Below are 111,423 nucleotides of genomic sequence, written 5' to 3' on the forward strand. Positions count from 1 at the left end.
CGGCGACATCCTGCTGCCCACCATCGGCCACGCCCTGGCCTTCATCAACGAGTTGGACCGGCCCGAGCGGGTCGGCCTCAACCCGGAGGTCGGCCACGAGCAGATGGCCGGGCTGAACTTCCCGCACGGCATCGCCCAGGCCCTGTGGCACGGCAAGCTCTTCCACATCGACCTCAACGGCCAGACCGGCATCAAGTACGACCAGGACCTGCGCTTCGGCGCGGGCGACCTGCGCCAGGCCTTCTGGCTGGTCGACCTGCTGGAATCGGCCGGCTACGACGGCCCCCGCCACTTCGACTTCAAGCCGCCGCGCACCGAGGACTCCGCCGGCGTCTGGGCCTCGGCGGCCGCCTGCATGCGCAACTACCTGCTCCTGGCCGAGCGTTCCCGCGCCTTCCGGGCCGATCCGGAGGCCCAGGCCGCGCTCGCCGCCTCCCGTCTGCCCGAACTCGCCCTTCCCACCGCCGAGGACGGCCTGGCCGGTCTCCTGGCCGACAGGTCCGCCTTCGACGACTTCGACGTCGATGCCGCCGCCCGCCGCGGCATGGCCTTCGAACGCCTGGACCAGCTCGCCCTCGAACACCTCCTCGGCGCCCGCTGAGCCGGTGTGCCCATGAGCCGGGCCGCGGCGTTCCACGGCCCGGCTCCGCACGAGGAAACCGCCGGGAGGTTTCCACCCGCAGCGACAGCTCACCCGCACCGAGCTCGACCACCGCGCCGTCCCGGTACACCTTCCCCACATCCGGTCGCGCCCCGGGCAGCGTGTACTCCGGCCCCCGCCGCACCGAACCGGCGCGGTGGGTGACGCGGACCCCGTTCACGCCCTCGGCCGGCGACCAGCACTCGACGGTCAGCCGGGTTCCTCCGCCCGCGCGCGGTGCGCGGTGATCAGGCCCCGGTACCAGTGGTAGCTGTCCTTGGGCGTTCGGGTCAGGGTGTCGTAGTCGACGTGGACCAGACCGAAGCGCTGGCCGTAGCCGCGCGCCCACTCGAAGTTGTCCAGCAGGGACCAGACGTAGTAGCCGCGCACGTCCACCCCGGCGGAGATGGCGTCGGCGACGGCGGCGAGATGGTCCGCGAGGTAGTTGATCCGCGCGGTGTCATGGACCCGGCCGTCGGGGCCGACGGTGTCGTCCTCCGCGGAGCCGTTCTCGGTGATCCAGACCGGCGGAAGCCGCGGGTAGCGGGCGTGGAGTTCGCGGAGCAATTCTGTGAGCGCGTCCGGGACGACGGGCCATCCCATGGTGGTGTGCCGGGCCCTGTACCGGTCCAGCTCGGTGACGCCGACGTCCACGGCGGTACGCATTTCGGGGTCGGCCTCGCGGTGGGGGGCGGCGGCGAACGTCACGGGACGGTAGAAGTTGATTCCGAGGAAGTCCAGTGGGACGCCGATCAGCTCCAGGTCGCCCGGCAGTCGCCAGGGGCCGTCGGCGAGGCCGGCCCAGGTCTCGGCCTCGTGCGCGGGGTAGCGGCCGGCGAGGAGCGGCTCGGTCCAGACCTCGTTGTGGAGGACCCTGGCGCGGCGCAGGGCGGCCCGGTCCTCGGGGAGGGCGGAGGCGAGATGGATGCGGTCGAGGTTGAGGGTGATCCCGACCTCCTGGGCGCCCGCGGCGCGCAGCTCCCGTACCGCGAGGCCGTGGGCGACCAGCAGGTGGTGTGCGGCCGCCAGCGCGCCGCGGCCCTCCTCGGCACCGGGTGCGTGCCGCCCCTCGGCGTAGCCCGTGAAGGCGGAGCGGTACGGCTCGTTGAGGGTGATCCAGCGCTCCACCCGGTCCCCGTAGCGCTCGGCCGCGAAAGCCGCGTACTGCGCGAACGCCTCGGCGGTCTCCCTGACGCGCCAGCCACCGCGGTCCTCCAGCGCCTGGGGCAGATCCCAGTGGTAGAGGGTGACGGCGGGGGCGACTCCGGCGGCCAGCAGCCCGTCGATCAGGCGGTCATAGAAGTCCAGGCCCTTGGGGTTGACCGGTCCGGTGCCCCCGGGCAGCAAGCGGGGCCAGGAGATCGAGAAGCGGTAGCCGTCGACGCCGAGCCCGCGCAGCAGGGCGATGTCCTCGCCGTAGCGGTGGTAGTGGTCGCAGGCGGTGTCGCCCGTGGCACCGGCGAGGGTACGGCCGGAGGTGTGGCTGAAGGTGTCCCAGATGGACGGGCCGCGGCCGTCCTCGTCGTGGGCGCCCTCGATCTGATAGGCGGCGGTCGCGGCACCGAAACGGAACCCGGCGGGCAGTTCCGGGAAGGCCGGGGTGCTCATTGGCGGTACCTCATGGGTCTGTCGGGCTCCTCGGTCTCGGGGGCGTGGCTCGGTGAGTGGAGCGGCCGGGCGCGCGGGCCGCCCTCGAGCGGTCTGCCCGGTCCGGTGGTACAGGGCGGTCAGAGCTCCGGTGCCTGGCCGCGCTCGCGCAGCCAGGCCAGTTGGACGGGTGGGTTGGAGCCGCAGCCGCCGCCGTGGTCGCCGAACGGCCACACGGTCATGCTGCGGTCCTCCCCCGCGTACTGATTGAAGGTGGCGTAGACCGTGGAGGGCGGGCAGACCGGGTCCATCAGGCCCACGCTGAACAGCGTCGGCGCGGTGGCGCGCCGGGCGAAGTGGACGCCGGGCGAAGTGGACGCCGTCGAAGTGGGCGAGGGTGGCGAACGCCGGCTCCACGCGGCGGCGGCTGTGCCAGCGCAGGTACTTGGCGATCTCCTGGTACGGACCGTCGCCGCAGATCGCGGCAGCGCGGCGGAAGTGGCACAGGAACGGGACGTCCGGCATCGCCGCCGCCACGCGGTCCCCGGCGAGACCGGCGACGGCGAGCGCCAGACCGCCGCCCTGGCTGGCTCCGGCCACCACGATCCGACGGCCGTCGAGGCCGGGCAGCTCCGCGACCGCGTCCACGGCTCGCACACAGTCGGTGACCAATCGCCGGTAGTAGTAGGTGTCGGGAGAGTCGATGCCGCGGGTCATGAAGCCCTCGACCCACTGCGTACCGTCGCCCACGCCCCGGTCCGGGGTGTCGTGGCCCTGGCCCCGGCTGTCGACGACGAGTTGGGCGTAGCCTGCGGCGGACCAGAACAGGTGGTCGGTGGGCAGTCCTCGACCGCCGCCGTAGCCCATGTAGGTGACGATGACCGGCAGCGGTCCGGCCGTGTTGCGCGGGCGCAGCAGCCAGGCGGCCACCGGCTCGCCGTTCCAGCCGGGGAAGCGCACGTCGTCGACCTCGACGGTGCTCAGCAGGTGCTGGGCGGTGACCCGTTCCACCTTGATCGCCGCATCGTGCGACCGGGCTTCGGCAAGGGTCCGCCGCCAGAAGGCGTCGAAGTCGGCCGGTTCGGGTAACTCCGGCCGGTAGCCGACGAGTTCGTCCACGTCGAGGTCGGTGAGCGGCATGGGGCTTCCTCCGGTCGGAGAGCTGACGAGGTAGCGGAGCTCGGCGGCCACAGGGAGCCTTGCCCTGCAGGTACGGGCACAGGTGTGGGGAGGAGTGGCGGCCCGCCCCCCGGACGGGCCGCCGGTCTCGGGGGGTGCGGGCCTCAGTCGGTCCCGCGGACGCGGTGAAGCTGAAGGCGGCCAAGCGGGAGGCGCTGTGCAGCGTCAGCCGCAGGTCATGGACGCCGGCCGGCGGAGCGGCGAGCTCGGCCGCGACGGTCGTCCACGTGTAGCGGTTGCCGGTGACGGGAACACCGACCTCCGCCAGCAGCCGGTCACCGGCCCGGAGTTCCGGCCACACCTCGCCGGGACCCGCGTTCTCGAGGGCGGCCTCGGCCTCTACCCGGACCGCCCCGGAGAGTTCGACGGCGCGGAAGAGAAGCGTCGCGGGCCGCGCCGGATCGGCCTGAGTCACTGCGTCACCGCTGGAGCGGGTGCCGTCGACGATGGTGGTGTGCGCGTGGTCGTCGAAGTCGACGGTCAGAGTTCGACGGTTGACGACCACGCGGGGCGCGGGGGCCGTTCCGGTCACCGGCGCAGCTCGTCCGAGACGGCTTGGGGAAGACGGTCTCCACTTCCATCCAGGAGACCCCGTGCAGGACCTTGCCGCCGGTTCGGAAGGAGCCGACGCCGAGGCGCGGGACGGCCGGTGCGTACTGGTGGAGCATCGCGATCCGTTCGTCGAGCGTGAGCCCTTCGAGCAGGTCGTCGACACGCTTGCGCAGCGGTAGCGCCGGATCACGGATAGCAGGCAGACCTGCTGCGGACGCGGACAGGGAACTCACGTGGACGACCCTTCGGCAGGCTGGGTGCTCTGACCATTCGCAAGCGCTTCGACCATGCGTGTGGGCGATGGCGGCGTTGCTGTACGCGGCTGCGCAGGCTCCTACCCCGCCTCCCCGACCGCCGCTGTCTCCGGTCCCGGGCAAGGGGGCGGCTACACCGCCATCCCACCGCTGGGGAGCACCGTCCCGCGGGTCGGCAACTCCTTCCACCGGGCCGAGTACGACCACCCGCACTTCGGCCGCCGGGGCACGACCTGCCCGCGTCCGTCTCCGCGACGACCCGGAACTTCCCAGGACGGGCGTCAGCGGTCGAGGGCAGCCTTCCCTACTCGGCCGAGAAGCGGTACACCGTCGTCGAGCGGTACTCCTCCCCCGGGCGCAGGTGGGTGGAGGGGTACTCGGGCCGGTTCGGCGAGTCCGGAAAGTGCTGGGTCTCCAGCGCGATGCCCGCGTACGCGAAATACGGGCGACCGGAGCGGCCGGTCAGCGAGCCGTCGAAGTGGTTTCCGGTGTAGACCTGGAGCCCCGGCTCCGTCGTCAGGCATTCGACGCGGCGGCCGCTGGCAGGGTGGCTCAGGACGGCGGCCCGCCTGAGCCCGGTGCCGTCGAGCACCCAGTTGTGGTCGAAGCCATCGCCGGCCCGGCGGACCTGCGGGTGTTCCTCGGTGATGCGGGCACCGATCGTCCGGGCCTCGCGGAGGTCGAACGGCGTGCCCGTGACGGACTCGGCCGGACCGAGCGGTATCAGTTCTGCGTCCACGGGGGTGTAACGGGTGGCCTCGACCCGCAGCAGGTGGCCGAGCACCGTCCCACAGCCCTCGCCGGCCAGGTTGACGTACATGTGGTTGGTGAGGTTGACGACCGTCAGGGCATCCGTGGTCGCGCGGTAAGTGAGGGAGAGTTCGCCGTCGGGGCCGAGCAGGTAGGTGACCTCGGCCCTGAGCGCGCCCGGGAATCCCTGGTCGCCGTCGGGACTGTCCACGCGGAAACGGACGCCGGCCCGCCTGCCCACGCGGACCGGCACGCCGTCCCAGAGGCGAGTGGCGAAGCCGTCCGGTCCGCCGTGCAGGGTGTGGCCGCCCTGCTGGGTCGCCAGCCGGTGCGTCGTGCCGCCCAGGAGCAGCGTTCCGCCGGCGATTCGATTGGCGTAGCGGCCGACCGTCGCGCCGAAGTAGACCGCCTCCCCGAACAGATCCGCCGTGCTCTCACAGCCCAGGACGACGTTGGCACACCGCCCGTCCCGGTCCGGCGTGTGCAGGGCCTGCAAGCGGGCTCCCAGACTGAGCACCTCCGCCGTCACGCTCTCCGGGGAGCCGAACGTCCAGCGGGTGATGCGCCGCCCGTCCGGGAGCTCTGCGGCAGTCTCCTGGGTCACCGTCACTTCACCATGGGATACGAGTGCGTCTCGCGACACGCGACTACTCCGTTCAACGCGGCGGGGAGGGGAGCGACGCCCGCCGTACGGGCGGGCGTCATCGGCCCGGAAAGGGCGGGGTCACATCCCCCGGGCCGGTGTGCGGCGGTGTCGGAGGAGGGCGCGTGACCGCCATCACGACGGTCAGGGCGGCGTTGCGGATGCGGCGCAGCCGGCGGAGCAGATGGTCCGGACCGGTGCCGAAGTGGTCGTACAGGGCGCGGTACTCGGCTTACAGCGCGTCGTAGGCGTCGGCTCGGCCGGGGTCGGGCTGGTACGCCCCCCGGAGCACCCGGCCCATGGCCACGGCCGCGGAGCACATCGCGGTGCGCCCCGGCGGCGACAGCGGCGTGGATCGCCGATCCGAGGGCCGGACCCTGATCCGATACGGCGAGCGAGAGGGGACGGCGCAGTACGCCGGCGTAGATCTGCATCAGCAGGGCGTTCTTCTTCAGGCCACCGGTGACGATGAACTCGGTGACGGGGACACCGCCCTGCTCCAGGGCCTCGACGATGACGCGGGTACCGAAGGCGGTGGCCTCCAGCAGGGCGCGGTAGATCTCCTCGGGGCGGGTGTGGAGTCCGAGGCCGACGATCACGCCGGAGAGGCGGTGGTCGACCAGGGTGGAGCGGTTGCCGTTCATCCAGTCGAGCGCCACCAGGCCGTGCCCACCCACGGGCTGGGCGGCGGCCTTGCGGCTGAGGAGCTCGTGCAGGTCCTCACCTACCGCCTCGGCCTCGGCGAGGTAGTGGGCCGGGAGGCCCTGGCGCAGCCACCAGGCGAGGATGTCGCCCACGGCACTCTGACCCGCCACGTAGCGGTAGGAGCCGGTGACGATGCCGTCGTCGACCACGCCGCGGATGCCGGGGACGTCCGCGAGGGCGGCGCCGTTGACGACGTGGCAGGTGGAGGTGCCCATGAGGGCGAGGAGCTGGCCGTTCTCGAGGGCCCGCGCGGCCGGTGCGGCCACCTGCGCGTCGACGCTGCCGGCGGCCACCGCGATGCCCTCGGGCAGACCCGTCCACTTCGCCGCCCGGGCGGTGAGCGAGCCGGCCCGGGAGCCGGGCGGGGTGAGGGGGTGCTCCAGACGGGTGCGGGCGAAGTCGGCGAACCCGGGGTGCAGAGCGGCGAGGTACTCCTCGCTCGGGTAACCGCCGTCCTGGAAGACGCCCCCGTATCCGGCCGTGCAGGCGCTGCGGCTCTCGACGCCGGTGAGCTGCCAGACGATCCAGTCGGCCGCCTCGATCCACCGCGCGCAGGCGGCATAGACGGCCGGGTCCTCCTCCAGGACCTGGAGCGCCTTGGCGTACTGCCACTCGGCGGAGATCCTGCCGTCGTAGCGGGAGATCCACTTCTCTCCGCGGGCGTGGGCGAGGGCGTTGATGCGGTCGGCCTGGTCCTGGGCCGCGTGGTGCTTCCAGAGCTTGGGCCAGGCGTGCGGGTGAGAGGCCCACTCGGTGGTCTCGGCGAGCGCGGTGCCGTCGGCGAGCACCGGCAGGACCGTGCAGGCGGTGAAGTCGGTGGCGATGCCGATGACGTGGGCGGGATCGACGCCGGAGACGGCGAGCGCGGCGGTTACGACGGTGCGCAAGACCTCGCGCCAGTCCTCGGAGTGCTGCAGGGCCCAGTCGGGCGGTAGTGGGTGCCCGGTGCCGGGTAACTCGCGCTCGATGACGGCGTGCGGGTACTCGTGGACGACGGTTGCGAGCTCCTGTCCGTCATGCACGCGGACCACCACGGCACGACCGGAGAGGGTGCCGAAGTCGACGCCGACGACGTACCTGTCCGAGCCCCGGACGGCAGGGATCAAGGTCACTTTCTCATCCTTCGCACCGGCAACCAGCATTGTTTCCAGCGGAGTTGAAGGGGGGAATCTCTCGGATGAAGATTGTTAGCGTTAACAATCCGCCCTGTCAAGGGATCGACGCAGCCCTCGGTTGAGTGTGTCCGACGCGGCGGTGAGCGTGGGCCGCCGGGGTGGTCAGCCTCGGGTCCGACGGTGCCGGCTCAACGGCGGGTGGTGGGACCCGCGCTGCGACGCAGCACCATCTCGGGCGGAATCCGCACGTGGGTACGGGTGTGCGCGACACCCTCCAGCTCCTCGACGAGCAGTTCCAGGGCCCGGCGGCCGAGCTCGCCGAAGTCCTGCCGCACGGTGGTCAGGGGCGGGGTGAAGTAGGCGGCCTCGGGAATGTCGTCGAAGCCGACCACGCTGATGTCGCCCGGGATCGAGCGGCCGGCCTCGTGCAGGGCGCGCAGCAGGCCGAGCGCCATGTGGTCGTTCGCGCAGAAGACGGCGGTGACGTCGTCCAGTTCGGCGATCCGCAAGCCCGCCTGATAGCCGGCGCGCGCGCTCCAGTCGCCGGGCTCGACACGCGGCACGGGGGCTCCGGCGACCTCCAGCGCGCCGCGCCAGCCCTCCTGGCGGTCCTGGCTCTCCAGCCAGCCGGCCGGGCCGGCCAGGTGGTGCACGGTGCGGTGACCCAGATCGAGCAGGTGCCTGGTGGCGGCTTCGGCGCCGGACCGGTTGTCCACCGAGACCATGGGAACCCGCGACTGGCTGCCCGGTCCGACCGCGACGACCGGCACGGAGCTGGAGAGCTTGGCCACCGCACTGACGGCGGAGATCTGGGGCGCGATCACGACCACGCCTTCCACACCCTGGTCGCGCAGTCGGTCGACAGCCTCCTGAACCGAGCGGCCGTCCAGGGAGTGCAGACTTGTCACGCTGACGAAATACCCCGCACTGCGCGCGGCCTGCTCGATTCCGTGCAGCATCGAGGCGGGACCGTACAGGGTCGATTCGAAGCTGACCACGCCGAGAGTTTGCGAGCGGCGGGTGACCAGGGCGCGGGCAGCGGAATTGGGCCGGTAGTCCAGCTCCCGGATGGCGGCGAGCACCCGCTCCCGGGTGCCGGGCCGCACATGCGGGGCGCCGTTGAGCACCCGGGACACCGTCTGGTGGGACACGCCGGCCAATTTCGCCACGTCCGCCATCACAGGGTGGCGCCGCTCGGTCCCGGCGCTGTCGTTTGCCACGCGCACTTCCTTCCTCGACTCCGGGCCACGGTACGCTACCGACCCTTGACGAAGGCGATGTGAGCATGCCGTCAGCTCCGTCCTCGAGTAGACCAGCGGCAGGCGGTCGCCGGGTGCACGCCCAGCAAGCTGATCGCCTGCGCCATTGTTGAAGACTGAACGATGATCCGAACAGACCCTTGACGGCACACTTGTGAGCGTTAACACTCAGGTATCGCCGGGCCGGAGCCGCTGCAACTCCGAGTTCGCACAGCGTGAGAAGACGACTCCCGGCCGGCCCTGCTCGACGCTTCCGGTCGCCCAGCCGGGTCGCACTGTGCCGGTCGCGGAACATCACTGGAGGAAGTGTGCGGAAGCTTTCAGCGGGCCTTGTCGCCGTGGGTCTCACGCTGTCGCTGGCAGCCTGCGGCCAGAGCGCCAACGGAGCGGGCGACGGCGGGGCCGGCGTAGAGGCCAAAGGGGGCCTCATCGGCATCGCGATGCCGACCAAGTCGTCGGAGCGCTGGATCAACGACGGCAACAACATGGTCAAGGAGTTCCAGGCCAAGGGTTACAAGACCGACCTCCAGTACGGCGACAACGTCGTGGAGAACCAGGTCTCCCAGGTGGAGAACATGATCACCAAAGGGGCCAAGCTGCTGGTGATCGCCGCCATCGACGGTTCCTCGCTCACCAACGTGCTGCAGAAGGCCGCCGACGCCCACGTCCCCGTCATCTCCTACGACCGACTGATCCGCGGCACGAAGAACGTCGACTACTACGCGACCTTCGACAACTACAAGGTCGGCGTCCTCCAGGGCAGTTACATCGTCGACAAACTCGGTCTCAAGGACAGCAAGGGCCCCTTCAACATCGAGCTGTTCGCCGGCTCACCGGACGACAACAACGCCGCGTTCTTCTACAACGGCGCGATGAGCGTCCTCAAGCCGTACATCGACGACAGGAAGCTGGTCGTGCAGAGCGGCCAGACCTCCCTCAACCAGATCGCCACTCTGCGCTGGGACGGCGGTCTCGCCCAGTCCCGGATGGACAACCTGCTGAGCAAGTCGTACACCGCCGCCCGCGTCGACGCCGTGCTCTCGCCGTACGACGGCATCTCGATCGGCATCATCTCCTCGCTCAAGGGCGTCGGCTACGGCGCCGGCCAGCCACTGCCCGTCGTCACGGGCCAGGACGGCGAGCTGGCCTCGGTGAAGTCGATCATCGCGGGCGAGCAGACCCAGACCGTCTACAAGGACACCCGCCAACTGGCCAAGGCCGCGGTCCAAATGGGCGACGCACTGCTGACCGGCGGCAAGCCCGAGGTCAACGACACCAGTCAGTATGACAACGGCGTCAAGACCGTACCGGCGCAGCTGCTCCAGCCGGTCAGCGTCGACAAGGAGAACTACCAGAAGGTCCTGGTGGACAGCGGCCAGTACACCGCGGACCAGCTCAAGTAGCCCACGGGGCCCGAACGACGGGTCCGGCGACGCCGAACCGGCGGTGCGACGCCCGGGAGACCGCCCGGCACCGCACCGCCCCGACGATACGGATGCACGACCATGGCCCGACCCGTTCTCGAGATGCGGTCGATCAGCAAGACGTTCCCCGGTGTCAAGGCTCTCTCCGAGGTCAACCTGACCGTCGCCGCAGGTGAGGTCCACGCCGTCTGCGGTGAGAACGGCGCCGGCAAGTCCACACTGATGAAGGTACTCAGCGGGGTCCACCCGCACGGCGGCTACCAGGGCGAGATCTACTTCGAAGGCGAGCCCTGCCAGTTCAAGGACATCCGGGCCAGCGAGCAGCGCGGCATCGTGATCATCCATCAGGAACTCGCGCTGGTGCCCTACCTGTCCATCGCCGAGAACATCTTCCTCGGCAACGAACACGCCACCCGGGGCCTCATCAGCTGGCACCGGACGCTGACCCACGCCGCCGCACTGATCCGGCAGGTCGGACTCGACGAGAGCCCCCACACCAGGATCGCCGATCTCGGCGTCGGCAAACAGCAGTTGGTCGAGATCGCCAAGGCGCTCGCCAAAAAGGTCAAGCTGCTCATCCTGGACGAGCCGACGGCCGCCCTGAACGACGAGGACAGCCGCAAGCTGCTCGACCTGATCCTCGAACTCAAGGCCCAGGGCATCTCCTGCATCCTCATCTCGCACAAACTGAACGAGATCGCCCGGGTCGCCGACGCCGTCACCATCCTGCGCGACGGGCGGACCATCGAAACCATCGCGATCGGTCCCGACGGCATCTCCGAGGAGCGGATCATCCGCGGCATGGTCGGCCGCGACCTGGAACACCGCTACCCCGAGCGCGCCCCGGAGATCGGCGAGGTCGCCTTCGAAATCGAGGACTGGAGCGTCCAGCACCCGATCGACCACCGGCGGAAGGTGGTCGACGGCGCCTCGCTGCACGTCCGTCGAGGCGAGATCGTCGGCATAGCCGGCCTCATGGGCGCCGGCCGCACCGAACTGGCCATGAGCGTCTTCGGCCGCTCGTACGGACGGTGGACCGGGGGCCGGGTGCGGCTGCACGGCCGGGAGATCCGTACCCGGACGGTGCCGGAGGCGATCGGGCACGGCATCGCGTACGTGACCGAGGACCGCAAGCAGCTCGGCCTCGACCTGGGCGACGACATCAGCCGGAACATCTCGCTGAGCGCCCTCGGCAAGGTCGCCCGGCGGGGCTGGGTCGACCGGCACGAGGAGGTCCGGAGCGCCGAATCGTTCCGGCGGACCATGAACATAAAGGCCCCCTCGGTGTTCGCAGAGACCGGCAAGCTCAGCGGCGGCAACCAGCAGAAGGTCGTCCTCAGCAAGTGGATCTTCGCCGGGCCGGAGGTGCTGATCCTCGACGAACCCACCCGGGGCATCGACATCGGCGCCAAGGCGGAGATCTACACCGTCATCGCCGAACTCGCCGCCCAGGGCAAGACGGTACTCGTCATCTCCTCCGAACTCCCCGAACTCCTGGGCCTGTGCGACCGGATCTACACCATGGCCGAAGGCCGGATCACCGGTGAGGTGACCCGCGCTGACGCCACCCAGGAATCCCTCATGCGGCTCATGACCATGAGTGCGGCATACCCCGACAAGCAGGTGTGAGGCATGGCCCAGACCCAGACCACCCCAGACACCACGCCCGGCACAACGGAGACCGGCCAACGAACGTCGGCCGGTGCCGTACTGGCCCGGGCGCTGCGCGGCAACCTGCGCCAGTACGGGATGCTGGTCGCGCTGGCGCTGATCGTGCTGCTGTTCCAGTTCTGGACGGACGGCATCCTGCTCCAGCCGCTCAACATCACCAACCTGATCCAGCAGAACGGCTACATCCTCATCCTGGCCATCGGCATGATGATCGTCATCATCGCCGGGCACATCGACCTGTCGGTCGGGTCGCTCGCCGCCTTCGTCGGGGCGGCCGCGGCGGTGATGATGGTCGAGCACAAGATGCCGTGGCCCGTGGCGCTGGCGGTCGCGCTGCTGATCGGGGCTCTCGCCGGTGCCTGGCAGGGCTTCTGGATCGCCTACCTCGGGATCCCCTCGTTCATCGTCACCCTGGCCGGCATGCTGCTGTTCCGCGGTGGGACCCAGATCCTCCTGCAGGGCCAGTCGGTGGCTCCGTTCCCCAAGGGCTTCCAGAACATCAGCAGCGGCTTCCTCCCCGCGGTCGGCCCCCAGACCGACTACCACAACCTCACCCTCCTGCTGGGGTTCTCGGTGTTGGCCGTCGCGATCCTGCAGGAGGTGCGCGGACGGCGGCGGGCCGCCTCGTACGGCCTGGAACCGCTTCCGGCCGGGCTGTTCCTGGTGAAGCTCGGCGCGATCACCGCGGCCGTGGTGGCCTTCACGCTGCTGCTGGCCAGCTACCACGGGGTGCCGATCGTCCTGCTGATCCTCGGCGTCCTGCTGGTCGGCTTCGGATACGTGATGCGCAACTCGATCCTCGGCCGGCACACCTACGCCATCGGCGGCAACGAGGCGGCGGCGAGGCTGTCCGGGGTGAAGAGCAAGCGGGTCGTCTTCCTCGCCTTCGTGAACATGGGCGTCCTCGCGGCCCTGGCCGGGCTGGTCTTCGCCGCGCGGCTCAACGCCGGTACGCCGCAGGCCGGCATCAACTTCGAGTTGGAAGCGATCGCCGCCGCCTTCATCGGCGGCGCCTCCGCGAGCGGCGGTGTGGGGACCGTCCTCGGTGCGCTCACCGGCGGTCTGGTGCTGGGCGTGCTGAACAACGGCATGTCGCTGGTCGGCGTGGGTACCGACTACCAGCAGGTGATCAAGGGTCTGGTACTGCTGACGGCCGTCGGCTTCGACGTCTACAACAAGCGCAAAGCCGGAGCCTGACCTCGCCTCTCCTCGGCTCGGCGCCGCCGCCCGCACGAGGAGAGGTACCTCGCCCACCGGGAGCCCGTCTCCTGCGGCTCCGCTCGCGCGTCGACGATCCGCTCGAAGAAGAACGCGTGTGGTGCAGAAGCACCACCGTCCTGGCCGCGCAGGTTCTGATAGCGGCCGGTGTCGGACTCGTTGATCCGCCGGAGATGGCTGCCCGGCACGGTGAGCGTTCCGCCCCTCTCCAGCATCACCGCCTGCGGAAAGTACATAAACTGCACGTCGAAGGCGTCCGGCCGGACGTCGATGATGGCGTCCCCGTGCAGCCGCTGCGCGTCGCCGCAGTGAGGCTCGCGGGCGTGCCGAAGTGGTGGTCCACCCACGGCTCCGGGCCCACGAGGCTGTGCAGGGCCCCTGCCACCTGCGGATGTTCCAGCAGCCGACGGAGTGGACGTGCTTTCACTGCCGGATCTTTGGCAGCTCCATCGGTACGACCACGAGGCCGACTTGACGGTGCACGGCACGGGTACGCGATCCGCCCCGGGCCGAGGTCCGTTATCGCTACCGGGGCCGCTCCTCACACCTCTACGTCCACCTCCGCCTGGGCTCAGGTGGAACCCCCGCAACGTTCCGATGGTCCAGGACGCCGGCCCCGATCTCGCCCTGCTCACCACCCAGCTGCAGCAGGCGCCGGCTGCCTGGCCGAACACCCCGGCACGGGCCGCTGCCGAGGTGTGGGCCGCCCTATGGCGGGTCTCCCGCTCGCCCCTCCGAGGGAGCGGAACACACAGGCCGTTCATCCGGCGGTCGCAGCCGCCGTCGCCCTCATCGAGGCGCGGCTGGGGAACCTCTGACGCTACCGGGCATCCCGGCGGAATCCGATGTTTCCCACAACCACCTGACGCGCCTCTTCCTCGCCGCGACGGGGGAGACGGTCGTCGGCTACATCCGGGCCCCGAATGGAACGGGCGCACCATTCCTGCAGACCACCACGCTCTCCGTCCCCGCCGTCGCCGCGTCGGTCGGCATTCCCGACCTACAGGCGTTCAACAAGGCCTGTCGCCACTCATTCGGAGCCTCTCCGCGCGGCATCCGTGCCTTCCCTGCACTCCCCCGCCCCGCCCCAGCCGTAGCCGTGGCGCCGACCGTGTGCCGCGCCCGGTTCCCGGTGTGAATCGGCGGCAACCTTTTCGCATTCGGCGGCAACCAAGCAGTGCACCTCGACTCGAATCTTCGAACGGACGGACATGCAGACTGCACGGCAGGCCGCGCTGCAGCGCAGGCGCAGGCACAAGCTGATGACGGGAACGGCGGTGATGCTGACCGCCGCGGGCGTCCTCGTCTGCCTGGTGACGGCCATGCTCCCCGGCTCCAAGGCCGAGGTCGGGGCCGACGTGGCGGCCCCCGCCGCCACCCAGGTGAGAGCCACGTCCCCGGCCCCGACGAGCCCCGCGCCGCCGACGGAGAGCTCGCGTGCCGCGGAAACCCCGACCGTGGCCGCCAGTACGACCACCGCGGCGCCACAGCCCTCGGCGAAGGCAACCCCTCAGACGGCATCCACCAGCACCACCACGGCACCTTCGGCAGGACGCATCCAGCCCGGGACCACCTACAAGGGCGTCGCCACCGCCTACGCTGCCGGCGACGGCAACGGCGCCTGCCTGTTCGGCCCGAGCAACGACCTCATGATCGCGGCGATGAACACCGCCGACTACGAGTCGTCCAGGGCGTGCGGCGCGTACGTACGCGTCCGCGCCGCGAACGGCGCCTCGATCACGGTCCGGATCACCAACGAATGCCCACTGCCCTGCGCACCCGGACAACTGGACCTCAGCGAACAGGCCTTCGCGAAACTGGCCGATCTCAAGGTCGGCCGTATCCCGATCACCTGGAGTCTGCTGAGCTCCCACACGCCCAGCACGATCTCCATCCGGTACAAGACCGGTTCCAGCCCCCACTGGTGCGGCATCCAGGTGATCGACCACCGGAATCCGGTCGCACGGCTGGAGGTACGCACCACCAAGGGCTGGCGGAGCCTGCCTCGTACCGACTACAACTACTTCCTCTCCGCCGACGGCAGCGGGTGCGGGGGCGCGATGAGGATCACCGACATCTACGGAGAGCAACTGACGGTCGACAGGGCCGCGCTGCTGCCGAACGTCGCACAACCGACCCGGGTCCAGTTCGCCCCGCACTGATACGCTGCGGCGGGATGTTAACGCACACATTTGCGGAAGGGGCGACCGACAGCGTGGTCCTCGATGACGCGTCCGCGGAGTTCCACGACTTCTTCGAACGCCACTACGCCGAACTCGCCCGGTTCGCCCATCTCCTGACGGGCGAGGCGGACGGTGCCGACGATCTGGCCGCGGACGCCCTGATCGCACTGTGGCGGCGCTGGGACCGGCTGCGCCAGGCCGAGTACCCACTCGCCTACGCCCGTGGCGTGGTCGCCAACCTGGCACGGTCACGGATCCGCAGCACGGTGCGCGAGCGCCGCCGGATCGCCCTGTTCTGGTCCCGCGGTGCGGAGCCGTCGGACGGTCCGGACGTGGCCGCCGTGATGGACGTGCGTACTGCTCTCGCCCGGCTGCCGTTCCGGAAGAGGGCATGCGTGGTCCTGCGGCACGCCTTCGACCTGTCGGAGAAGGACACCGCTCTGGCACTCGGAATATCGGTCGGTACGGTGAAGAGCCAGACCTCGAAGGGGATGGCCGAACTGGAACGGCTGCTGGGCACCACGGGAGCAGCCGGGGAACTGTTGGCGGGGAGGAGGAACCGTTGAACGAGGAGCTCACCGGGCGGCTGCGCACAGCCGCCGAGGCCCACCAGCCCGACCGCGCCCGGATCCTGGCACGCGTGGAAAGCGGCATGTCCGGCGCCCCCGTTCGCCAACGCGAGTCGTCAGGCGCGAGGCCCTGGCCCAGGGTCGCGCTCGCCTCCCTCGCCGCGACCGGCATTCTGGCCGTCGGTGGTTTCGCCGTCGCCGCCATCGTCCAGGCCCCACCGGCCCGGCCGGACATCCCGGCCACCCCCGCCGCTCCGTCCGCGTCGTCCGCGTCGTCCGCGTCGTCCGCGCCCGGGACTCCCCACTGGACGCCGTCGGCGCCCACCACCGGCGGCCCGACCGCGCCGGAACGCTCGTCCTCGACGAGCCCCAGCCCCGCGGCGTCAGGCGCCGCGGGCTCGGCTCGGCCCGGCAGCGCGCGCGTCCAGGACGGACCCCTGTCGTCGGCCGGCTCCTTGGACGCGAGCAGCAACACTTATTGGGCGCAGAGCAACATCACCCTCAAGACCACCCAGCCGCTCAGCGCACTCACCATGGAACTGCGCATCACACAGACCGGCGGAGTGCAGAGCACCGGCAGCTGGCGGACCCTGCCCGCCGACGACTTCACCGTCACCGTGCAGCAGGAGGGCGAAGCGGTGGTCTACTGCTGGATCCTCAAGCCGGGCCGTACGGTCCCGGCCGGACAACACGTCTTCGCCGGCCAGTACAACCACGCCGCCGGCGAACGCGAGGCCAAGCACGACGGCTACCGCGTCGACGCCAACGGTCCGCGCGGCGCCCTCTCGGTCTGGGGCGGCTTCACCCCGGCACGATGAGGCCATGCCCGTAGCCTGGTCGAAGCCACCGAGGACTGCGGCGCGTTCATGCAGATGTCCGGCGTACTCGATCGCATCGCCGTCAAGATGTCGGGGAGACGCCACGACCTGCGACTGCTGCCTCGGGGAAACGCGCGGCCCATGGCCGCCGAGAAGGTTCCTCGGCGGCCAGCGCGTCGGCCCCGCTTCCCTGGGCCGTGGGTAGAACGGCGCGGACCGCCGCCCGACCACGGGCCAGGAGGCAGGACAGGTCGCCGTACACCACGCCACGGCCGTAGCCGCCCAGGCAGGCCCGCCCGTACACGTCGGGGTCGCCGCTGATGACGTTGATGGCGGTCCCGCCGAACTGGTGCTGGTCGTCGTTGATCCGGACCCAGGTGGCGCCGCCGTCGGTGGAACGGAACAGCCCGGTGACGCCCTTCACCTTCCCACCAAGGCGCCGCCCGCAAGGGTGCCGGCGTACTTCGACACCTGGGACTGGGAGGGGTCGCGGGCTTGTGTCTACAGCCTCCGCCACTTCTTCGCCTCGACCTGCCTCACCAACGGCATCCCCATCACCGACGTCGCCGAATGGATGGGCCACAAGAGCCTCGACATCACCTTCAAGATCTACCGCCGCCTCATGCCCGGCTCCATCGGCAAAGCCGTCAAAATCCTCGACGTCGGCCTGGCCGCGTAGAGACCTCTTCGAGTCAGGCGCTCCACCGAGCTCGGGTGGGACCACCTCCGATGATCTGACAAACAGGGCCTCCCGTTGCGCAGGTGGGAGCCTAGTAGCGGTCCGGCGCCCGCTCGGTTTGCGCACCTCTCCGGAAACGACCGGGCGCGCCAGCTCCCGTCACGAGGCTGCCGTGGTCAACGACGTACGAGGCAGGGCATGCGAGGCGACGTGCCCCGGCGGGTTTGACCTGCCAATGTCGATGAGTACGACGGCGAAAGGCAAGCGGCCTCCCGTGCTGCGCCGACGGACACCACGCACCGAACAGCCGAGATGTACCGCGGGTGCCCGTTTCAAGATCGGGTAGGCGGTCCCAGGAGGGTTTCGTACGGGAGTGGGGATCGATCTGACGGGGATCGACGTGGTGTACGCCTGCGCGGGTCTGGGGGCTTTGTGTGCGGCGGTGCTTCCGACCGCCCTGGCGAAGCGGCCCCTGTCGTTGCCCATGGTGTTCCTGGTAGCGGGGTTCCTGGTGTTCCTGCTGTCGCTCGATGCGCTCCCGGCACTGGATCCCGTCCGGCACCGGAGCTTGGTGGAGCACCTCACGGAGGTCTGCGTGGTGGTGGCGTTGATGGGCGCGGGACTGGCCATCAACAGGCCTCCGGGCCGGCGTGCCTGGTCGACGACGTGGCGGCTGCTCGGCTTGGCCATGCCCCTGACGATCCTGTTCACCGCGGCCGTGGTGGGGTGGCCGCCGGCCGTCGCCCTCATGGTGGCGGCTGCCCTTGCTCCCACGGACCCGGTACTGGCCGCGGAAGTACGCGTGGGCGAGCCGACGGACGATGAGGACGACGAGGACGAAGTTCGCTTCGCACTGACCAGCGAGGCGGGGCTCAACGACGGGCTGGCCTTCCCGTTCGTCCTGGCGGCCGTCGCGCTGACCACCGCCTCGGCGACGGGGTGGTCCACGGACGGGCTCTGGCACTGGGTGTGGAGCGACATCCTGGTGCGCAGTGTGGTGGGCTTGGCCGTGGGGTTCGGCGTCGGACGCCTCCTCGGCTGGATGTTCTTCCAGGCCTCCTGGAAGGCGCTGCGGCTCTCCGAGCACCGTGAGGGCTTCGTCGCGCTCGCCGCGACCTTCACGGCCTACGGGCTGACCGAACTCCTCCACGGGTACGGGTTCGTCGCGGTGTTCGTCGCGGCCTGTACGATCCGGAACGCCGAACGCGCCCATCGGTACCACCGCGTCATGCACGCCTTCACCGATCAGGTCGAAAGGCTTCTCACGGCCGTCGTCCTCTTCCTCGTCGGCGGCTTCATCGCCGACGGTGGCCTTGCTGCACCGACCTGGCGCGGAGCCGTTCTGGGGCTGGTGCTGTTCCTGCTGATCCGCCCGGCCGTCGGCTGGGCCGTCCAGATACGGGGCATTGCCACGGGGAAAGAACGAGTGGTCATCGCGGTGTTCGGCATCCGGGGCGTCGGCTCGTTCTTCTACCTTGCGTACGCTCTGGGTGAGGCCGATTTCGCCGCGCCGACGCGCGAGCTGTGGGCTGTGGGCTGTGGGCTGTGGGCTGTGGGCTGTGGGCTGTGGTGACTTTCACCGTGCTGCTCTCGGTACTCGTGCACGGCGTCGCGGCGACACCCGTCACGGCCCGGCTCGACCGCTCGTCCCCGGATCGATGACCGACCGGGGGCTCAAGGCCCGAGAGCGTGGTGTCAGAGCCGGATTGTTTCTGGCACGGCCAGCACCTTGGTGATGTGACCGATAAGGGTGGCCGCGCCCCTGCCGAGCCGACTCGGGTCGGGAAGGGCCGTACGTCCGAGGGCTCCGGCGCACACGGCCGCAGCTGTCAGCTCTGGGTGCGGCCCGTGTCCGAGCGCGGGTAGAGCGGGGCGATGCTCGCCCAGTACCGGTCGAGGTGCGCGTCCGCTGTCTTCAGCGTTCGATTGCCTGTCAGGTCGAGGAAGGCGTGCAGACCGACCACACGCTCGTGACCCGCGCCGGCCCCGGCCGGGGCGGATGCTGTCCGGCGCCAGGGGGCGCGGGCGGCGCCGGCGCTGTGCCCTTGGTTGCGTCGGGCGCGGTTGTACCACCACCGCCCCGTGAGGACGCCGGCGGTGACGGCTGCGGCGGCCAGGACGTGCAGACCGTGTTGCACGGCCATGGCTTCCTCCATGAAGGAGCGTTGTCGGTAGGGGGTGCGTAGGGCGGGCGGTGCCGGCCGGCTCGGGGAAGGTGGCCAGCACCGCGGCTCGTCAGCCCGGCGAGGTGCCCGTCAGGCGCCGTACGGCTACAGCCCCCGACCGGTCGACCAGGCCTTGACCACGGCGAAGATCGCCCCCTGGATGGCCGAGGCGAGCAGGATCTGCTTCCAGGGGCGGTCCTCGTCTGTGGCGTCGGGAGCATCGCCCTCTCCTTCGATGATCTTCCAGGCTTGCTTGAAGGCGGCGCCTGCGATCACGCTGCTGAGGGCGCCCAGCGCCAGTCCAACAGGCTTGTAGGCGATCTTGGATGCCTTCATCGGCGACGTCCCCGACCGCGGCGGACCAGCAGGAAGACGACTAGGACCGCTCCGGCCACCAGGAGCGGGGTGCGGTTGGCACGTGCAGCCGTCGCTGCCTGACCGGCCTTCTCCAAGAGCGGGTCGGGGGTCTTGGCCTTCATCAGCTGGACGGCGTACCCCGTCTTCTCGCGGATCTGTTCGGAGACCAGCGCTGCCTTCTCGGCGGCCTGGCCCTTGACCGCGGCCGTCTTCTCCTTGGCCTGGGCCTTGATGTCGGCCTTGGCGGCGAGGGCCTCGACGGTCTGGCCGAGCTCGTCGCGGGTGCGCTCGACCTGATCGCGCAGTTCGGCGGAGCCGGGGCCGCCAGGGGTAGGGGCGGGGGTGCCGATGTTGGTTCGGGCGTCGTCGTTCATCGGTGTGCCTTCTCCTTGATCTCGGCCAGGTCGGCCTTGACGCTGTCGATGGTCTGCTCGGGAGCCGGGGTACCGGCCCGGGCGAACTGCTTCTTGCCGGCCAGGGCCGTCCCGCCCGCCACGATCGCCAGCACGGCGGTGAGGACGAGGGCGGAGGCCCACACCGGCAGAACGAGCGCGAGGGCGGCGATACAGGTTGCTACCAGGGCCTGGAGCGCGAGGAAGCCGGTAACTCCTGCGGTCCCGAAGAGGCCGCCGCCCTTCCCGTAGCGCTTGCCCTTCTGGGTCATCTCCGCCCGGGCCAGCTGCATCTCCTCGCGTACCAGCTCGGATATCTGCTGCGAGGCGCGTGAAACCAGGACGCCCACCGAGTCGTCAGCGGCGTGGGGCTGCCGCTCTATCGGGCTCATGATGGGGATACCTTGCCTTTCGTCATTCTGCTGGAACGGGCGACACGTCAGCCAGGTGCTCTGCTGGGCGCCGGCGGTGTCCTGGACGGGGGTATCGGCGCTGCGCTCGACCGAGTCGATGCCGTTCTGGGTTCAAGGGTGGTCATGTCGTCGTCACGGCGCGCCTACCCCGCAACCGCGCTGGCACCCGCGCGGCAACCAGCGTTGTACGAAAGGTGACTCGACAGCAGCCCGGGGCGACCTCACACGGCCATGGTGTGCTGGGCCGCGCTCTCGGTCGGCGGCGGCAGGCGTCGCCGGAGCGGCCGTGCCGTGCCGGTCTCACGGCGAGCCGTGTCACGCATGAGTCAGTGCTCCGTCCGGCGGCGGTCGCCATCGCTCCACGCACGGGTGTCGCGGGGCTCGACGTAGGGTTCCTCGTCCTCGGGCATTCCGCCGGTGATCGCGCGCTGCCGGGCCATTTCCGCGTCGAACTCCAGCCCGAGGAGGATCGCGAGGTTGGTGATCCACAGCCACACGAGGAAGACGATCACGCCGGCGAGGGTGCCGTAGGTCTTGTTGTAGGAGGCGAAGTTCGCGACGTAGAACGCGAAGCCCGCCGAGGCGGCCATCCAGATCGCCAGCGCCAGGAGGCTGCCCGGCGTCACCCACTTGAAGCCGCGGCCCTTCGCGTTCGGGGCGGCCCAGTAGAGGATCGCGATCATGATCGTGACGAGGAGGACCAGCACCGGCCACTTCGCGATCGACCACACGGTCAGGGCGGTGTCCCCGATCCCCAGGGCGGTGCCCGCCTGCCGGGCGAAAGAGCCGGAGAAGACGACAATGAGCGCGCTGGCGCAGGCCAGGACCATCAGCGTAACGGTGAGGGCCAGGCGCAGCGGGAGGACCTTCCAGACGGGGCGGCCTTCCGGCATGTCGTAGACGGCGTTCGAGGTGCGGATGAACGCGGCGATGTAGCCGGACGCCGACCACACGGCGACGACGAGGCCGACGACCGCCAGGAGGGATCCGACGCCGGAGTGGCCCTGGAGCTGCTGCACGGCGTCGGTGATCACGTCCCGCGCCGAACCGGGTGCCAGTTTCTGCAGGTTCTCCAGGACCTGCTCGGTGGCGGACTCCCCCGCGAGGCCCAGCAGGGACACCAGCACGAGCAGGGCGGGGAAGAGGGCGAGGACTCCGTAGTAGGTCAGCGCCGCGGCCCGGTCGGCGAGCTCGTCGTCCTTGAACTCCTTCACGGTGCCGCGCAGCACGGCCTTCCACGACCGCTTGGGCAGCTCGGTGGGCCGGTCGGGTGCCCGCTCCTCCACCTGCGGGTCCGGGCCCGCCGGGTTCTCGTGGCGGGTGTCCCCGCGATCGTCGTCTCCGCCTGGTCCTGGCTTGGGTGTGCGTGTCATACCCTGCGCCTTTCCACCGCGGCGCCACTCATGTCCGCGAGGGCACACGAGAACCCCGGCCTTGCCTGCAGGAACGTCTGGATTGCCCACGTCTCGATGGGGCCGGCTGCCGCACCTGCCCGCGGCGCGACACCAGGACAGGGAGCCGGCGGGGGCGCCGTCCGGGCCTTCCCCGGTTCGCCACGACCGGCCTGCGCAGGCGCTCCCTCATCGGCGAGTTCAACAAGACCCGGCTCAGCCCTGGGCCGTTTCCTCGTCCTGGGACTGGAATTGCGGCGGCCGTGGTGGGAGCCGGTCACCTCGCACCCGCCGCCCGTTGGACCGCCTCACCACCGGACGAACACACCGGCCGGGGATGCGCCCCAGCGCATACCGCTCCGCGGTCTGGGAACACGCGCAGTCATGCACGGACAACATGCGCGTCCCACGAGCAGTCCGTTCGGCCCGGCACCCGCAGCCCAGACGTCCCCATCTGGCCGAGCCGGCGCCAAACACTCACGCCGAAGCCGGATCAGCAGCCGGCTTCGCCGCCGCATCCTGGCGTACCGGGCGATCGATTTCCTGTCCACCCACATCCCGGACCCCTCAGGCTCGGGCGAGGAGTGCCTGCTCCTCGTCCACACCCGTCAGGTCGTCGGCCAGGTCCGCTACAGGATCTGCCCTGACTGCACCCGGGGCCTCATCACCGCGGTCATCATCGACGAGCGCTTCGACAGCTCCGGCCTGGGCACACGGGCGCTTTCTCACCTTCGTTCCCGCCACCCGACGACTGCCTGGCGCAGCACGGTGACCAGGCGCACCGCACGGGATCTCCTGCGCCGCATGCGTATTCCCGCAATCACCTCCAGCCCGGCCTGCGAGCACACGCGCCGGCCACTGCTCGACCCGGTGCCGGCCACTTCCTGACCTACGACCTGCCACCTGGACGAACCTGTTGGACCGGACGGCCGCCGCCCCTCTCGCGGGCCTGGTCTTCGAAGTCCTGCGCTGCGGGATGACCACGCCTGTGGCGCGGCTCAACACAGACGCACGCGCCATCGCCGCCGGCGACTTACAACGGTAACGCCGACGGCCGGCTCGGCTGGACTTTCCACCAGCCCTGAAATGCAGGGCTGGTGCGGAGGGGGACCGTTGTTGTGCCGGGCGGGGCCAGGTCGTGACGAGCTGCACGCGGAAACCGGGACGGACTGGATTTGGAGGGGCATGGACGGACACTCGAACAGCCCGGGTGGCCGCACCCCGGCGGAATGCCCACCGCTAATGCTCGTGCAGGGGTGTGCGCAGTGCGCTGCGTTCGTGGTCCCAGGCTTCGCGGATGTGGCCCGCGAGGCGGTCTTCGAGAAGGACGGTCGCCGCACAGCGAACGCGATGTCCTCTTCGAGGTCCGGTTCGTGGACGGCGTCGGCCACGACGTGTTCGGCGTAGAAGTGCTCGGCAGCCGGCCCCGCGCCGCAGCGTCGCATGGCCTTGGCCAGGCGGCGGGAGCCGGGTGAGGAGGTGACCTCGACGCACGCGAAGTGACCGACGAGCGCGCGGCGCAGCGCCCGGTGCAGGCCGAACAGGGACATCAGGTTCACGGTCGCGAGCAGCGGGGCCGGCGCCCGGTTCAGGTACCGGCCGTAAGTGGGGTCCAGCCGGAGGTCTGACATGAGGTCGGCGAAGAGCTGTGCGTGGATGCGCTCGGCGCGGCCGGCGCCGAACTCGTCGTACTCGATGGCGACCATGGCGGCCTTGGCCCGCCCGGTCAGCCGGGGAATGACCCAGGCGTGCGGATCGGCCTCCTTGAGGTGGTAGAGAGAACGCAGGGCTGCGTACTCGCGCAATTGCCAGAGCTCCCCCTCCGTTTCGAGGCGGTGACTCAGGCTGCCGGAGAGGTCGACGGGCTCGACGAGGAGCGGGGCGAAGGCGTCCTCCACCGTCCGGGGTGCATCGGACAGCGCGGTACGCAGGGCGTCCAGGAAGCGCGTTTCCATTGCCTGGCGCAGTCGCAGCAGGTCCGGATCCCACTCGCGTGCGTCGTCCACGCCGTCGAAGCCGCGGTAGTGGAGCTCGTAGAGGAGGTATGGGGCGAGCTGGAGGTCCTCGCCCCACGGGTCGGCCTCCATTGCCGCCCCGGGGGCGCGCCGCAATGGGCCCCCGGACCGCAGGGCGTCCGACACGGCGCGAGACAACTCGCCCCGCCCCGCCACCAGATGGGGGCTCCGGTCTGCAACGGTGACCGCGTCCGGGCTGGGAGGGGGCATCACGGGTTCCTGTCCTCGGGCTGCTGCGAGGTTCGCTCGCGGGGGCGGTGGCTGGTGTCGCACCAGGGGTGCGTACGGCTGCGACGGCATGTGCAGATGGCGACCGTGAAGCGGTCGGAGCGGGCGATCGTCCCGTCGTCCAGGACGATTTCGACGGGACCCTCGATGAGGACGGGCCCCTGCGGGTCCAGGGAGACGCGGCGCGCGGGCTGCACTCCGTCGGCCGTGCACGGACCGGGGTCAGAGGTTCCGGGCACGGATGACCACCAGCTCTTCCCACTCCTCGGCCTCGCTCGCCAGGCCTCGCCGCTCCAGCCAGATCCGCCGCGAGCGCAGGACCGGGCCCCAGGGAACGGACGCCTTCGCTGTGACCTGCGCGTACAGCCCTGCCCCGGCCAGCCGGTCCACGGTCTCCTCGGCCCCGCACATGCCGGAGTGCACCATCAGCAGAGCGCCGCCCGGGCGCAGCAGAGTGGAAGCGGTTTCGCAGATCCGGTCGATCACGAGGCGTCCGTCCGGTCCGGCGTCCCAAGCGCGCTGCGGCCCCCGCGAGGGCAATGTCACGCCCGGAGCGGGCACGTACGGCGGGTTCGCCACGATCAGGTCGAAGCGTCGGCCGACGGTACGGGCCCGGAAGTCGCCGTGCAGGACGTGCAGGGGAAGCCGATGGATCAGGGCGTTCAAACGGGCTGATGCGACGGCAAGCCACGAGACGTCGACCGCCGTGACCGTGGCCCCTCTGCGAGCGGCATGCAGAGCGAGCGCGCCGGTTCCGGTGCCGATTTCGAGGACGCTGGTGCGGGGGCCCAGCTCCTCTCGGGCAAGTGCCTCGGCGAGCAGATGGGTGTCCGCCTGCGGGCGGTAGACACTCGGCAGGGCGACCAGGCCCCCGGTAAGAGTTCTCGAGGTGAGAGCCGTAGTGGACATCGCGTACCTCCGGGGATCGCGGCGCCCGTAAGGCCACTTCTCGGACGTCATCCGGCGGCTGCCCAGGGTGGGCGACCTCATGCAGCGTGTCGGCGATCTTCGGAGCATCGGACGGCATCGGAGAGGGGAACACGGACGAAGGCCAAGCCGTCGAGATTGGGCCGATCAGGAGGCCGTACCCCGCCGGGGGAGGGGGTACCGGCGGGCGGGAACGGGCTCACCGCAGTGAGCTCACGGGTGGGCCCGTTCTCGTCGTTTCCCGGCGTCCGTCCCCTCAGCCAGCCGGCGGGAACCTGTCCCAGGCCCGGTGCTCGGCCAGGGCTGCGGCAATGGTCCCTACGGCGGCCGTACCGTCCTCCTCCAGGGCGATACCCGGGTCATCTGCTGTGATGCCGGCGGTCTGTAGGAGCTGCTCGGCACCGTTCCAGCCGCCGATGGCCTTGCCGTGCCGGTACGCCTCGGTGACGAGCAGGAGCACGCGCGGGTCGACGGCTTGCGGGGGTCGGGCAGTGCCGGCCTTGGCGTCGCGGGCGCCGTACGCGTCCGCTCCGGCCTGGGGCACGCCGGCGAGCAGGACGGCGTCGAATTCGGTGGAGCGGGCGGTGGCGTAGGTCCGCCGGCCGGTGATCGGATCGCCGTCGGGGTCGAGGGTGCCGCCCGTCGGGGCAATGACGAGGGGCACCATACCTGCGTCGAGGATGGCTTGCCGGGCGGCCCGTACGCCGTCCAGGTCGGCTTCCGCGTCGGCGATGATGCCGATGACGCGGCCGTCGGTTGGCCAGGTCCCGCCCATCTGGGAAAGGGCCGGGCTGGGGTCGGGCTCGGCGAGCGGCTCGGTGGCCGCGGGGGCCGGCAGACCGAGTCCGGTGGCGACCTGTTCGCACAGCTGCGGGTCGATGTTCGCCAGGACCTGGAGGGTGCGTTCCTTGATGGCCTGTTCGTAGCACTTGTTCAGTTCGAAGGTGTACGCGGCGATGATGTGCTCGCGCTCGCGCGGAGTCATGCTGAGCCAGAACAACCGCGGTTGGGTGAAGTGGTCCGAGAACGAGGCGGACGCTTCACGGACCTTGCTCGCCGCCGGGATCTTCACCGGCGTTTCGACGAAGGCGCCCGTGTCGGCTCCGGCGAAGAAGGGGCAGCCTCCGTCGAGGCTGTTGGGGTGATACGGGGCGACCCCGGTGTGGACGGCGCTCTGGTGCATGCCGTCGCGGAGCGTGTCGTTGACGGGGGCGTGTGGCCGGTTGATCGGGATCTGCCCGAAGTTGGGGCCGCCGAGGCGGCTGATCTGGGTGTCGAGGTAGGAGAAGAGGCGACCGGCGAGCAGCGGGTCGTCGGTGACGTCGATACCGGGAACCAAGTGACCGGGATGGAAGGCGACTTGCTCGGTCTCGGCGAAGTAGTTCTTGGTGTTGGCGTTGAGGGTCATGAGCCCGATGGGCTGGACCGGGGCGAGCTCCTCCGGGACGATCTTCGTCGGGTCGAGGAGGTCGATGCCTTCGAAGGTCTGGTCCGGGGTGTCGGGGAAAACCTGGATGCCCAGCTCCCACTGCGGGAAGGCGCCGGATTCGATGGCGTCGAAAAGGTCCCGGCGGTGGAAGTCGGGATCCATCCCGTTGATCAGCTGGGCTTCCTCCCAGACCAGGGAGTGCACGCCCAACTTGGGCTTCCAGTGGAACTTCACCAGCACGCTTTCGTCGGCCGTGTTGACCAGGCGGAACGTGTGGACGCCGAAGCCCTCCATCATCCGGTAGGACCGCGGGATCCCGCGGTCGGACATGTTCCACAGCGTGTGGTGCGTGGCCTCGGTGTGGAGCGAGACGAAGTCCCAGAAGGTGTCGTGCGCGCTCTGCGCCTGCGGGATCTCGCGGTCGGGATGCGGCTTGCCGGCGTGGATGATGTCGGGGAACTTGACCGCGTCCTGGATGAAGAAGACCGGGATGTTGTTGCCGACCAGGTCGAAGGTGCCTTCCTCGGTGTAGAACTTCGTCGCGAAGCCCCGTGTGTCGCGCACCGTGTCGGCCGAGCCACGCGAGCCGAGGACGGTGGAGAACCTGACGAACACGGGTGTCTCCACGTCCTTCGCCAGGAAGGCGGCACGTGTCACTTCGCCTGCGGTTCCGTAGCCCTGGAAGACCCCGTGAGCGGCGGCGCCGCGCGCATGCACCACGCGTTCCGGGATTCGCTCGTGGTCGAAGTGCGTGATCTTCTCGCGCAGATGGTGGTCCTGGAGAAGGACCGGCCCTCGCGGTCCGGCTTTCAGGGAATGGTCGGTGTCGTAGAGCCGTGCCCCTTGCGCGGTGGTGAGGTAGGCGCCGCTCTGTGCCATGCGCGCCTGGTCCGCCCCGGTGGCCTGCCCGGTGGGGCTCACGGTCTCCGGCCCTTCCTGGTCCGCTTTCGGCGGGAGGGGCTCAGAGGGTTGCGTCGGCTCGGCCACGGCCGGGGAGACCGGTCCCGGCTTGCCCGGCGCGCCGTTCCCTTCCGGCTCCGACGTTACAGGGCTGTGCTTCGTGGTCATCGCATGTCTCCAAAGAGTGGGCTGCTGAACGCTTGAGCCATGACCGGGATGCACCCGCTCCCAAACGGCGGCCAGGTACATCTCACCCGCCTCAGCGGCGTTCCGGGCATCTGCCCCGACAGAGCGGGTGCGTGCCTACCGACTGCCTGTCGGCCCGCGCGCCGGCATGCCATCGGCGTCGCATCGTCGCGGGCGGCCGCGGGCGACCGGATCAGGGTGTGAAGAGGACCTTGACGGCGCCGTCCTGCTTCTTCTGGAACATCTCGTACGCGTCCGGCGCCTGTTCGAGGGGCATCCGGTGCGTGGCGAAGTCCTCGACGCCGAGGGGGTCTCCGTCGGTGAGCAGAGGGAGGATGTCATCGACCCAGCGCCGAACGTTGGCCTGGCCCATGCGCAGCGTGAGCTGCTTGTCGAACATGGTCAGCAGGGGCAGCGGATCGGCCGCACCTCCGTAGACACCGGACACCGAAATGGTGCCGCCGCGGCGGACGAGGTCGATGGCGGTGTGGAGCGCGGACAGCCGGTCGATTCCTGCGCGCTTCATCACGGCCGCGGCCAGGGAGTCCGGCAGGAGGGTGCTGATGCCCTGCGCCGCGGCGGCAATGCGGCTGCCGTGGGCCTCCATGCCGACGGCGTCGATGGCGGCGTCGGGGCCCCGCCCTCCCGTGAGCGCGCGGACGGCGTCCGCCAGGCCTTCGCCGTACTGCTGGAGGTCCAGGGTGTGGACGCCTCGCCGGCGGGCCCGCGCCAGGCGTTCGGGGACGAGGTCGATGCCGATGACCGTACCGGCGCCGCGGTGAGCGGCGATGCGGCAGCTCATGTCCCCGATGGGGCCCAGGCCCAGGACGGCGACACTGCCGCCCTGCGGAACGGCCGCGTACTCGACGGCCTGCCAGGCCGTGGGCAGCACGTCCGACAGGTAGACGAAGCGGTCGTCGGGCGGCCCGGCCGGGACCCGGATCGGGAGCGAGTTCCCGAACGGGACGCGCAGGTACTGGGCCTGCCCGCCCGGAACCTGGCCGTAGAGCTTCGTGTAGCCGAAGAGCGACGCGCCCGTGCCGTGCTCGTGGACCTGTGTCGTCTCGCACTGGGACTGCAGCCCCTGGTCGCACATGAAGCACGACCCGCACGAGATGTTGAAGGGGATCACCACCCGGTCCCCCGGCTTCAGAGAAGTGACGTCCGGTCCCACCTCCTCCACGATGCCCATGGGCTCGTGGCCCAGGATGTCGCCGGGGTCGAGAAAGGCACCGAGGACCTCGTAGAGGTGCAGGTCCGAGCCGCAGAGGCCAGTCGTCGTGATCTTGACGATCACGTCGTCGCGGTCGCGGATCGTGGGGTCGGGCACGGTGTCGACGCGTACGTCCCGCTTGCCGTGCCAGGTGAGTGCCCGCATGACGCCTCCTCGCAGACTGTGCTGCGTCGCTTTCGTCGCTTCCTGCTGTGGCCGTGCCCCCACCGTGCGGGTGCCCTGTACCGGGCCGACGAACCGGGCTGTGCGGGCCTTCCACTCCGGCGTGCCAGTGTGAGCACAGCGGGTGACCGACGGGAGCGGCAGCGCATCGAGGCGGTCTCAGCCCGGGCGGGAAACCGGCCCGGGCGGGAAACCGGCCCGGGCGGGAAACCGGCCCGGGCGGGCCTCCGGGTCACGTTTCCGGCCTCCCCGGGACAGACGACGGACCTCGCACATACGCGGCTTGCCGCAGCTAGCGGGTTACCGCGAGTGTTTCGCTTTCCGACAGCGAGCACGGGAGACCGAGCGCAACCGACTGAGAGGTGCCACCCGCTACCCGTTCCGCACCGCGGTCACGCTTCGCGGAGCACCCGGACGCTCCTGACCTTCGTGTCGACCGCGTCCGGCACGACCATGCCGGCCTCCGCCCCGGTCCGCAGGTAGCGCAGGACGTCTCCGGTGAGGCGCTCGCCGGGCAGGGCAGCCGGGATGCCGGGCGGGTACGGGGTCAGCATCTCGGCCGCGATCCGGCCGTCCGCCTCCTGCCAGGGCACCTGCTCCGTCCGGCCGAAGAAGGCGTCGCGGGGCAGCGCCGCCTGCTCCAGCCTCAGCCGTGACGGCGGCGGGACCTCCACCGGCTGTCCGGTGCGGAGCTCCGCGGCATGCGCGGCCAGGTCGGTCAGGGCCGTCAGAAGCACCTCGACCGTGTCGATGTCGTCGGCGTGGGTGAGTTGCGCGCTGATGCGGCGGTGGTCGGCGATGTGGAGGTTGATGCGGTGCTTGTCCCGCAGCCAGTCGGCGGCTCGGTAGCCGGTGACCTCCCTCGCGCTGATGTCGATGATGATCTGGAGGGGGTCCATGTCCGCCGCCCGGCCCGGTCCGCAGAAGTCGTCGCGGCCATGCACGTGCATGCCGTCGATGCGGGAGATGCGATCGCGGGTCTTCTGGGCGAGGGCGAGTGCGTGGTCGTAGAGGGCCTCTCCGTGTTCGACCATCTGCCGGCGCCAGCCGTCCAGCGCCGCGTAGACGAGGGACGAGGGGCTGGTGGTCCCCAGCAGGTCCTCACGGCTCTTGAGCACCTCCGGTGCGACCAGATCCCCCTGGAGGTGGAAGACGGAGCTCTGTTCGAGGCCGGAGCCCATCTTGTGCACGGAGGTGACACAGACGTCGGCGCCGGCGTCCATGGCCCAGGTCGGCAGGCCCGGGTGGAAGGGCAGGTGGGCGCCCCATGCCTCGTCGACGATCAGGGGCCGGCCCCGGCGGTGGCAGACCTCGGCGATGGCGGCCAGGTCCGAGCAGGTGCCGTAGGGGGTCGGTGTGGTCACGAGTGCGCCGCGGGCGTCGGGGTGCTCGGCGAAGGCCGCCTCGAATGCCTCGGCGGTCGGCGGATGGGCGAGGTGGCGCTCCTCGTCCCACTGCAGATCCACCCAGACGGGCCGTATGCCGGAGAGGATCAGGCCCGAGACCACGGACTTGTGCGCGTCCCGGCCGACCAGCAGCTTCTCGTGCGGACCGGCGACGGACAGCATGGCCGACTTCACCGACAGGGAACTGCCGCAGGTGGAGAAGAACGCATGGTCCGCTCCTACGGCGTCCGCCATCAGCGCCTGTGCTTCCTCCAGGACGCCTTGGGACGACGTACGGTCGTCCAGGCCGCTGGTGGCGAGGACATCGGACCGGAACACCGCTTCGCCGAGCACGGCCCGCACCCTCGGGTCGGCTCCCCGACCCTGCTTGTGCCCCGGGGGCGTGAACGGGGTCTGCCCGCTTTCGTGGTAGGCGGCCAACGCATCGAGTACCGGCGCTTTCGACTGGTCCATGCCTCGCGCCTGCCCCAAGACCGTCGGCGAAAACGGACATCGTCACGGGGCCGGACGGAGATGCCGCTCCAGCCAGTCCGCGGCAGCGCGCCGGTAGAGCCGCCGGTTGTCCGCCCGCAGGAATTCGTGGCCTTCGTTGCGCAGCGTAAGCTGCCGTGCCGGCACGCTGCGGTCGCGTGCCGCGCGGACGAACTGCTCGGATTCCGTCGGCGGCACGTTCGTGTCGTGCTCCCCGTGGACGGCCAGCACAGGGGCGCGGAGTTGATCGATGCGGCTCATCGGGGAAAGGGAGCGCAGCAGTTCCCGGTCGTGTTCGGGGTGCCCGTACTTGGCGGCGGCGGACTGCGCGATCCACGGCTCGGTTCCGGCGAAGAAGGTGGCGAAGTCCGACATACCGCAGACTGCGACGCCGGCGCGGAAGAGGTCCGGATGCCACACGAGGGAGGCCATGGTGAGATAGCCGCCGTACGAGCGGCCCATCACCCCGAGCCTCAGGGGGTCGGCGTAGCCGAGCGAGACCACGTGTGCCGCACAGTCTGCGACGTCGTCGATCGCCGCGAACCGGCCGGCGCCGAGGTCGGCGTCCACGAAGGAGCGGCCCCAGCCGGACGAGCCGCGGACGTCGGGGGCGAACACGTCCAGTCCCCTGCCGAGGAGTTCGTGGTAGAGCGGATTGAACACGGGTCGTTCCTGTTCCTCCGGTCCGCCGTGGAGGTGGATGACGCACGGGGCCGGCCGGCCCGGGTCCTGCTCCGGCGCACGGTAGTACCAGCCACCGAGTACGAGCCCGTCCCGGGCCTCGCAGCGCAGGGGCACCGGACGTACGGGAGGCCGCCCCGGCGGGACCGCGTCCTCGTCCCGCGCCGACCAGCTGGTGCGCGAGGGGACGAGGGCCTCGTCCAGTTCCCAGATGCCAGGCCTGCGCCGGGATCCCGAGAGGGCTGCGAACAGCCCGCCGCGCTCCACGGGCGCGATGCGGGTCACCACCTCGTGGGGCAGGACGGGATGGTGGCGCGGTCCGATGGCATCGTCCGTACGGTCGGGGGTGAGCCCCACTGTTTCCAGCTCGGTCGCGCCGTGTGCGTTCCAGGCGAGCACGGCCCACCGGCCGTGGTCGGGCACGCTCAGCAGATCGAGGGCGGAACCCTCCCGCTCGGCGGCGACGAAGAGTCCCCGGGACCTGCCCTCCTCGTCCAGACGTACCCTCAGCAGGGTTGCGAACTCCCGTTCCGCGTCGCTGCGCAGCCAGAGCGTCCGCGCGTCGGCGGAGAACCGGCCGATCCAGGGATCGCCGTCGGCGACGTGCAGGTCGAAGCTGGTGCGGCCCGCAGCGATGTCGAGTACGAGGGCCTCCCGTCCGCCGCGCGGACCGCGGCGGACGAGCGCGAAGCGGCCGTCCGCACTCACGTCGCAGACTCGGAGGGAGGCGGCTCCCTCCTCGCTGAACAGCAGAATCGGTGCGGTGGCTGCGTCCGGGTCGATCAGATAGGCCGCCAGCCCACCTCTGCGGGCCGGGCCGAGGGCGGGACCGTCGCGTTCGGGCGACGTCGCGCCCCGAGTCCTTCCGCCGGTTGGCGACGCACCCTCCGCTTTCGACGGCAGGTGTCCCGGTCCGGCGTGCTCCGAGCGCACCGGGGACGGATGGGCCACCGTGACGGCGAGGGCGGTGCCGTCACGCGTCCAGCACCCGAGGTGCGCCGAACTCCCCGGCTCCGCGCCCGCGAGCACCTGACGCCCGGTGCCGTCCGGGCGCACCACCAGAACCCGGGTGTGCTCCCCTCCCCCCGGCGCCGAGGTGTAGGCGATCCAGCGCCCGTCCGGCGACCAGGACACCTCCGTCACCGGGTCGGGATCGCCGTCCAGCACGTGCACCTCCGTCCCCCGGGCGGGCCCGCTCCACAGCTGGGGGACCCCGGCCCGGTCGCAGATGAACGCCACGTGCTCGCCCGTCGGGTCAGCAGACGGGTACCAACAGCCGTGGGCGGCCAGGAGGGTCGGCGGGTCGACGCCGCGGTGGGCGGGCATCGCGACCGGCGCCGGGGCCGGTACCGGGTCCGGCGGACGAGCTCCGGCAACGGGGGGAACGGCTGCCACACGGGGCGTTCCGTGCGCGTGCCTCAGGGGTTTCGTGTGCTCCAGGGGCATGGGCCGCCTCTCCCGGGCTTCCGCTTCAGGCGTCGACCGCTCACTTGATTCCGTGCGTCTGCAGCCAGATTTCCAACGACGCCACCTGCCAGAGGGTGCTGACCCCGCGTTTGGTGCGATGGCGGTTGGGCGCCTCGAGCAGCTCGTGGACCAGGCGCTGGTCGAAGATGCCGCGCCGGCGTGCTTCCGGGGCGGTGAGGGCGCGGCGTACGCGGGCGAGCACGGGTTCTGCCGTGTGCCGGACCGCGGGGACCGGGAAGTAGCCCTTCGGTCGGTCGACGATTTCAAGGGGCAGGATCTTGCGTCCGATGTCCTTGAGCACGGCCTTGCCGCCCTGTGCGAGTTTGAGCTGCGGAGGGCAGGCCGCGGCAAGTTCGACGAGCTCGTGGTCCAGGAAGGGCACCCTGGCCTCCAAGCCCCAGGCCATCGTCATGTTGTCGACCCGTTTGACGGGGTCGTCGGGCATGAGCGCGTGGACGTCCATGCGCAGGGCCGCATCGAGGGCGGTCGTGGCCCCCGGTGCGGCCATGTGCGCTCGGACGAACTCCATCGACGCGTCGTGGTCGGCGGTGAAATCGGGGTGCAGCAGGGCGGTGAGTTCGGCGTGCGTCCGGTCGAAGTACGCGTCCGCGTAGGCCCCGTCGGCATCCGGCCGGGCGGCCGAGGCGATCTGCGGGTACCAGTGGTAGCCGGCGAACACCTCGTCCGCGCCCTGGCCGCAGAGGACGACCTTGACCTCCTTGGAAACCTGTTCCGACAGCATGTGGAACGCGACCGCGTCGTGGCTGACCATCGGCTCGCTCATGGCGCCGATCGCGGCTTCCAGCGCGGACGGCAGCCGGTCGGACGGGATCATGAGCTGGTGGTGGTCGGTCGAGAACCGCCGCGCGATCAGGTCCGAATACCGGAACTCGTCCCCGTCCTCCCCGTTCTCCGCCTCGAAGCCCATCGCGAAGGTCGCAAGGCCCTCCTGCCCCGCCTCGGCGAGCAGCGCCACGATCAGGCTGGAGTCCAGCCCGCCCGACAGCAGCACGCCCACGGGGACGTCCGCGACCGTGCGCCGCCGCACCGCCGTGCGCAGCGCGTCGTGCACCGCCTCCTGCCAGAGTGCCGGGTCCTCGCCGAGCTCGGAGTGCCGGGTGTACGACGGCTGCCAGTAGCAGTGGTCACGGTGCGTGCCGTCCGGCTCCACGACGCGAACGGTGGCCGGCGGGATCTTCCGTACGCCGGCCAGTACGGTCCGGGGCGCCGGGACCGTGCCGTGCCAGCTCAGGTACTGGTGCAGCGCCACCGGGTCGAGGGACGTGTCGACGCCTCCGCCCGCCAGCAGCGCGGGCAGGGAGGAAGCGAAGCGAAGCCGGTCGCTGTCCTGCGTGATGTAGAGGGGCTTGATTCCCAACCGGTCACGGCCGAGTACCACACGGCCGGTGTGGTGCTCGACGACGGCGAAGGCGAACATGCCGATGAGGGACTCGACGCACTCCCGGCCCCACTCGGCGTACGCCTTGACGACCACCTCGGTGTCGGAGCGGGAGAAAAAGCGATGACCGAGTGCTTCCAGGCGGTCGCGCAACTCGCGGTAGTTGTAGACGCAACCGTTGAAGACCGCGGTGAGTCCCAGCTGCGCATCGGTCATGGGCTGGGAGCCCCACTCTGAGAGATCGATGATCTTCAGGCGCCGATGCCCGAGCGCCACCGCGCCCTGCGACCACATCCCTCTGCCGTCCGGCCCCCGCGGCTCCAAGATATCGGTCATGCGTTCGACAGCAGCCAGGTCCGGTCGCCGACTGTCGAAACGCACCTCCCCGCTCAACCCGCACACGGGGAACCCCCCACATGCACGGCACCTCGGGGGCGCCACCCCCGCAGGGCCTCGCTCCTCGTGGAGCACCTGGTCACGTACGCCATCACTACACTCCCGTGCCAATTCGGCCGACGATGGACAAGTCGGCCCGAACAGGCGATCGCCATAGGGGGCACCTGCCCACCTGCGCGCCCCTTAAGCGGTCGCTCTCCTCGCCGGCCCTACGACCGCGCTGCCGATGCCGGGGCCGACGCGGGCCGGATGCGTCAGCCCTCGACGCCGGTCGACGTGTGGGCGGCGCCCACCGGCTTGGACTCGGGTGAGCCGCGCTGGACCAGCCACACGGTGCCGAAGATGTAGAGGAAGAACTGCAGGAACTCGGACTGCCAGTTCTCGGAGACGTCCACGGCGAAGTCGGAGGTCGTCACGTACTCGCCCAGGCCGATCCGCTGGAGGCCGTCGATGGTGAGCTGGTCGTTGAACTCGGCGTGCCCGGCGACGGCCTGCCCGGCCAGGACCAGCAGGAACGCGATCCCGAACGCCAGGGTGAGGCTGTTGTCCCGCCAGAACCCGCTCCGTCGCGGTTTCCCGTGCGTGTCGTCACTCATCGCTGCATCGCCCCGATAGCGATGAAGTAGCCGAGCCCGCCCACCACCACCACGAGACAGGTCACGAAGAGGAAGCGCATCCTCAGTCGCCCTTCTGCACGCACCGGTAGGGCTGCTGTTCCCCCTGCGGGGTGCAACCGGCCGCGACAACCCCGCACGTCTTCTTCTGGTCCTGTTCCAGTTGCCCCCGCGTTTCGGGCGCCAGCAGGCGGCAGGCGGCCCCGTGGTCCCCGGAGGCCAGAGCTCGCTCGAACCGTTCACCGGCGGCCCGCGCCCCGTCCACCCTGGCTGCTGACGCCCCGCACCCACTGGGGAGCGCCGCCACGCCACCGGCGCAGAGGACGGCACGAGCGGCCCTTGCCATCGCCGGGCCCAGCAGCGCACCCGCTCGGGGCAGGAGGATCGGTTTCACACGTCTCCTCACGGAGGAATCACGACTCCCCACGTATGCCCGCGGATCCGTCCCGTTCCCCACACACCACCCGAGCGGCCCCGGCCGGCGCACGGCACGTGCAGGGCCGTTGGAGTGAGCATCGTGTGCCGCCCGGCGGAGCAGCGGTCACACGGCTGCCCACGAGGGCAGGGTGACGTGCACATTCCCGTCCGGTCCCAACTGAGAAGCGGAGCATCCCGTGAGTGCAGACATGTGGAGTTATGGCCCCGGATCGAGCTACACGCCGGGGACCCGCCTGATCGGCTTCAAGGTCGAAGCCAGTGACGGCCACATCGGCAAGGTCGACGAGCACACCGAGGACGTGGGCGCCTCGTACGTCGTCGTCGACACCGGTCCGTGGATCTTCGGCAAGCACGTCCTGATCCCTGCCGGCACCATCGTCCGCGTCGACGCGAACGACGAGAAGATCCACATCAACCTCACCAAGGACCAGATCAAGGACTCCCCCGAATACGACAAGGACAAGCACCGCGGCGACGCCGATTACCGCAGCCGACTCGGCCAGTACTACGGCAGCGACCACAGCTGACCCCAGCCGCCGGTTGCCGCTGCGGCCCCCACCACACAGGAGCCGCAGCCCCGGGTCGGCCCTGACCGCCGCTGCGGCAGGCGGCCACCCGGGTGACCTCCGCTCGGGTCTATGGCCCTGCACGGCCGTGCGCGTGCGCGGCAGCGCAAGGATGCACGGACCGGTTCCCCTTCTTCGTGGCTGGAGTCTTTCCGTGCTCGAACGCAAGCAGGTCAAGGGTCGTACCCAGATCACCTTCGTCCTTCCCGACAACGCTCCGGACGGGCCCGTCAGCGTCGTCGGAGACTTCAACCACTGGAACCCTGCCGCCCACCCGATGGCGTCCCGGGGAGACGGAACCCGCGCCGCGACCGTCGCTCTCCCCGCCAACAGCACCCATTCCTTCCGCTACCTCGCGGTCGGCGACTACTGGTTCGACGACGAACAGGCCGACGGCCACGACGGCGTCAACAGCCGCCTCCACACCTGATCTCTCCCCCGTGAGCAGCCCGACCGGCCTTTCCGAAGGCGCCCTTGCCGCCCTGCAGCACATGAAGGAGCAGCGGGAGATCAACACGGTGGTCCTTCACTACGCGGGCACCCAAGGTGTCCTGCTTCCGGAGACGGAGGGAAACCTGACCCATGACGAGCTGGTGGAATCCCTGCCCGCGGACGAGCCGCGGCTGATCGTCCACGAGCTGGCCTTCGCCACCCCGGAGGGCACGCGAAGGCACGCACGGCTCCTGATCTTCTGGATGCCGCCGGACGCCGGCGAGCAAGAACAGGCCTATACGGACGGGTTCACGGCCCTGAAGGAGTTCCTCCCCGACGTTCACGTCCACCTCACGGCCAGGCGTGCGAGCCAGCTCGAGCGCCGAAGGCTCGTTGCCCTCGCCGACTGAGAACCCGTTTACACCGCCGGCCCTACCAGGGGGCGCAGGCGCAGATGGTCTTGCCGCCGTCGGGGGTGGGTTCGATGTGCACGTCGGTGGTGAGGTGCTTGATCAGTTGCCATCCCCATCCGCCGGTGCCGTCGAGGTGGGGCGGGCGCGGCTCGGGCGGGTCGGGGCTGGTGTCGGTGACGCGGATGTCGACGTGGTCACCGTTCAGTTCGAGGTGGAGCGATGCGGGCCCGCGGGTGTGACGCATGACGTTGGCGACCAGCTCCCCGACGACCAGGAGCACGGCGTCGTCGCTCCCTGGTTCGGCGGGCGGCCGGATGCGTGCGGCATGGTGGAGGAAGGCTCGGGTGGCGTCGCGCGCCGATGTCGTGGGCTGCCCGCTGCAGGGCAGGGACCGGTCAAGTACGGGTGCATCCATACGTCCTCCTTCCGGCGGGCTCTACGTCGCACCTGCCCGAACGATGAGAACAAATCCGACAAAAGCCCCTGGCGGTGCTCCCGGGCCAGGCGTCGGCTCAGGTATCCGCGCGGCGGATTCCGGATGACGGGCCGTACCAGTCCAGGCACAGGACGGTTGCATCGTCCTTCGGCGGCGGCCGTCGTAGGCGTCGGTGACCGCCGCGACCAGCGTGCGCACGACCTCGCGCGGATGCTCGGTCGCCGTCTTGAGGATGAGGCCGGCCAGGTCGACCGCTTCGGCTTCGTGCTCCTGCACGCCATCGGTGTAGAGAACGAGGCGGTCGCCGGGGCGCAGGTCGAGGTCTTGGACCTGCTAGGAGCCTTGGTGGGTGACGCCGAAGGGCAGGTCCACGGACAGGCGCAGTTCGTCGACGGCGCCGTCGCGCAGCCGCAGGGGCCAGGGGTGGCCGGCGTTCACGAGCCGGGCGCTGCTGCCGTCCAGGGAGATGCGCAGCAGTTGGCCGGTGGCGAAGTTGTGGCGTCCGTGGTCGAGGAGGGCCTGGTGCGTTTGGCGGGCCTGTTCGGCAAGGTCCGTTCCCGCGCGGCGCGCGCCGCGGGAAGCGTTGATCAGAAGGGTGGCCATGAGCGAGGCATTGACGTCGTGGCCCATGGCATCGGTGATCGACAGGTGCAGGGTGCCGGTGTCGAGGCTGTAGTCGTACGTGTCGCCGGCGATGTCGGAGGCCGGGACCAGGGCGCCGGCAAGGGCGAACTCGGCAGCTTCGCAGGAGGGGGCCGAAGGCAGGAGCTGCCGCTGGATTTCCGCGGCCAGGCTGACCGAGGTGATGCGATTGCCCCAGTGGTAGAGGTCGGTGAAGCGGCGGTCGGTGACGATGATGTAAGCCAGCGCCTGCGCGGCCTCTTCGACCTGTTGCAGCACATCCGGCGTGACGTGGGCGAGGAACAGTTCCAGGACGCCGATGGTGTCGCCCCGGTTGGTGACAGGGGCGAGCACCCGATGCCCCTGCTCGCCCTCCGGTGCGAGCACCGGTTTCTGGCTGCGCAGGACCTCGTCGTAGACGCTGCTGCCGGCCAGTGGGACCTGTGGCGGCGCGCTCCTCCCGGTAGGAGGCCGCCGTGTCGTGAACGCGCAGGAGACGTCGGCCGACGACATCGACGAACAGGAACGAGACGTACCGCGCACCGAACCGGTCCCGCAGATTGCGCGCGACGACGTCGAGGGAGTCCACCGGCGCGGCATCCTGCGCCGCCGCCAGCACCTCGGCCAGTCCGATCCGATCACGCGCCACACAAGCCTCCGCGTCCGCTGCCGCAGGACGATCCGTGCCCCTTCGCTCCTTCAAGTCCACCTCAGGCGGGACGGAGCCGCATGGCAGGCACGCCGACGGGTGGGTGGCTGTGGACGCACGGGTGCGGCAGGCCCCTTTTCGGACATTCTGCGCTCGATGCATGCGGGGCGGAGCGTGCGCGGCTTTTGCGGGCAGGCGAAGACTGACCACAACCATGCACTGCTCCCGGGCGCCCGGCTCCGGCCGAACAGCCAGGCGGTGTTCTCTTCAAGGAGGTCCCACACCATGCTGATCACCGTTACCCGCACCGGCGGGCTCGCAGGCGGGGAGAAGACGGCGTCCCTCGAAACGGAGTGCCGCGCCGACGGGCCCGAGCTGGAACGGCTGGCCGAGCTCGCGCTCAGTACCGAGGGCCCCGCGGAGCAGGAACCCGTTCCCGACGGCTTTCGCTATGTCGTCCGCGTCGACGGCAAGCTGGTGGAATTACAGGATCCGTACCTCACCGAGGACCAGCGGCAACTGATCGACGCCGTACTGGCCACTGCCGTCTAAGGGGCCAGTCCACCCCGCCGCCGCCGTGCCGGCCCGACGGGGCCGGTACGGCACGGGCGGACTATCCCGCCGTACCGCTCGAGGTCCGACCGTCCTGTGCCGCCACCTCCGGGTCGTACGCGTCACCGAGCCATGCCGTGTGCAGCCGCTCCCGCGCCGCGGCCAGCGCGGCATCTATGTCACGTGTGCCGGTCGACACGCACAGCGTGTACACCACGTCCTCCATCTGCTGCCGTACAGGCCCGTGGGGGCCTGCGGCCCGGAGCTCCGACTCCCTCTCGTACTCCTCCACCAGACGTGTCAGCACCGCGGGGTGAGTCATCAGCACGATCTCGCTCCTTCACACACGTCTCAGTCACGGGCGGCCGGCGGCCGCCGATGCGTCGCCTGCCCCGGCACTGGCGTCCCATGCGCCACAGGCGCTGTCGCGAAACCCTCCTCCGCTTCCCATTGGGGTCCCCGGTGGGTCAGCGATGGCCGGCGGCTCCCTGTGGTGTGGCTCGGCCTGCGCCGGCATCGGTCGGCGGAAGTCCGGCCAGGGCTGCGGCCCTCACGGTCGGCTGCGGGACGGGACCGAGCCATTCGCAGAACAGCACGGTGGCGTCGTCCTGGAGGTGGCCGTCATGGTGTTCGAGAACGGCGTGTATGAGGCGGCGCAGGGTTTCGGGGACGGGCAGGCCGGCAGCATGGTGGCGGATGAGGAAGTCGGTGAAGCGGGGCAGGCCGAATTCCTCGTTGCCGCCCCGGCGGGCCTCGGTGATGCCGTCCGTGTAGAGCACCAGACGGTCACCGGGTTCCAACTGGTCCCGGCACAGGAGTGCGGGAAGGCCGAGAGCGGTGCCCATGGGGTGGGCGGGCGGGCAGTCCAGCAAGGTGATCCAGCGGCCGCCGCGGATGACCACCGGGGGGTGATGGCCCCGATTGACCCACGTCAGGGCCCCGGTGCGGGTATCGAGGTCGGCGAGGATACCGGTGGCATAGCGGGTCTGACCGTACTGTTCGATCAGAACCTCCTCGATCCTCTCGCTCGTCTCCACCAGCCCGGCACCTGCGCGCCGCGCATTGCGGCAGGCGCCCATCGCCAGGTTGGCGGTCAGTCCGGCGGCCGTGTCGTGCCCCATCGCGTCGAACAGCGACAAGTGCACCAGGTGTCCGGCGATCGCGTAGTCGTACGCGTCGCCGCTGATCTTGTAGGCCGGCTCCATCGCCGCGGCGATCATCACGCGGCCGTCCGCGTACGTGGGCGGCGGCATCAGGTGCCACTGCATCTCCGCCGCGACGTCGAGCGGCTTGACACGCGTCAACCGGGCGTAGGAGTCACTGCTGCGCCGCTTGCTGTCGATGATCAGGGCGAGCAGGGCGGACAGCAGCTCCATGTCTTCCAGGGCCCGCTGATCGCCGTGGATGGTGGTGATCCGCAGGACGCCCAGGCGTTCGGTACCGTCCAGCAGCGGCACCCACCAGTGGCTCCCCGCCCCACCCGTCTCGGCGCCGGCCACGATCTGCCCGTACTGGAAGGCTCGCCCCGCCACGGTGCCCTCGATCTTCAGCTCCGTCTCTTCCCCCACCGCCCCCTGCCCGGCGTCCAGCCCTCCCCGGTCAGCAGACGCAGCACGTCACCCTGAAGATCGACCACGTAGATCAGCACCTGGGTGAAACCGACCCCGGCCGCGTGTTCGGCCGTCTTTGCCGGCAGGAGTTCCAACGGCATCAGGTGGCTCGCCGCGAGCAGGCTCCCCAGCATGCGCCGCCCTCGTGTATCCCGGTCCCGGTTGTCCACCGCATCACCTTTGATCCTCGCCTCGTGCCGGCAGACTGCCGATGCCGATGCGCAGGTGCCCGCACCTCCACTCTCCTCCTGCGCAGCTCGGAGAGACAGGCCGGCCGTAGCCATCGGGGGGCCGCCGACGGCGGCCCCGCAACGCTCCGAAACCGCTGCACCGGTGAGCGACGCATTCACCGGCTTTGGTCACTCCACGCGCCGGGCATCGAAGGTGACGTCGTCCGCCGCGCAGATGTCTGCCGACATGTTGCAACGCATCATCCGCAGGGCTGCCTCGGCCAGGTCGGCGTCGATGTGGGCGACCGCGTCGGCCGCCACGACGACATCGAAGTGCCGGATGTGGGCGTCCAGAGCCGAGTACATCACGCACTGTTCGGTCACTTGCCCGCACAGGACCACGCGCTCGGTCCCCAGTTGGCCCAACAGGTAGGCCAGAGGGGTTTCGTAGAAGATCGAGTGCCGCGCCTTGACGACGAAGAGCGAGTTCTCGTCGGGCGCGACCGGCTCCACCAGGTCACGGTGGTGGCCGTCGAGGGCAGCCCGCAGGATCTCGCCGTGGTGCGATCGCCATTCACCGAAATCGTCGTTCACATAGTGACGGGCGAGTCGCCGGCCCGGGCGTGCTTCAACAGTGCCGTGACCCCGTGGAGCGCCTCACGGACGGACGGGACCAGGGCCTCGGCGTCCTCGTGTGCGTAGGTGTTGAGCATGTCGATCACGATGAGCGCCGTGCGAGGCATGGAAGCCGCCGCCCCTCGTCCCGTCCATCCAGCCTGTGGTCATCCGTCGGCGGCGGACCGCCGGGCCCGGACGTGCGAGGTGCGAGCCGCCTGATGCTCCCAGTCCCTGTCATTCGAGGCGGCGCTGCCGAAGGGACGTGTCGGCGGGGTCCACCACCGTCGTGCTCGCGTTGCGGCCGCTGGGGCCCGCGGCGCGGTGCGCACGTTTGAAAGCGCGACCCGCGTGAAGAAGCGTCTTGACCCCGGCCTCATCTCACGAAGCAGGAGACGCATCATGGGCATCATTGCGTGGATTCTCATCGGTCTGTTCGCCGGCCTCATCGCCAAGGCGATCATGCCGGGCAAGGACCCGGGCGGCCTCATCATCACCATGCTCATCGGCATCGCCGGAGGCCTCCTCGGCGGCTGGCTCGGCAAGGTCATCTTCGGTGTCGATTCCATCGACGGCTTCTTCGACCTCTCCACCTGGATCGCCGCCATCATCGGCTCCGTCATACTCCTGGCCCTGTACCGCCTGGCCATCGGAGGCCGGCGCTCTCACCGGCATGCCTGATTGCGGCTGCGGCTGCGGAGCGTGGGCGTAGACGCCTCTCGCCTCTTCGGCACCGTTCAGGCCGCATGCGCAGGGCCGGCCGCCGCCGTCAGATGGCGGGCAGGTGCGGATGCGCACACCATGACCGTGATGTGAAGCCCCCTGATCCGCCAGAGAAGGCACCCACGGAGATCCCATGCCTCAGGAAGAGCCCCGGGTCCCCGACCCGGTGACACTCCACCCGCGCCCGCCCTTTCCCGACCAGGAGCAGGACCATCCCGGCTCCACGGAGCGGATGGAGCCACGACCCGACCATGGCGAAGACTCCTACCAGGGCCACGACGTACTGGTCGACCGGGCGGCGGTCGTCACCGGCGGCGATTCCGGCATCGGTCGGGCCGTCTGCCTGGCGTTCGCCCGCGAGGGTGCGGACGTCGTCTTCACCCACCTGCCCGAAGAGGCGGCTGAGGCGGCCGAGACGGCGCGCCTGATCCGCGCGGCAGGCCGCAAGGCCGTACCGGTCGCATGTGACATCCGTGACGAGGAGCAGTGCGAGGCTCTGATCGACCGGGCCGTGCACAAACTCGGGCGCATCGACCTCCTCGTCAACAACGCCGCCTATCAGATGTCTCAGCCCGACGGCATCGAGGCGATCACCACGGAGCAGTTCGACCGGGTGATGAAGACGAACCTGTACGGGATGTTCTGGCTGACCCGTAAGGCTCTGGAACACATGCCGCGTGGCGGCTCGATCGTCAACACCGCCTCCGTACAGGGCTACCAGCCGAGCCCGCACCTCCTCGATTACGCGATGACGAAGTCGGCAATCATCTCCTTCACCCACGGACTGGCCCAGATGCTCGCCGAGCGCGGCATCCGCGTCAACGCAGTCGCACCCGGGCCCGTATGGACACCGCTGATCCCCGCGACGATGCCCGACGCGACGAAGTTCGGCGAGCAGTCACCCCTGGGCCGCCCCGCCCAGCCCGCCGAGATGGCGCCCGCCTACGTGTTCCTGGCTTCGCCGCAGGCGAGCTACATCACCGGAGAGATCGTCAACGCCACCGGCGGCACACCCCTGCCCTGACCACTTCGTTGGGGCGGACGGTCTGCCGGGGCATCCAGCCGCTTGACGGCAATCAGATCCTCGACCGCCAGCAGCGCACCATGCGTGCTCCGTTGCTCCACGAGGATGCAGAAGGTGTACGCGGCATTCTCCAATTCGCCGCGCAAACCCGCGTCGTCGGGGGCCTCCACGGCCCGGCGGCGGGCGGCCCGCAGGCGAGTGACGTGCCGCCGCAGAACGTCCGGCCGGGGCGGCATCCATGAAGCGGTCGCGGGGGTCGGCAGTGGCCGGGCATCGACGAGGACCCGGCGCGGGGCCTCGTCCACGGCCGGAGCCACCGGCTCGCCGACATGCATCGCGAGGACGGCCGCGGCCACCTCGTCGGGGCCGGCTCCTGCGGACCGAGCCGCGTCAGCGACGATCCGCCGGGACGTGGCCGCGGTATAGGGGACAAGAGCCATCAGGATGATGGTCGCTCGGTCGTAGGCGGCGCGACCGTCATCCTGTGAGGTGGACAGCCCGTCGGCGCGAGCTGTCGGGGGTCCGGGTGTGCCGTGTTGCCGCGCCGAGTCGTTCATCAATCCGCTCCTTCGAAGGCGGTTCCCCACTGGTGCCGTGAAAGTGCTGCTGTGTAGCAGGTCGCCGGTGTCGCCTGGGCCGGGCACGACATGAGTCCGACCGGAAATCCCTCGAACCAGACCGGGTTGAGAGTCCATCGGCGCGCGCCGATTCGGGGGCCGAAGGGTGAGCGGGATGCCGTTCCGGTCTGCTCACGGGCGGCCCCGGATGAGGAGGCGGCGTACTGCCTCTTCCACGGCGCCGCGCGTCGCGGGGTCCCCGACGCTCGCGCCGAGGGCGTCGAGTGCGGGCCGGATCGTAACTCCGTCCTCGAAGAGTTCGATCACGCGCGGGTTGATGTAGGACGCACGGCACACGGCCCGGCCGCGTCCGTCCCCATGGCCTGGATGTGCCCGTTCTCCCAAGGGCAGATCCAGACGTCCTAAAGCCGCGCCCAGCCCGCGCGCCGCTCCGGTCACCACCACGGTGCGGCCCCGCAGGGGCCGGCTGTCCTTCCGCATGCCCACGTGGTGTCTCCGCCCATCCGCAGCCCTGACGTCCGGTTCCCTGGTTCCAGGATGCGCCTGCTGAGCAGTCACCCGCAGGCCGAGGGATCGAGAGCGCGGCGCGGGCGCGCGTAATCGGCCGGCCTCCGGACAGAAGCGGGACGAGGCTACGAGGAGACGACATGGGCGACGCGGGCGATCCATCCGACGAGCTGTACGGGCGACTGCGACGGGAGTGCGGCCGCCGGGCGGACGATCTGTGGGCCGTCAGCCGCGCCCTGCACGCGGATCCCGAGCTCGACTACGAGGAGCACCGCGCGGCCCGGCTGCTCACGGACGAACTCCGGCAGGCGGGGTTCGCCGTTGAGCCGGGGACGGCCGGACTCGACACGGCTTTCGTGGCCCGCGCGGGAAGCGGGCGGAGGCGGTGCGTGGCACTGCTGTTGGAGTACGACGCGCTGCCGGACCTGGGACACGCATGCGGACACAACCTGATCGCCGCGGCCGGACTGGGGGCCGCACTGGCGTTGCACAGCGTCCTGGAAGACGGGGTCGAGGGCACGGTGCTCGCCGTGGGGACGCCGGCGGAGGAGCGGGGCGGGGGCAAGGTCGCTCTGGCAGAAGCGGGCGTGTTCGACGGTGTGGACGCGGCGCTGATGTTTCATCCCGGCGTGCACGACTGGTCATGGGCGCCGCTCACCGCGCAGACGCAGGTGCGCGTGGGCTTTCACGGCCGGGCAGCGCACACGACGGGCGACCCCACCCGGGGGATCGATGCCCTGGCCGCCCTCATCCAGCTGTTCAACACGGCCGCCGTGATGGGCAGGCGGTTGCCGTCCGGCTCACACGTCCAGGGGATCGTCACCGACGGAGGCAGCGCGACCAACATCGTGCCGGCCTTCGCCGAAGGGCTGTTCGGCCTGCGCGCGGCCACGAGCACCGCCCTCGATGCGCTGGTGGCCGACATCGACGCGTGGGCGGAAGGGGTGGCGGCCGCGACCGGCACCACGGTGGCGGTGACCCGCCTGGGCAAGGGCTACGCCCACTTCCGGAACAACGACGTCCTCTCGGACCGGTTCGGCCTGCACCTCGCACGCTCGGGCATCCGACTCACCCAGCCCGTCGGCGGGGTTTTCCTTGGATCGTCCGACATCGGCGACGTCAGCAGCCGCGTCCCCGCCATCCATCCGTTCGTCGCCATCGTCGGCGACGAGGCCTCGGACCACACCCCCGCCTTCGCGCGCGCCGCCGCCTCGGAACGCGGGCGCGAGGTGATGCTGGCGGCCGCCGGAGCCCTGGCCTGCACGGCCGCCGACGTCCTCAGTGACGCCGGCTTCACCGCCCGGGCCTGGGCCCGCCAGCGGGAGAAGGCGGCGGCGGGCCTCTGATGCCCGGGCCGCGGTGCGTCGTGCCGTACCCCACTACCCGTACGAGGGCGTGGGTGCTCCCTTGCCGGGCCCGCCCCCCTCCCCGCAGGGCCCGGCCCTCACGGCACGCCGTCCGTATCCCGGTCGGACCGGGGCCATACGTACGGCAGGTCGTCCGGCACCCCCGGGAAGTGCTCCCGGTAGAAGGCCGGGTCCTTGCGCACCAGCGCGGACTGATGGCTTCGATGGAAGTCCGGTGCGCCCAGCCACGGCGGCAGGTCCCCATCGGCGGCCAACTGCTCCTGCGTCCGTGGCGCGCCCCCCGGCTGCCACTCCCCGAAGTCGCGGACCAACGTGAGGGCACAGGTATCGGCGCGCCCCTCCGCGGTCCACACCTCGCAGATCTCCAGCCCGTACCGGACGAGTGCCTCCTCGCACCCCGCCCACATCCGCACCGCCGGGTGCCTGCGCCATCCGTAACCCGGAACGACCAGGCCACGAAACACCTGAACGGCCTCTACCCGCTGCTTGCCCAGCCTTCGTGCGGCCAGCACGGCCGCCGAGGCGTCGAACGACAGAAACGGAAGGAATGTCTGCACAAGGTCTCCCTCCGATACGGCGGTGCAACGGAACCCGCCTGCCGCGACCCACTGCCCTGCGGGCACATTGCGAGCCTGGCAGAGATCACGGAGTAACGCGCCCACACATGCCCGTGGGACCGAATTGCGTGAGATGCGGCGTAATCGGGGTACGCGCACCATGACCGTGACATCACACCGTCGATGAAGGGTTCCGTCATGCCTCGAGGTTCCAGCCCCAAGCGCGAGCGTCAGTATGAACACATCAAGGAGTCGGGCGAGAAGCGCGGCATGTCGGAGGGCCGCGCGAAGGAGATGGCCTCCCGCACGGTGAACAAGGAACGCGCCCAATCGGGGGAGAGCAAAACCGCGAGCCGCAGTTCCACCCAGGGCAAGTCCGCCTCTCAACGCGGCGGCGAGAAGTCCCGTGGCGGCGGCAGCTCTTCCGAGCGCACCAAGGACGACCTCTACCAGGAGGCGAAGAAGCGCGGCATCGAGGGCCGCTCCACGATGACCAAGCAGCAGCTCAAGAACGCCCTCGGCCACTGACCATGTGACGCACCCCCGGGGGCCGGCCGCTCCACCCTCCCCCGGCTCGGGTAATTCTCGCGCGCCGCATCCCCGTCCATGCCGTTCCGGTAGCAGGAGGAGTTCCCGTGGCCGTCCGTCATCAGCTCATCCGGCGCCCACCTCGAAGTGTGTGGGCCGTGCTCGCCGACCCGACCCTGTACGGGGAGTGGGTGGTGGGCCCGTCCGAGTCCACACCGCTCGATCAGCTCTGGCCAGAGGTCGGATCTCGGCTCCGCTACACCGTGCGGCTCGGCCCCTGGTCGACCGAAGGAGTGACGACGGTACGTCACAGGGAACTCGGCAAGGAACTGGAGCTGGAGGCGTCGTTCAAGTCGCTCGGCACCGCGCGGATCTTCCTCCAGCTCAGGCCGTGGGGCGAGGAAACTCTCGTCGTCTGCGACGAGCACCCCCTGCGCGGCCTGGGAGGCTCCCTGCACAACTCCGTCGTCGAAACGGCCCTGCAACTGCGGCACCGGGGCATGCTCGCCCGCCTGGCCAGGGTCGTGGAGCAGCAGCCCGGCGGGGTGCTCCGTGCCTGACGCGGTGGTGATCGGCGCGGGCCCCAACGGGTTGGTGGCTGCGAACCTGCTGGCCGACGCCGGGTGGAGCGTGGAGGTCCTGGAGGCGCAGGAGGAGCCCGGAGGAGCCGTACGCAGTGACCGTGGGGTGCACCCGGACTACGTCTCGGACGTCTTCAGCGCCTTCTATCCGCTCGCAGCCGCCTCCCCGGTCCTCGCCCGGCTCGACCTCGCCGCCGAGGGGTTGCGATGGAGCCACGCTCCCTCCGTAGTGGCCCACCCGCTGCTGGACGGGCGGTGCGCGGTGCTGGAGCGCCGGGTGCAGGACACGTGTGCCGGCCTGGCCGGCTTCGCCGCCGCCGACGCCGACGCCTGGGAGGACTTGTACCGGACCTGGGCCCAGGTGGGGCCGGACCTCGTGCAGGCCCTGTTCACGCCCTTCCCTCCGATCCGCTCCGGGCTCCGGCTGGCCGCGCGGCTCCGCGCCGCCGGAGGGCTGCGGATGGCCAGGAAGCTGGCCCTGCCGGTGCGCCGTCTGGGCGAGGAGCAGTTCACCGGTGACGGGGGCCGGCTCCTGCTGGCCGGCAATGCCCTGCACGCCGACCTGGCCCCCGAGGCTGCGGGCAGCGGCGGTTTCGGCTGGCTCATGTCGATGCTCGGACAGAGCCACGGCTTCCCCGTCCCCGTCGGCGGAGCCGGCGCCCTGACCGCAGCGCTCGTGAGCCGCCTGCGGAGCAAGGGAGGTGTCCTGCGTTGCGGGGAGCGCGTCGCGTCCGTCGTCGTACGCGGGGGCACCGCGGTCGGGGTCCGGACCACGGCCGGGGAGACCGTCAGCGCGCGGCGGGCCGTACTGGCCGACACGTCGGCACCGGCCCTGTACCAGGACCTCGTGGGCGAGGAACACCTCCCGCCCCGCCTCCTGCGGGACCTGGAACGCTTCCAGTGGGACTTCGCGACGTTCAAGGTCGACTGGGCACTGACCGGCCCGGTGCCGTGGACCGCGCCACAGGCCGCGGGAGCGGGGACGGTCCACGTGGCCGACGGCGTCGACGGCCTGACCCGCTTCGCCGCCCAGATCGCCATGGGACTGGTCCCCGACGAGCCGTTCACCCTGTTCGGCCAGATGACCACCGCGGACCCGACCCGCTCACCGGCCGGCACGGAATCGGCGTGGGCCTACACGCACCTCCCGCAGCGCATCACCTCCGACGCCGGCCCTGACCGCATCACCGGCCGCTGGGACGCCCGCGAACAGGAAGCCATGGCCGACCGCGTCGAAGCACAGGTGGAACGCTTCGCACCCGGCTTCCGCGGGCTCATCGGCGCCCGCCGGATCCTCGCCCCCACCACGCTGCAGGCCATGGACGAGAACCTCTGCAACGGCGCCATCAACAACGGCACCACCGCTCTGCACCAGCAGGCGATCTTCCGCCCCACCCCCGGCACCGGCCGGCCCGAAACCCCCGTCAAGGGCCTCTACCTCGCCTCCGCGGCCGCCCACCCCGGCGGCGGCGTCCACGGCGCACCGGGCGCGAACGCCGCCCGGGCCGCCCTGCGACCCCACGGCCTGCACGCCCTCCTCCACCGCGCCCAACGCGTGTGACGCATACGGCTACGTACGGCCACGCACGAGTGACACCGGGCTGTCGCACGCGTGCCCCGGGCCATGCCGGGTACGCGCGCTCCATGCCTTCCTCCAAGAAAGCCAATGCTGTCCCGTGGAACGACAGCACGCTCGCCCTCCTGCTGCACGGTTACGCGTGGCTGCCCAACCGGATGCGCCGCAGCCTTGACGGCACCGTCCGGACCCGCCTGATGGGCCGGCCCGCGATCGCCCTTCGCGGCCCGGACGCGGTCGCCTTCTTCTACGACGAGAAGCACGTCGTACGCACCGCGGCCCTGCCCGACCCGGTCCTGGACACCCTCTTCGGTCAGGGTGCCGTCCACACCCTCGACGGAGACGCCCACCGGGTGCGCAAGGCGATGTTCATCGCCCTCCTTAAGGACGGCGCCGGAGTCACCACGCTGGGCGAGTGCGTCACCCGGCGGTGGCACGAAGCGATGGCCGACCGGCAGCAGGACCGCGTGGTGCTCTTCGACGAGGCCGCCAAGGTCCTCGCACTTGCCGTGCGCGACTGGGCGGGCGTCCCACTCTCCGACGCTGCGGCCGCCGACCTGGCCCACGACTGCACGTCGATGGTCGACGGTTTCGCCACCCCCGGCCCCCGCCACCTGCGCGCCCGCCGGGCACGGCGCCGCCAGGAAGACGCCCTCGCCGGCCTGATCACCGATGTGCGTACGACCCCGGAGGCGGACTCCAAGGGTTCGGCACTGGAGGCGGTGGCCTGGCACCGCGACCTGGACGGAACCTTCCTGAACCCCCGTACCGCCGCGGTCGAACTGCTGAACATCATCCGGCCCACGGTCGCCATCGCCTGGTTCGCCACCTTCGCCGCCCACGCGCTGAACCGGTGGCCCCAGCACCGCGACCTCTTGCGTGCCGACACCGGAGGCTCGTACGCCGAGGCGTTCGCCCACGAGGTACGACGCTTCTACCCCTTCGCCCCCTTCGTAGCGGGCCTCGCTGCGCAGGACCTGACCTGGCACGGGGAACACGTTCCCAAGGACGCCCTGGTACTGCTCGACCTGTACGGCCAGAACCACGATCCGGCCCTGTGGGAAGATCCGTACCGGTTCGACCCGCGCCGGTTTGCCAGCCCTGAGGGGCCGCAGGACCCGCTGGACATCCTCGTCCCCCAAGGCGGCGGGGACCCGGCGCGCGGCCACCGCTGCCCGGGGGAGGACATCACCGTCACCGCGCTCGCGGTCATCGCTACGGAACTGGCGCGGCTCGACTACGAAGTCCCCGACCAGGACCTCGGAATTCCCCTGTCCCGCATGCCCACGCTCCCCCGAAGCGGCTTCGAACTCCGCCTGAGGTGATCGGCCGGGCCGGGGGTCGGGCGGGCCCGCAGGCCGTCGGCCCCCATACGGCGGCCGCCGGATGCGCCTACGCTTGATGGGGCAGCACAGGACGCAGGCACCCATGGCCGGCGCCCCGCGGCTGGAGCGCATCCAACTCGGGGTCTCCGCACAGCGCGGAGGGAGGGGATTTCCCCTATCCGGAAGCCAGGCAGGTCACATCATGGCTAAGCAGCCGAAGTCATCCCAACCCCGGCACGGCGAAGGCCCGAGCCCGCACAAGGGGACCGAGCAGCACGGATGGTCTCCCGACGTCGACGAGACCCGACAGCAGGACAATCCGAGCGCCCATCGCTCCTTCCACCCGGAGCAGTACGCCCCCGCCAAGGGCCCGGGCCGCAAGGTCTCCAAGGAGGAAGCCGGAAACCCGCACGGCAGACCCACGAAGAGCATGAGCAGTCGCGGCGAGGACCGGAGCAAGGCGGGCAGCGACGAGGACGGCATGCACGACACCGGCCCCAAGGGCCGCTCGCAACGCCCGAGCGGCACCAAGGACGCATCCGCCTCCACCGGCGTCGACCCGCAGGATCCGCCCGGAACGCGCAGCGCCGGGTGACTCCCGGGCCGTTCGCGCAGCCCGCGCCGGCCCGCCCGAAGTACAGCCCTCGGTCAGGTATCCCGGCTTGCCGTCTTTGCATTCTCGGCGGCCCAACGCTGCGCATCGCTGCCCGGAGACGATGCGTCGCCGGCTTCGCCTTGGTGCGTGTCGGGAAGCACCGCTTCCTCCGCTTCCTCACGGGCCTCCGTGTCGCCGCTCTCGCCGGGAGCCTGCGAGGGAGGGTTAGGCGCCTGGTCGTGCTTCCTGGACTTGGTCATCCCGCACTCCGTTCATCGCTCGTCACATTCATATCGGTATGCCGCGTCTGCCCAGTTCCCCTCACATCACATCGGCCACGGCAGGGGGTCCTGCCCGAGCCGCCGCAGCGCCTCACGGCTTGATCGTCATCTCCGCACACCGAGTGACGACGGATGCGAGTTCGCGCCCGTCGGCCTGCAGCCGGCGCTGCGTGCGGGCGCCGTTCCCCCGTTCGTGCAGGTGCGCGATGCCTTCCCGGACCCGCTCGTCGTCGCCCCGCTCCTTCAACGCCTCGCGCACGTGCTGGTACAAGGCATCGACTGCGTCTTCGGCAGACGTCTCCCGCATGGTTTCAGGGTGCAACAGAGGCCCGTCCAGGCCGGACCGGCCGGCCCGCCAGGATGCCAGTCGCAGCAGACTCGTACCGATCCTGGCCGCAGGCCGCCCCTCCTGCCAGGCGCGGGCCGCCGTCTCGACCAGACCGCGGATGAGGGCTGCGAGGAGGACCGGCGTCGAGGCGTCCAGGCAGACGTCGGCGACCCGTACCTCGACGGTGGGGTAGGTGGCCGACAGCCGTGCGTCAAAGTAGATCATGCCCTCGTCGCGCAGCACTCCGGTGTCGAGCATCGCGCGGACCTGCTCGTGGTAGCGGTCGGCGGAGCCGAAGATGTCCACCGGGCCGGCGGACGGCCACCGGTTCCACACCCGGCTGCGGTAGCTTCCGTACCCGCTGTCCTCGCCCTGCCAGAAGGGCGAGTTCGCGCTCATCGCCGTCAGCACAGCCAGCCAGGGCCTGATGCGGTCCAGGACGGCGACGCCCTCCTCGTCCGACGCGACCGACACGTGGACGTGGCATCCGCAGGTCAGCTGCTCCTGCGCGGTCAGTCCGAACTGCTCGCCCATCCACCGGTAGCGTCGCCCGACGTTCAACGACGGCTTGACGGGCAGCGGAGATGTCGCGACCGCCGCCACCACGGCGCCGGCACTCGCCGCGTGGTGGGCTGCCTCGCGGCGGATGCGGACGATCTCCTCCTGGAGCTCGCCCATCTCGGTGACGGGTTTCGTGGCGAACTCCAGCTGCTCCTTCTGCAGTTCCTTCTCGAACTCGTGGTCCCGTCGACCGTTCGTGCCGGGGCTCTGCCAGGCCGAGCGCTCCGCGGCCGCCAGCACGGCCCCCGACACAGCGAGCGGGGCGCCACTGTGCGCGTCCACGAGCAGCAGTTCTTCTTCCACGCCTACGCTTCGCATGTCGCCGCCTGTGGATCGAACGGTCAGATGCCCCGCACCTGCCCGGCCTCCCCTCGACCATGCCGTCGCCCTGTGCGTTCGCCCCCGTGGAGGCCTCCGGCCAGAAGGTGCGGGTGGGGCCGTGACCGCGGTCCCGATGTCCCGTGCAACGGCTGTGCGCGGGGTAGACGAGCCAAATGACGCCGTCAAAGGAACTACTGTCCGAAGCCGGACTCCAGGAGGTGATCGGATGGCTCGTCCGTGCGATCGAGACCGCCGGGGCACTGATCATCTTCGCCGGTGCGGTGTGGGCGTTCGCCCGGTTCGCCTCGACCGGGCTCCGCGGCCGATCGCTCATCGGTGAGTTCAACAAGATCCGGTTGAGCCTGGGGCGCTTCCTCGTTCTCGGGCTGGAGTTCCAGCTCGCGGGGGATGTGCTGCGCACCGCGGTCGCCCCCGGCTTTACGGAGATCGGGCAGTTGGCGGCAATCGCCGCGATCCGGACCCTCCTGAACTTCTTCCTCACCCGGGAGATCGCAGAGGAGCGGGCCGAGATCGCCCAGGACGCCAAAGAGCCCGAGCCTCGCATCGCGACTCCCTGAAGGCGCGTTGTCACGTCGATCTGGGAGTCGAGCGCAATCGGCGGGGCAGGCGCGGATCGGAGGTGGTCGATCTTGCCCAAACGGGTGGACGCGGCGCGAAGGATCTGGCCGGCGGTCACGGAGCGGGCCGACTATCTGCGTCGCGCGGCGCGAGGAGCCGGGGCCGAGCGTGACGAGCTACTGCTCGGTGCCAAGACCGTGATCGCGGCGATGGCGGCGTGGGTCCTGGCGCGCTACCTGCTTCCGCCGTCAGTTTCGACGTTCGCGCCGTTCACCGCGCTGGTGGCGCTACAGGCCACCGTGTACCGCTCGGTGCGCGATTGCCTCCAGTACGTCCTGGCCATGGCGGCGGGAGCCACTCTCGCCGCATCCCTGGCGGCGTCGGCGGGCATCCACGGGTGGACGTTCGGCATCCTCACCCTGATCGCCCTCTGCGTCGGCAAAGTCCGGCGTCTGGGGCAGCAGGGCACTCAGGTCGCCATCGTCGGCTTCTTCGCGTTCTCCTCCGGGCAGGGCCAGATCGACTACATCGGCCACCTGGTCGCAGCCGTGGGTACCGGCGCGCTCTGCGGCCTCGCCGCCCATCTCGTTCTCGCTCCCGCCCGCCACACCCACCATCGGCAGCAAGCCGTCACCGACCTCTACACCACCATGGCCCAGCGCCTCAAGGACCTCGCCGACACCCTCGAAGCAAGCGATCCTGACCGGGACCACCTGCGGCAATGGCGACGCGACTGGCAGGGGCTGTCCGCCGAGTGCGAGCGCATTCGCCACGCCATCGACACCGAGATCGAAAATGACCGCATGAACCCCCGCCGGAGCGCCGGCGGCGGCGCCGGTAAGGCCCTCCCCCGCGCCAGGGAAGCGATCACCGTTGCCGACCGCGGCATGGACCACCTGCGCTCCATGACCCGGACCCTGGACTACGCCCTCGACAGCGGGGAGCTCGGGGGGCTGCCGGCCGCCTTCCGAACCCGCTTCGGAGGCGTCCTGCGCTCCGCGGCCACCGCGATGGAGGAGATCGGCCAGGCGTCCCCGACCGATCCGGACCTGCTCGACGCGCAGATCGAGGAAGCAGCCACGGAGCTGGAGCGGGTGCAGCGGCAGGAACGGACATCTCCAGGCGCTTCCCCGGCCGTACACGCCGTGCAGGGCACGCTCCTCACGGATGCCGGCCGCCTCCTGGCCGATATCCGGTCGGGCTGGCAGAGCGTCGCCAGTACGTGAGGATCCTCGATTCGGCACGGCCCCACGTGGTGTACGAGCGGGGGCGGGGTAGACGCGGCAGGAGAGACGCCGGCCATCGGCAGCCGGGCGTCGCCCCGCGGGATCCTCAAGGGCGCCGGCCGCGTATGGGTCGCCGACCACCAGCCCGATCGGCTCCGGCTGGCCGAGGAGATCGGCGCCATCGCCATCAACACCGCGGACCAGGACCCGGCCGAGGTCGTCAAGGAAGCCACCCTCGGCCTGGGCGCGGACAACGGCTGCGAATGCGTCGGTTACCAGGCGCACGACCCCCAGGGCAAGGAAGGCGCGACCCTGACCATGAACGGGCTCATCGACTCCGTCCGGTTCACCGGTGGCATCGGCGTGGTCGGCGTCTTCCTGCCCGAGGACCCGGGAGGCGCCGAGGCCCAGGGCGAGCTCGAAGCCCAGGGAAAGGTACCGCTGGACTTCGGCATGCTCTGGTTCAAGGGGCAGCGGATCGGGACCGGCCAGGCGCCGGTGAAGCGCTACAACCGGGCTCTGCGCGACCTCATCGCCGGCGGCAAGGCCGAGCCCAGCTTCCTCATCTCCCACGAACTCGGCCTCGACGAGGCCTCATCGGCGTACGAGCACTTCGACAACCGCGACGACGGCTGGACCAAGGTCGTCCTCCACCCCAACGGCAGCAGCCGCAGCGCGGGCGGATCCTCCCGCCACACACTGCAGGAACTGCGCCAAGAAGCGAAGGCGCAGGGCATCGAAGGCCGCTCCCACATGAACAAGCAGCAGTTGGAACGGGCGCTCAGGCGTTGAGCTTGCACACCGCAGCGGTGAGCTGAATCGACCAACCCGCGTGAAGCGGGTCGCCCGGGACATCGAAGCGGGATGTGGGGGTAGCCGGACATCATGGACCTCAACACTCACACCCCGCTCCGGGCTGTCGCGCTCGTCTGCACCCTCTCGCCCTCCCCCGCCCCGTCCAGCTCTCAGTTGCTGGCCGATCAGACGATGGCAGCCCTTGCCGGGCACGGCGTCACCGGAAAGACCATCCGGATCGCGGACCACGACGTGAAGCCCGGCGTGAAAACGGATATGGGCGACGGGGACGCCTGGCCGGAAATCCGGGACACGATCCTGGGCTGCGACATCCTCGTCCTGGCGACGCCCATCTGGCTCGGCCACCCGTCCAGCATCGCCCAGCAGGTCCTGGAGCGGTTGAACGCGGAGATCTCCGAGACCGACGACGAGGGCCGTATGCTCACCTACGGCAAGGCCGCCGCGGTCTGCGTCGTCGGCAACGAGGACGGCGCCCACCACGTCAGCGCCGAACTCTTCCAGGGCCTCAACGACGTCGGGTTCTCCCTCGCCCCGAACGCCGTCACCTACTGGGTCGGCGAAGCCATGCAGGGCACCGACTACCAGGACCTCGACAAGACCCCGGAGAAGACCGCCGCCACCACGGCCAGTTTGGCGGCCAACACCGCCCACCTCGCCCGGTGCCTCAAGGCGGCCCCCTATCCGGCAAGTTGACCCGGCCCTCGCCGCCCACCCGCAAGCCTGCGGGCGGGCGGGCGGGCGGTGCGGGGCGGGGCGGTCGAAGGGCAGAACCCCTTCAGTGCTAGGCGCTCGGGACGGCAAGGGGCTCGCCAGGAGCCTTCTTCTTCGCCGCCTCCATCCGTTCACCGAGTTCGGTGAGGCGGTTACGCCCCATGGCCTTGCGGACGTCGGGGAACCACTCCTTCTCCTCCTCCTCGACGTGGTGACGGACGTTCTCCATCAGCACGCTCATCTTGGCGTCGAACCGCTCATCGGCCGCGTCCAGGTCCTTCAGCTCGGACAGCATCCACAGCACGACGTGGTGCTCCTCGATGCTCTCCAGGACGTGGTCCTTGGTGTCGGGCGCCGCCTCCCGGACAGCCGGGTAGAAGATCTTCTCCTCGATCCAGGTGTGCGTGGTCAGCTCGTCGATCACCTGGTCGGCGATCTTCCGCTTCTCTGCGTGGGCATCTTCGCCGGCCTTCTCGAACTGCTTGAACAGCTTCTCGACCGTCTTGTGGTCTTCCTTGAGCAGCACGATCCCGTCCACCACAGCCTCCAGACTTCGCAGCACCGAGCGACGCGGCCGGCCACCCCAGGTGCGTGTACCCAGCCCGCCCTCGGATCGCTCGTTCGAAACAAGGGATTGGCCAGGACGGGCGACACGTCTACGCCGTCCGCTCGGGGACGCAGGGAAAGCACACCCTTCGATATAAACTTGTTCGGCGTCTGGTATGTCCGTGAATCGCGGGTAGGGGCCGCGCATGACTGCTATCGAAACACTCGCGGCCGAGGGCCAGGCCTCACTCTTCCTCATGTTCGCCGGAGTGTTCCTTGTCGTCCTCCTGATCGGTGCATTTTGGTACGGGAGTAGGCGTCGGCGCCGGGAGGCACCTCCGGCCGCGCAGAACCCTGCCGCACAGCGCCGCGAGGACTCCTGGCAGACCCCGGAAGAACATGCGCGCGACCAGAGGGACCAGGAGTATCCCCACGCGTGAACCGGACGGGCCGGCTTTCACCTATCACGCCGGGCGGCCGAATCCCCAGAAGGGGCGGATGGAGGAAGTCCGCGACGAGGGCCCCCATGCCGTATACCGGGTGCGCAACGAGGAGACCAGCGAAATTCAGGTCATCACTCAGGGACAGATCGACTGAGATTTCTGCTCCCTTGAAGGCGACCTTGGAGGCCCTCATCGGCGACGTCCACGGCTGCGACGGGTCAGTACCAGCGCGATGATCACAGCGCCGGCGAGCCGCTCGATCGTCGTGCCCCATTTGGCGGGCCTGTCGTTCGGGTGCAGTCGAGGCCGGGGCGGGACGGCTGCAGGGCAGCGGGCAGGCGTCGTGCATGAACTCAAACACCCGCAACACCTCGCCTACGGGCGGACCGACCACAGCCCTCGACACTGCCTCGGCATGCTGGCTGAAGACCCTGGACCGGCTCAACGAACGACGGTGGCCGATCCGGCCATCAGGGCGCTACAGCGGGGAATCAGCTCACTCCCCCTGGGCGCCATGCGCGATCTGCTGCGCGGCAGACCGCTGGGCCACCCCGTGCACCCCGTGCTCGTGCAGGTACCCATCGGATGCTGGCTGTCAGCCTCGGTACTCGACTTCGTGCCCGGGACACACCACGCGACGGTCGTCCTGACCGCCGTCGGACTCGTCGGCGTCGCACCGGCCGCGGTCACCGGCTGGGCAGACTGGGCGGACCTGCCGCCCGAGCAGGCCCGGATCGGCCTGGTCCACGCGGCCTCGAACGTCGCTGCGGTGGCCTGCTACACCGCGTCCCTGGCCGCTCGGCTCCGCGGCCGCTCGGCGCGGGGCCGGCTGTGGGCTCTGAGCGGAATGGCTGCCGTAGCCGTCAGCGGCGCACTGGGCGGGCACGTGGCGTACCGACGGGCCGTCGGAGCGCACGCCGCAGCATGAGGGAGCTTCTGCGCTCCCGCTCCATCCCGTCTGATGAGCCCTGGTCGTCAGCTGAGTTCTGGGGGCTCAGAGGGGGGCGTTGCGGTGTGGTCCGGGTGGTGGTGAGTGCGGCGAATGGTTTTGAGGCGGGCCTCCAGGAGGTGGCCCCGCCCACCGGCAACCTCGTCGACGATGTCCCGTTCCACTGTCGCGAAGGGCTGGTAGTAGGTGGAGTTGTAGGCCTCGACGATCTGGAACGTCCAGTGGCCCGGGATGACATTGCGGCCCACGATCTCACGCTCCACCCGATCGGCCTGCTCGTCGTGCCCCGCCTCGCGCAAGAGCCGGACCGCGTCGCCGAGCTCGAAGTCCGCGGTCCCGGTCAGCTGGTGGAACCCGTAGAGGTGACCGCGAGCCCGCTCCGTGGTTTCCAGCGCCTTCGACAGGGCACCCAGGGCCCGCACCGTCTTCTCGTCCACACCGTCCGGAACCTGGTGTGCCGGATCCATCTCGTCATTGCTGTTCATGGAGGATGTTCTGCCCGTAGGACGCTTCACCGGTCGGGAGGTGGGGCCAAGCGGCGTAAGAAGGTCTCCCCCGACACATCGGCCCCGTACGACTCCGCCGCGGAATGCAGGCAGAATCTCCTGCCCAGCCATCAGAACAAGAAACAAGCGGGAATCGAGTACATGCCCCGAGCGCGGTAGGGCACACGGTGCTTCGGAGGTTGACAACTATGGTTCCCCTGCTTCTCGTTCTTCTGCTGGTCCTTCTCCTCTTCGGCGCGGGTTTCGCGGTGAAGATTCTTTGGTGGGTGGCTATCGCAGTCCTGATCCTATGGCTGATCGGTTTCGTCGCCCGCCCCAAGGGCGGTAGCGGCCGCTGGTATCGCTGGTAACCGTAAGAGGAAGCGCAATACCGGGAACCGGCTCAACTCCCATGATCGACGGCCGCCCGGTCCCGCATTTCGATCCGGGTGCGTAAGGCCGCATGGCGGGGAAGGCGGAGTCCAGGCGCAACGCAGCACAACCGCCGAACACGACGTACGGAACAGGGAGGAGCGGTGGAGAGTTCGCCATTCCGCCGTCTCCCGTCGACCGGAGGAGTTGTTTTTCGCGTGACTGAGCATGTGTGGAGCTACCAGCCGACCGCGGGCCGCCTGGCCGGTACCGATCTGACCGGCTACAAGGTCGAGGCGACCGACGGCAGCATCGGCAAGGTCGACAAGCACTCCGACGAGGTCGGTGACGCCTACCTCGTAGTGGACACCGGCGTATGGATCTTCGGCAAGGAGGTCCTGCTACCGGCCGGCACGGTCGTCAGGATCGACACGGAGGACCAGAAGGTCTTCGTCGACCGCACCAAGGAACAGATCAAGAACGCCCCCGAGTTCCACCGGGACAAGCACCTCGGCGACCCCGGGTACCGGGAGGAGCTGGGCACGTACTACGGCCCCGGCACTCCCTTCGGCGGCCGCCCCGCCTGATCCCGATCCCGCACCACGAAGCCGGTCCCGGCACCCCTCTGGGTGCCGGGACCGGCTTCGTGGTGGGGTCAGCCGCCCTCGAATTCGAGGACCTCGGCCACCGCGGCTTCCTGCTCCTCGACGTCCCCGGCACTCCCGGCAATCACCGCGTACCGCCAGGAGCGGCCGTCGGGCGGGGCGTCCGCGTACAGCACCACGCCCTCGCCGCGATCCGCGTCGAACGCGAGGTGGGAAGCGCGCATCCGGGCAAGGGCTTCTTCGAAGTCCATGGGGCTGCGCGTCCAGCCCTTCGCCACCGACCACGCCGGGGGCGGCGCGGCGGATCCCGCAGTCAGCCGGGTGACCATGGCGTGGGGTGTGGTGGTGGCCGTACGGCGGATGTTGCTCTCACTCGCGTACACGGTGCCGGCCGTGTCCACCAGCGCGTCGAGCCCGAAAGGCCCGGCGTAGCCGTGGTCGGCCAGGTGGCGGCCCAGGGACGTCCCCCACTCCTCCAGTGCGTCGGCCACGTGCGCACCGGAAGGCGGCAGCGGAGAGGCGTACCCCGTGAAAGAGCCCTGAACCGTGCGCATCGCACCGCTGAAGAGCGCGTGTGCCCCGGAGGCAGCCACCTCCATCTGGATACTCACCGACTCGGCCACGTCGAGGCACTCCTCCACCACCCACAGGCCCTCGGGCCCGCCGACCGTATCGAGCAGCAGGCTCGCCTCGCCCCTCAGGTCGTCGCGGGACACGAAGCGCATGCCGTGCCCTCCCGCCGAACGGTCGGGCTTCACCACCACACGCTCGTGGTCCCGCAGGAGATCGCGTGCCACACCTTCGGCCTCCGGGCGCCGGCACATCCGCCCCGCGGGCAGCCGCATGCCCAGTTGCCCGGCCGTCGCGCGGAAGCCGGTCTTCGTGTTGAGCAGCATGGTGATCCGCAGCGCCACCTCGGCGGCCTCGACCGTCGGGTACGGGTGCACCGCGATGCCGATGTCCCGGGCGAACGCGATCGCCGACGCGTCGAGCGCTGTCGGCAGCAGCACCGCACCCCGGTCACCGGCGAGCGCCCGCACGTGCTCTTCGAGGCCGGCCTCGCGCACCGCCCGCGCCAGCGGAACGGCTCCGGCGGGAGGCACCTCGACGACGGCCACCGATTCCGGGGGCACCCCCGTCAGGTCGTACACGTACCGCAAGAACTCCCGGCTCAACGGCACCGGAGTGACGAACACGTCCCCCGGCCGGAGCAGCCACGCCTTCCGCGGCGCCTGCTGGGACCACGTCGTCAGGATCTGCCCCTCGTCGAGATCCACCGCCAAGTCCGAGAGGAAGTTCGCGAACACGACCATCGGTACCGTCTCAGTCACCGCTCTGCTCCTCCGGTCGCCGCACGGCCGTCCACGGTCAGCGTGGGATCACCCGCTCAGCCCCTGCCGGGTGCGGCGGCCCACGAGAAGTCTCCACCTGAACGGGGAGACAGGTCAGGGAAACAGTTCCCACGCCTCGGGGCCGGCCCCACGCCATTCCACGAAGTCGGGGTCGGTGAGGTCGACGTCCTCGGCGTTCTCCATCCCGGCAGCGGCGAGGAAAGCTCGGACATCGGCCGGGCGGTGTGCCACTCCGATGGCGATGCCGTCATAGCGGACACGTCGCCAGCCTTGCTGGTCGGGCGGGTAGACGATCAGCTTGGCGGCCATGGGCCCAGCCTCTGCCGCACCAAGCGCATCGGCACCCCCTTCGCATCCGAACGGGTGAACTTCGCGGGGCAGCTGTCGCCATGGGCGCCGCCCGTGGTCGGTCCACGCCGTACCGGCCGCCCTCAGGCTGGAGCGTGCCCACGAACCACACGCATCCCGCCCCGCCTCTGCCTGCTTGAGAGCCGGTAGCGCCTACTTGCGGCTGAATCGATCAGCCGGAGACGAGCACGGAGTCGTCGAGGGTACCCGTGCCGGGCAGGTGGTGGCGGGCGGCAATGAGGGCGGCGTGCACGTCCGTGGTGCCGGTGGACACGCAGAGCGCTCGCTCGACGTCCTCGATCTCCTTGCGCACGGGCGATTCGCCTTCCGCGGCGTCAAGTACGGACAGCGCCCAGTAGCGGTCGACGAGGCCGGGGAGCACGGCCGGGTGAGCCATCAACATCGGTGTTTGCCTTTCGCCGGCGGATCCGGATCGTGGCCGTCGCCTACCCTCCCGATCACCGTTGAACCCGTTCACAGCCTGTTGCTGCCACCAGGGCCAGCTGGCCTCGCTGGTCGCGGTGACAGCCCGCTCGAACCGGAGCAAGGCCGACCAGGATGCGGCGGAGTGGCTGCCGCCGTCCGCGGACGCGTTGTGTGCGGGCGGGCCTGCCGCATGACGCCGGGGGGAAGGGCGGCATGCGGCGGGGCCCGCTCCGGAAGCACCCCACCCCCAGGCGGCAGCTTCCGGTATCCACGCGTCCAACCCGGCCGCGGGCCTCCAAACTCCCTCCCCTCCGGCAGTTCTGAAAGGGCGTCAAGGGTGGTACGGGCTGCTGTGCTCTCGCGAGACGCGTACGCAGCTACGGGGGTGAGCTCCGGATGCCGGATGGGTCGGCCCGACGCACTGTGGATGTATGGCGGACCAGACGGAGATCGTGATTCACCCCGTGTCGCCGCAGGGCGGGCGCAAGGTCACTGTGCATGCGCTCGGCGTGGACGCGGACCTGGGCCGGGCGTTCACGCCCGGGGACGTGTCGGTGTTCCTCCGCCGGGCCGGGCTGGAGGATGTGGATCTGTCCGAGGACGGGCCGATCAGCTGGGAGGGCGGCGGCCCCGAGGTGTGGACCAGCGACATCTGACGACGCCGGGCACTGCCGGGCCGGTGCCACCTTGCTCCCCATGAAGCCGCGGCGCGCGTGTACCTGGCCCTACGGGTTGACCTGCGGGAGTCAGCCGGCGTCCCGGATCCGGGTGAGGCGTTCGGCGGCCACGGCCGGTCCGTAGACGTCGATGATGCGGGCGACGGCGCTGATGGCGTAGGTGGCGGTCCACTGGGTGTCGTCGAGGTGGTGGCGGGGGTCGGCTCCGTCGTCGGCCAGGGCCGGGACGGTGTCCGCCACGGGGCCGTTCATGGTGACGTGCTGGAGTCAGGCCCGTCCCGCGGGGCCAACTACCGCCGGGAGGTTGAGGGAGAAGCCGGGGCGGGCGAGGACGGCGTCTTGGAGCAGCCCCCAGAGCTGCTGGCGCGCGTAGGCCTGGCTGGTGGGGCAGGCGGCAGTGTCGGTGGTGGCGGAGGCGATGGCTTCGGGATCCCGGGTGAGGTGGGCCGGCATCAGGTCCAGGGCTGCCGTTTCACCGGCGATCTGCTGCGTACTGATCATGCCCGGTACAACGACGCGGCCCGGCGAAGGAGACAACCGACAGCCAGGCGGGCTACTTCTTGGCGCTGGGGACGGCGAGCGGGCTACCGGGGGCCTTCTTCCTGGCGGCTTCCATCTGTTGGCCGACTTCGGTGAGGCGGTTGCGGCCCACGGCTTTGCGGACGTCGGGGAACCACTCCTTCTCCTCTTCCTCGACGTGGTGGCGGACGTTCTCCATCAGGACGCTCATTTTGGCGTCGAACCGCTCGTCGCTCGGGTCGAGGCTTGAGCTCGGACCGATGCTTTCCAGCACGTGGACCTTGGTGTCGGGGGCGGCCTCACGGGCGGCCGGATAGAAGATCTTCTCCTCGATCCAGGCGTGGGCGGTGAGTGCTTCGATCACCTGGTCGGCGACCTTCCGCTTCTCGGCGTGCGCGTCGTCGCCGGCCTTCTCGAACTGCTCGAACAGCTTCTCCACGGTCTTGTGGTCTTACTTGAGCAGCACGATCCCGTCCACGATCGCCTCCTCAGCATCGGCATACCGGGCGGCACGGCCGGCCGCCCTGACGCCGTCTACCCAGTGCGGCATGAAGCACCTCGCCCACGGCAGGGTTTTGCCCCGGAAAGGCGACCCGGCTACGCCGCACGCCGGTCAGCACCCGGGCACCACCGGCCTGCCTACTGCATTCCGTCGGGGTATCCCGTCGGAATGCGGCCGTTGGCCGGCGGGTCTGCGTCCACGGGGAACAGGGGCAGGGCGCCGGTCATCTCCAGGAGGCGCTGAAACTGGTGGTTGGGGGCTGCCAGGCGGATGACGGTGTCGGTCTCCTGAGCTGCCCGTCGCGCGGTGAGGAGTGCGTTGAGTGCCGAGGAGTCGCAGAAGGTGAGGCGGCTGCAGTCGACCACCACGGGCTTGGCCGACGAGGCGTGGGCGAGAGCTTCGGTGAGGGCGAGCTGGAGGGAGGGTGCCGTCTCGATGTCGATCTCTCCGACGGGCCGGACGGCGACCGTGTGGTCCAAGTCGTCCACGGCGATGCCGTTGCCGCCGGCCTCCCGGGGAGGGTGTTCGGGCATGGTGGATCACTCCTTGAGTCGACGGGCGCGGTCCCGACGCCGGTCGAGGGTTCGGGGTGCGGATCACATGCTGCGCTGGTCGTGGGTGTCCCGGCGAAGCTGGTCGGCGTGTCGGGTCAGGGCGTCGATGCGTTCGGCGAGCTCGGCGTCCTCCGGCCGCAGATGAGGCCGGGTGTCGGCCAGCGGGCGCACGAGGCGGGAGACGTCGTTGTCGGCGAGAGCCAGGTTCAGGTCGCCGACGGCGGAATCGGCGCTGGCGGGGAGACCGGTGAGGGCGGTGACCTGGCCTGCGAGCCGGCGCAGGTCGGCCGCGTTGTCACGGGCCCAGCCATTCACGGTGCGGTCGGCGGCGCGGGTGTCGCGGGTGGCCTGGACACGCTGCTCGCCGGTGCTTCCGGCAGCGCCGGGGCGTAGGCGCAGGTAGCGGCGTTCGGCGGCCTGGCGACTGGCCACCCCGAGGGGTCCGGCGAGGTCGGCCCAGCTCGCGCCCCTACCGCGGGCGGTTTCGATCAGCCCGCTCTCCCAGCCGGCGAGCTGCTCACGGACCTCTCGCAGCATCAGCAGCGCGGCCAGGGCCGGGTGCGGACCCTCGGCCGGTGCCGACGCCGATACCGATGTGCTCGTGGAGCCTTGCTGGGCGTCCTTGACGGCTTGATTGATGGTCTCCAATGCCGCGGCGGCGGCCAGGAAGGTGACGGGTGCAGTCGGCTCTGCGGCCTCGGTCATGGCGGTCTCCGTGACTCTGTCATCCTCCAGATGACTCCTTGCTTGTCATCGTTTCGATGACATGTTACAACGGGAGCACGTTGAAGCGCATTGGCAGTTCCTGCCTGAACCAACTGGAGGTGTTTCGCGATGTTGATGCGCACTGACCCGTTCCGCGAGATGGACCGCATCGTCCAGCAGCTCTCCGGCACGTCCGGGACCTGGTCGAAGCCGTCCGTGATGCCGATGGACGCCTACCGCCAGGGCGACGTGTACGTGATCGCCTTCGACCTCCCCGGCGTGAGCACCGAGGCGATCGACATCGACGTCGAGCGGAACATGCTGACCGTGAAGGCCGAACGCCGGCCCGCGGAGAAGTCCGACGGCGTGCAGATGGAACTCTCCGAGCGCCCTCTCGGTGCCTTCTCCCGTCAGATCATGCTGGCCGACACCCTCGACACCGAGCGCATCGAAGCCGACTACGACGCGGGTGTCCTGACCCTGCGGATCCCGATCGCCGAGCGTGCCAAGCCGCGGAAGATCGCCATCGGCGGCGAGTCCGGCCGCAAGCAGATCTCCGGCTGACCCGGACGGCACCGGCGGCCGAGGACGGGGAACCCGATCCCCCTCCGGCACCCCGTCCTCCGCACCCCTTCCCCCCTTTCACCCCTCCCATGGAGGTGACGTGAGATGTCGATGCGCCGGGAAGCGTTCCTGGACCACGTCCGGGAACGCGGCGAGTACCGGACCCGGGAAGAAGCCGAACGCGCGGCCCGCGTCGTCCTCGCCCTGCTGGGCGCCCACCTGGTCGGCACCGTGCGGGCCGAGCTCGCCGCCCGGCTCCCCGAGACCTACGCCCTGATCCTCCTCAACCCCCTGCAGGCCGCCGAACCGCTCTCCCCCGAACGCTTCGTCCGCGCGACCGCGGCCTGGATCGAAGGCGCCACCGAGAAAACGGCCCTGTGGGACATCGGCGCGGTCCTCTCCACCGTGGCCGCAGCCGCCGGAGACATCCTCATCCGCGAAGCGCTGCTCCAGCTCCCGCCCGGCTACGACCTCCTCTTCGGCCACCCCCAGCCCACCTGACCGGCCGACGCCACCGGCCGGACACCGAACCAGGCCCAGCCCGCCATGACGTTTGAGCAGATGCTGGAACGCGTGCGCTACGAAGGCGCCTACCCCACCCGCGAACGCGCAGAAGAAGCCGTCCGCACGGTCCTCGCCGCCCTCGGCCGCCAGCTCGTCGGAGACGAACGCATCGACCTCGCCCAGGCCCTGCCCGTCGAAGCCGCCCTCACCCTCACCGCCCAGGTCCCCGCCACCGAACAACTCACCGGCTGGAGCTTCGTCAAAGAGATGGCCGCCCGCGTCGGCACGACCCCGGCCATCGCCCGCTGGGACACCGGCGCCGTACTCGCCGTCGTCACCCGCCTCTCCGGCCCCGACCTCCTCACCCGCATCCTCCACCAACTCCCCACCGGCTACGCACTCCTCTTCGGCCAGGCAGAACTTCGCCAGCCACAGCCGACCGCCTGAACCAGGCCAGTCGACCTCACCCAGCACGCCCCGGCCAACCGGCCGGGGCGTGCTCCGCTCTGAGGGACTCGCCCGAGGCCAGGGCCACGCGGCCGCCGCCGTACACGCGCGGCCGCCAACGTCCTGCGGAGTCCTCAGCTGCCCAGGCCGACGAGCCTTCGATACTCGAGCCGATCGGCTCGCCGGCGGTGAGGTGGACGTGAACGTCGGCGGGGTACTTCCTGAAGGCCCTGTACCCCGCCGTGTACGGCTCCTCCTGCTCAATGGCGGCCGGTGGCATCCAGAAGATCAGCAGCGGCGCGTTCCTTCGCGCGCCCTCCGGGGCCGGCGAAGGACAGCTCACGGAGGACCAGCCTCCGCTCGTCCGCAGGCAGGGCCTGTACCCATCGCAACGCGACCCTCAGGCGAGGGCATCTCCAAGCAGCCGGCGCGGGGCACCGTCAAGATGCCGGTAGAGCAACTGGGTCGCGAGAGTTCACCAGGCCGTTCCGGTAGGCGGGCGGCAGCCGGTCGTGAACGGCGGCCGCCATAGCGGCGGCCGATCCAGTCCGGTCCGCAACGGCCGGTGTCACTGCTGACCCGGGAAGCCGTGGAGGAGCTGGGGCTCCAGGTCGGCATGGAGGCAGCCGCCCGCGTGAAATCGACCAGCGTCCACGTCGACCGCACCTGACCGGCCCGGCTTGAGGCAGCGTCATACACGCAGGTCAGAGCGGTTCAAAGTGAGCATCAAAGTTGGCGAACCCCGCCAGATGGGGTGCTCAGTCACAACTGAGACTGAGCACCCCAGGCGGTTTTGACCGCTCTTCCGTGACGGCGACGTCAGAAGCTCGGCCCCGTCCAGACCCGGCAGCCACCTGTGCAGCGCGAGGCATTGCGCTCAGGCCGCGGCATAGGCGGGCTTCCGACACCGGCCGGCTGCGACGTGGCTCTGCGCCTGCCGGGCGGTCAGGGGTTGACGAGCTGCCCGTCCTGGTAGAGAGCTGCCCGGGTGGTGATCTCCGGAACCCGCGCCGTGCACGAGACCTCACGACGACGTTGATCGTGCCGGGCACGTGGGTGGAGTTGGCCGGGCGCTGCGCCCGGCCCTCGCACCGGATCACGGCGGATGCGTCCGCGTCCGAGCCGGCCTTACCGGCTTCCACGCGCGGGGCGGGATCCTCGGGGGCGCCAGCGGGCACCGCAGCCGGAGCGGAAGGGTCGGTGCTCGCACTGGCTGGAGCGGTCCCGCTGAAGAGTGCCAACGCCACCATTGATGCGGTGGCCGCGAACCTCTGAGCGCAGTTGGGGGTGACCGCGCCGATCCTGACCCGCACCACGCGGTCATGTGGGAGCCCACCAAAGATCGAATCTTCGGGAGCGTTGGTGCCAACGGTCACGGCTGCTGCCCCCGCCCCCGACCGTCAAACGGACAGCATCGACATCACCTGTTCAGGTCCGCTGCGGCGCGGGCGGATCGTGAGGCAGCGACCAATGCGCCCCGACGTCACGGCTTCCCGGTCACCGGATCGGTGATCCCGCCCCGGTGCCGCTCGTGCCTGGTCCAGCCGGCGATTCTCGCCGCCGCCCAGATCACCCGAGACCCACGACGCCCCGAGGCTCCACGTCCGATGACCACCCGTCAGACGCGCAAAGCCGGGTGGTCGGCGACGACCGCGCAGGACCCGTCTGATAGCCCGCCGGGGTCGACCCGGGCAACGAAGCCGCCTTCAAGGCATGGGCGAAAGGAGCCGGACCTCACCGCCTCCTCGCCCCCCGTCCGCCGACCGGCCCGAGGCAAAGCGGCCTTTCACCCGGAAGATGGAGCAGGGCATGGGCAAGGACACGGAGCCCTTTCGAAGGACGACGGGCGTCCCTGCCGCGGCGGGTCTGCGGGGCCCACTGTCCGTCGGGGTCGTTGACGTCCCGCTGGAGTTCCCCGGTGCCCCTCCTCACCCTCGGTGGACTGGCAGCGGCGCCGAGCAGCTTGGCCGCGCAGGCGGCAGCACCAGGCGCCACCCACGCCGCGCAGGGAGTAACCCCCCTCGCAGCATGGGTCGATGCCGTCGCGCCACTTGTCTGCAGCAGGACCTGTCACTGAACCGGACCATGTCGCATGGACCTCGCCGCCCCTCCCCGGGCAGCCTCAGGGGGAGGCCGGCCTCGGTGGCGGGGTGCAATGCAGTACAGGAGCGGTCCAGGTCCGAAACCTCCGCAGGCCCATTCGGCCGTAGAACCCTCCGGCCGCAATGGGGTTGGTCGAGTCGACGTCCAGGACGGCCCACCGGTAACCCTGCGTCTTCGCTCGGTCCGGCGTGTGCGTGAACACGGCGCGACAGAGGCCCCTGTCGTGCAGTGCGGGCTGGGTGCCGGCATTGGCGAGATAGAGCTCGCGGCCCTCTCCCGAGCCTGCGTCGGCGATCTCGGTGCACAGCAGGTAGCGGAGAATCTCCCGGCGCTGCTCAGAGAGGAGCAGGAACGAGGAGTCCGGCCTGAAGTACCGGCTGCCGGTCACCGAGTGGCGCCACGTCCGCGCCGTCATGGGAAACGCTGCCCCAATTGTCCGCGAAGATCGCGTCCTCCAGCGCCTCGGCGAGCCAGGCCTGGCCGTGGCGGGTACGGATGTGAGCTCCAACAGGGTTTCGCCGTAGTGCTCTTGGTGACAGCGGGTACTGGCGCCTCGGCACCAGTCGAGCAGGGCGCGCGGCGTGCTCGGGGCGCGGTGCGCGCGGTGTAGGGCGATGTCGAGGGTCACCCGGTGTACTGGGTCCGATTGCTCACGGGCCCGTGTCGTCGCGTAGGCCACGAGCTCGCCGCCGAGCCAGCCGGACGTGGTATCGCCGGCCAGGTCCATGCCGGGTGCCCCCAAGGCCTCGCATACGTCTGCCACGCCGCCGCCTCCCCCGGCCGTCTCGTCAACCGCCTCGCACACGGCGAGAAGGCTGGCCGGCTGCGCGCCCTCTCCGACGAACGCATCGCTCCCGCGCCATGTCCCGCACCAGCGACCTGGCCGCCGCCGGTGCCGGGCTCACTTCCCCCCTCTGGGCAGGAAGTAGGCCAGCCAGGTCGAGGGCGGCGGCGCTTCGCGCTGCCTCTGTTCGATATGCCACGGTGCTGGTCGGTACCGCCGCACGACGCGCGTCCGCAGTCTCCTCGCAGTCAGAGGGGCTACACGCTGAGGGCGCGTTCAGGCCGAAGAGCAGACGACGAGGACCTGGCCGCCGGTGCCGTGCACGGTGAGCTTGTCGCGGTAGAGGTCGAGGTCGCCGATTCGGCGGTCTGGCGGCTGGCGACGCCGAGGATGTGGGCGAGGTCGGCCCAGCCGGCTCCCGCGCGCCGGGACGTTCCGATCAGGTCGGTCTCCCATCCAGCGAGCTGCTCGCGGACCTGTGCAGCAGCAGGGAGGCCAGGGCCTGCTCCGAGGTCTCCTGCCCGGCGGCGTGCAGGGCGCCGTCTGTGGCCTGCAGGGCCGCCGCGGCGGCGAGGAACGAGGCCGGGCCCCGGCCCTGTCTTCTCCTGCCGCGGGGTAGGAATCGGTAGGTGATGTGGCGCCTCGCCCCACCTGCAGGCTGCCACCAAGGAGGAGTCCCCTCGTCCACCCGTTTGGCAGCAGAGCGCACCGCGCCTGCTGGCCTGGGGCGCCCCTAGAAGGGGTCCACGGCAGGGCCATCGCGTAGAGCTCGCGCAGCCGGCTGGTGACGGCCTCTTCGGTCCGCGTCACGTCCGCGGCCAGGGCCACGGCCACCGGGTGGGACTTCTTGCGGGCCGTCAGGTCGGCACCGGCCGGCTTTCCGGTGACCGCGGGATCACCCCAGAGACCGAGGACGTCGTCGGTTTGCGGACCAGCCCCCGCCAGAGAACCGAAGCCACTGCCGTTTCCCAAGGTCATCATGGGTGTAGGCGCCGTACCACCAGGAGACGAAGAACATGCTGGTGTCGTACTCCCCGAAGAAGCTCGGCTTCTTTTAGAGCCTGAAAGATGGCGCCTGACCTGGGCATTCGCCCGTCAGGCGCCGTCGGCTCGACCCGCTCGACACGGGTGTCGACTCTTTCTGTTCCTCCGGTTCATCCAGCCCCTCTCCCACGGTCGAGGTACGCGTCAGCTGACCCGAAGACCGACCGCCAGCGTCAGCTCGAGGACCCGGCGTGGCGATGCGAGATCCGGAAACAGCTCCCGCAGCTGCGACATCCGGTACCGGACGGTCTGGGGATGGACGAACAACGCCGCCGCCACCTCGTCCCGCCTGCCCTGGTGCAGCAGCCACTCCCGCAACGTCTCCTCCAGCCGCCGTGCGGTCGCGACAGGCAAGGTCCGCAACGGTGCGAGGGCTCGGGCACGCAGGTCTGCGAGCACGTCCACGTCGGCGCTCAGCACCAGCTCGGGCAGGTGGTCCTCGGTGTCGCGGATATCGGAGGAGAGCAAGCGGGCGCGTGCGGCTCGTGCGTACGAGGCGGACGCTCGAGTCCATGGCCGGGCCGGGCCGACCACGGCGGTGCGGTCGGTCAGCTGCCGCAAGAGATGTGACCGGTCGGCATCGGGGACGAGCAGCACACCGGTGGCGTCCGGCAGATCGTCGAGAACGAGGGTGCTCGGGTCGAGCGCGCGGTAGGCAGGCCGGGCCTGGGCAGCGGGCAGCAGGACCGCGGTCAGCGAAACCGGAGGCTGCCACCCGGCCCGTTGAGCAGAGGCCAGCAGCACGTCCGGGCTCGCGTCGGCAAGGAGGTCGCGGGCCAGGTGTTCCAGGTGGCGCTCGTGGTCCCGGCCCCGGGCGGCCAGTTCGTCGGCGTGGCCCGCGGCGCTCGCGGCGGAGAGCTCGTCGATGTAGGCAAAGGTCAGCTCGGCGAACTTGGCGACCTCGGCGGCGGGCAGACCTGCGGGTACCGCCCCCGCTGCCAGGCATCGCCAGGCCACGCGGGCGCCGACGCGGTAGGCGCTGAGCAGGGCGTCCATCGAACGCCCGTCGCGCACCTCGCCGCGGCCCAGCTCGTAGGCCGCGTCACCGCCGTCGCCGCCCGTGGCGTTCCCGCTCGCGAGGTCCAGGTAGTGCCCGAGGGCGGTGCGGACGGCGCGGCGGATGGTGGCGCCCATGTGTCCCGAAAGGGCGTTGGCGTAGGGAGGGACCTCGTCGATGATCGCCTGGACGACCTCGTCGGCGGTGGTCTTCAGCGCGGCCCGAAGTACGGTGACCGTCGTCTCATCCAGGGCCAGCTCGCTGGCCCTCCGGGTTACATGGCTCATGTTTTTGTTCCCTGCGAACAATTCCGCCGATCAGATTCACGTCCTACGGTTAGGACCTTACGCCCTGAGGCGCAGCAAGCTGGAGCCATGACAAGTGCAGCCCTCCGCAGTAGGGCGTGGAAACTGCTGGAGATGGTCACGACGCCGCTGCTGCCGTCGGACTACCTCGACCTGGTCAGCCCGCTGCGTGCGGGCGCCGACCTGCGGGGGCGCATCGAGGCCGTGCACCCCGAGACGGCTGACGCCGCGACCATCGTGATCAGGCCGGGAAGGGGCTGGCGCGGCCACACGGCCGGTCAGTACGTGCGGATCGGGGTCGACGTCGACGGGCGGCGCCTGTGGCGCGCCTACTCCATCACCTCGCCGACGAACCGCCAGGACGGCCGCGTCACGATCACCGTGAAGGCGATCCCGGACGGCAAGGTCAGCAACCACCTGGTCCGCAGGGCGAAGCCCGGCACGCTGGTCCAGCTCGACCAGCCGACCGGTGACTTCGTACTGCCGGAGGCCAAGCCCGCCAAGGTGCTCTACCTGACGGCCGGCAGCGGCATCACGCCCGTGATGGGCATGCTGCGCGACATCGACTTCGACGACGTCGTCATGGTCCACTGCGCGCCACGGCCGCAAGACGTGATCTTCCGCGACGAACTGCACGACCTGGTCGCGGCCAAGAAGCTGCGGCTCACCGAGGTGCACACCGACACGGACGGCGTGCTCGACATCGCCCGACTCGACGAACTGGTACCCGACTGGGCCGAGCGCGAGACCTGGGCCTGCGGGCCCGCGGGCCTGCTCGACGCCGCCGAGGAGTTCTGGAGCGGCCACGGCGTCGGAGAGCGCCTGCACACCGAACGCTTCCGCCCCGGCATCGTCGTCGCCGGCGGCGGCGGCGAGGTCACGTTCAGCGCCACCGGCAAGACCGTCGAGGCGGACGGCGCCACGCCGTTGCTGGACATCGGCGAGGAGGCCGGCGTGCTCATGCCGTCCGGGTGCCGCATGGGCATCTGCTTCGGCTGCGTCACGCCGCTCAAGGCGGGCGCCGTCCGCGACCTGCGCACCGGCGAGATCACCGAGGCCGAGCCGGGCGTCCTCATCCAGACCTGCGTGTCCGCCGCGGCGGGCCCCTGCGACATCGAACGGTAGGAGCACCTTGACCGCCATCGACCCCACCGCCCACCTGACCGCGGAGCAGATCGAGGAGCTCGGCCGCGAGCTGGACGCGATCCGCGACGAGGTGATCGCCAGCCGTGGCGAGAAGGACGCCGCCTACATCCGTAAGGTCATCTCGGCGCAGCGCAAGCTCGAGCTGGTCAGCAGGGGCGTGCTGCTGTTCTCGTTCTTCCCGCCCGCGTGGCTGCTCGGCACCGCCGGGCTGTCCGTGGCGAAGATCATGGACAACATGGAGATCGGCCACAACATCCTGCACGGCCAGTGGGACTGGATGCGGGACCCGAAGATCCACTCCACCACCTGGGAATGGGATCACGTCTCGCCGGCCGACCAGTGGAAGCACTCGCACAACGAGCTGCACCACACGTACACCAACGTGATCGGCAAGGACAACGACCTCGGCTACGGCATCATGCGCGTCGACGAGGACCAGAAGTGGCACCCGTTCCACCTCGGCCAGCCGCTGTGGAACTTCATCAACGCCTGCTTCTTCGAGTACGGCATCGCAGCGTACGACCTGGAGCTCGGCAAGAACCTGCACAAGCGCCGCCGCAAGAACCCGGAGTTCCGCGCGCGGGCCAAGGCCGTGGGCCGCAAGATCCGCAAGCAGGTGCTCAAGGACTACGTGATCCACCCGCTTCTGTCGGGCCCGTCCTTCCTCACCACGCTCGCCGCCACGTTCACCGCGAACCTGGTCCGCAACATCTGGTCCCACTCGGTGATCATGTGCGGGCACTTCCCCGAGGGCGTTCAGGTCTTCGAGCGCCGGTCGATCAAGGGCGAGACACGTGGTCAGTGGTACCTGCGCCAGATGATGGGCTCGGCGAACATCAGCGGCAGCAGGGCCATGCACTTCATGACCGGCAACCTGTCGCACCAGATCGAGCACCACCTGTTCCCGGACCTGCCGAGCAACCGGTACGCCGAGGTCGCGGTGAAGGTGCGCGCGCTGTTCGAGAAGTACGAGCTGGAGTACGTCACCGGGCCTCTGCCCAAGCAGGTGTTCTCCGCGTGGCACAAGGTCTTCCGGCTCTCGCTGCCGAACAAGAAGCCCAAGGTCAAGACGCCGGACCGCGAGCAGGAACTCGTCGCGGCCTGATTCCCGGTATCGGTTCAGATCTTTCGGCCGTACCGGCGGCACTGCCGGGTTCGGTGAGATGCCCTTCCAGTAGCCCTCGATCGCCTTCTTCAGCTCTCGGTTCCCGCCCTGGCGGGGGTAGCCGTGGGCGGCGGCACCTGCTGCCGCGGCTACGGACGTGGTGGTCACGAAGATCCCCTTCGCGGGATGGATCCCTGACACCCCGAGGGGACACGGAGGCGCGAAGGGGTACCGGAGAAGGATGGCCACCGTCCATTATTCGGAGGAGCGGACGAGACGCGGGCGCCCGGAGCGCAGCTGGTCACCGAGCAGGGGGCGCACATGTTTTCGGCATATTCGAACAGGCGATAACCATGTCGATGTGCACGTGTGCCAGCAGGGGGCGAGATGAAGTACGACCTGTCCGACCGTGTCGTCATCGGGATCGCCTCCAGCGCCCTGTTCGACCTCGCCGACTGCGACGCGGTGTTCCGGGAGCAGGGTGAGGACGCGTACCGGAGGTACCAGGAGGCCCACGTGGACGACGTCCTGGACAAGGGGGTGGCCTTCCCCTTCGTCCGGCGCCTGCTGTCGCTGAACGACCTCGCGGAGCCCCTCGATCCGCTGGTCGAGGTCATCATCCTGTCCCGCAATGACCCGGACACCGGGCTCCGCGTCATGCGTTCCATCGCGGCGCACGGCTTGCACATCAGTCGGGCCGTGTTCCGGCAAGGCCGGTCGTCACACCGCTTCATACCCGCTCTGAACATGTCCCTGTTCCTGTCGGCCAACGGTTCCGACGTTCGGGAAGCGGTGGCCAACGGCCTGCCGGCGGGGCATGTACTCGAGACCGAGCGAGTCGATGACGACACCGACCAGGAACTCCGCATCGCCTTCGACTTCGACGGCGTACTGGCGGGCGACTCCTCTGAGCGGATCTACCGAACCGCCGGCATCGACGGGTTCCGCGCGCACGAAGTCCTCAATGCGGCCACCCCTCACGACCCAGGTCCCCTGAAGGACTTCCTCGCGGGCATCAACCGCATCCAGCGCCGCGAAGAGGAAGAACGCCGCAAGGACCCCGCCTATCAGCCCCGCCTACGGGTGTCCCTGGTCACCGCCCGGGACGCCCCCGCACACGAACGTGCCGTGCGTAGCCTCAAGCAGTGGGGACTGCGCGTCAACGACGCCTTCTTCCTCGGCGGCGTCGACAAGGCCGCCGTGATGAGCGCCCTCGACCCGCACATCTTCTTCGACGACCAGGTCTCCCACCTGACCGGCACGGCGCCCGCCACCCCAAGCGTTCACGTACCGTTCGGAGTCGTCAATGCCCCCCTTCCGGGGCCTGAATGAGTGGCGTACTTGCGGCCATGCCTCGTGCATCGGCCAGCCCGCCTGCCAGCCCCCGGACGAGCGCAGCTGCTCCCGCGGCTTCCCGCTCCTGCCCGATCCCTGCCGCCCGGGCCAGAACGTACCAAGATCCGGACCATTTCCGGGCCAGCCGCTGCCAGAAGGCCTCGCCAACTATCGTTTCAGCAGGTCAGACGAATCCCTTGGCCGCAGTCGGACCGTTCCCCCCTCGTCGCGGCTCGTCGCGGCGAGCACCGGGCCGATCACCAGGGCATCAGGTGGGTGTGTGGACGGTTTTGTCCGTCGTGGTGCCGTCTTCGTCCTGGGCCTCCGACGCGGCAGGCTGTGGCGGAGCGGGCGGGGTGCGGACCAGCAACGCGACCAGCACGGCCAGGGCGCCGAGCACGGCGCCGATGCCGAATCCCCACCGGATGCCCGTGGCGAGGGCGCCGGTGGTATCGGCGCCCTCGGCTGCTGCCGTGGCGGCGTGTCCCGACATGACGCTGATGACCAGGGCGGTGCCGGCGGCGGCCGCGACCTGTTGGAGCGAGCCCAGGATGGCGGAGCCGTGGGGGTAGAGGTGCGGCGGCAGTACGGACAGGCCGGAGGTGAAGACGGGGGTGAAGACGAACGCCATGCCCGCACTCAGGGCCACGTGAAGGGCGAGCACCAGCCACGGCGAGGTCTGTTCACCCGTGAGGGCGAACAGCGCGAGGCAAAGCGCCGTGAGTACGGCTCCGGGTACGACCAGTCTTGGTGCGCCGAGCCGGTCGTAGAGCTTGCCGACCTGCGGTCCGAGCAAGCCCATGGTCAGGCCACCGGGGATGAGGAGCAGCCCGGTCTGCAGCGAGGTCAGGCCGCACACCTCCTGGAGGTAGATCGGCAGCACGATGAACGCACCCATGAGCGCCATGAAGGACAGGCACATCAGGCCCAGCGCCACGGAGAAGTGCCGGAATGTCAGGGTGCGGAGGTCCAGCAGCGGAGTGGAGGAGCGCTGCAGTGCCAGTTGTCGCCACACGAACAGGCCTACGAGCACGGCGCCGGCCAGGGTGGTGGCCTCCGGGGGCACGGGAGCCTGGGCCGCGTTCTCGGCACCGAGCCCGCTCAGGCCGTAGACCAGGGCGCCGAAGCCCGCTGCCGCCAGGGGGACGGACATCCAATCGATGGGGGCGGCCTGCGGCTCGCCGATGTTGATCAGGTTGCGCCGACCGAATATGGCCATGGCTCCTGCGATGGGAAGCACGGCCAGGAACAGCAGGCGCCATGAACCCAGTTGCAGCAACACACCGGAGACGGCGGGGCCGAGGGCGGGTGCGACGGAGATGACCAGGGTGATGTTGCCCATGACACGGCCGCGGTCCTGCGGGGGTACGAGGGTCATCAGCGTCGTCATGAGCAGCGGCATCATGACGGCGGTGCCGCTGGCCTGGATGACGCGGGCGGCCAGCAGTACGGGGAAGGCGGGCGCGGCCGCGGCCAGGGCCGTGCCGGCGAGGAACAGTGCCATGGCGAGGCCGAAGGCGGTTCGGGTCGTCACGCGCTGGAGGAACCACCCCGTCACCGGGATGACGACGGCCATGGTGAGCATGAAGGCCGTGGACAACCACCCTGCGGATGCCGCGGTGACCTCGAAATCGCGCATGAGCCGCGGGATCGCGTTGACCATGATCGTCTCGTTGAGGAGGACGACGAACGTGGACAGCACGAGAATCCGCAGCACGGCGGTGACGCGGGCGGGCGAGAGGGTGGGCGTTTCGTGTGGTGCGGGCATGATGCCTTCCGTCATGTGAGTGTCCTCCGCGCGTGGCGGTCACACTGACAGACTGCGGCGCCGGGAAGAACTCATCGGTCTTCTCCGATCCTGTCGGTGCCGCCGCCCGAGCTCAAACCATTTTGCCGATCCGGAACGGCCAGGACATGGCTTCCGGAGCAGGCCCCGAGCTCCAGGACGACCGGCAGCAAGCGCACCCTTCCTTCCGGGCACCTGGACCGGGGTCTTCCACCGCGCTGCCCCCCATACGGCCCCCGCTGCAGCACTCGCAGCCGCCGAACCTGCCGTGCCCCCGAAGCCGTCCCTGGCCGAACCATCCCGGCTCGTGCCGCCGTTGTGGTTGCCGTCGCCGAACTGCAAGGGGTCTCCGTCATCCTGGCCGGCGTCTTCGTTGCAGCGGCCTGACGCCATACCCCACCATCCGGGGCCGCCGCGCCCACAAGCTCCCCTACGCCGCAGGTCGTGCCCGTGCCGGTCCCCGACGGCATTTCCGTCTCCGCACGGCGTACCGGCCAGGGCAGCATGCGCAGGCCCATCGGCGCCCGGGCCGGGGCAGCGTGGCTCGGGTGGCCGTAGGGGGTTCAGCGGACTCGGCTCGGGCCTCGCCGTGGCCGTACCGAAGGCGTGGCACGCCCGGTCACGCCGTGCCGGGCTCCGTGGGGTTTGATGTACTTCAGCCGATCAGCGTTCTCGGTGGCGTGAGCCTCTACTGCATGGAGTGACCATGCGCCCGGCTGGTCTGTACGAGGGATTCCGGCGGAGAGTAATGAGGCTGCGATGAGCGAACTGACGAAGCCCGAGATCGAACTTCCGGGGGGTGATGCTCCCCAGGAGCTGACGGTCCGGGACCTCGTCGTCGGGGACGGGGCCGAGGCGAAGCCGGGCAGGGTCGTCCGGGTTCACTACGTCGGGGTCACCTTCGAGTCCGGAGTGGAGTTCGACGCCTCCTGGGACCGGGGCCAGCCGTTCAAGTTCGCCGTGGGTGGTGGCAGGGTCATCAAGGGCTGGGACCGGGGACTGCGGGGGATGAAGGTCGGCGGCCGGCGCGAGATCATCATTCCCCCGCGCCTCGGCTACGGCAACCAGTCCCCCTCGCCGTTGATCCCGGCGGGTTCCACGCTCGTCTTCGTGGTGGACCTGCTCTCCGTGGTCTGAGGAAGGCCTGCTCCGCTTGAGGATTCATGCGTCAGCTCCGAACATCTCGGCCATCAGTGCGCCGGCGGCTTCGGGCGCCCTCACGGTCAGCGTCAGCCGATCCGGTGTCAGGTCCAGGGTGAAGTCGAAGAAGGAACAGCATCCCTGCGCCGCCGCCAGCGACGCGAGCTCGCCGGCCAGCTCCGGCGTGCCGGGAAAGTGCAGGCGCAGCCCGCCGTCGATCTGCTCGCGGCCGCCGGCCTGCGCGACGAGCGCCCGCCACTGCCCTGTCCGTTCCGCCAGCTCGGCCCCGTCGAGGCTGCAGGCCACCGGCACCGCAGGCCGCGGCTCGTCGGTCGCATCCGGCGGGCGGGTGGGCGAGAGTTCGACGAGCACCGGGCCCGGCGCTCGGTCCGGGGGCGGGGTACAGCCGCAGTCGGGGCCGCAGCCGCCCGCCGGGGCGGGCCCGGCCAGCTCGCGGTGGACCTCGGCGAGGTGGGCGGAGAAGGCCGCCAGCCGAGTCGCGCGGCGGTCGGCGTCCGCGATCCGGTCCGCGATCAGCGGCAGCATCCGCTCGCGCACCGCCGCGCAGACCCCCGCGTCCCGTACGTCCAGCAGATCGCGGATGTCCTCCAGCGCCAGCCCCAGCAGCTTCCCCGAGGAGATGAATGCCAGACGATCGACCGCCTCACGGCCGTACTGGCGATAACCCGAGGCCGCGCGTTCGGCCGACGGCAGCCCGGCCGTCTCGTAGAACCGCAGCGTGGAGGCCGGAACACCCGAAAGGTCGGCCAGCTGTGAGATACGCAGTGCACTCATACCTCGAACGTAAACCTTCAACCCGACTCGAAGGTCAAGCCCGAAGCCACCCGACATCGTCGTGATCGGTGGCGACACATCGGCTCCGCTCCGGACCAGAAGCGGAGTGGACGCGAGCGACAGAGGCAGTCGTCGCGACATGCGCGACATGCAAAGTCGCGGCCAGAACCGGAATTACAGGCACTGCCCCATGCGTGTGCACGAGCCATGGCCGGGCAGGGCCGTGCCCACTGTGCGGACGGTCACCTTGACGGCGATCGATGCTTAGGCCAGCCTTACCTTCGCTCACTCCTTGCATGTGTGGGCACACCCTGCAGAAGATCCCTGGAGCACCCATGTCCGCCGCCGCCGCCGACGCCACCGCGACCGAACGAAGACATGGACGGGAAGCAGAACTGCTCCAGCTCCCCTCGTGGTGCGGGACCGCCGCGGCATCGCTGGCGGTATGCGTCGGCTGGGCGGCGACCACGTGGATCGCCCTGCACCTGCGCGCCGACGTCACCCTCCACACCGTGGCGCTCTTCGTGCACCTCGCCTCCCTGGTGCTGGGCTTCGGCGCGGTGCTCGCCATCGACTACTACGGCGCGCTGTGGCTCACGGGCCGCAAGACCCTCCGTGAAGTGCTCGACTTCACGGCCCCGCTGCACATCCCCGTGTGGGCCGGCCTCGGCGGTCTGCTCTTCAGCGGTGCGTTCCTCCACCCCGATCTCAGCTCACCCCTGACGTGCGTCAAGCTCGGCCTCGTGCTGCTGCTCTCCCTCAACGGCGTCCAGGCGTCCGCCCTTCACCGCCGGCTGGCCGCCGTCGACGGCGGCCCGGTCAGCCGCCGGCTGATGATCCGCGGGGCCGCGACAGCCTCTGTTTCACAAGCCGCCTGGTGGGGTGCGGTCGCGATCGGCTTCCTGAACAGCCAGCACTGATCGCCCTCTTCGTCCTGGTGATCACACCGGACCCCTGCAGACGCGAGCCTTCGCATCCGGCCGCCGCGTCGCGCCCCCATCAGCCGGACCATTGACGCCCGAGCCTTCGGCACGCCCTGCTCGGGGGGCTCGTCCGGTCTCGCCGGACCAACCCCCCGAGAGACTCAGTGGCTGTGCCCGTCGTTGTGCTCGGGCGCCTTCGTGCCGGGCTTGTCCGTGGGCGCGGTGCCGACGGCAGCCGGGGCCGAGGGGCCGGTGGTCGTGGCGTGATCGTCTGCCGCGGGCCCACCCGTAGTGGACTCCTCAGCGGTGCCATGGCTGTGGCCCTGGCCGCCGGGCGGGGTCTCCATGGAGGCTGCGACGTCGCGCAGCCCGAAGTAGGCGACGGCCGCCACGGCGAGGACGGTCAGACCGACGGGGCTGAAGACGCGGTGCCAGGGCGTTTCGGCATCCTTGATCACGTACGCGATGAAGGAGACGACGAGGCCGGTGGGGACCAGAACCGCGCCGCGGGCGGGGAAGTCGTCGAAGTGCTGCAGTCCACCGCTGAGCATGCCGATGCCGAAGGACAACAGCAGCGAGGAGCCGATCACCACCAGTGCGCGCGGAAGCCCGGGCCGCTCCCTGGTGAGGAGGAACTCGTTGAGGACGGTGGCGGCGAGGAAGACGAGAGCGCCGTAGAGGGCTATCCGCGTGTAGCGGTCGGGGTCCAGCGGGTGGTGGACGACCGCGCCGCTGATGAGGCCGGCGCCGACGAAGTACCCGACGTAGCCGAGATAGCGGGCGGCCAGCGAACGCTTGCGGGACGAGCGCTTCCTGCGCCGCTCAGCCCGCCCTGTCGCGGGAGCGACCGGCTCGGGGTCCGCAGGCCGGGCGTCGACGAGACGAATGGAGGTCATGTGCGAGTTCCTTGGGTGCTACAGGTGTGGCTCATCACCCGGCGCGCACCGGCAAGGGCCGGGCCGGGGTGGGCGATGAGAGTCAGGGCAGGTCAGGACAGAGCGTCCGGACGGGCCTATACCTGCTGCACCACGGAACTGAGGGAACTCCGCCAGGGCGGAAGACCGGACGGAAGCGTCGGGGCCCAGAGCTGCGGCCGCATCGCGGCAAAGGCAGGGGTCAGCTCTTCCAGGGGAACGAGGTGCGGGCACGGCAGATCGCAGCCGTGCTCCGGATGGCCGGAAGCGCATGCCTCGGCGGAGTGTGAGTGCCCGGTGTCGCCGTCTGTCCCGCTAGGCCCCTCATCGCCAGGGTGGTGGGTCCCGGCGACCTCGGCGGACGCCGCGTGGGGCACGGTGGCGGCCCCGCCGGTGACGTGCGCGGAGGCACTGTCGGCTCCTGCGGCGTGGGTGTAGAGGAGGGCGAACAGCAGGGCGGCCAGCCACAGCACCCGCAGCGGATCCGCCGTGCGGCGGCTCCGCCTCGTGCTCGACACTGCCCGGCCCGTGACCATGCCGAGACCATATCCGGCGGCCGGAACCCGCTCTCCGGCAGCCCCCTGGTCGATCATGCGATGCGACGGTCTCCGTACGTTCGGGGACCCGGGCAGATGGTCCCGGCGAACTCACCCGTGCTCGGAACCACCCCCGGAGGACGCTCCGCAACCGGCGGTCACGGCCCGGAGCACTCCGCGAAGAGCGGCGGCACGGGCGGCAGTCCCACATCGCGCATCCCGGCATGGGCGGCTGCGACCGCCACGCCCCGGAGGCATCAGATCAGGCCGCTCTCTCAGGTCTTTTCGTACTCGTCGTGGCGGCGCAGCCAGTGAGTCTCCTCGCCCTCCTCGTGGCGGCCCAGCGGCGTGCGGTCGAGGAGGCCGTAGTAGGCCATGGCCGGCTCCAGGCCGCGGGCGGTGGTGGCGTACGTCCGGTAGACGGCGCCGTCCGACAGCGCGTAGCAGCTCAGCCCGGGGCCCTCGGTGACGTAGCCGAGCACGTCCGTGCCGCAGGCCTCCGCCATCTGACTCACGGTCGCCGGAACCTCGCCCTGGAGGAACGGCTTCAGCTCCTCCTCCGTGTACTGGAAGCCGAGGTCGCGGTGGAAGTCACTGCCGCCCGCGCAGACCCAGTCGAAGCTCCAGCCCATCCGCTCCCGGTAGGCGAGGAGCTTGTCGACCGGCGCCCGCGAGGAGCAGACCAGCGTCACGTCACGGGCCTTGATGTGGACCGCGTTGGGGTCGAGCGTGTCCGCGATCGAGGAGCACACCGGGCATCCGGCCTCGTACGGCGGGCCGAACATGAAGTGGTAGACGAGCAGCTGCGAGCGCCCCGCGAAGAGGTCCGCGAGCGACCTGGTCCCGCCCTCGGTCTCGAAGCGGTAGTCCTTCTCGACCCGCACCCACGGAAGGTCCCTCCGCTTGCGCGCGAGCTCGTCGCTGCGCCGCGTGAGCTCCTTCTCCTGCGCGAGCAGTTCGTCTCGGGCTGCCTCGAACTCCTCTTGCGTGCCGACCCTGTGCTCGCGCATGGCCCTTCTCTCCTGTGCGGGAGGAGAACACCCCATCGCGGTGGGCGGTCTCCCGCATCGGCTGCCTCGGCGACTGCACCGGCGTACCGGTACGGCTGCACCGGCGGTCCGGCCCTACGTCCACCGTACGCGCGGCGGCGGACCTTCGAGGGCGAGGTCGAACCGCCGGTCTTCGTCGTCTCCGACCGGCCGCGGCTGCAGCGTTTCCAGCCCCAGCCCCAGCCCCTGCACCGCTGATCCGCGGGCAGGTCGCCGGGGATCCGCCGGCGACGCCTTCGGCCGGCCTCCCGGTTTTGGGCCTTCCGGTTCTGTGATCTGCTGGAGAGGGCAGCTCGCGTCCTTGGGAGGCGTTCCATGCCGCACCTTCGCCTGGCACCTCCGGCACCTACGCGGCCGGGAGTCCTGCTGCCCGCGCGTGATCTGGCGGTCGCGTGGGTGCTGATGGTGCTGCTGGCCGCCCTGGCGTGGGTGCTCACCATCGGCCAGGCCCGTCACATGGGGATGGAGCCCGGCACCATGGGCCTGGCGCTGCCCCTCTTCCTGCTGCTGTGGGTCGTCATGATGGCGGCGATGATGCTGCCTTCCGTGGCACCCGTCGCCATCACCTGGGTCCGCGGGATCAACCGCCGTGCGGTCGGCCCCGGCCGCACCCTGCGGATCGCCGCGTTCGTCAGCGGCTACCTCCTCGCCTGGACCGCCTTCGGCCTGCTCGTGTACGCCGCACTGGCCGCGACCGGACACCTCGTGGACCGCAACCCCGGGGCGGGCCGCTGGATCGGCGCCACCGCCTTCCTCCTCGCGGCGGTTCAGCAGTTCGGGCCGCTGAAAAGCGTCTGCCTGCGGCACTGCCGCAACCCGATGTTCCAGCTGGTCCAGTACTCGCGCTTCCGTCCCTGGGCCAAGGACCTGCGGGTCGGTGCGCATCACGGGCTCTACTGCGTCGGATGCTGCTGGGGCCTGATGATCGTCCTGATCCCGCTCGGCGTCATGAACCTGGCCGCGATGGCCGTACTCGCGGCGCTGATCTTCCTGGAAAAGCTCTGGCGGCAAGGGCCCTGGCTGGCCTGGGCCGTCGGCTTCGTCTTCCTCGTCCTGGCCGTGCTCGCCCCCTTCCAGGACTGGCTGCTGCCCGGCCTGGAGATGTCCGGTCCGTCCATGGACCAGATGACCGGCTGGACAGGCCGGACCGGCTGAGGCAGCTCCCGGGCTGTTGCCCACGTGGCAGCAGGAGGAGAATTGAAGGCGAGGTTCCACCGAGCTCCGGTGTTGGCGTCCGGCGTGGCCTTGCCGACCAGGCGGTTCTTGCCCGTGCGGGCCATCAGGAGGCGATGAGATGTCCGAGACGACGGCGACTGTTCCGAGATGGCACACGGCCGGTGACTGGTTCGATACGTGCAGGTGCAGTGTTCCCTGCCCTTGTTCTTTCGCCCAGCTGCCCACCGACGGCGAATGCGACGGTGTCCTGGCCTGGCACATACGCGAGGGTAACTACGGTGAGGTGCGCCTGGACGGCCTCAACGTACTGATGCTCGGCTCCTTCGTCGGCAACGTGTGGGCCGAGCACACCGATACGTACGCGGCCGTCTTCCTCGACGAGCGCGCCGACGATGCGCAGCGCGAAGCCCTTCAGATGATCTTCGGCGGCCAGGCCGGAAGCTGGCCCGCCGAGATGGTGGGCATGATGGACGCCGAGATGCGGGGCATGGACTTCGCCCCGATCCGGATCGAGGTCGACGAGGACCTCGGCAGCTGGCGCGCCACGATCCCCGGCCGGGTCGAGGCGAGCGCCGTGGCACTGACCGGACCGACGACACCTGACGGCGCCCGGGTCCAGTCGACCAACCTGCCGGGCTCGGAGACCGGGCCGGGGCAGGTCGCGACCTGGGGCCGCTCGACGGCGGACCGCGCCGATGCCTTCGGCTTCCACTGGAGCAGGGAGGGCCGGTCCAGCAAACACATCACCTTCGACTGGACGGGCCCCGACCAGGGCGACGGGCACTGACCCCGGCCCCCAGCGCCACTCCGGCGGATCCCGCGGCTCTCGTATGACGGAAGTCTTACGTGCACGCGTGGGAGCCCGCCGCGGGGTTCGGCACTGCGTAGCGTCCTGGGCATGCGCGTACTCGTCACCGGAGGGGCCGGGTTCATCGGCTCCCACATCGTCACCGCCCTCAAGGCCCGCGGGCACGTCCCCGTCGTCCTCGATGCCCTGCTGCCCGCCGCCCACCCCGGCACACCGCCCCTGCCCGACGCCGAGTTTGTGCGCGCAGACGTACGGGACGCCGACGCGGTCCGGGCGGCGCTGAGCGGAGTGGACGCGGTGTGCCACCAGGCGGCGATGGTCGGCCTCGGGAAGGACTTCGCCGACGCCCCCGAGTACGTCGGCTGCAACGACCTCGGGACGGCGGTGCTGCTGGCGGAGATGGCGGCCGCCTCGGTCCGGGAACTCGTGCTCGCCGGGTCGATGGTGGTCTACGGAGAGGGCCGGTACACCTGCGAGCGGCACGGAACGGTACGCCCCGGGGCGCGGCGGACCCAGGACCTCACGACAGGGTGTTTCGAGCCGCGCTGCCCCGACTGCGGAGCCGAGCTCGCGCCGGGCCTGGTCGGCGAGGACGCGCCGACCGATCCGCGGAACGTGTACGCGACGACGAAACTGGCCCAGGAGCACCTGGCGGCGAACTGGGCCCGGTGCACGGAGGGCAGTGCGGTGTCGCTGCGCTACCACAACGTGTACGGGCCGGGGATGCCGCGCGACACCCCCTACGCCGGGGTGGCTTCGTTCTTCCGGTCCGCGCTCGCCAGGGGTGAGGCCCCACGGGTCTTCGAGGACGGTCGGCAGCGGCGCGACTTCGTCCATGTCTCGGACGTGGCCTCGGCGAACGTGGTGGCGCTGGAGGCGGTCGGCGGTATGTCTGCCGGACGGCTGAGCGCGTACAACACCGGCAGCGGGGATCCGCACACGGTGGGAGAGATGGCTTCGGAACTCGCCTCGGCGCACGGCGGACCGGCACCGCTGGTCACGGGCGAGTTCCGCCTGGGCGACGTACGGCACATCACCGCCGACTCCACCCGGCTGCGCAACGAGCTGGGCTGGCGTCCTGCGGTCGGCTTCGCCGAAGGAATGGCCGAGTTCGCGCGGGCCGGACAGCGCGCATCGGCGGGGGCTGTCGGCTGAGCTCGTCGTGCTCGTCGTGCTCGTCGTGCTCGACGAGCTTCGGCTTCCGGGTGTCCTCGTCCGTGGCGCTGCAGCCCTCGGTCTGCTGCAGAGCGGCGACTCCGGGGTCCGCGCGACACGGCCTACGCAGGGGCCGGGAGGGTCAGTTCGAAGCGGCAGCCGCCGGGGACGTTGTGGACGTCGGCGTGGCCGGAGTGGGCCTCGACGATGCCGCGGACGATGGCCAGGCCCAGGCCGGCGCCCGACGGAGGCGTACGCGCCTGGGAGCCGCGCCAGCCCGTGTCGAAGACGCGGGGCAGGTCCTCCTCCGGGATGCCGCCGCAGGCATCGGTGACGGACAGCACCACCGCGTCCGCGCGGCGTTCGGCGGCGATCGCGACGGTGCCGTCGGCCGGGGTGTGGCGGATGGCGTTGACCAGCAGGTTGGACAGCACCCGGGTCATCTCCTTGCCGTCCACCTCCACCGGGAGCGGGGCGACGCCCCCGCCCGCCAGCCGTACCCGGTGTTCGCGGGCCAGGGCGTCGGCGCCCGCCAGCGCGTCGCCCACCAGGTCGTAGAGGGACATCCGGGTGGGGCTGAGGGAGAGCGCCCCGGCGTGGATCCGGGACAGCTCGAACAGGTCGGTGACCATGGAGTTGAGGCGTTCCACCTCGGCGCGCATCTGCTGGTGGTAGCGGGCCGGATCGGCCGCCATGCCGTCCTCGAGCGCCTCCGACATGGCGCGCAGCCCGGCCAGCGGGGTCCGCAGGTCGTGCGAGATCCAGGCCACGAGCTCCCGCCTGGAGGTCTCCAGGGCCCGCTCGCGTTCACGTGAGGCCACCAGGCGCTCGCTGGTGAGGGCCAGTTCGCGGCTCAGCGCCGCGAGTTCGGCGGGCGCCGGCACGGTGGGAGCCGTGAAGGTGCCCGCCTCCCCGAAATCATGCGCCGCACCGACGAGTTCCCGGCAGCGCAGCACGACCTGGCGGCCCAGCAGCAGGGCGGTGCCGAGCGACACGGCGGCTGCCATCGCGACGACCGTGGTCACCACGGCGAGGTCGTGGGAGGACAGGAACATCGCCCAGGCGACCGCGAGCGTCCCGGTGAGCATCGCGGACACGGCGACCGCCGCGACGACCGCGAGGGACACGGCGACGCTCCGCCGGCGCAGGACCCGCAGCGCGACGGCGCCGAACAGCCCGGCGGCTGCCGCGCCGAGGAAGGCGTACAGGGCGATCAGCAGCAGGTCACGCACGGCCGTCCTCCGCCCGTGTCCCGGCTCCGGCCGTCGGCCGGTCGGACGCGTACGGGCCTGCCTCGAAGCGGTATCCGGCGCCCCAGACCGTCCGGATCAGCTGCGGATCGGCCGGATCCTTCTCGATCTTGCTCCGTAGCCTGCGGACGTGCACGGTGACGGTGGAGAGGTCGCCGAAGTCCCAGCCCCAGACCTCGCGCATCAGCCGCTCCCGGTCGCAGACCTGCCCGGGGTGCCGCAGGAAGTAGACGAGGAGGTCGAACTCCCTCAATGTGAGGGGCAGTTCCGCTCCGTCCCGCGTCGCCCGGCGGGCGGCGGGGTCCACCGCCAGGCCGGCCGCCATCAGGCGCGGCTCGCCGGCGGGAGCTGCCGAGGACGCCCTGCGCAGGACCGACCGCACGCGCAGGACCAGCTCGCGCGGGCTGAAGGGTTTGGTCACGTAGTCGTCCGCGCCCACCTCCAGGCCCAGGATCCGGTCGTCCTCGTCGCCGCGCGCGGTGAGCATGACCACGGGTACGGAAGGCCTCCCGTCCGCCCGGGCCCGCAGCCGGCGGCAGACCTCCAGGCCGTCCATGCCGGGCAGCATGAGGTCGAGGACGACGAGGTCCGGCCGGTGCCGGGCGGCGGCATCGAGGGCGGCCGGGCCGTCCGCGGCACGTTCCACGGTGTAGCCGGCCCGCTCCAGATATCCGGCCACGACCTCCGAGACGGTCGGATCGTCGTCCACCACGAGAACGCGGCCCGTGACGTCGCCGTGGGAGGGACCGGGGTCGGCTTCGTTGCTGGGTGCCATGCCTCCAGAGTGTCATCGCTGCGTCCCGGGGTGGACCCCGGTCCGCCCCGTGCGACGCGGCGTCCGCATTTCGTAAGGTCTGCGGGCGCCTTTCCTCGCCTTCCGGTTCCTACGGTGTGGAGGGTGACTTCTTCTGCTTGTCGTCCGCCCCGCGCGGACCTCGTACTGCCGTGCCTCGACGAGGCGGAGGCCCTGCCCTGGGTGCTGGCGCGGGTGCCGGCCGGATGGCGGGCCATCGTCGTCGACAACGGCTCCACCGACGGCTCCGCGGACATCGCCAGCTCCCTCGGCGCCACCGTCGTGCACGAGCCCCGGCGCGGCTTCGGGGCCGCCTGCCACGCCGGGCTGCTCGCCGCGCGCGCCGAGCTGGTCTGCTTCTGCGACTGTGACGCCTCCATGGACCCCGGTCTGCTCGGATCCATGGCCGAGCGGGTCGCGGCCGGCGAAGCGGACCTTCTGCTGGGCCGACGGCGCCCGCAGGGGCGCGGCGCATGGCCCGCCCACGCCCGGGCGGGGAACTTCGCCCTGTCCCGGATGCTGCGCCGCCGCACCGCACTCCGGCTGCACGACCTCGGCCCGATGCGGGTCGCGCGCCGCGAGGCGCTGCTCGGCCTGGAGCTGACGGACCGGCGCAGCGGCTACCCGCTCCAGATGGTCGTACGGGCCGCCGATGCGGGCTGGCGAGTGGCCGAGACGGACATCCCCTACCTGCCCCGGTCGGGGAAGTCCAAGGTCACCGGAACCTGGCGGGGTACGTGGCACGCGGTGCGGGACATGCGCCGGGTACTGGCCGAGCCACCGGGCACCCGACCCGCACCGGCCGGGGGGACTTCGGCATGAGCACCCTCCTCGTCATCGCCAAGGCCCCGGTCGCAGGCCGCGTGAAGACCCGTCTGACTCCGGTGTTCACCCCGCAGCAGGCGGCGGATCTGGCCCTCGCCTCGCTGCAGGACACCCTCGCCGCGGTCCTGGCCACCCCGGCCCGGCGCCGTGTCCTGGTCCTGGACGGAGAGCCGGGACCCTGGCTGCCGGAGGGGATCGAGGTCGTCCCGCAGTGCACGGGCGGCCTGGACGCCCGGCTGGCCGCCGCGTTCGCGCTGACCGACGGGCCGGCCCTGCTCATCGGGATGGACACCCCGCAGGTCACTCCCGGCCTCCTCGCGTCCGGACTCGACTTCACGGAGGCGGACGCCTGGTTCGGGCCGGCCGACGACGGGGGGTTCTGGGCACTCGGCCTGGCCGCTCCCGACCCGGACCTCCTCCTCGGCGTGCCGATGTCCGTGGTGCACACGGGTGAGATCCAGCGGCGCCGGCTGAGCGATGCGGGGCTGGCCGTAAGGGATCTGCCCGAGCTGTGCGACGTGGACACACCCGCCGACGCGAAGCGGGTCGCCGCGGCCGCACCTCGGACCCGTTTCGCCGCCCTGCACTCCGGCCTGTGCGCGGTGACACGATGACCGCACAGCTCACCGAACCCTCCACCCGCGCCTGGCAGGCCGACCCGTACGCCGACGCGCTGCGCGTCGGCCGGGGCCCGCTCTACCTCCGCCGTCACGACGGCTGGCTGCTGCCGCTCGAAGTGGAGCGGTGGTGCGCAGAGCCCGACGCGGCCGACGACACCGTCCTGGCCCGATGCACCGGGCCCGTCCTCGACATCGGCTGCGGCCCGGGCCGTCTGGTCGCCGCCCTCGCCCGGCTCGGTCGCACGGCACTCGGCGTGGACGTCACCCCCGAGGCGGTGGCCCGTACCGTGCGGGCGGGTGGCAGCGCCCTGTGCCGGTCGGTGTTCGACCCGCTTCCCGGCGAGGGCGGTTGGGGCACGGTCCTGCTCATCGACGGCAACATCGGCATCGGCGGGGACCCTGCCGGGCTGCTGCGCCGGGCCGGCGAACTGACCGCACCCGGCGGCTGCCTGCTCGTCGAGGTGGCCACGGCCGACGTCGACGAGCGCGTCGAGGTGTCCGTCGAGGACGGCAACGGCGGACGGGGAACGGCCTTCCGGTGGGCCCGGCTCGGTGCCCGCGCCCTGCGCGCCGAGGCGAGGGCCGCGGGCTGGACTCCGTACGACACGTGGCAGGCGGCGGGCCGGCAGTTCGTGCACCTCACCCGCTGACAGCTCCTGCGCGAAGAACCGCCGGGGTGGGGTCCGCACTTCTGCGGATCCCACCCCGGCGGATGCTCGCGCGGCGCTCTGCTCATGCGCTCCGGCGCGCCCTGCGCAGCACGGCACGCACACCGGTGTGGGCGAGGGTGAACAGCGCGATGGCGGCCAAGGCGAGCAGCCAGTTGCGCAGGTAGTCGAGCGGCAGGACGGTGGGGTTGGCCACCCCGCCGGGTCGCAGGAGCGGAGGCAGGGCGACCGCCGTCACCGAACCCGCGACGATGAGGCCCCCACGCGGTACCCCGCGCAGGCGCACTCCCGCCGCGGCGGCGAGCGCGGCGATCGCGATCACGAGCGGTGCGAGGAACCCGTCGTGCACCGCGACCGCTCCCCCGAGCCAGACGGCGATCCGCCACGGCTCGGGCTGCCGGAGCAGCAGAAAGCCGCCCCAGGCCGCGCACATCAGCCCGACCCCGCCCGTCACGTAACGGAAACCCATCACATGACCTCCAGTCGGCCGACCCACTTGGTCTGCAGGACGCCGGGCCGGTTCGGGGCGATGATCCGCGCCGGGTAGCCGTGGTCCAGGGACAGCACCTCGCCGTTCAGCCGCAGCGCGAGCAGCGTGAGCGGGTCCTGCGCGTAGAGGCGGCCCATCTCCATCATCCGGTAGGCGCCCGCCGCCTCCAGGGAGACCACCCGGGCCCGCGCACCCGGGCCACCGCCCGCACGCTCCAGGAGGTCGCGTACCCGTACTCCGGTCCAGTGGGCGGACTTGCTCCAGCCCTCGACGCAGGCGATGGGCAGGGTGACCTCGTGCTGTGGCATGGCGCGCAGCTCATCCAGCGTGAGGGTGTACGGGCGCGGCCCGTCCACGGTCAGCAGCCAGCCGGTCAGCGAGGCCTCCGTGACACGAGCCGCGGCGGCCGTACGGTTCACGGGCAGCCCCTGGACCCCGTGGGCGGGGCTGCGCGGGCCGAACAGCTCCAGCGGGCCGAGCGCGGTGACGGACTGTCCGACCGTGGTGAGCGTGACCGCTCCGACCGCGGCCGTGACGCCGAGGAGGAGCTGCCTGCGGTCCGGCCCGTCGGCCTCGGGCAGGGCCAGGGTTCCGGGGGAACGGCGCCTGAAGTGGGCCCGGATCTGCGGCCATTGCACGGCGACGTGCAGGAGCAGCGAGCCCAGGAGGAGCCAGGCGACCGCGTAGTGGACGGGAACGAAGTTGAAGAGCCAGGGGTACCACTGGAAGGTGTTCAGCAGCCCGGTGAACAGCTCGAACAGTGCGGCGGCGACGAGGACGGCCACGGAGATGCGCTCCAGGGCGTGGAGAACCGATCGCACCGGAGGCCAGGCGAACAACCGCGGGTAAACGGCCCACAGTTTGGCCAGCAGCAGGGGGACCGCGGCGATCCCGGAGGCCACGTGCAGGCCCTGGGTGAGCCGGTAGCCCCAGTACGGGCGGCTCGGCAGCCGGTCGGCCAGCCATCCCGGCGGGTGCTGGAGGTAGTGGCTCAGGACACCGGTCGCGAAGCAGACGACCATGGCCAGGCCGAGCCAGCGGCCGATCGTGGTCGCGGTGCGGGCATCGTGCAGGCGCGCCTTGAAGGTGACGGGCGGCCCCGGAGGCAGGGTGAAACGCATGCCCCCATCACACCCTCGACGGGGCCGGTGCGGGGTGCCGGAACTCCTTACGAAACACGGACGCTCGCGGCGCCCGCAGCCGTCGGAGGGCCGATTCCTGCAACGCTTCCGCAGGTGAAGCCCCTTACCCCGCGCACTGCGTCGGCCGCCGCCGTCCTCGCCGTCGCCGCCCTCACGGCTGTTCTCTCCCTCACCGTCCGGTACGGGGGCTACTTCAGCGACCCCGTCGGCCTGTTCTGGTGGTACACGGCCTGCTGGGCGCTCTTCGCCGTGGCCCTGCTGGCACTGCGCCGGGTCCCGGCCCGCCGGGTCGCGTGGCTGATCGCGGCGGGGGCGGTCGCCGTCACGGCGACAGGGCTGTGGGGACCGCCCAGGACCAGCACCGACTCGTACCGCTACGCCTGGGACGGCCGCGTCCAGTCCGCCGGCATCTCCCCGTACGACCACACCCCCCAGGACCCGGCGCTCGCCCGGCTGCGCGACCCCTGGCTCTTCCCCACGGGCGCCGCCTGCCAGGGCCCCGGCCTCGCCCCGATCCCCCACACCGGCAGTGCACCCCACTGCACCCGCATCAACAGGCCCGCCGTCCACACCATCTACCCGCCCGTCGCCGAGGCGTACTTCCTGGCCGTGGACCGGCTCTCCCCCGACGGTGCCCGGCACAAGCCGCTCCAGGCGGGCGCCGCCCTGATCTCCCTCGGCGTCACGGGCGTGCTCCTCCTGATCCTGCGACGGCGCGGCGACGACCTGCGCAAGGCCGCGTACTGGGCCTGGTGCCCGGCCGTCCCTCTGGAGGCGGTCAACAACGCGCACGTCGACGTCCTCGGCGTGCTCCTCGCGATCGCCGGGCTCGGCCTCGTCGCCTCCCGCTCACCGACCCGGCGGGCAGCGGGCGGAGTACTGATCGGCGCCGCCATCGCCACGAAGCTGATGCCGGCCGTCGTCCTCCCCGGCGCCCTGTCCGGGGTCCGCCGCCTCCGCGACGCGGCCGCCGTCCTCCTGCCCGCCACCGCCTTCGTCGTGCTCGCCTACCTCCCCTACGTCCTCCTCTCGCACGGCTCGGTCTTCGGCTACCTCGGCGGCTACGTCGAGGAGGAGGGCTACGAGGACCCCTCGGCCGGATCCCGCTACTCGCTCCTGCGCCTGGTCCTGCCCGACACCTGGGCGTTCCCCGCCCTGGTGGCCGTCATCGCCGGCCTGTCCCTGTACGTGATGTGGCGGGGGGACCCGCGGCGTCCGTGGAAGGGCGCCCTCACGGTCACCGGCTGGGCGTTCGTCCTCCTCACCCCCGGCTACTCCTGGTACGTGCTGCTCCTCATCGCACTCGTCGCCCTCGACGGCCGCTGGGAATGGCTGGGCACCGCGCTCGCGGGCGCCGCCGTCTACGTCCTCGGCCCGGCCTTCGGGCACCAGCCGACGCTGAGCAACCTCGCCTACGGCGCCGCGGCTGCCCTCGTCGTCGTGATGAGCCGGGTCCGACGAGGAGCCACCACTCGGGCGGTCGACCGCCCGGCCGCGCCAACACGGCAAGACGCTCCGCGCCACTGACCCGGGAAACGGCACACGACGGCCGGCGCCGCTCACTCCCCGAGGAGGCGGCGGGCTTCCGAGAGCAGGCGCAGGAGTTCGGTGCGCGGAGGGTCGTCCGGGTCGTCCGGGGCCGGCCGGGGCGCGTGGGTGGTCAGGACGTGCAGGGCGACGGCGGCCTGACGGGCGAAGAGGCCCAGCAGGTCGAGCTCCGGCAGGCCGGACCGGGCCTGTGGGGACGGGTCGAGCACCTCCAGGACGCCGAGGATCCGGTCCCCGCGGATGAGAGGGGCGGCCATCAGCGCGTTCGGGACGTAGCCCGTGGACTCGGCGATGTCCCGGTCGAAGGAAGCACTGTCGTGCAGGTCGTCGACCACCATCGGCTCCCCCGAGGCGGCGACCCACCCGGCGATCCCCCGGCCCGCCGGGAACCGCCGACCCACCAGGAACTCCTGTCCCTGCCCGGAGACGGCCTCGAAGATGAGCTCGTCCGCCGTGGCGTCCAGGAGCATGATGGAGCTCGCCTGCGCGCCGAAGATGGCGCGCGCGGTGTCCACCACCGACTGCAAGAGCTCCGCCACCGCCGGATCGGGCCGGGGTGCTGCGGACACGGCAGGGGCGATCGTCTGAGCCATGGGGCTTCCCTTCCGGCGCCGGTCGTTACCGGCGTCCGTGGACACGGACGTTGGCTGCGGACAGGTAGAGGGCGTTCTTCAGCTGGAACGGCGTCAGCCGGGGGCCGCTCGACAGGATCCGCGCGCAGAGCCCCGCGATGAACGGGGTGGCGAAGCTGTTGCCGGAGCTGCGGATCGACGTGCCGCCGAGCCACGCCACCTGGACCCTCTGGCCGGGGGCGAAGAACTCCACCGGGGGCTCGGGGTTGTACAGGTGGAGATCCGGGTCGTCCTCCTGGTGGCTGCCGACCGAGATCACCGAGGAGAAGCGCCAGGGAAAGCTCTCCACGCGCGTGTTGTGCGCGGCGGCCACGATCACGGTCTGCTGGAAGTAGGCCTCGTCGGCCAGTCGGCGCAGCTCGTCCACGAAGCGGTCGTGGGTGGTGGACAGGCTCAGGTTCACCACGTCGAACCGCTGGCGCACGGCCCACCGGATTCCTTCGAGCAGGACGTCCCCGCTGCCGGAGAACCGGTCGCCGAGCACCCGGATGCTGGACAGCTCGCAGTCCGGAGCGGTGCGCCGGATGATCCCGGCGCAGGCGGTGCCGTGACCGCAGGCGTCCCCCTCCTCCGTCTCCTCGACGTGGACCCCGTCGGCGTCCTTGAAGACCCGCCATGACTGTGCGACCGGGCCGACCATGGGGTGGTCCCGTTCGACACCCGAATCGACCACGCAGACGCGTACGCCGCGCCCGGTACCTCCGAGGAGGCCCGTCTCGGGCGGGTCGGGCGGGCCGTCGGCCTCCACGGGTACGTCTGCGGGGCCCCGTCCCCGCAGGCCCCAGGTGAGTGCGGGCGCCGGCACCGGTTGCCGCGCGGCCGTCATCGTGGGGCTTCCATTCCGGCTCCGGTGACTCGTCCGGCGGCGGGGCCGTGCCCGGGCGGGCGGATGCGGCAGCGGGAGACCAGGGCCTCGGCCTGGCGTACGGCGGGGAGATGGCCCTTCACCGCGAAGCGCCGGCGGGCGCGCGTCGCCGCCGCGGCTGCGTCGGCCGGGCGCCCCAGCGCGAGGGCGGTACGGGCGAGGTCGAGGGCGGCGGTGCCCTGGACGATGGGCGAGTCGGTGCGGGCGGCGGTGGCGAGCGCCCTGGCGGCCAGCCGGGTGGCGGTCGCGGCCTGCCCCCGCGCGGCGGCGATCCGGGCGCACAGGCCGTCGAGGTCCGCCGACTCGGCCCGCGGCCGGGCCGGCTGCGCCCGCTCCCCCTCCAGTTCGGCGAGGGTGCCGCGGGCGGTACGCCAGTCGCCGAGGTCCAGCCGGATGCGGGCGGCGTCCAGCAGGGCACTGCGCAGCAACGCCGTGGCGCCCAGGTCCCGCGCGGCGGCGGCGGCCCGCTCCAGGCTCAGGAGCGCCTCCTCCCGGCGGCCGGTCAGGTCGGCCACGGTCGCGGTGAAGATCGGCAGGAAGGCGTCGGCCTCGGCGTAGCCCAGCCTCTTCGCGAGGTGCTCCGCCTCCGCGAGGCAGGCCAGGGCCCCGTCACGGTCGTCGTGGAGGGCCAGCACCACCGCCAGCGGGCAGTTGAGCGTCAGCCGGACGGCCCGGCGACCGGCCCCCTGGTCGGCAAGGAGCTCGCGGCAGCGGGCCACCGCGTCCGCGACCGGTTGGGGGCCGCGCCAGAGCGAGACCCCCAACGCGCCGAGAGCCGCGGCCCGCTCCGGCTCGGCGTCGGCGCGTACGGCGTGGTCCAGCGCGCAGGCGAGCAGTCGCTCCGCCGCCCGGTGCCGGCCTTGTTCCTGGGCGCGCTGAGCGAGCCGCAGGCAGGCCCTGGCCTGGCCGAGGTCGTCGCCGGCCGCCGCGAAGACCGGCAGGGTGGCGCCGGCGGCCTCGGCCGGCGACTCGCCCGGCCCCGCGGACCTGCCGACCGAGGCCAGGGCGAGGCGGGCGTGCGCGGTCTCCACCACCTCCCCGCCGCCGGCCAGGGCCTCGGCCAGCACCTCTTCGAGCAGCGCTCTGCCTTCCGTGCCGCGCCCCAGGTCCAGCAGCGTCTGGCCGAGCCGGCGACGTGTCGCCGTGCTTCCCGGCTCGCCCGCCGCATACCGGGCCGTGGCCCTGGACAGCACGTCGGCCGCCCACACGGGGTCGGCGTGGGCCAGTGCCAGCCGCCCGGCCTCGGCGAGCGCGTCGGCGGCGCGCCGGCGCAGCCCGTCGGTGTGCGCGTCCTGGGCGCCCAGCTCGACCCGATGGCGGTACGCCTGTTCCAGATGGCCCCCGACCGCCGCGCTGCCCCGCTGCCGGACCGAGTCCAGTCGGGCCGCCCGTTCGTGCCGGTCGGCCCGGTCCTGCTTGGACTGGCTGGCGTAGACGACCTCCTGGATCAGCCCTCCGGCGAAGCGGAACGCCCCGCCGTCCGGCCTGATCAGTCGGTGCCGGACCAGCCGGTGCAGCAGGGGCCGGAGCTCGGACCCGGTCCACCCCGGCGCGGGATGTCCGGCGAGCGCCGTCAGTTCACCGGCGGTGAAGTCGCCGCCCAGGACGGACGCCAGGCCCAGGGCCTGGTGCTCGGGCGGATCGAGCGCGTCGATCCGGGCGCCGATCAGGGCCTGGAGCGGGAGCGGGACGCTGTCCGCGCCGACCGGGTCGCCCGCGGCCAGCAACTGCTCCAGGTGCAGCGGGTTTCCGCCCACCCGTGCCAGGACCTGGGGGGCGAGCGGCTCGCCGGGCGCCGCGCCCCCGGTCAGCTCGGCCGCGAGGAGCTGTGCCTCAGCGTCGGAGAGCCCGCCGAGCGGCACGGTGCCCAAGGCCAGCTCGGGTCGTACGTCGAACAGTTGGGGGCGGGTGAGCAGAATGATCAGTACGGCCGCGTCGGTGAGTACCCGCAGCAGCCGGTCGAGGGCGTCGAAGAGCGGCTGCGCGGCCCAGTGACAGTCGTCGATCACCAGCACCACGGGCTCCGCTTCGGAGAGCCCGGCGAGGACCTTGGCGAGCGCGGCGCAGGTGTCCGCCGGCGACGGGTTGGGCGTCCCGTTCAGGAGCAGGCCTTGGTGGAGCAGGTCGAGTTCGGGCGACGGCAGGGCCGTGCCGCCGGTCCTCAGCAGGTCGGCCACGGCGTCGGCGAGCGGTCCGAGGCTGGGCTGTTCGCCACGTGCCCGGCAGCGCCCGACGCCGTGCCGTGGGCCGCCGGCGGTGGCCGTGGCCCTGTGGAGCCACTCGCGCACGAGTCTGGTCTTGCCCTGGCCCGCCTCCCCGCCGACCACCAGGCGATCGGCCCGGCGGGTCCGCACCACACGGTCCAGCGTCCGCTCGATCAGGGCGAGTTCGCGGCTCCTCCCGATGAATGCGAGGTCGAACCGGCGCAGCGCCTCGGGGCCCTCCTCCTCGTCCAGGCCGAGCAGGCGGTGACCAGTGACCCGGTCGCTCTTGCCCTTGAGCAGCAGCGGGCCGGTCTCCGTCGTCCGGACGCCCGGCCCGGCGGCCGCCAGGGTGTCCGGGCCGATGAGGATCTCCCCGGCGGCGGCGTTCTGTTCCAGGCGCGCGGCGACGTTGACCACCTCGCCGGAGACCATCGCCTGCCGCAGGGTTGCCGAACCCGTCACCGCCTGACCGGTGTTGAGACCGATGCGCATCTCCAGCCGTACGCCGACGCCCTGCTCCAGCCGGACGTTGAGCCCGGCCAGCGCCTCCCGCATGGCCAGGGCGGCGGCGACGGCCCGGCGGGCGTCGTCCTCCCGCACGGTCGGCACGCCGAAGACGGCCATCACGGCGTCCCCGATGAACTTCTCCACGGTGCCGCCCTGCTCCTCGATCCGCTGCCTCATCAGGTCGAACCAGCGGAGCGTCACCGAGCGCAGGGTCTCCGCGTCCAGTGCGCCGGAGAGCGCTGTGGAACCCACCAGGTCGCAGAAGAGGACGGTCACCACCTTGCGGCCGGTCGGCTTGGCCGTGACCGGCCCGAGGGCGCACGGGCTGCCGCAGTAGGGGCAGAACCGGGCGTCGGGCGGCAGTGCCCTCCGGCACGAGGTGCAAGGCATGGATTCCTCCGGTGGACGCGGGACCGCGGGGCGGCCGGGGTCAGAAGAGAGCGCCGCCCGCCACGTCGGCATGGGCCTGCACCTCGGGAGCCGCCGCGTCGAGCCGCCCCCTGATGTCGACGAGCAGAGCCAGTTCCTCCGGGGCCAGCGCGCGCAGGACCTCGTACTGCTCTTCGCTGAGGGCGTCGAGTTCGAACCCCGCGGCGGCCAGCGCCTCCAGGGTGGGCTCGGACGGGGAATCGCCGGACGAGGCGTCGTCGTACGGGATGGAGTCCTCGGTCACGGGTGTCCTCCGGGGTCGGCGGCGAGGGAGAGGAAGAGCCGGGTGAGCAGGTTCGCCGTGTGCAGCGCGCTGACGGAGACGGCGGTCTGCCGGGCCGGGGTCGGCGCGAGTTCGTCGAGCACCCGGTGAAGGTCGTCGAGGTGGCCGCCGTCGAGCTCGGCGTGTTCCCTGAGGGTGCGGAACGCGCTGTCGGGGAGCCCGGTGGCCTCGGTGAGGCGGTCGGCGAGCCGGGGCCCGGGGGCGTTGCCCTCCAGGACCGCGATGTACCCGAGCAGCGTGACGGGGTGCTCGTGCTCGATCCGGTAGTACTGCGCCCCGGCCAGTTCGACGACGGCGGGGTGCGGCACGGCGGCCGGCCCGGCACCGGCGGCGGCGAGGTCCTCGAGCAGCCAGGTGTCGTGGTCGCGCTCTTCCTCGGCGTGGCGGGTGTAGTACGCCGCGAGGCTCCGCGCGGCCGGGTCGTCCAGTTCGGCGCACCGCTCGGCGGCCCGCTCCAGCAGCGGAACCGAGGCCCGTACGAGCGGGTGCATGGCGGCCAGGTAGCGGAGGTATCGCTGCCGCAGTCCGTCCGGCCGCCAGAGGACCGCGGTCGCGGCCCTCAGGACGGGGGTGGTGGGCGTGAGCTTGGTCCTGAGCGCGAGGGATGCGGTGGCGGTCATCGACGGCTCTTCTCCTCTGCGGGAAGCGACTCGACCAGGTGCGCGTAGCGGGCGCAGCCCAGGCGACTCACCAGGGCGGCGGGTCCGGCGGCGAGCTGCTGCTCCGCGCTGAGCCGGTCGAGGAGTTCGCCGACCCGGCCGCCGGCGTCGCGGGCCGCGCCCGCGAGGACGTCGGGGCGGTCGGCGAGTGCGTGACAGCTGCGGCAGTAGCCGGCCGGGGCGGGCGAGGTCCCGTAGCGGGCGTGCAGCCGCTGGGGGCCGACGGAGCGCAGCATCCGCAGCACCGGGGAGCCGAGGGAGCGCTCGCGGACGGCCGGCCAGTCGTCTTCGGCGATGTGTCCGAGCCGCAGGTGCCCGGGAACGGGGCGGCGGTCCACCGTCCACTGGTTGCAGCAGGCGGCCACGGTCCCGTCGAAGGCGACCACCGGCCAGGCCGCGAGGGTACACGGCGCCGCCAGGGAGCCGTCCGGTCCGGCCGGTGTCGCCCGGACGAGGCCCGCGGCGCGGCCGAGCGGCCGGACCTCGTTGACGAGCAGGGGCACCCGGCCGCCGAAGACGCGGCGGACGTCCGCGACGGCGTCCGCCAGGTACGGGTCGTCGGGTCCGGTACCGGTGAGGTGGACGCTGGCGGGGATCCCGGCGTCGAGCACGGCCCGGAGGGCGCGCAGCACCTCCGGGCGGGGGACCTCGCGCTCGTGGTGGACGTCCAGGCTCGCCGAGAAGTGGTCGAGGGCCGTGATCGCTCGCATGATCCGGTCCGGGACGCGTCCGTCACGGGCGAAGAACATTCCGCTGAGCAGCGCCACGCGGGAGCCCGCGGCGCGGGCGAGACCGGCCAGGCGAGCGGCCAGTTCGGGCAACAGCAGCGGTTCGCCGCCGGTCAGCATGACCACCTCGGGGCGGTCCTGCGCGCCGAACGAACCGATGAAGCGCAGCAGGTGTTCCGGGTCGGGCTGATCGGAGACCGCCATGGAGGAGCTGGTGGAGCAGTGTGCGCAGCTCATGGGGCAGCGGCGGGTGAGCGCGACCAGCAGGCCACCACAGGGCACCGGCCGCAGGCCGATGAGCTCCGCCAGTTCCACGTCTCCTCCTCCGTGCTCGTGCCGCGCGCTCGTGCCGCGCGCGGATCATGGCCCGGATCGTGCCCGCGGGCGCCAGACTTCCGGTTCACGAACGCCTGGTGATCGGTTGGTCCGCAGGTCGACGCAGGCGGACGCCGGGGCACGGCGGGGCGTGCGGCGGGGTTTTGGGGTCGTCCCCGGTCCGTGTGGTCGGCGTATACCGGCGCCGAACCGGTGGCCAGGCGTTCCCGTACCGGACGTCCGTACGTTTCTTCTCAGCCGGCGAAACGACGCCGTCGACAAAGGAGAAGAACATGCCCGAGAACACGAACCCCGAGACCGAGAACGAGGACATCGAGGTCGTCGCCCACAGCGAGGACGAAGAGGCCGAGGCCGGCTGCGTCGTCAACCACTCCCACGAGCTCTAAGACCTCGTGATCGAGGCCTGAGCACCGCGCGGGCCCCCCGGCTCCCGGCAGATCCTGCCCGGAGCCGGGGGCCCGCGGCCACCCTGCCACCGGAACCGCCACACCGAGGGAGCGGCACATCATGAAGATCCTTCTCTGCCCGCTCAGTGACGGCGGCTACCTCTACCCGGCGATCGCGGCCGGTAGGGAACTACGGCGCCGGGGCCATGACGTCAGTGTGCTGGGCCGCTCCACCGCAGCGACCGTCGCGGCCGATGCCGGCCTGCCGTTCGCGGCGGCGGAGGACTTCGGCGGCCGCCAGGCGTTCTCCGCCAGGTGGTGGGGGCCGACCGGCGCGGCGCAGTACCGGGCGACCGTACGCGCGGCCCGGGAGACGGGGGCCGATCTGCTGGTCACCTCCGTACTCTGCAACGGAGCCCTGCTCGCCGCCGAGACGCTGGACATCCCGGTGGTGGTGGTCGGGCTCTCGGCGCACCTGTGGGACTACCGGGCCGGCGGCGACGACGAGCCGCACCTGGGCCGCACCCGGCAGAGCCGGACCCACGACTGCCTGCGGATCCACACCGACCTCCGGGAGCAGGCCGGTCTGGCGGGGCGTGCCTCCCGGTGGGGGGACGAACCGCTGCTGGGCGACGTGTTGCTGCTGCGCGGGGATCCGGAGCTGGAGTATCCGGGTGCGCAGCTACCCGAGCGGGTCCGGCACGTGGGGCCGCTGTCCTGGGAACCGACGCCCGACCCGGCGGAGGTCGAGGCGATCGGGGAGCACCTGTCGCGGTCCGGCAAGCCCGTCGTCTACGTCCATCTCGGCCGCTTCTTCGAGGGCAAGAGCCTGTGGCCGCGGCTCAACGAGGCCTTCACCAGCGGCCGGTTCCAGGCCGTGGTCGAGCAGGGCCGCTCAACCGACCCGCGGCCCGCCCCGGGTGCCGACATCCTGCTGGTCCGCAAGCGATGGATGCAACCGCTCGTCGACCGCGCCGGCCTCGTGCTGAGCAGCGGCACCTCCGCACCCGTGCTGGCCGCACTCCTTCGCGGCCGGCCCCTCGCACTCTCACCCAACGGCTCCGAGCAGACCCTGCTCACCGGCGCCTGCCTGCGGGCCGGCGTGGCCGTGCACTTCCCGAACAGCCCGTCCGTGGAGGCTTCGGCGCTGCTGGAGGCCGCGTGGAGGGACGACGGCCTGCGGGCTCGCGCCCACGTGCTCGGCAGCAGGCTGGCCGCGATGGACAGCGCGGCACGCGCGGCCGACATCGTCGAGCGGGTGGCCGGGGCGTCCGCCGTTCCCCCGGCCGGGGCTGCCGCCGCCTTCCCGGCCGAGGCGTCCACCGCCCCCTCGGCCGAGGCGTCCGTTTCCTCAAAGGAGAACCATGAGTACGCGATCAGTAGGCCTCGATGAGGTCGTGAGCAGCCTGTCGGCGGGCGCGCGGCGGTGGGTCGGGCTGCACGCGGCCTACCTCGACTCCCCCGCCGCACACGCCGAACTGCCGGTGACCCCGCGCGTGAAGGCCCTCCTGCAGCTCGCGATGCTCCGCCGCTACTGGGAGAAGTGCGCGCCCGCGGATCCCTCCCTGGCCGAGGTGACCCGGGTGGTCGCACAGGTCTGGCGGCGCCCCGACTTCCCTCGGCTCCTCACCCTCGAGAGCAGGCACGCACGGCAGTTCGAGCTCATGTACGCGGCGCTGGCACCCGTCGGGGCCGCCACCGACGCGACCCGTGCCGTGCCGGCCCGGCTGGCGGCCGGCAGCTACCTGACGCCGGGCCGGAAGCCGCCCTTCCTGCATCTGGAGGCCAGGTTCTACTCCGATCTCGCCGGCCTCGAGCACCGCTTCGCCCCGTACGAGGAGCTGTACGAGGCAAGTCCGCTCCCCCGCGCCGCTACGCTGCCCGTGGCCGACCTGGACGGCTGCCAGGTCGCGCACACCCTCTTCTACCTCAGCGACTTCGGCCTGCGCGACACCCGCCTTCCCGAGGACGAACGGGGGCGGGCCCTGCGCGTGGTGGAACGGCTGACGGAGCACTGCGTGGGACTCGGCGACTGGGACGTCGCGGCCAAGCTGCTGCTCGCCCAGCACTGCCTGGGCGCGGATCCGCGGCGCACCCCCTCCGGCGCGGCCGGCCTGCGGATGCTCCACGCGGCCCAGGCCTCCGACGGAGCGATCCCCGGACGCTCCGCCGCCGAGCGGGTCCCGGCGGACGCCACGCCCGTGGAGTACTTCCGGAAGTCCTACAAAGTGACCCTCGTCGTGGCGCTGATGACGCTCGTCGTCACCGGCGGCCGGACCTTCGAGCCTGCCCTGACAGCGGCAACGGCCCAACGGGAGACCCTGTGAGCATCGACCAAGTGGTGAGTATCGGCCGGCCCGTGAGCATCAGCCGGGCCGCGGGTTCGGGGCCGGCGGTGACGTCCGCCGAGACCCCCGAGCCCCTCCCCTCCGGCGCCCGCCTCCTGAAGGGCGAGCGGAACTGGTGGTTCCTGGGCCCGGGCGGGGTGGCCCGTCTCCGCGACCGGCACGTCACGGCCAACGGGGCCCTGGTCCCCGATGCGGAGCAGCGGCTGCACGAGAGCGGCATGTTCACCCCCGGCCGGATCAGCGCCTACGCGCTGACCGTCCTCACCAGCACCCATTGCAACCTGGGCTGCGGGTACTGCTTCCAGAACACCGCCCAGGACCTGGCGGGCGGCAGCCGGCCGCCCCGGATCGCCCAGACCCGCCTCACCTCGGAGACCATCACCGAGATCCTGGGCTTCACCGAGCGGCAGATGGCCGCCGCCGGCCTGGACAAGCTCAAGATCCTCCTCTTCGGCGGGGAGCCCCTGCTCAACCCGCGCGGCTGTCTGGAACTGCTGGAGCGGGCCGCGGGAATCGCGCCGACCTCGGCCTGGATGATCTCCAACGCCACGCTGCTCACCCCGTCCCTCGCCCGCCGGCTCGCCGACCTGGGGCTGACGTCCGTCCAGGTGACCTTCGACGGCGACCGCGCCGACCACGACCGGATCCGGGTCGGCCGGGCGGACGGCGGCGCCACCTTCGACAAGATCGTCGGCAACATCGCCAAGGCCTCCGAGGACACTCCGCTCCAGTGGACGCTGCGGGTGAACGTCTCCCAGGAGACCTTCCACGGCGTGGACGCCCTGGTCGACCGGCTCGCCGCCGCGCTCGACCCCGCCCGGTGCACGCTGTACTTCGCCCGGATCGGCGACGTGGGGGTCGGCTACGCCAACAGCCTGCTGCACACGGGCGAACTCTCGGCCGCCTTCACCCGGTGGCAGCGCCGGGCGCTCGACCTGGGCTTCACCGTGGGCCGCCCCGGCGTCCGCAAGACCTGTGTCACCTGCGGTCACACCGACGGCCGCTACGGCGCGGTGGTGAGCGCGGACGGCACCCTGGCCAGCTGCTGGGAGACCGCGGGCAAACCCGACTGGGAGGTCGGAACGGTCACCGACGGCTATCTGCCGGGCGCGGAGACCCGCGACCGCTGGATCGCCTGCCAGGACCTCTACCGCTTCGACGAGGACGCGCGGACGCTCGCGAGGTTCCGCGACTCCGTCGACACGGCCCTGCTCGACTACCTGCAAGAGACGGGGCGCCTGTAGTCATGTCCTCACCCCTGGAACGGCTCTCCGCCGGCGCGCTGGGCTGGCTGGGCGGGAATCTGGACTACTTCGACCCGTTCTCGGCGAGCGCCCGGTCGGCGACCCACGGAAAGGCGAAGGCGGCGCTGGAACTGGCGCTGCTCTGCCACTGCGCGGCCCGCCTGGCCGACCCCCCGGAGGCGCTGGGCGGGGCGGGGGCCCTCGTCCGGAAGCTCTGGCAGGACCCGGACCTCCCGCAGCTGTTCTCCGACGTGCCGAAGTACGCGTCCACGTACGGGTTGATCTACGCCGCACTGGCCCCCGACGGGATCGACGCCACCCAGGTCCGGGCGACGCTCGCACGACTCGACCCCGAGTTCCTGTCGCCGCGGGGGAAGTCCCCCTACCAGCGCATCGAGATCCGCCACTACGCGGACAAGGCCGCGGTCCGCCACACCGTCGAGCCGTACGCGGAGCTCCTGCCGCACAGCCCGCTCGTCGCGTTCCGCGCCGCCGGGCCGGGGGAGGCGGCGTCGGAGGACGGGGCGCCGGAGGACGGGGCGCCGCTCACCGACCCGCGGGCGTACGCCGTGACGCACACCGCCTTCTATCTCGGGGACTTCGGCCGGACCGCCCCCGGGCTGGACGGCGGCGCCCTGGCGCACGCCCGGGACCTGGTCGACCGGTTGCTGCGCCACTGCGTCGAGCACGACCGGTGGGACCTGGCCGCGGAGCTGGTCCTCACCCAGTTCATCCTGGGGAGCGAGCCGCTGGACACGCCCTCGGGGGCCGCGGCCGTGGAGTGCCTGGTGCGGGCCCAGCGGCCCGACGGGGCGATCCCGGCGCGGTCGGCGGCGCTCGCGGCGCACCCGTCGGCCCCGGGCGGGGAGTTCTTCGGGAAGGCGTACCACACGACCCTGGTCACCGCCCTCATGGCACTGATCGTCTCGTCGCCGAGGCGGTCATGACACCGCGGCTGACGCTGATCAACCGCGACTACACGCGGCTCTGGTTCGGCCAGGCCGTCTCGTCCGTCGGGGACGCCGTCTTCAGCACGACGCTGGTGCTGTGGGTGGCCACCGTGCTGGCGAAGGACGAGGCGTGGGCGCCGGTGGCGGTCAGCGGCATCGTGATGGCGTCGAGCGTCGCCGTGCTGGTCATCGGTCCGCTCGCGGGCGTGTTCGTCGACCGCTGGGACAAGCGCGCCACGATGCTGCGCACCGAGGTGCTCCGCGGCGGGCTGGTGGCCGTGCTGACGGCCGTCACCTTCCTGCCGGCCGGCGCCCTCCCGGCCGGCGTCTGGCTCGCCCTGATCTACGCCACCGTGCTCCTGCTCCACACGGCCGGCCAGTTCTTCTCCCCGGCGCGCTTCGCGGTCCTCGCGGACCTGGTGACCGGGGATGCCGACCGCGCCCGGGCGGCCGGCATCGCGCAGGCGACCGGCGAGACGGCCTGGATCATCGGGCCGCCCCTCGCCGCGCCGCTGCTGTTCACCGCCGGGCTGCAGTGGGCCCTGCTCCTCAACGGCCTGTCGTACGCGGTGTCGTACGTCGCGATCCGTTCCATCGGCGTACGCGAACCCCGCACGGGCTCCGCCGGACCGGCCGGCACGCAGAAGCCGGCCGTACGGCAACGGGCGCAGCTGAGACGGGAGTTCGTGGACGGACTGCGCTTCTTCGCGGGCAGCAGGTTCCTGGTGGCGCTGCTCCTGCTCTCCGTCATAGGCCAGCTCGGGGTCGGGGCACTGGGCACCCTCAACGTCTTCTTCGCCACCGACAACCTCCACGCGGACGCCCACCTCTACGGATACCTCGGCATGGCCATGGGCGTGGGTGGCATCACGGGAGCGCTGAGCGGGGGCCGGGTGGTGAAGTGGCTCGGGGCGCGAAGGACCACCTGGATCGGCCTGCTGGTGAGCGGTGTGCTGCTGGTCGCCTACTCCCGGCAGACCGGCTTCCTGGGCGGTGTCGCCCTGCTCTTCGTGTTCACCGTTCCGCTCACCATGCTGAACACCGCGATGTCACCGCTGCTGCTCGCGGCGGCGCCGCCGGACTACCGGGGCCGGGTGATGGCCGTGTTCTACCCGGTGACGAGGCTGGCGGCGATGCTCTCCGCGGCCCTGTCCGGCTGGCTCGCCGGATCCGTGCTGCGGGACGTCGGGGGCTCGCTCGGCGGGCTCCGGTTCGGCCCCGTCGACACGATCATCGCCGCATCGGGGCTGATCGTGCTGCTGGCCGGCTTCTTCGCGATGGCCGCCCTGCCCGGCGCGGAAGACGCCGGGGACTCCCGACCGAAGACCCGTCCGTCCGCGCACGGACCGCGCGGCGGACGCCTTACACGAAAGAGGACGGACATGACCGAGACCGAGACGGCGAACCCGGAGCCGAACGAGCGGGAGGGCATCGAGGTCGTCGCCCACAACGACGACGAGGAACTCGCCGCCTGCGTCATCAACCGGTCCAACGACCTCTGACCCGCCGACGGATGAGGGAGCAACCAGTGACCCCGGAGCCCCGCCGCTATCCGCACGCGGAGCGGCAGGACGTCGTCGAGGAACTGCACGGTCTGCGCGTTCCCGACCCGTACCGCCGGCTGGAGGACGCCGATTCCCCCGCGACACTCCGCTGGGGTGCGGAGCAGGAAACGCTCTACGAGGCGGAACGGGCGTCCTGGGCGGACCTGGAGCGCTGGACGGCAGAGGTCGCGGCGATCGACGCCGTGGACCGCGCCCGGTCGCCCAAGGTCCGCGGCGGCAGGGTCTTCTGGCTGCGGCAGGACGCCGGTCAGGAGCATCCGGTACTCATGGTGGCGGAGGCCGGAGCGGACACGACGGAGCGGGTGCTGCTGGACCCCGGCGCCCTAGACCCGTCCGGACGCACCGTGCTCGATGCCTGGGAGCCGTCCGTGGAGGGCGATCTGCTGGCCTTTCAGGTGTCCCGGAACGGCACGGAGGACTCGCTGCTCCGGGTGCTCGACGTGGCCACCGGGAAGGTCGTCGACGGGCCGGTGGACCGGGTACGGAGGTCGTCGATCGGCTGGCTGCCCGGCGGTGAGGCGTACTACTACGTCAGAAACCTCGACCCTCTGCTGCACCCCGGCGAGGGGCGCTACCACCGCCGGGTGTACCTGCACCGGGTCGGCGCGGACCCCGGGGCGGACGCCCTGGTCTTCGGTGAGGGGCGGGACAAGACCCAGTTCTACAGCGTCTCCGTGACCGCGGACGGCCGCTGGCTCGGCGTCACGGCCACGCTCGGCACCGGCCGCGGCACCGATCTCTACCTGGCCGACCTGTCGGCGGGGCCGCTCGAGCGCCCGGAGCTGCGGCCCGTCCAGGAGGGCATGGACGCCGCCACCCGCCTGTACGCGGTGCCCGGCACCGGTCCGCGGGACCTGGTGTGGCTGCGCACCGACCGCGACGCCGCCCGCGGACGCGTCGTCGCGTGCCGGCCGGCCGAACTGCACCTGGGCCCCGGCGCCTGGCACGAGGTGATCCCCGAACGGCCCGACGCGGTGCTGACCCACCTCGTCGTGCTGTCCGGTCCGGAGCTGAAGCACCCGCTCGGCCTTGCCGCCTGGACCCGCGACACGGTGGCCGAGGTGACCGTGCACGACCTGGTCGAGGGTCGGCAGGTCGCCACGGTCCCGCTGCCCGGCACCGGCGCGGTCGGCGACTTCTCGGCCGGGCCGCCCGGTGGCCACGAGGCCTACTTCGCCTACACCGACTTCGTCACACCGCCGCGGGTGCTCCGCTTCGACGCCCGGACGGGACGTGCGACGCGCTGGGAGCGCGATGCCCCGGACGCCCCGGGCGCCGGCGGCGCAGTCACCCGCCAGGTCGCCTTCCCCTCGCGGGACGGCACGACGGTGCGCATGTTCGTGATCTCCCCCACCGGCCGTCCGGACGTGCCGCGCCCCGCGCTGCTCACCGGCTACGGCGGCTTCGGCAAGACGATGTCGCCCCGGTACCGCGCCCAGGTCCTCGCCTGGGTCAGGGCCGGCGGGGTGTTCGCCTGGGCGGGCCTGCGCGGCGGAGGCGAGGAGGGCGAGGCCTGGCATCTGGCGGGCAGCGGGAGGAACAAGCAGAACACCTTCGACGACTTCGCCGCGGCCGGCGACCGCCTGATCGCGGAGGGCTGGACCGCGCCGGGCCGCCTCACGATCATGGGCGGCTCCAACGGCGGACTGCTGGTGGGCGCCGCCCTCACCCAGCAACCGGGGAAGTACGCCGCCGTGGTGTGCATGGCCCCCCTGCTCGACATGGTCCGCTACGAACGGTCCGGACTCGGGCCCAGCTGGACGCCCGAGTACGGCAGCGCGCTGGACCCCGCCCTGCTGCCGACGCTGTTCGGCTACTCCCCCTATCACCGGGTCACGCCCGGGACCGCCTACCCGGCGGTGCTGCTGGTCGCCGCGGACGGCGACACCCGGACCGATCCGCTGCACGCCCGCAAGATGTGCGCCGCGCTCCAGCACGCCTCTTCCGGCACCGGTCCGGTGCTGCTGCGGCTGGAGCGCGGCGTCGGCCACGGCGACCGGTCCGCGTCCCGCGCGGTGGCCCTGCAGGCCGAGTGCCTCGCCTTCCTGGCGGAACAGGTGGGGCTCCCGGCCCCGGAACGTCCCGGTCGGGTGACCTCGTGACACGCCGGCTCCGGCCGCCCGACAGGGGTGGGCGGCCGGGGCCGGCCCGGGAACAGCGATCCGTAACCGCGCCGGGCCGATCGGCCCGGCGCACGCTCAACCCGAGGCCGGCACGGGGGTCCCGAGCCCCGAGCCGCGCGCGTACAGCCGTATCAGGTGCGGCAGTTCGTACTGCGCCGCGTGCGCGGTGACCTCACCGCAGGGCGAAGTCACCATTCCGGCGTCGATGAGCGCCTCCACCACCCGGACGGCGTGCCGCTCGTCGCAGCCGAGGGCCTCGGCCGCCTCGGTCAGTCCGAAGGGACCCTCCCCGGTGCCCGCGGCCAGCCGTCCCGCGTCCCGGCCCCACTCCTCCGGCAGCGCCTCCCAGCCGTGGGCCAGCCACCGCCGGACGGACACGTCCCCGGAGGTCAGTTCGTCCAGCGCCCCTGCGGGGTCGGTGAGCCGGTCCGCGAACTCCCGCAGCGGCACGTGGCGGAGCACCGCGAGCCGCATCCCGCTCACCCGGACCGCCAGCGGCGACCCGCCGCAGGCGCGCACGACGCGCAGTGCGGCCTCCCGGTCGGCCCGCACCCGGCCCTGGCCGACGAGCCCCGCGAGCAGTTGCACCGACTCGGCGGTGCCGAGCGGCGGGACGGAGACCCGGTGCACGGGCGCCAGACCGCCCAGCTGGCCGTGCGCGGTGAGCAGCACCCTGCCCCGCCCGCCGCACGGGAGCAGCGGTCGTACGGCGCGCTCGTCGGGCACGTCGTCCAGGATCACCAGCACACGGTGCTCCGCCAGCCACTCCCGCCACGCCTCGGGCCCGGACAGCCCGACCTGGCCGGTCCGTTCACCGAGCTCCGCGAGCAGCGTCGACAGCGAGCGGGTACGGCCGTCCGCGTCCCGCAGGGAGACGCAGAGCCGCCCGTCGGCGAACCGGTCGCCGAGCAGGTGGGCGGCCCGCACGGCCAGCGTGGTCTTCCCGGCCCCGGCGGGGCCTGACAGCAGCACGGTGCGGCCGGCGCTGTCGTCCTCCAAGAGGTCCATGAGGTACCGCAGTTCCTCGCCGTGTCCGGTGAAGTCGACGAGGTCGGGCGGCAGGGCGGCCGGCGGCCGGGCGGGCGCGCCCGCCCCGGCCCGGTCGCCGCCCGCAAGGATCGTCCGGTAGCGGGCGGCCATGGCGCCGCCCGGCTCCAGGCCCAGTTCCCGGGCGAGGAGCTGCCGGTAGTCGTCGTACGCCGCGAGCGCCTCGGCCTGTCGGCCGGACCCGCTCAGCGCGCACATCCAGGCGGACCGGAGCCGCTCCCGGAGCGGGTGCCGCTCCACCAGGTCACTCAGTCCCTCGACCACCTCCGGCGCGCCGCCCAGCTCCAGCTCCGCCTCCGCCCAGCTCTCGTAGGCCGTCAGATGGCGCAGCTCCAGCCGCTCGGCCTCCTCGGCCAGCCGGGGCGACTGGCGCAGATCGTCGCCGAGCGGCGGTCCCTGCCACAAGTCGAGGGCCTGGCGCAGCAGTCGGGCGGCCGGGCGGGGCCCCTGCCCCTCGGCGGCCCGCACCAGGGAGCGGAACCGCAGGAGGTCGAGCTCGTCCTCCGCCACGCGCAGCACGTATCCGCCACCCGTGTGGGTGAGCCGCGGCCGGTCCCCGTCGTCATCCCCGAGCAGCGTGCGCAGGGCACTCACGTACACCTGGAGGTTCTTGCGGGCGGTGCGCGGGGGCTCCTCCTGCCAGACCGCGTCGGTCAACGCGTCCACGGACACCGGGCTGTTGGCGGAGGCGAGCAAGGCTGCCAGCACGACCCGCTGCTTCAACGGGCCGAGGGGCAGCACCCGGCCGTCCCGGTGGACCGTGAGCGGGCCGAGGACGGAGAACCTGAGCGTGCCGGGTGGCTCTGCGGGCTGCGCGGACGGACGCGGCATCGAGCGGACCTCCGTGGGGTGCCGGGAGTTGATCGGTCCACTCGATGATGTGGGGCCCGTACCCGTCACACATCGGTGCCGGGCCCGCAGAGTCGCGCCGCCTGTGCCCGTGTCATGGGGGACCGGACCCCCATAGAGACGGGAGCATCCCCCATCCCGGCTGCCGCCGGGCCCCTCGAGGGCGGCCATCCGACCACTCGGCGCGGGTCACCCGCCGGGCCGCGGGCAACGGCTGCGGTGCGCCGGGCGGGTGCAGCTAGACATCCGCGCACTCCGCCGACAACGCGCACAGTGCCGAGCGGTCCGCGGAGCCGGTCTTGAGCATCAGACTCGCCATGTGCTTCTCCACCGTCCGGGGCGAGATGCACAGCCTCTGGGCGATCTGCTGGTTGCCGGGCCGCTCCGCGAGCAGCACGAACACCTCGTATTCGCGCGGCGTGACGCCCGCGGTGCGCAGGCCCGCGGGGATCCGCTCCCGGCCGCCCCGGCGCTGCGGGACGCTGGCCCCCGCCTGCCGCAGGAGGGCCCGGCAGGCCCCGGCCACCGGCGGTACGCCCGCCTCGTGGAAGTACTCCTCGGCGGTCCGCAGCCAGGCGACCGGCTCACCCCAGGAATCGGCGAACGCCGCCTCGGCGGTCAGCCGCAGGGCGAGATGCCACGCCTGCGGAAACACCGTCGCCGCACGGCCGGCCTGCTCCACGGCGCGCTGCGCACCGTCCGGGTCGCCGTCCCGGCCGCGTAACACTGCCTCCGCCATGCCGAGGAACATCCGGTTCCAGGCCAGCTGCCCGCCCGGCGAGGCCAGCGCCTCCCGATACGCCTCCCGGCCGGCGTCCTCGCCGTCGAGGATCCGTAACAGGGGGCCGAGCCCGTACCGGCCGCTGAGGTAGAAGAAGCTCGGGTGCTCCCTCTCCCACGCCAGCGCCGTGTCGAGCTCGGCCTTCGCCCGTTCCCGGTCCTCCCCCATCAGCGCGCCCACGGCCTGGCACAGTCCGCGCTGCAAGGGCACGAGCATGGACTCCTCGCCGCCCGCCCGGCGGAACCGGAGCAGGGTTCGGTCCTGCTCGCGGGCCCGCCCCTGGTGGGCGGCGAGCGTGGCGTCGACGAGGAGCAGATAGCGGTGCGTCGACAGGTTCTGGAGGCGGGCGCTGGCCTCCACCGACCGCTCGACGATCTGCCGGGCCCGGTCCCATCGCCCACCCAGCACGCTTTGCATGGCGAGCAGCCCGTCGACGGCCTGGAGCAGGGCCAGCGAACCGAGTTCGTGGGCCGCCGTGCGGGCGGTCTCCAGACGGGTCGCCTCACCGGTCCGCATGAACGCATTGGTGCCGAGCCGCACGAGTGCCTCGGCCCGGTATAACGCGAGCCGGTGCTCCTCGGCGACCGCCAGCATCCGTTCCAGGCAGGCGTCGGCCTCGTCGAACCCGCGCTCCCGGGACAGCATGGCCAGCAGCTGCCACGCCTGGCAGGCCACCACGGGCCGGCCGCGTTGCTCCGCGGTGAGCGCGGCACGCCGGGCGGAACGTTCCGCCTCTTCCAGTCGCTCGCGGCCGTCCTCGCCGCCCCGGCCCACCGGGCCGCGCCCCTCGCCCCGGCCGTCCTGCTCCGGCAGCAGCGCGAGATGGCCCTCGACCACCGTGAGCGCGGCCTCCTGTTCCGGGCGCGGGGCGACCCCGAGCAGGACGC

At 71.3% G+C, this 111,423-nt stretch carries 104 protein-coding genes and 16 pseudogenes (2 of these 120 cut by a window edge); 54 read left to right on the top strand and 66 right to left on the bottom strand.

Annotated elements, in window-relative coordinates:
- A protein-coding gene (gene xylA, locus OG472_RS08255) for a xylose isomerase (RefSeq protein WP_405828721.1) crosses the window boundary here: on the top strand, window positions 1–601 show its 3' portion. 572 nt of this gene lie to the left of the window's left edge; the window shows 601 of its 1,173 coding nt (coding positions 573–1,173); its start codon lies beyond the left edge, outside the window; it ends in the stop codon at window positions 599–601.
- A 249-nt stretch (window positions 602–850) separates the two neighbouring features.
- On the opposite strand, the gene OG472_RS08260 is transcribed toward xylA, so the two are convergent.
- The 8 genes and pseudogenes from OG472_RS08260 to OG472_RS08295 form a co-directional block, all read right to left on the bottom strand.
- Entirely contained in the window at window positions 851–2,248 is a 1,398-nt protein-coding gene (locus OG472_RS08260; RefSeq protein WP_405943152.1) for a GH1 family beta-glucosidase, read from the bottom strand.
- A gap of 119 nt (window positions 2,249–2,367) precedes the next feature.
- Window positions 2,368–2,538: an acetylxylan esterase gene (locus OG472_RS08265; protein WP_405943153.1), complete on the bottom strand. Its 171-nt coding sequence runs from the start codon at window positions 2,536–2,538 to the stop codon at window positions 2,368–2,370.
- Between the two features lie 106 nt (window positions 2,539–2,644).
- A pseudogene (locus OG472_RS08270) lies at window positions 2,645–3,367 on the bottom strand (acetylxylan esterase); the annotation flags it as partial.
- 175 nt (window positions 3,368–3,542) lie between these two features.
- Window positions 3,543–3,938, bottom strand: a pseudogene (locus OG472_RS08275) (carbohydrate-binding protein); the annotation flags it as partial.
- A gap of 22 nt (window positions 3,939–3,960) precedes the next feature.
- A pseudogene (locus OG472_RS08280) lies at window positions 3,961–4,182 on the bottom strand (hypothetical protein); the annotation flags it as partial.
- Window positions 4,183–4,516: 334 nt separating this feature from the next.
- Window positions 4,517–5,566 (bottom strand): aldose epimerase family protein, encoded by a 1,050-nt coding sequence (locus tag OG472_RS08285; RefSeq protein WP_405941232.1) that lies wholly within the window; start codon window positions 5,564–5,566, stop codon window positions 4,517–4,519.
- A 97-nt stretch (window positions 5,567–5,663) separates the two neighbouring features.
- A pseudogene (locus OG472_RS08290) lies at window positions 5,664–7,452 on the bottom strand (ribulokinase).
- A gap of 161 nt (window positions 7,453–7,613) precedes the next feature.
- The gene (locus OG472_RS08295; protein ID WP_405943154.1) at window positions 7,614–8,603 is read right to left on the bottom strand and encodes a LacI family DNA-binding transcriptional regulator; all 990 of its coding nucleotides are present in this window, start codon (window positions 8,601–8,603) and stop codon (window positions 7,614–7,616) included.
- 389 nt (window positions 8,604–8,992) lie between these two features.
- Here OG472_RS08295 and chvE point away from each other — a divergent pair, with 389 nt between their 5' ends.
- The 3 genes from chvE (at window position 8,993) to mmsB (ending at window position 12,976) form a co-directional block, all read left to right on the top strand.
- The gene (gene chvE, locus OG472_RS08300) at window positions 8,993–10,087 is read left to right on the top strand and encodes a multiple monosaccharide ABC transporter substrate-binding protein (protein WP_405941233.1); all 1,095 of its coding nucleotides are present in this window, start codon (window positions 8,993–8,995) and stop codon (window positions 10,085–10,087) included.
- Between the two features lie 102 nt (window positions 10,088–10,189).
- Entirely contained in the window at window positions 10,190–11,737 is a 1,548-nt protein-coding gene (gene mmsA, locus OG472_RS08305) for a multiple monosaccharide ABC transporter ATP-binding protein (RefSeq protein WP_401604138.1), read from the top strand.
- A gap of 3 nt (window positions 11,738–11,740) precedes the next feature.
- Window positions 11,741–12,976: a multiple monosaccharide ABC transporter permease gene (gene mmsB / locus OG472_RS08310; RefSeq protein ID WP_401604141.1), complete on the top strand. Its 1,236-nt coding sequence runs from the start codon at window positions 11,741–11,743 to the stop codon at window positions 12,974–12,976.
- Window positions 12,977–13,116: 140 nt separating this feature from the next.
- On the opposite strand, the pseudogene OG472_RS08315 reads toward mmsB, so the two are convergent.
- A pseudogene (locus tag OG472_RS08315) lies at window positions 13,117–13,406 on the bottom strand (phytanoyl-CoA dioxygenase family protein); the annotation flags it as partial.
- Window positions 13,407–13,859: 453 nt separating this feature from the next.
- On the opposite strand from OG472_RS08315, the gene OG472_RS08320 reads away from it, so the two are divergent.
- The 4 genes from OG472_RS08320 to OG472_RS08335 all read left to right on the top strand — a co-directional run bounded on the left by OG472_RS08320 (window position 13,860) and on the right by OG472_RS08335 (window position 16,567).
- Window positions 13,860–14,135 carry a hypothetical protein gene (locus OG472_RS08320; RefSeq protein ID WP_401604559.1) on the top strand — a complete coding sequence of 92 codons (276 nt, stop codon included), beginning with the start codon at window positions 13,860–13,862 and terminating at the stop codon, window positions 14,133–14,135.
- Window positions 14,136–14,208: 73 nt separating this feature from the next.
- The gene (locus OG472_RS08325; RefSeq protein ID WP_405828727.1) at window positions 14,209–15,159 is read left to right on the top strand and encodes an expansin EXLX1 family cellulose-binding protein; all 951 of its coding nucleotides are present in this window, start codon (window positions 14,209–14,211) and stop codon (window positions 15,157–15,159) included.
- A 14-nt stretch (window positions 15,160–15,173) separates the two neighbouring features.
- Complete coding sequence (locus OG472_RS08330) at window positions 15,174–15,746, top strand: SigE family RNA polymerase sigma factor (protein WP_405941234.1); 573 nt, start codon at window positions 15,174–15,176, stop codon at window positions 15,744–15,746.
- A complete protein-coding gene (locus OG472_RS08335; protein WP_405828730.1) occupies window positions 15,743–16,567 on the top strand; it encodes a hypothetical protein in 825 nt (274 codons plus the stop codon). The genes OG472_RS08330 and OG472_RS08335 overlap by 4 nt, the downstream gene beginning before the upstream one ends.
- 82 nt (window positions 16,568–16,649) lie before the next feature.
- On the opposite strand, the gene OG472_RS08340 is transcribed toward OG472_RS08335, so the two are convergent.
- Window positions 16,650–16,991, bottom strand: coding sequence for a hypothetical protein (locus OG472_RS08340; RefSeq protein WP_405941235.1), 342 nt, complete (start codon window positions 16,989–16,991; stop codon window positions 16,650–16,652).
- Window positions 16,992–17,066: 75 nt separating this feature from the next.
- Here OG472_RS08340 and OG472_RS08345 point away from each other — a divergent pair.
- Both OG472_RS08345 and OG472_RS08350 read left to right on the top strand, forming a co-directional pair.
- Window positions 17,067–17,246 (top strand): annotated as a pseudogene (locus OG472_RS08345) (tyrosine-type recombinase/integrase); the annotation flags it as partial.
- Window positions 17,247–17,631: 385 nt separating this feature from the next.
- A pseudogene (locus OG472_RS08350) lies at window positions 17,632–18,908 on the top strand (cation:proton antiporter).
- Window positions 18,909–19,075: 167 nt separating this feature from the next.
- On the opposite strand, the gene OG472_RS08355 reads toward OG472_RS08350, so the two are convergent.
- The 15 genes and pseudogenes from OG472_RS08355 to OG472_RS08425 form a co-directional block, all read right to left on the bottom strand.
- Window positions 19,076–19,390 (bottom strand): hypothetical protein, encoded by a 315-nt coding sequence (locus OG472_RS08355; RefSeq protein ID WP_405941236.1) that lies wholly within the window; start codon window positions 19,388–19,390, stop codon window positions 19,076–19,078.
- Window positions 19,391–19,481: 91 nt separating this feature from the next.
- A pseudogene (locus OG472_RS08360) lies at window positions 19,482–19,747 on the bottom strand (DUF4235 domain-containing protein).
- Entirely contained in the window at window positions 19,744–20,142 is a 399-nt protein-coding gene (locus tag OG472_RS08365; RefSeq protein WP_405828735.1) for a DUF3618 domain-containing protein, read from the bottom strand. The pseudogene OG472_RS08360 and the gene OG472_RS08365 overlap by 4 nt, the downstream one beginning before the upstream one ends.
- Entirely contained in the window at window positions 20,139–20,552 is a 414-nt protein-coding gene (locus tag OG472_RS08370; RefSeq protein WP_401604157.1) for a phage holin family protein, read from the bottom strand. The genes OG472_RS08365 and OG472_RS08370 overlap by 4 nt, the downstream gene beginning before the upstream one ends.
- Before the next feature lie 347 nt (window positions 20,553–20,899).
- Window positions 20,900–21,946: a YihY/virulence factor BrkB family protein gene (locus OG472_RS08375; protein ID WP_405941237.1), complete on the bottom strand. Its 1,047-nt coding sequence runs from the start codon at window positions 21,944–21,946 to the stop codon at window positions 20,900–20,902.
- Between the two features lie 1,257 nt (window positions 21,947–23,203).
- Window positions 23,204–24,189: pseudogene (locus OG472_RS08380) on the bottom strand (iron-containing redox enzyme family protein).
- Complete coding sequence (locus tag OG472_RS08385; protein WP_401604160.1) at window positions 24,189–24,446, bottom strand: CDGSH iron-sulfur domain-containing protein; 258 nt, start codon at window positions 24,444–24,446, stop codon at window positions 24,189–24,191. Before OG472_RS08385 ends, OG472_RS08380 begins: the two are co-directional and overlap by 1 nt.
- A complete protein-coding gene (locus OG472_RS08390; protein ID WP_405828738.1) occupies window positions 24,430–25,116 on the bottom strand; it encodes a HemK2/MTQ2 family protein methyltransferase in 687 nt (228 codons plus the stop codon). The genes OG472_RS08385 and OG472_RS08390 overlap by 17 nt, the downstream gene beginning before the upstream one ends.
- Window positions 25,117–25,390: 274 nt before the next feature.
- On the bottom strand, window positions 25,391–27,631 hold the full coding sequence (locus OG472_RS08395; RefSeq protein ID WP_405941238.1) for a catalase: 2,241 nt from the start codon (window positions 27,629–27,631) through the stop codon (window positions 25,391–25,393).
- A gap of 211 nt (window positions 27,632–27,842) precedes the next feature.
- The gene (locus OG472_RS08400) at window positions 27,843–29,027 is read right to left on the bottom strand and encodes a zinc-dependent alcohol dehydrogenase (protein ID WP_405828742.1); all 1,185 of its coding nucleotides are present in this window, start codon (window positions 29,025–29,027) and stop codon (window positions 27,843–27,845) included.
- Between the two features lie 410 nt (window positions 29,028–29,437).
- Complete coding sequence (locus tag OG472_RS08405) at window positions 29,438–30,904, bottom strand: aminotransferase class I/II-fold pyridoxal phosphate-dependent enzyme (RefSeq protein WP_405828744.1); 1,467 nt, start codon at window positions 30,902–30,904, stop codon at window positions 29,438–29,440.
- Between the two features lie 42 nt (window positions 30,905–30,946).
- The gene (locus OG472_RS08410) at window positions 30,947–33,049 is read right to left on the bottom strand and encodes a S9 family peptidase (protein WP_405828746.1); all 2,103 of its coding nucleotides are present in this window, start codon (window positions 33,047–33,049) and stop codon (window positions 30,947–30,949) included.
- Window positions 33,050–33,089: 40 nt separating this feature from the next.
- Window positions 33,090–34,871 (bottom strand): N-acetylglutaminylglutamine amidotransferase, encoded by a 1,782-nt coding sequence (locus tag OG472_RS08415; RefSeq protein ID WP_405828748.1) that lies wholly within the window; start codon window positions 34,869–34,871, stop codon window positions 33,090–33,092.
- Window positions 34,872–35,119: 248 nt separating this feature from the next.
- Complete coding sequence (locus tag OG472_RS08420) at window positions 35,120–35,461, bottom strand: DUF6766 family protein (RefSeq protein ID WP_401604169.1); 342 nt, start codon at window positions 35,459–35,461, stop codon at window positions 35,120–35,122.
- A gap of 82 nt (window positions 35,462–35,543) precedes the next feature.
- Complete coding sequence (locus OG472_RS08425; protein WP_405828750.1) at window positions 35,544–35,873, bottom strand: hypothetical protein; 330 nt, start codon at window positions 35,871–35,873, stop codon at window positions 35,544–35,546.
- A gap of 220 nt (window positions 35,874–36,093) precedes the next feature.
- Here OG472_RS08425 and OG472_RS08430 point away from each other — a divergent pair, with 220 nt between their 5' ends.
- From OG472_RS08430 to OG472_RS08440, 3 genes are all read left to right on the top strand, one after another.
- Window positions 36,094–36,444, top strand: coding sequence for a PRC-barrel domain-containing protein (locus tag OG472_RS08430; protein WP_401604171.1), 351 nt, complete (start codon window positions 36,094–36,096; stop codon window positions 36,442–36,444).
- 193 nt (window positions 36,445–36,637) lie between these two features.
- Window positions 36,638–36,913 carry an isoamylase early set domain-containing protein gene (locus OG472_RS08435; protein WP_405941239.1) on the top strand — a complete coding sequence of 92 codons (276 nt, stop codon included), beginning with the start codon at window positions 36,638–36,640 and terminating at the stop codon, window positions 36,911–36,913.
- Window positions 36,914–36,923: 10 nt separating this feature from the next.
- Window positions 36,924–37,325 carry a cofilin family protein gene (locus tag OG472_RS08440; protein ID WP_401604176.1) on the top strand — a complete coding sequence of 134 codons (402 nt, stop codon included), beginning with the start codon at window positions 36,924–36,926 and terminating at the stop codon, window positions 37,323–37,325.
- Window positions 37,326–37,347: 22 nt separating this feature from the next.
- On the opposite strand, the gene OG472_RS08445 is transcribed toward OG472_RS08440, so the two are convergent.
- Together OG472_RS08445 and OG472_RS08450 are read right to left on the bottom strand one after the other, a co-directional pair.
- Window positions 37,348–37,743, bottom strand: coding sequence for an ATP-binding protein (locus tag OG472_RS08445; RefSeq protein WP_405828752.1), 396 nt, complete (start codon window positions 37,741–37,743; stop codon window positions 37,348–37,350).
- 97 nt (window positions 37,744–37,840) lie between these two features.
- Window positions 37,841–38,974: pseudogene (locus OG472_RS08450) on the bottom strand (PP2C family protein-serine/threonine phosphatase).
- Here OG472_RS08450 and OG472_RS08455 point away from each other — a divergent pair.
- Window positions 38,867–39,586 carry a protealysin inhibitor emfourin gene (locus OG472_RS08455; protein WP_405828753.1) on the top strand — a complete coding sequence of 240 codons (720 nt, stop codon included), beginning with the start codon at window positions 38,867–38,869 and terminating at the stop codon, window positions 39,584–39,586. The pseudogene OG472_RS08450 and the gene OG472_RS08455 overlap by 108 nt on opposite strands.
- A gap of 61 nt (window positions 39,587–39,647) precedes the next feature.
- On the opposite strand, the gene OG472_RS08460 is transcribed toward OG472_RS08455, so the two are convergent.
- The 3 genes and pseudogenes from OG472_RS08460 to OG472_RS08470 form a co-directional block, all read right to left on the bottom strand.
- Window positions 39,648–39,908, bottom strand: a complete 261-nt coding sequence (locus OG472_RS08460) for a DUF5133 domain-containing protein (protein WP_405834809.1) — start codon at window positions 39,906–39,908, stop codon at window positions 39,648–39,650.
- Window positions 39,909–40,053: 145 nt separating this feature from the next.
- Window positions 40,054–41,330 (bottom strand): annotated as a pseudogene (locus tag OG472_RS08465) (PP2C family protein-serine/threonine phosphatase).
- A gap of 225 nt (window positions 41,331–41,555) precedes the next feature.
- Window positions 41,556–42,109 (bottom strand): annotated as a pseudogene (locus OG472_RS08470) (isochorismatase family cysteine hydrolase).
- 274 nt (window positions 42,110–42,383) lie between these two features.
- On the opposite strand from OG472_RS08470, the gene OG472_RS08475 reads away from it, so the two are divergent.
- Window positions 42,384–42,662, top strand: coding sequence for a GlsB/YeaQ/YmgE family stress response membrane protein (locus OG472_RS08475; protein WP_401604184.1), 279 nt, complete (start codon window positions 42,384–42,386; stop codon window positions 42,660–42,662).
- 175 nt (window positions 42,663–42,837) lie between these two features.
- The gene (locus OG472_RS08480; RefSeq protein ID WP_401604187.1) at window positions 42,838–43,728 is read left to right on the top strand and encodes a glucose 1-dehydrogenase; all 891 of its coding nucleotides are present in this window, start codon (window positions 42,838–42,840) and stop codon (window positions 43,726–43,728) included.
- Here OG472_RS08480 and OG472_RS08485 read toward each other — a convergent pair.
- The 3 genes from OG472_RS08485 to OG472_RS08495 all read right to left on the bottom strand — a co-directional run bounded on the left by OG472_RS08485 (window position 43,677) and on the right by OG472_RS08495 (window position 44,698).
- Complete coding sequence (locus OG472_RS08485; RefSeq protein ID WP_401604189.1) at window positions 43,677–44,285, bottom strand: DUF5133 domain-containing protein; 609 nt, start codon at window positions 44,283–44,285, stop codon at window positions 43,677–43,679. The genes OG472_RS08480 and OG472_RS08485 overlap by 52 nt on opposite strands.
- A gap of 192 nt (window positions 44,286–44,477) precedes the next feature.
- A complete protein-coding gene (locus OG472_RS08490) occupies window positions 44,478–44,612 on the bottom strand; it encodes a hypothetical protein (protein ID WP_405828758.1) in 135 nt (44 codons plus the stop codon).
- Window positions 44,609–44,698: a hypothetical protein gene (locus tag OG472_RS08495; RefSeq protein WP_405834811.1), complete on the bottom strand. Its 90-nt coding sequence runs from the start codon at window positions 44,696–44,698 to the stop codon at window positions 44,609–44,611. The genes OG472_RS08490 and OG472_RS08495 overlap by 4 nt, the downstream gene beginning before the upstream one ends.
- A gap of 255 nt (window positions 44,699–44,953) precedes the next feature.
- Here OG472_RS08495 and OG472_RS08500 point away from each other — a divergent pair, with 255 nt between their 5' ends.
- A complete protein-coding gene (locus OG472_RS08500) occupies window positions 44,954–46,159 on the top strand; it encodes an amidohydrolase (protein ID WP_405941240.1) in 1,206 nt (401 codons plus the stop codon).
- A gap of 98 nt (window positions 46,160–46,257) precedes the next feature.
- Here OG472_RS08500 and OG472_RS08505 read toward each other — a convergent pair whose 3' ends face one another.
- On the bottom strand, window positions 46,258–46,737 hold the full coding sequence (locus OG472_RS08505) for an MSMEG_6728 family protein (protein WP_405828760.1): 480 nt from the start codon (window positions 46,735–46,737) through the stop codon (window positions 46,258–46,260).
- A 198-nt stretch (window positions 46,738–46,935) separates the two neighbouring features.
- On the opposite strand from OG472_RS08505, the gene OG472_RS08510 reads away from it, so the two are divergent.
- The 5 genes from OG472_RS08510 to OG472_RS08530 all read left to right on the top strand — a co-directional run bounded on the left by OG472_RS08510 (window position 46,936) and on the right by OG472_RS08530 (window position 51,342).
- Window positions 46,936–47,265, top strand: coding sequence for a plasmid stabilization protein (locus OG472_RS08510; RefSeq protein ID WP_052876892.1), 330 nt, complete (start codon window positions 46,936–46,938; stop codon window positions 47,263–47,265).
- 107 nt (window positions 47,266–47,372) lie between these two features.
- Window positions 47,373–47,825, top strand: coding sequence for an SRPBCC family protein (locus OG472_RS08515; protein ID WP_401604198.1), 453 nt, complete (start codon window positions 47,373–47,375; stop codon window positions 47,823–47,825).
- Complete coding sequence (locus tag OG472_RS08520; RefSeq protein ID WP_405941241.1) at window positions 47,818–49,407, top strand: phytoene desaturase family protein; 1,590 nt, start codon at window positions 47,818–47,820, stop codon at window positions 49,405–49,407. The genes OG472_RS08515 and OG472_RS08520 overlap by 8 nt, the downstream gene beginning before the upstream one ends.
- An 83-nt stretch (window positions 49,408–49,490) precedes the next feature.
- Window positions 49,491–50,747 (top strand): cytochrome P450, encoded by a 1,257-nt coding sequence (locus OG472_RS08525; protein ID WP_405828764.1) that lies wholly within the window; start codon window positions 49,491–49,493, stop codon window positions 50,745–50,747.
- Between the two features lie 202 nt (window positions 50,748–50,949).
- Entirely contained in the window at window positions 50,950–51,342 is a 393-nt protein-coding gene (locus OG472_RS08530) for a hypothetical protein (RefSeq protein WP_401604207.1), read from the top strand.
- Between the two features lie 53 nt (window positions 51,343–51,395).
- Here the strand turns inward: OG472_RS08530 and OG472_RS08535 are convergent, their stop codons facing one another.
- Both OG472_RS08535 and OG472_RS08540 read right to left on the bottom strand, forming a co-directional pair.
- A complete protein-coding gene (locus tag OG472_RS08535; protein WP_405828766.1) occupies window positions 51,396–51,602 on the bottom strand; it encodes a hypothetical protein in 207 nt (68 codons plus the stop codon).
- A gap of 112 nt (window positions 51,603–51,714) precedes the next feature.
- A complete protein-coding gene (locus OG472_RS08540; protein ID WP_405828768.1) occupies window positions 51,715–52,830 on the bottom strand; it encodes a glutamate--cysteine ligase in 1,116 nt (371 codons plus the stop codon).
- A gap of 176 nt (window positions 52,831–53,006) precedes the next feature.
- On the opposite strand from OG472_RS08540, the gene OG472_RS08545 reads away from it, so the two are divergent.
- The 4 genes and pseudogenes from OG472_RS08545 (at window position 53,007) to OG472_RS08560 (ending at window position 56,147) form a co-directional block, all read left to right on the top strand.
- Window positions 53,007–53,411 carry a DUF1622 domain-containing protein gene (locus tag OG472_RS08545; protein ID WP_405828770.1) on the top strand — a complete coding sequence of 135 codons (405 nt, stop codon included), beginning with the start codon at window positions 53,007–53,009 and terminating at the stop codon, window positions 53,409–53,411.
- Between the two features lie 72 nt (window positions 53,412–53,483).
- Window positions 53,484–54,638, top strand: coding sequence for an FUSC family protein (locus OG472_RS08550; protein ID WP_405828771.1), 1,155 nt, complete (start codon window positions 53,484–53,486; stop codon window positions 54,636–54,638).
- 102 nt (window positions 54,639–54,740) lie between these two features.
- Window positions 54,741–55,430 (top strand): annotated as a pseudogene (locus OG472_RS08555) (zinc-binding dehydrogenase); the annotation flags it as partial.
- A 93-nt stretch (window positions 55,431–55,523) separates the two neighbouring features.
- A complete protein-coding gene (locus OG472_RS08560) occupies window positions 55,524–56,147 on the top strand; it encodes a flavodoxin family protein (RefSeq protein ID WP_401604217.1) in 624 nt (207 codons plus the stop codon).
- An 88-nt stretch (window positions 56,148–56,235) separates the two neighbouring features.
- Here OG472_RS08560 and OG472_RS08565 read toward each other — a convergent pair whose 3' ends face one another.
- The gene (locus OG472_RS08565) at window positions 56,236–56,703 is read right to left on the bottom strand and encodes a hemerythrin domain-containing protein (RefSeq protein ID WP_401604219.1); all 468 of its coding nucleotides are present in this window, start codon (window positions 56,701–56,703) and stop codon (window positions 56,236–56,238) included.
- Window positions 56,704–56,917: 214 nt separating this feature from the next.
- On the opposite strand from OG472_RS08565, the gene OG472_RS08570 reads away from it, so the two are divergent.
- Window positions 56,918–57,151, top strand: coding sequence for a DUF6479 family protein (locus OG472_RS08570; RefSeq protein WP_405828772.1), 234 nt, complete (start codon window positions 56,918–56,920; stop codon window positions 57,149–57,151).
- A 517-nt stretch (window positions 57,152–57,668) separates the two neighbouring features.
- A complete protein-coding gene (locus OG472_RS08575) occupies window positions 57,669–58,082 on the top strand; it encodes a DUF2231 domain-containing protein (protein ID WP_405828774.1) in 414 nt (137 codons plus the stop codon).
- Window positions 58,083–58,129: 47 nt separating this feature from the next.
- Here the strand turns inward: OG472_RS08575 and OG472_RS08580 are convergent, their stop codons facing one another.
- Window positions 58,130–58,588, bottom strand: a complete 459-nt coding sequence (locus tag OG472_RS08580) for a hypothetical protein (protein WP_405828776.1) — start codon at window positions 58,586–58,588, stop codon at window positions 58,130–58,132.
- A 209-nt stretch (window positions 58,589–58,797) separates the two neighbouring features.
- Here OG472_RS08580 and OG472_RS08585 point away from each other — a divergent pair, with 209 nt between their 5' ends.
- A complete protein-coding gene (locus OG472_RS08585) occupies window positions 58,798–58,959 on the top strand; it encodes a hypothetical protein (protein WP_037789996.1) in 162 nt (53 codons plus the stop codon).
- A 219-nt stretch (window positions 58,960–59,178) separates the two neighbouring features.
- Window positions 59,179–59,547 (top strand): PRC-barrel domain-containing protein, encoded by a 369-nt coding sequence (locus tag OG472_RS08590; RefSeq protein WP_401604231.1) that lies wholly within the window; start codon window positions 59,179–59,181, stop codon window positions 59,545–59,547.
- 68 nt (window positions 59,548–59,615) lie between these two features.
- Here OG472_RS08590 and OG472_RS08595 read toward each other — a convergent pair whose 3' ends face one another.
- From OG472_RS08595 to OG472_RS08605, 3 genes are all read right to left on the bottom strand, one after another.
- Window positions 59,616–60,896, bottom strand: coding sequence for a peptide ligase PGM1-related protein (locus tag OG472_RS08595; RefSeq protein WP_405941242.1), 1,281 nt, complete (start codon window positions 60,894–60,896; stop codon window positions 59,616–59,618).
- Between the two features lie 114 nt (window positions 60,897–61,010).
- Window positions 61,011–61,226, bottom strand: a complete 216-nt coding sequence (locus OG472_RS08600; RefSeq protein ID WP_405941243.1) for a hypothetical protein — start codon at window positions 61,224–61,226, stop codon at window positions 61,011–61,013.
- A 211-nt stretch (window positions 61,227–61,437) separates the two neighbouring features.
- Complete coding sequence (locus OG472_RS08605; RefSeq protein WP_401604238.1) at window positions 61,438–61,668, bottom strand: DUF5133 domain-containing protein; 231 nt, start codon at window positions 61,666–61,668, stop codon at window positions 61,438–61,440.
- Between the two features lie 91 nt (window positions 61,669–61,759).
- Here OG472_RS08605 and OG472_RS08610 point away from each other — a divergent pair.
- Both OG472_RS08610 and OG472_RS08615 read left to right on the top strand, forming a co-directional pair.
- Window positions 61,760–61,864, top strand: a pseudogene (locus tag OG472_RS08610) (HNH endonuclease); the annotation flags it as partial.
- A gap of 258 nt (window positions 61,865–62,122) precedes the next feature.
- Complete coding sequence (locus OG472_RS08615; protein WP_401604240.1) at window positions 62,123–62,347, top strand: hypothetical protein; 225 nt, start codon at window positions 62,123–62,125, stop codon at window positions 62,345–62,347.
- Between the two features lie 90 nt (window positions 62,348–62,437).
- Here the strand turns inward: OG472_RS08615 and OG472_RS08620 are convergent, their stop codons facing one another.
- The 5 genes from OG472_RS08620 to OG472_RS08640 form a co-directional block, all read right to left on the bottom strand.
- The gene (locus OG472_RS08620; RefSeq protein WP_405828780.1) at window positions 62,438–62,620 is read right to left on the bottom strand and encodes a hypothetical protein; all 183 of its coding nucleotides are present in this window, start codon (window positions 62,618–62,620) and stop codon (window positions 62,438–62,440) included.
- A gap of 15 nt (window positions 62,621–62,635) precedes the next feature.
- Window positions 62,636–62,869 (bottom strand): hypothetical protein, encoded by a 234-nt coding sequence (locus tag OG472_RS08625; protein ID WP_401604245.1) that lies wholly within the window; start codon window positions 62,867–62,869, stop codon window positions 62,636–62,638.
- Between the two features lie 52 nt (window positions 62,870–62,921).
- A complete protein-coding gene (locus OG472_RS08630) occupies window positions 62,922–63,326 on the bottom strand; it encodes a hemerythrin domain-containing protein (protein ID WP_405828781.1) in 405 nt (134 codons plus the stop codon).
- A 200-nt stretch (window positions 63,327–63,526) separates the two neighbouring features.
- Window positions 63,527–63,922, bottom strand: coding sequence for an STAS domain-containing protein (locus OG472_RS08635; protein ID WP_401604250.1), 396 nt, complete (start codon window positions 63,920–63,922; stop codon window positions 63,527–63,529).
- Between the two features lie 63 nt (window positions 63,923–63,985).
- The gene (locus OG472_RS08640) at window positions 63,986–64,648 is read right to left on the bottom strand and encodes an HSP18 transcriptional regulator (RefSeq protein WP_405941244.1); all 663 of its coding nucleotides are present in this window, start codon (window positions 64,646–64,648) and stop codon (window positions 63,986–63,988) included.
- A gap of 129 nt (window positions 64,649–64,777) precedes the next feature.
- On the opposite strand from OG472_RS08640, the gene OG472_RS08645 reads away from it, so the two are divergent.
- The 4 genes and pseudogenes from OG472_RS08645 to OG472_RS08660 form a co-directional block, all read left to right on the top strand.
- Window positions 64,778–65,212 (top strand): Hsp20/alpha crystallin family protein, encoded by a 435-nt coding sequence (locus OG472_RS08645; RefSeq protein ID WP_405941245.1) that lies wholly within the window; start codon window positions 64,778–64,780, stop codon window positions 65,210–65,212.
- Between the two features lie 105 nt (window positions 65,213–65,317).
- Window positions 65,318–65,713, top strand: coding sequence for a DUF2267 domain-containing protein (locus OG472_RS08650; protein WP_405828787.1), 396 nt, complete (start codon window positions 65,318–65,320; stop codon window positions 65,711–65,713).
- 45 nt (window positions 65,714–65,758) lie between these two features.
- A complete protein-coding gene (locus tag OG472_RS08655; RefSeq protein ID WP_405941246.1) occupies window positions 65,759–66,163 on the top strand; it encodes a DUF2267 domain-containing protein in 405 nt (134 codons plus the stop codon).
- A 541-nt stretch (window positions 66,164–66,704) separates the two neighbouring features.
- Window positions 66,705–66,833: pseudogene (locus OG472_RS08660) on the top strand (TOBE domain-containing protein); the annotation flags it as partial.
- A gap of 1,452 nt (window positions 66,834–68,285) precedes the next feature.
- On the opposite strand, the gene OG472_RS08665 reads toward OG472_RS08660, so the two are convergent.
- The 3 genes and pseudogenes from OG472_RS08665 to OG472_RS08675 all read right to left on the bottom strand — a co-directional run bounded on the left by OG472_RS08665 (window position 68,286) and on the right by OG472_RS08675 (window position 71,378).
- Window positions 68,286–68,681: a hypothetical protein gene (locus OG472_RS08665; RefSeq protein WP_405828791.1), complete on the bottom strand. Its 396-nt coding sequence runs from the start codon at window positions 68,679–68,681 to the stop codon at window positions 68,286–68,288.
- 728 nt (window positions 68,682–69,409) lie between these two features.
- Window positions 69,410–69,684 (bottom strand): annotated as a pseudogene (locus OG472_RS08670) (type III effector protein); the annotation flags it as partial.
- A 554-nt stretch (window positions 69,685–70,238) separates the two neighbouring features.
- Window positions 70,239–71,378, bottom strand: coding sequence for a helix-turn-helix domain-containing protein (locus tag OG472_RS08675; protein WP_405941247.1), 1,140 nt, complete (start codon window positions 71,376–71,378; stop codon window positions 70,239–70,241).
- A gap of 87 nt (window positions 71,379–71,465) precedes the next feature.
- Between OG472_RS08675 and OG472_RS08680 the strand changes: the two genes are divergently transcribed.
- The 3 genes from OG472_RS08680 (at window position 71,466) to OG472_RS08690 (ending at window position 74,979) form a co-directional block, all read left to right on the top strand.
- Window positions 71,466–72,521: a ferredoxin reductase gene (locus tag OG472_RS08680; protein WP_405941248.1), complete on the top strand. Its 1,056-nt coding sequence runs from the start codon at window positions 71,466–71,468 to the stop codon at window positions 72,519–72,521.
- Window positions 72,522–72,528: 7 nt separating this feature from the next.
- Window positions 72,529–73,647, top strand: coding sequence for a fatty acid desaturase family protein (locus tag OG472_RS08685; RefSeq protein WP_401604267.1), 1,119 nt, complete (start codon window positions 72,529–72,531; stop codon window positions 73,645–73,647).
- A 387-nt stretch (window positions 73,648–74,034) separates the two neighbouring features.
- Window positions 74,035–74,979, top strand: coding sequence for a 5'-nucleotidase (locus OG472_RS08690; protein WP_401604270.1), 945 nt, complete (start codon window positions 74,035–74,037; stop codon window positions 74,977–74,979).
- Window positions 74,980–75,250: 271 nt separating this feature from the next.
- Here the strand turns inward: OG472_RS08690 and OG472_RS08695 are convergent, their stop codons facing one another.
- Window positions 75,251–76,765: a DHA2 family efflux MFS transporter permease subunit gene (locus OG472_RS08695; protein ID WP_401604280.1), complete on the bottom strand. Its 1,515-nt coding sequence runs from the start codon at window positions 76,763–76,765 to the stop codon at window positions 75,251–75,253.
- A gap of 762 nt (window positions 76,766–77,527) precedes the next feature.
- Between OG472_RS08695 and OG472_RS08700 the strand changes: the two genes are divergently transcribed.
- The gene (locus OG472_RS08700; protein WP_405941249.1) at window positions 77,528–77,905 is read left to right on the top strand and encodes an FKBP-type peptidyl-prolyl cis-trans isomerase; all 378 of its coding nucleotides are present in this window, start codon (window positions 77,528–77,530) and stop codon (window positions 77,903–77,905) included.
- A 24-nt stretch (window positions 77,906–77,929) separates the two neighbouring features.
- Here the strand turns inward: OG472_RS08700 and OG472_RS08705 are convergent, their stop codons facing one another.
- Entirely contained in the window at window positions 77,930–78,703 is a 774-nt protein-coding gene (locus OG472_RS08705) for a MerR family transcriptional regulator (RefSeq protein ID WP_405941250.1), read from the bottom strand.
- A gap of 335 nt (window positions 78,704–79,038) precedes the next feature.
- On the opposite strand from OG472_RS08705, the gene OG472_RS08710 reads away from it, so the two are divergent.
- Window positions 79,039–79,623, top strand: coding sequence for a hypothetical protein (locus OG472_RS08710; RefSeq protein WP_401604287.1), 585 nt, complete (start codon window positions 79,039–79,041; stop codon window positions 79,621–79,623).
- Between the two features lie 164 nt (window positions 79,624–79,787).
- Here the strand turns inward: OG472_RS08710 and OG472_RS08715 are convergent, their stop codons facing one another.
- From OG472_RS08715 to OG472_RS08725, 3 genes are all read right to left on the bottom strand, one after another.
- A complete protein-coding gene (locus tag OG472_RS08715) occupies window positions 79,788–80,522 on the bottom strand; it encodes a hypothetical protein (RefSeq protein ID WP_401604290.1) in 735 nt (244 codons plus the stop codon).
- A gap of 116 nt (window positions 80,523–80,638) precedes the next feature.
- Window positions 80,639–81,133: a hypothetical protein gene (locus tag OG472_RS08720; protein WP_401604293.1), complete on the bottom strand. Its 495-nt coding sequence runs from the start codon at window positions 81,131–81,133 to the stop codon at window positions 80,639–80,641.
- A 218-nt stretch (window positions 81,134–81,351) separates the two neighbouring features.
- Window positions 81,352–82,086: a DUF899 domain-containing protein gene (locus OG472_RS08725; protein ID WP_401604295.1), complete on the bottom strand. Its 735-nt coding sequence runs from the start codon at window positions 82,084–82,086 to the stop codon at window positions 81,352–81,354.
- Window positions 82,087–82,440: 354 nt separating this feature from the next.
- Between OG472_RS08725 and OG472_RS08730 the strand changes: the two genes are divergently transcribed.
- The 3 genes from OG472_RS08730 (at window position 82,441) to OG472_RS08740 (ending at window position 85,264) form a co-directional block, all read left to right on the top strand.
- Window positions 82,441–83,280, top strand: a complete 840-nt coding sequence (locus OG472_RS08730) for a DUF2182 domain-containing protein (RefSeq protein ID WP_405941251.1) — start codon at window positions 82,441–82,443, stop codon at window positions 83,278–83,280.
- A 139-nt stretch (window positions 83,281–83,419) separates the two neighbouring features.
- Window positions 83,420–84,088: a DUF1326 domain-containing protein gene (locus OG472_RS08735; RefSeq protein WP_401604300.1), complete on the top strand. Its 669-nt coding sequence runs from the start codon at window positions 83,420–83,422 to the stop codon at window positions 84,086–84,088.
- Window positions 84,089–84,199: 111 nt separating this feature from the next.
- A complete protein-coding gene (locus tag OG472_RS08740; protein ID WP_405941252.1) occupies window positions 84,200–85,264 on the top strand; it encodes an NAD-dependent epimerase/dehydratase family protein in 1,065 nt (354 codons plus the stop codon).
- A 122-nt stretch (window positions 85,265–85,386) separates the two neighbouring features.
- On the opposite strand, the gene OG472_RS08745 is transcribed toward OG472_RS08740, so the two are convergent.
- On the bottom strand, window positions 85,387–86,496 hold the full coding sequence (locus tag OG472_RS08745; RefSeq protein WP_405941253.1) for a sensor histidine kinase: 1,110 nt from the start codon (window positions 86,494–86,496) through the stop codon (window positions 85,387–85,389).
- The gene (locus OG472_RS08750) at window positions 86,489–87,289 is read right to left on the bottom strand and encodes a response regulator transcription factor (protein WP_405941254.1); all 801 of its coding nucleotides are present in this window, start codon (window positions 87,287–87,289) and stop codon (window positions 86,489–86,491) included. The genes OG472_RS08745 and OG472_RS08750 overlap by 8 nt, the downstream gene beginning before the upstream one ends.
- A gap of 123 nt (window positions 87,290–87,412) precedes the next feature.
- Between OG472_RS08750 and OG472_RS08755 the strand changes: the two genes are divergently transcribed.
- Genes OG472_RS08755 through OG472_RS08765 form a run of 3 tightly spaced genes read left to right on the top strand, consistent with a single transcriptional unit; the run spans window position 87,413 to window position 89,402 of the window.
- The gene (locus OG472_RS08755) at window positions 87,413–88,129 is read left to right on the top strand and encodes a glycosyltransferase family 2 protein (RefSeq protein WP_401604309.1); all 717 of its coding nucleotides are present in this window, start codon (window positions 87,413–87,415) and stop codon (window positions 88,127–88,129) included.
- Window positions 88,126–88,746, top strand: a complete 621-nt coding sequence (locus OG472_RS08760; protein ID WP_405941255.1) for a DUF2064 domain-containing protein — start codon at window positions 88,126–88,128, stop codon at window positions 88,744–88,746. The genes OG472_RS08755 and OG472_RS08760 overlap by 4 nt, the downstream gene beginning before the upstream one ends.
- Window positions 88,743–89,402: a methyltransferase domain-containing protein gene (locus OG472_RS08765; RefSeq protein ID WP_405941256.1), complete on the top strand. Its 660-nt coding sequence runs from the start codon at window positions 88,743–88,745 to the stop codon at window positions 89,400–89,402. The genes OG472_RS08760 and OG472_RS08765 overlap by 4 nt, the downstream gene beginning before the upstream one ends.
- A gap of 82 nt (window positions 89,403–89,484) precedes the next feature.
- Here the strand turns inward: OG472_RS08765 and OG472_RS08770 are convergent, their stop codons facing one another.
- Both OG472_RS08770 and OG472_RS08775 read right to left on the bottom strand, forming a co-directional pair.
- Window positions 89,485–89,889, bottom strand: coding sequence for a hypothetical protein (locus OG472_RS08770; RefSeq protein ID WP_401604318.1), 405 nt, complete (start codon window positions 89,887–89,889; stop codon window positions 89,485–89,487).
- Window positions 89,889–91,031 carry a molybdopterin-dependent oxidoreductase gene (locus tag OG472_RS08775; RefSeq protein WP_405941257.1) on the bottom strand — a complete coding sequence of 381 codons (1,143 nt, stop codon included), beginning with the start codon at window positions 91,029–91,031 and terminating at the stop codon, window positions 89,889–89,891. Before OG472_RS08775 ends, OG472_RS08770 begins: the two co-directional genes overlap by 1 nt.
- 114 nt (window positions 91,032–91,145) lie before the next feature.
- On the opposite strand from OG472_RS08775, the gene OG472_RS08780 reads away from it, so the two are divergent.
- The gene (locus OG472_RS08780; RefSeq protein WP_405941258.1) at window positions 91,146–92,579 is read left to right on the top strand and encodes a glycosyltransferase family 87 protein; all 1,434 of its coding nucleotides are present in this window, start codon (window positions 91,146–91,148) and stop codon (window positions 92,577–92,579) included.
- A 32-nt stretch (window positions 92,580–92,611) separates the two neighbouring features.
- On the opposite strand, the gene OG472_RS08785 is transcribed toward OG472_RS08780, so the two are convergent.
- The 6 genes from OG472_RS08785 to OG472_RS08810 are packed head-to-tail and all read right to left on the bottom strand — an operon-like array spanning window position 92,612 to window position 99,222.
- Entirely contained in the window at window positions 92,612–93,193 is a 582-nt protein-coding gene (locus OG472_RS08785) for a GAF domain-containing protein (protein WP_401604325.1), read from the bottom strand.
- A 25-nt stretch (window positions 93,194–93,218) separates the two neighbouring features.
- Complete coding sequence (locus OG472_RS08790) at window positions 93,219–94,058, bottom strand: S8 family peptidase (protein ID WP_401604327.1); 840 nt, start codon at window positions 94,056–94,058, stop codon at window positions 93,219–93,221.
- Complete coding sequence (locus tag OG472_RS08795) at window positions 94,055–97,198, bottom strand: adenylate/guanylate cyclase domain-containing protein (RefSeq protein ID WP_405941259.1); 3,144 nt, start codon at window positions 97,196–97,198, stop codon at window positions 94,055–94,057. The genes OG472_RS08790 and OG472_RS08795 overlap by 4 nt, the downstream gene beginning before the upstream one ends.
- 40 nt (window positions 97,199–97,238) lie before the next feature.
- Entirely contained in the window at window positions 97,239–97,466 is a 228-nt protein-coding gene (locus OG472_RS08800) for an aroma-sacti cluster domain-containing protein (RefSeq protein WP_401604563.1), read from the bottom strand.
- An 11-nt stretch (window positions 97,467–97,477) separates the two neighbouring features.
- Window positions 97,478–98,140 (bottom strand): hypothetical protein, encoded by a 663-nt coding sequence (locus OG472_RS08805; protein WP_401604333.1) that lies wholly within the window; start codon window positions 98,138–98,140, stop codon window positions 97,478–97,480.
- Window positions 98,137–99,222, bottom strand: a complete 1,086-nt coding sequence (locus tag OG472_RS08810; protein WP_405941260.1) for a radical SAM protein — start codon at window positions 99,220–99,222, stop codon at window positions 98,137–98,139. The genes OG472_RS08805 and OG472_RS08810 overlap by 4 nt, the downstream gene beginning before the upstream one ends.
- 528 nt (window positions 99,223–99,750) lie before the next feature.
- Here OG472_RS08810 and OG472_RS08815 point away from each other — a divergent pair.
- From OG472_RS08815 to OG472_RS08840, 6 genes are read left to right on the top strand one after another with little or no spacing between them, the layout of a single operon-like run.
- Window positions 99,751–101,022 carry a glycosyltransferase gene (locus OG472_RS08815; protein WP_405941261.1) on the top strand — a complete coding sequence of 424 codons (1,272 nt, stop codon included), beginning with the start codon at window positions 99,751–99,753 and terminating at the stop codon, window positions 101,020–101,022.
- Window positions 100,994–101,956: a DUF6895 family protein gene (locus tag OG472_RS08820; protein ID WP_405941262.1), complete on the top strand. Its 963-nt coding sequence runs from the start codon at window positions 100,994–100,996 to the stop codon at window positions 101,954–101,956. The genes OG472_RS08815 and OG472_RS08820 overlap by 29 nt, the downstream gene beginning before the upstream one ends.
- A 38-nt stretch (window positions 101,957–101,994) precedes the next feature.
- A complete protein-coding gene (locus tag OG472_RS08825) occupies window positions 101,995–103,221 on the top strand; it encodes a radical SAM protein (RefSeq protein WP_405943155.1) in 1,227 nt (408 codons plus the stop codon).
- 2 nt (window positions 103,222–103,223) lie between these two features.
- Entirely contained in the window at window positions 103,224–104,168 is a 945-nt protein-coding gene (locus tag OG472_RS08830) for a DUF6895 family protein (RefSeq protein WP_405828835.1), read from the top strand.
- The gene (locus OG472_RS08835; RefSeq protein WP_401604345.1) at window positions 104,165–105,673 is read left to right on the top strand and encodes an MFS transporter; all 1,509 of its coding nucleotides are present in this window, start codon (window positions 104,165–104,167) and stop codon (window positions 105,671–105,673) included. Before OG472_RS08830 ends, OG472_RS08835 begins: the two co-directional genes overlap by 4 nt.
- An 11-nt stretch (window positions 105,674–105,684) precedes the next feature.
- Window positions 105,685–107,838: a prolyl oligopeptidase family protein gene (locus OG472_RS08840; RefSeq protein ID WP_405941263.1), complete on the top strand. Its 2,154-nt coding sequence runs from the start codon at window positions 105,685–105,687 to the stop codon at window positions 107,836–107,838.
- Window positions 107,839–107,934: 96 nt separating this feature from the next.
- Here the strand turns inward: OG472_RS08840 and OG472_RS08845 are convergent, their stop codons facing one another.
- Window positions 107,935–109,737 carry a BTAD domain-containing putative transcriptional regulator gene (locus tag OG472_RS08845; protein ID WP_405828841.1) on the bottom strand — a complete coding sequence of 601 codons (1,803 nt, stop codon included), beginning with the start codon at window positions 109,735–109,737 and terminating at the stop codon, window positions 107,935–107,937.
- Between the two features lie 256 nt (window positions 109,738–109,993).
- Window positions 109,994–111,423: the final stretch of a helix-turn-helix transcriptional regulator gene (locus OG472_RS08850; protein WP_405941264.1), read on the bottom strand. It continues 1,534 nt past the right edge of the window; 1,430 of the gene's 2,964 nt are visible here — the last part of the coding sequence; its start codon lies off the right edge, out of view — the gene reads right to left on this strand; the stop codon is at window positions 109,994–109,996.

The sequence above is a fragment of the Streptomyces sp. NBC_00207 genome (assembly GCF_045160965.1).
In the GTDB taxonomy this organism is placed as follows: Bacteria; Actinomycetota; Actinomycetes; order Streptomycetales; family Streptomycetaceae; genus Streptomyces.

Coding starts and splice junctions, on each gene's coding strand:
- OG472_RS08260 (WP_405943152.1), bottom strand. CDS start 2,248: ATGAGCACCCCGGCCTTCCCGGAACTGCCCGCCGGGTTCCGTTTCGGT.
- OG472_RS08265 (WP_405943153.1), bottom strand. CDS start 2,538: ATGGACCCGGTCTGCCCGCCCTCCACGGTCTACGCCACCTTCAATCAG.
- OG472_RS08295 (WP_405943154.1), bottom strand. CDS start 8,603: ATGGCGGACGTGGCGAAATTGGCCGGCGTGTCCCACCAGACGGTGTCC.
- mmsA (WP_401604138.1), top strand. CDS start 10,190: ATGGCCCGACCCGTTCTCGAGATGCGGTCGATCAGCAAGACGTTCCCC.
- mmsB (WP_401604141.1), top strand. CDS start 11,741: ATGGCCCAGACCCAGACCACCCCAGACACCACGCCCGGCACAACGGAG.
- OG472_RS08325 (WP_405828727.1), top strand. CDS start 14,209: ATGCAGACTGCACGGCAGGCCGCGCTGCAGCGCAGGCGCAGGCACAAG.
- OG472_RS08330 (WP_405941234.1), top strand. CDS start 15,174: ATGTTAACGCACACATTTGCGGAAGGGGCGACCGACAGCGTGGTCCTC.
- OG472_RS08355 (WP_405941236.1), bottom strand. CDS start 19,390: ATGGCCGTGCAACACGGTCTGCACGTCCTGGCCGCCGCAGCCGTCACC.
- OG472_RS08365 (WP_405828735.1), bottom strand. CDS start 20,142: ATGAACGACGACGCCCGAACCAACATCGGCACCCCCGCCCCTACCCCT.
- OG472_RS08370 (WP_401604157.1), bottom strand. CDS start 20,552: ATGAGCCCGATAGAGCGGCAGCCCCACGCCGCTGACGACTCGGTGGGC.
- OG472_RS08375 (WP_405941237.1), bottom strand. CDS start 21,946: ATGACACGCACACCCAAGCCAGGACCAGGCGGAGACGACGATCGCGGG.
- OG472_RS08390 (WP_405828738.1), bottom strand. CDS start 25,116: ATGTCCACTACGGCTCTCACCTCGAGAACTCTTACCGGGGGCCTGGTC.
- OG472_RS08395 (WP_405941238.1), bottom strand. CDS start 27,631: ATGACCACGAAGCACAGCCCTGTAACGTCGGAGCCGGAAGGGAACGGC.
- OG472_RS08400 (WP_405828742.1), bottom strand. CDS start 29,027: ATGCGGGCACTCACCTGGCACGGCAAGCGGGACGTACGCGTCGACACC.
- OG472_RS08405 (WP_405828744.1), bottom strand. CDS start 30,904: ATGGACCAGTCGAAAGCGCCGGTACTCGATGCGTTGGCCGCCTACCAC.
- OG472_RS08410 (WP_405828746.1), bottom strand. CDS start 33,049: ATGCCCCTGGAGCACACGAAACCCCTGAGGCACGCGCACGGAACGCCC.
- OG472_RS08420 (WP_401604169.1), bottom strand. CDS start 35,461: ATGAGTGACGACACGCACGGGAAACCGCGACGGAGCGGGTTCTGGCGG.
- OG472_RS08445 (WP_405828752.1), bottom strand. CDS start 37,743: ATGGATGCACCCGTACTTGACCGGTCCCTGCCCTGCAGCGGGCAGCCC.
- OG472_RS08460 (WP_405834809.1), bottom strand. CDS start 39,908: ATGACTCACCCCGCGGTGCTGACACGTCTGGTGGAGGAGTACGAGAGG.
- OG472_RS08475 (WP_401604184.1), top strand. CDS start 42,384: ATGGGCATCATTGCGTGGATTCTCATCGGTCTGTTCGCCGGCCTCATC.
- OG472_RS08480 (WP_401604187.1), top strand. CDS start 42,838: ATGCCTCAGGAAGAGCCCCGGGTCCCCGACCCGGTGACACTCCACCCG.
- OG472_RS08485 (WP_401604189.1), bottom strand. CDS start 44,285: ATGAACGACTCGGCGCGGCAACACGGCACACCCGGACCCCCGACAGCT.
- OG472_RS08500 (WP_405941240.1), top strand. CDS start 44,954: ATGGGCGACGCGGGCGATCCATCCGACGAGCTGTACGGGCGACTGCGA.
- OG472_RS08510 (WP_052876892.1), top strand. CDS start 46,936: ATGCCTCGAGGTTCCAGCCCCAAGCGCGAGCGTCAGTATGAACACATC.
- OG472_RS08525 (WP_405828764.1), top strand. CDS start 49,491: ATGCCTTCCTCCAAGAAAGCCAATGCTGTCCCGTGGAACGACAGCACG.
- OG472_RS08530 (WP_401604207.1), top strand. CDS start 50,950: ATGGCTAAGCAGCCGAAGTCATCCCAACCCCGGCACGGCGAAGGCCCG.
- OG472_RS08535 (WP_405828766.1), bottom strand. CDS start 51,602: ATGACCAAGTCCAGGAAGCACGACCAGGCGCCTAACCCTCCCTCGCAG.
- OG472_RS08540 (WP_405828768.1), bottom strand. CDS start 52,830: ATGCGAAGCGTAGGCGTGGAAGAAGAACTGCTGCTCGTGGACGCGCAC.
- OG472_RS08545 (WP_405828770.1), top strand. CDS start 53,007: ATGACGCCGTCAAAGGAACTACTGTCCGAAGCCGGACTCCAGGAGGTG.
- OG472_RS08560 (WP_401604217.1), top strand. CDS start 55,524: ATGGACCTCAACACTCACACCCCGCTCCGGGCTGTCGCGCTCGTCTGC.
- OG472_RS08570 (WP_405828772.1), top strand. CDS start 56,918: ATGACTGCTATCGAAACACTCGCGGCCGAGGGCCAGGCCTCACTCTTC.
- OG472_RS08575 (WP_405828774.1), top strand. CDS start 57,669: ATGCGCGATCTGCTGCGCGGCAGACCGCTGGGCCACCCCGTGCACCCC.
- OG472_RS08580 (WP_405828776.1), bottom strand. CDS start 58,588: ATGAACAGCAATGACGAGATGGATCCGGCACACCAGGTTCCGGACGGT.
- OG472_RS08585 (WP_037789996.1), top strand. CDS start 58,798: ATGGTTCCCCTGCTTCTCGTTCTTCTGCTGGTCCTTCTCCTCTTCGGC.
- OG472_RS08600 (WP_405941243.1), bottom strand. CDS start 61,226: ATGGCCGCCAAGCTGATCGTCTACCCGCCCGACCAGCAAGGCTGGCGA.
- OG472_RS08605 (WP_401604238.1), bottom strand. CDS start 61,668: ATGTTGATGGCTCACCCGGCCGTGCTCCCCGGCCTCGTCGACCGCTAC.
- OG472_RS08615 (WP_401604240.1), top strand. CDS start 62,123: ATGGCGGACCAGACGGAGATCGTGATTCACCCCGTGTCGCCGCAGGGC.
- OG472_RS08620 (WP_405828780.1), bottom strand. CDS start 62,620: ATGAACGGCCCCGTGGCGGACACCGTCCCGGCCCTGGCCGACGACGGA.
- OG472_RS08625 (WP_401604245.1), bottom strand. CDS start 62,869: ATGATCAGTACGCAGCAGATCGCCGGTGAAACGGCAGCCCTGGACCTG.
- OG472_RS08635 (WP_401604250.1), bottom strand. CDS start 63,922: ATGCCCGAACACCCTCCCCGGGAGGCCGGCGGCAACGGCATCGCCGTG.
- OG472_RS08640 (WP_405941244.1), bottom strand. CDS start 64,648: ATGACCGAGGCCGCAGAGCCGACTGCACCCGTCACCTTCCTGGCCGCC.
- OG472_RS08645 (WP_405941245.1), top strand. CDS start 64,778: ATGTTGATGCGCACTGACCCGTTCCGCGAGATGGACCGCATCGTCCAG.
- OG472_RS08650 (WP_405828787.1), top strand. CDS start 65,318: ATGTCGATGCGCCGGGAAGCGTTCCTGGACCACGTCCGGGAACGCGGC.
- OG472_RS08655 (WP_405941246.1), top strand. CDS start 65,759: ATGACGTTTGAGCAGATGCTGGAACGCGTGCGCTACGAAGGCGCCTAC.
- OG472_RS08665 (WP_405828791.1), bottom strand. CDS start 68,681: ATGACGGCGCGGACGTGGCGCCACTCGGTGACCGGCAGCCGGTACTTC.
- OG472_RS08675 (WP_405941247.1), bottom strand. CDS start 71,378: ATGAGCCATGTAACCCGGAGGGCCAGCGAGCTGGCCCTGGATGAGACG.
- OG472_RS08680 (WP_405941248.1), top strand. CDS start 71,466: ATGACAAGTGCAGCCCTCCGCAGTAGGGCGTGGAAACTGCTGGAGATG.
- OG472_RS08690 (WP_401604270.1), top strand. CDS start 74,035: ATGAAGTACGACCTGTCCGACCGTGTCGTCATCGGGATCGCCTCCAGC.
- OG472_RS08695 (WP_401604280.1), bottom strand. CDS start 76,765: ATGACGGAAGGCATCATGCCCGCACCACACGAAACGCCCACCCTCTCG.
- OG472_RS08700 (WP_405941249.1), top strand. CDS start 77,528: ATGAGCGAACTGACGAAGCCCGAGATCGAACTTCCGGGGGGTGATGCT.
- OG472_RS08705 (WP_405941250.1), bottom strand. CDS start 78,703: ATGAGTGCACTGCGTATCTCACAGCTGGCCGACCTTTCGGGTGTTCCG.
- OG472_RS08710 (WP_401604287.1), top strand. CDS start 79,039: ATGTCCGCCGCCGCCGCCGACGCCACCGCGACCGAACGAAGACATGGA.
- OG472_RS08715 (WP_401604290.1), bottom strand. CDS start 80,522: ATGACCTCCATTCGTCTCGTCGACGCCCGGCCTGCGGACCCCGAGCCG.
- OG472_RS08720 (WP_401604293.1), bottom strand. CDS start 81,133: ATGATCGACCAGGGGGCTGCCGGAGAGCGGGTTCCGGCCGCCGGATAT.
- OG472_RS08725 (WP_401604295.1), bottom strand. CDS start 82,086: ATGCGCGAGCACAGGGTCGGCACGCAAGAGGAGTTCGAGGCAGCCCGA.
- OG472_RS08730 (WP_405941251.1), top strand. CDS start 82,441: ATGCCGCACCTTCGCCTGGCACCTCCGGCACCTACGCGGCCGGGAGTC.
- OG472_RS08735 (WP_401604300.1), top strand. CDS start 83,420: ATGTCCGAGACGACGGCGACTGTTCCGAGATGGCACACGGCCGGTGAC.
- OG472_RS08740 (WP_405941252.1), top strand. CDS start 84,200: ATGCGCGTACTCGTCACCGGAGGGGCCGGGTTCATCGGCTCCCACATC.
- OG472_RS08750 (WP_405941254.1), bottom strand. CDS start 87,289: ATGGCACCCAGCAACGAAGCCGACCCCGGTCCCTCCCACGGCGACGTC.
- OG472_RS08760 (WP_405941255.1), top strand. CDS start 88,126: ATGAGCACCCTCCTCGTCATCGCCAAGGCCCCGGTCGCAGGCCGCGTG.
- OG472_RS08765 (WP_405941256.1), top strand. CDS start 88,743: ATGACCGCACAGCTCACCGAACCCTCCACCCGCGCCTGGCAGGCCGAC.
- OG472_RS08770 (WP_401604318.1), bottom strand. CDS start 89,889: ATGGGTTTCCGTTACGTGACGGGCGGGGTCGGGCTGATGTGCGCGGCC.
- OG472_RS08775 (WP_405941257.1), bottom strand. CDS start 91,031: ATGCGTTTCACCCTGCCTCCGGGGCCGCCCGTCACCTTCAAGGCGCGC.
- OG472_RS08785 (WP_401604325.1), bottom strand. CDS start 93,193: ATGGCTCAGACGATCGCCCCTGCCGTGTCCGCAGCACCCCGGCCCGAT.
- OG472_RS08790 (WP_401604327.1), bottom strand. CDS start 94,058: ATGACGGCCGCGCGGCAACCGGTGCCGGCGCCCGCACTCACCTGGGGC.
- OG472_RS08795 (WP_405941259.1), bottom strand. CDS start 97,198: ATGCCTTGCACCTCGTGCCGGAGGGCACTGCCGCCCGACGCCCGGTTC.
- OG472_RS08805 (WP_401604333.1), bottom strand. CDS start 98,140: ATGACCGCCACCGCATCCCTCGCGCTCAGGACCAAGCTCACGCCCACC.
- OG472_RS08815 (WP_405941261.1), top strand. CDS start 99,751: ATGAAGATCCTTCTCTGCCCGCTCAGTGACGGCGGCTACCTCTACCCG.
- OG472_RS08820 (WP_405941262.1), top strand. CDS start 100,994: ATGAGTACGCGATCAGTAGGCCTCGATGAGGTCGTGAGCAGCCTGTCG.
- OG472_RS08830 (WP_405828835.1), top strand. CDS start 103,224: ATGTCCTCACCCCTGGAACGGCTCTCCGCCGGCGCGCTGGGCTGGCTG.
- OG472_RS08835 (WP_401604345.1), top strand. CDS start 104,165: ATGACACCGCGGCTGACGCTGATCAACCGCGACTACACGCGGCTCTGG.
- OG472_RS08840 (WP_405941263.1), top strand. CDS start 105,685: ATGAGGGAGCAACCAGTGACCCCGGAGCCCCGCCGCTATCCGCACGCG.
- OG472_RS08845 (WP_405828841.1), bottom strand. CDS start 109,737: ATGCCGCGTCCGTCCGCGCAGCCCGCAGAGCCACCCGGCACGCTCAGG.